At 69.6% G+C, this 110,621-nt stretch carries 109 protein-coding genes, 1 tRNA gene and 1 pseudogene (2 of these 111 running past the window's edge); 62 read left to right on the top strand and 49 right to left on the bottom strand.

Features of this window, described 5'->3' with window-relative positions; translation table 11 throughout:
* Window positions 1-139 carry the 5' end (the start) of a CBS domain-containing protein gene (locus tag KUG39_RS10140; protein ID WP_216914872.1) on the bottom strand. 329 nt of this gene lie to the left of the window's left edge, so 139 of the gene's 468 nt are visible here — the first part of the coding sequence; the start codon lies at window positions 137-139; its stop codon lies beyond the left edge, outside the window.
* 30 nt (window positions 140-169) lie between these two features.
* On the opposite strand from KUG39_RS10140, the gene KUG39_RS10135 reads away from it, so the two are divergent.
* Window positions 170-721, top strand: coding sequence for a CDP-alcohol phosphatidyltransferase family protein (locus KUG39_RS10135; RefSeq protein ID WP_094586233.1), 552 nt, complete (start codon window positions 170-172; stop codon window positions 719-721).
* A gap of 47 nt (window positions 722-768) precedes the next feature.
* On the opposite strand, the gene KUG39_RS10130 is transcribed toward KUG39_RS10135, so the two are convergent.
* The 4 genes from KUG39_RS10130 to KUG39_RS10115 all read right to left on the bottom strand — a co-directional run bounded on the left by KUG39_RS10130 (window position 769) and on the right by KUG39_RS10115 (window position 5,561).
* Complete coding sequence (locus KUG39_RS10130) at window positions 769-3,369, bottom strand: autotransporter family protein (RefSeq protein ID WP_216914870.1); 2,601 nt, start codon at window positions 3,367-3,369, stop codon at window positions 769-771.
* Between the two features lie 239 nt (window positions 3,370-3,608).
* On the bottom strand, window positions 3,609-4,526 hold the full coding sequence (locus tag KUG39_RS10125) for an NAD-dependent epimerase/dehydratase family protein (protein WP_216914868.1): 918 nt from the start codon (window positions 4,524-4,526) through the stop codon (window positions 3,609-3,611).
* A gap of 44 nt (window positions 4,527-4,570) precedes the next feature.
* Window positions 4,571-5,332 (bottom strand): COG3650 family protein, encoded by a 762-nt coding sequence (locus tag KUG39_RS10120; RefSeq protein WP_216914866.1) that lies wholly within the window; start codon window positions 5,330-5,332, stop codon window positions 4,571-4,573.
* A complete protein-coding gene (locus KUG39_RS10115; protein WP_216914864.1) occupies window positions 5,322-5,561 on the bottom strand; it encodes a hypothetical protein in 240 nt (79 codons plus the stop codon). Before KUG39_RS10115 ends, KUG39_RS10120 begins: the two co-directional genes overlap by 11 nt.
* 68 nt (window positions 5,562-5,629) lie before the next feature.
* On the opposite strand from KUG39_RS10115, the gene hisA reads away from it, so the two are divergent.
* The 6 genes from hisA to KUG39_RS10085 all read left to right on the top strand — a co-directional run bounded on the left by hisA (window position 5,630) and on the right by KUG39_RS10085 (window position 11,401).
* Entirely contained in the window at window positions 5,630-6,391 is a 762-nt protein-coding gene (gene hisA, locus KUG39_RS10110) for a 1-(5-phosphoribosyl)-5-[(5-phosphoribosylamino)methylideneamino]imidazole-4-carboxamide isomerase (protein ID WP_190609613.1), read from the top strand.
* Between the two features lie 212 nt (window positions 6,392-6,603).
* Complete coding sequence (locus KUG39_RS10105) at window positions 6,604-6,969, top strand: Fur family transcriptional regulator (protein WP_199296954.1); 366 nt, start codon at window positions 6,604-6,606, stop codon at window positions 6,967-6,969.
* Between the two features lie 63 nt (window positions 6,970-7,032).
* The gene (locus KUG39_RS10100; protein WP_216914862.1) at window positions 7,033-8,688 is read left to right on the top strand and encodes a DUF3685 domain-containing protein; all 1,656 of its coding nucleotides are present in this window, start codon (window positions 7,033-7,035) and stop codon (window positions 8,686-8,688) included.
* 22 nt (window positions 8,689-8,710) lie between these two features.
* The gene (locus KUG39_RS10095) at window positions 8,711-9,304 is read left to right on the top strand and encodes a thylakoid membrane photosystem I accumulation factor (protein ID WP_190609611.1); all 594 of its coding nucleotides are present in this window, start codon (window positions 8,711-8,713) and stop codon (window positions 9,302-9,304) included.
* Window positions 9,301-10,683: a class II fumarate hydratase gene (gene fumC, locus KUG39_RS10090; RefSeq protein WP_216914936.1), complete on the top strand. Its 1,383-nt coding sequence runs from the start codon at window positions 9,301-9,303 to the stop codon at window positions 10,681-10,683. Before KUG39_RS10095 ends, fumC begins: the two co-directional genes overlap by 4 nt.
* A gap of 343 nt (window positions 10,684-11,026) precedes the next feature.
* On the top strand, window positions 11,027-11,401 hold the full coding sequence (locus KUG39_RS10085) for a type IV pilin protein (RefSeq protein WP_190609609.1): 375 nt from the start codon (window positions 11,027-11,029) through the stop codon (window positions 11,399-11,401).
* A 49-nt stretch (window positions 11,402-11,450) separates the two neighbouring features.
* Here the strand turns inward: KUG39_RS10085 and KUG39_RS10080 are convergent, their stop codons facing one another.
* Window positions 11,451-12,830, bottom strand: coding sequence for a PhoH family protein (locus tag KUG39_RS10080; RefSeq protein ID WP_216914860.1), 1,380 nt, complete (start codon window positions 12,828-12,830; stop codon window positions 11,451-11,453).
* 85 nt (window positions 12,831-12,915) lie between these two features.
* On the opposite strand from KUG39_RS10080, the gene KUG39_RS10075 reads away from it, so the two are divergent.
* The 6 genes from KUG39_RS10075 (at window position 12,916) to proB (ending at window position 18,009) form a co-directional block, all read left to right on the top strand.
* On the top strand, window positions 12,916-14,094 hold the full coding sequence (locus tag KUG39_RS10075; protein ID WP_216914858.1) for a F420-0:Gamma-glutamyl ligase: 1,179 nt from the start codon (window positions 12,916-12,918) through the stop codon (window positions 14,092-14,094).
* Window positions 14,095-14,185: 91 nt separating this feature from the next.
* Window positions 14,186-15,262: a hypothetical protein gene (locus KUG39_RS10070; protein WP_353617146.1), complete on the top strand. Its 1,077-nt coding sequence runs from the start codon at window positions 14,186-14,188 to the stop codon at window positions 15,260-15,262.
* Window positions 15,263-15,793, top strand: coding sequence for a Holliday junction resolvase RuvX (ruvX, locus tag KUG39_RS10065; RefSeq protein WP_190609606.1), 531 nt, complete (start codon window positions 15,263-15,265; stop codon window positions 15,791-15,793). It abuts the gene before it with no gap.
* Window positions 15,794-15,812: 19 nt separating this feature from the next.
* The gene (locus KUG39_RS10060) at window positions 15,813-16,361 is read left to right on the top strand and encodes a DUF3727 domain-containing protein (protein WP_094586220.1); all 549 of its coding nucleotides are present in this window, start codon (window positions 15,813-15,815) and stop codon (window positions 16,359-16,361) included.
* A complete protein-coding gene (locus KUG39_RS10055; RefSeq protein WP_094586219.1) occupies window positions 16,361-16,870 on the top strand; it encodes a YqeG family HAD IIIA-type phosphatase in 510 nt (169 codons plus the stop codon). Before KUG39_RS10060 ends, KUG39_RS10055 begins: the two co-directional genes overlap by 1 nt.
* Window positions 16,870-18,009 carry a glutamate 5-kinase gene (proB, locus tag KUG39_RS10050; RefSeq protein WP_094586218.1) on the top strand — a complete coding sequence of 380 codons (1,140 nt, stop codon included), beginning with the start codon at window positions 16,870-16,872 and terminating at the stop codon, window positions 18,007-18,009. The genes KUG39_RS10055 and proB overlap by 1 nt, the downstream gene beginning before the upstream one ends.
* Here proB and bla read toward each other — a convergent pair.
* The 4 genes from bla to KUG39_RS10030 are packed head-to-tail and all read right to left on the bottom strand — an operon-like array spanning window position 17,990 to window position 21,694.
* On the bottom strand, window positions 17,990-18,919 hold the full coding sequence (gene bla / locus KUG39_RS10045) for a class A beta-lactamase (protein WP_216914856.1): 930 nt from the start codon (window positions 18,917-18,919) through the stop codon (window positions 17,990-17,992). The genes proB and bla overlap by 20 nt on opposite strands.
* Before the next feature lie 8 nt (window positions 18,920-18,927).
* The gene (locus KUG39_RS10040; RefSeq protein WP_216914854.1) at window positions 18,928-20,154 is read right to left on the bottom strand and encodes a hypothetical protein; all 1,227 of its coding nucleotides are present in this window, start codon (window positions 20,152-20,154) and stop codon (window positions 18,928-18,930) included.
* Window positions 20,151-20,927, bottom strand: a complete 777-nt coding sequence (locus KUG39_RS10035) for a phosphatase PAP2 family protein (RefSeq protein WP_216914852.1) — start codon at window positions 20,925-20,927, stop codon at window positions 20,151-20,153. The genes KUG39_RS10040 and KUG39_RS10035 overlap by 4 nt, the downstream gene beginning before the upstream one ends.
* A 50-nt stretch (window positions 20,928-20,977) precedes the next feature.
* Window positions 20,978-21,694 (bottom strand): SDR family oxidoreductase, encoded by a 717-nt coding sequence (locus KUG39_RS10030; RefSeq protein WP_190609602.1) that lies wholly within the window; start codon window positions 21,692-21,694, stop codon window positions 20,978-20,980.
* A 104-nt stretch (window positions 21,695-21,798) separates the two neighbouring features.
* Between KUG39_RS10030 and KUG39_RS10025 the strand changes: the two genes are divergently transcribed.
* From KUG39_RS10025 to KUG39_RS10015, 3 genes are all read left to right on the top strand, one after another.
* Entirely contained in the window at window positions 21,799-24,792 is a 2,994-nt protein-coding gene (locus KUG39_RS10025; protein ID WP_216914850.1) for a CHAT domain-containing tetratricopeptide repeat protein, read from the top strand.
* 58 nt (window positions 24,793-24,850) lie between these two features.
* Window positions 24,851-25,672 (top strand): hypothetical protein, encoded by an 822-nt coding sequence (locus KUG39_RS10020; protein WP_216914848.1) that lies wholly within the window; start codon window positions 24,851-24,853, stop codon window positions 25,670-25,672.
* A 106-nt stretch (window positions 25,673-25,778) separates the two neighbouring features.
* On the top strand, window positions 25,779-26,534 hold the full coding sequence (locus tag KUG39_RS10015) for a hypothetical protein (RefSeq protein WP_216918292.1): 756 nt from the start codon (window positions 25,779-25,781) through the stop codon (window positions 26,532-26,534).
* A gap of 3 nt (window positions 26,535-26,537) precedes the next feature.
* Here the strand turns inward: KUG39_RS10015 and KUG39_RS10010 are convergent, their stop codons facing one another.
* Entirely contained in the window at window positions 26,538-26,933 is a 396-nt protein-coding gene (locus KUG39_RS10010) for a hypothetical protein (RefSeq protein ID WP_216914844.1), read from the bottom strand.
* A gap of 141 nt (window positions 26,934-27,074) precedes the next feature.
* On the opposite strand from KUG39_RS10010, the gene KUG39_RS10005 reads away from it, so the two are divergent.
* A complete protein-coding gene (locus KUG39_RS10005) occupies window positions 27,075-28,499 on the top strand; it encodes a mechanosensitive ion channel domain-containing protein (RefSeq protein WP_216914842.1) in 1,425 nt (474 codons plus the stop codon).
* Between the two features lie 16 nt (window positions 28,500-28,515).
* Here the strand turns inward: KUG39_RS10005 and KUG39_RS10000 are convergent, their stop codons facing one another.
* The 3 genes from KUG39_RS10000 to KUG39_RS09990 all read right to left on the bottom strand — a co-directional run bounded on the left by KUG39_RS10000 (window position 28,516) and on the right by KUG39_RS09990 (window position 31,383).
* Window positions 28,516-30,033: a DUF1254 domain-containing protein gene (locus KUG39_RS10000; protein WP_216914840.1), complete on the bottom strand. Its 1,518-nt coding sequence runs from the start codon at window positions 30,031-30,033 to the stop codon at window positions 28,516-28,518.
* Window positions 30,034-30,157: 124 nt separating this feature from the next.
* Window positions 30,158-30,493: a hypothetical protein gene (locus KUG39_RS09995; protein WP_216914838.1), complete on the bottom strand. Its 336-nt coding sequence runs from the start codon at window positions 30,491-30,493 to the stop codon at window positions 30,158-30,160.
* Between the two features lie 35 nt (window positions 30,494-30,528).
* Window positions 30,529-31,383 (bottom strand): SDR family oxidoreductase, encoded by an 855-nt coding sequence (locus KUG39_RS09990; protein ID WP_216914836.1) that lies wholly within the window; start codon window positions 31,381-31,383, stop codon window positions 30,529-30,531.
* An 87-nt stretch (window positions 31,384-31,470) separates the two neighbouring features.
* On the opposite strand from KUG39_RS09990, the gene KUG39_RS09985 reads away from it, so the two are divergent.
* Complete coding sequence (locus tag KUG39_RS09985; RefSeq protein ID WP_216914835.1) at window positions 31,471-31,893, top strand: winged helix-turn-helix transcriptional regulator; 423 nt, start codon at window positions 31,471-31,473, stop codon at window positions 31,891-31,893.
* Here KUG39_RS09985 and KUG39_RS09980 read toward each other — a convergent pair.
* From KUG39_RS09980 to KUG39_RS09950, 7 genes are all read right to left on the bottom strand, one after another.
* Window positions 31,853-33,064, bottom strand: coding sequence for a cytochrome P450 (locus KUG39_RS09980; RefSeq protein WP_216914833.1), 1,212 nt, complete (start codon window positions 33,062-33,064; stop codon window positions 31,853-31,855). The genes KUG39_RS09985 and KUG39_RS09980 overlap by 41 nt on opposite strands.
* Before the next feature lie 52 nt (window positions 33,065-33,116).
* Window positions 33,117-33,548: an ester cyclase gene (locus tag KUG39_RS09975; RefSeq protein ID WP_190609591.1), complete on the bottom strand. Its 432-nt coding sequence runs from the start codon at window positions 33,546-33,548 to the stop codon at window positions 33,117-33,119.
* 61 nt (window positions 33,549-33,609) lie between these two features.
* Window positions 33,610-34,047, bottom strand: coding sequence for a GNAT family N-acetyltransferase (locus tag KUG39_RS09970; protein WP_216914831.1), 438 nt, complete (start codon window positions 34,045-34,047; stop codon window positions 33,610-33,612).
* A gap of 114 nt (window positions 34,048-34,161) precedes the next feature.
* Window positions 34,162-34,683 (bottom strand): DUF1993 family protein, encoded by a 522-nt coding sequence (locus KUG39_RS09965; protein ID WP_190609588.1) that lies wholly within the window; start codon window positions 34,681-34,683, stop codon window positions 34,162-34,164.
* Window positions 34,684-34,779: 96 nt separating this feature from the next.
* Window positions 34,780-35,163: a GNAT family N-acetyltransferase gene (locus KUG39_RS09960; protein ID WP_198960134.1), complete on the bottom strand. Its 384-nt coding sequence runs from the start codon at window positions 35,161-35,163 to the stop codon at window positions 34,780-34,782.
* 649 nt (window positions 35,164-35,812) lie between these two features.
* Window positions 35,813-36,271, bottom strand: a complete 459-nt coding sequence (locus KUG39_RS09955; RefSeq protein ID WP_216914829.1) for an SRPBCC family protein — start codon at window positions 36,269-36,271, stop codon at window positions 35,813-35,815.
* A gap of 196 nt (window positions 36,272-36,467) precedes the next feature.
* The gene (locus KUG39_RS09950; protein WP_216914827.1) at window positions 36,468-38,819 is read right to left on the bottom strand and encodes a S8 family peptidase; all 2,352 of its coding nucleotides are present in this window, start codon (window positions 38,817-38,819) and stop codon (window positions 36,468-36,470) included.
* 104 nt (window positions 38,820-38,923) lie between these two features.
* On the opposite strand from KUG39_RS09950, the gene KUG39_RS09945 reads away from it, so the two are divergent.
* The 10 genes from KUG39_RS09945 to fba all read left to right on the top strand — a co-directional run bounded on the left by KUG39_RS09945 (window position 38,924) and on the right by fba (window position 47,748).
* Complete coding sequence (locus KUG39_RS09945) at window positions 38,924-39,646, top strand: polysaccharide deacetylase family protein (protein WP_216914825.1); 723 nt, start codon at window positions 38,924-38,926, stop codon at window positions 39,644-39,646.
* Between the two features lie 57 nt (window positions 39,647-39,703).
* Window positions 39,704-40,732 (top strand): UDP-3-O-(3-hydroxymyristoyl)glucosamine N-acyltransferase, encoded by a 1,029-nt coding sequence (lpxD, locus tag KUG39_RS09940; RefSeq protein ID WP_216914823.1) that lies wholly within the window; start codon window positions 39,704-39,706, stop codon window positions 40,730-40,732.
* A gap of 29 nt (window positions 40,733-40,761) precedes the next feature.
* Window positions 40,762-41,844, top strand: a complete 1,083-nt coding sequence (gene leuB, locus KUG39_RS09935) for a 3-isopropylmalate dehydrogenase (RefSeq protein WP_216914821.1) — start codon at window positions 40,762-40,764, stop codon at window positions 41,842-41,844.
* An 81-nt stretch (window positions 41,845-41,925) separates the two neighbouring features.
* Window positions 41,926-42,828 carry a phosphoribulokinase gene (locus tag KUG39_RS09930; RefSeq protein WP_094586194.1) on the top strand — a complete coding sequence of 301 codons (903 nt, stop codon included), beginning with the start codon at window positions 41,926-41,928 and terminating at the stop codon, window positions 42,826-42,828.
* 52 nt (window positions 42,829-42,880) lie between these two features.
* A complete protein-coding gene (locus tag KUG39_RS17315) occupies window positions 42,881-43,267 on the top strand; it encodes a hypothetical protein (protein WP_233133996.1) in 387 nt (128 codons plus the stop codon).
* A complete protein-coding gene (locus KUG39_RS09920; RefSeq protein WP_216914819.1) occupies window positions 43,264-44,115 on the top strand; it encodes a prepilin peptidase in 852 nt (283 codons plus the stop codon). Before KUG39_RS17315 ends, KUG39_RS09920 begins: the two co-directional genes overlap by 4 nt.
* 39 nt (window positions 44,116-44,154) lie before the next feature.
* Entirely contained in the window at window positions 44,155-45,045 is an 891-nt protein-coding gene (gene accD, locus KUG39_RS09915; protein WP_094586192.1) for an acetyl-CoA carboxylase, carboxyltransferase subunit beta, read from the top strand.
* Window positions 45,042-45,500 (top strand): hypothetical protein, encoded by a 459-nt coding sequence (locus KUG39_RS09910; protein ID WP_286193090.1) that lies wholly within the window; start codon window positions 45,042-45,044, stop codon window positions 45,498-45,500. The genes accD and KUG39_RS09910 overlap by 4 nt, the downstream gene beginning before the upstream one ends.
* Window positions 45,487-46,581 (top strand): Gfo/Idh/MocA family protein, encoded by a 1,095-nt coding sequence (locus KUG39_RS09905; RefSeq protein WP_216914817.1) that lies wholly within the window; start codon window positions 45,487-45,489, stop codon window positions 46,579-46,581. Before KUG39_RS09910 ends, KUG39_RS09905 begins: the two co-directional genes overlap by 14 nt.
* A 93-nt stretch (window positions 46,582-46,674) precedes the next feature.
* Window positions 46,675-47,748, top strand: coding sequence for a class II fructose-bisphosphate aldolase (gene fba / locus KUG39_RS09900; protein WP_094586189.1), 1,074 nt, complete (start codon window positions 46,675-46,677; stop codon window positions 47,746-47,748).
* 76 nt (window positions 47,749-47,824) lie between these two features.
* Here the strand turns inward: fba and KUG39_RS09895 are convergent, their stop codons facing one another.
* Window positions 47,825-50,710 (bottom strand): UPF0182 family protein, encoded by a 2,886-nt coding sequence (locus tag KUG39_RS09895; protein ID WP_216914815.1) that lies wholly within the window; start codon window positions 50,708-50,710, stop codon window positions 47,825-47,827.
* 130 nt (window positions 50,711-50,840) lie between these two features.
* Here KUG39_RS09895 and thrC point away from each other — a divergent pair, with 130 nt between their 5' ends.
* The 3 genes from thrC (at window position 50,841) to KUG39_RS09880 (ending at window position 53,580) form a co-directional block, all read left to right on the top strand.
* Window positions 50,841-52,121 (top strand): threonine synthase, encoded by a 1,281-nt coding sequence (gene thrC, locus KUG39_RS09890; protein ID WP_094586187.1) that lies wholly within the window; start codon window positions 50,841-50,843, stop codon window positions 52,119-52,121.
* 55 nt (window positions 52,122-52,176) lie between these two features.
* Window positions 52,177-52,452, top strand: a complete 276-nt coding sequence (locus KUG39_RS09885) for a MoaD/ThiS family protein (RefSeq protein ID WP_094586186.1) — start codon at window positions 52,177-52,179, stop codon at window positions 52,450-52,452.
* Between the two features lie 132 nt (window positions 52,453-52,584).
* Window positions 52,585-53,580: a cupin domain-containing protein gene (locus KUG39_RS09880; RefSeq protein ID WP_216914813.1), complete on the top strand. Its 996-nt coding sequence runs from the start codon at window positions 52,585-52,587 to the stop codon at window positions 53,578-53,580.
* Here the strand turns inward: KUG39_RS09880 and ftsH are convergent.
* Entirely contained in the window at window positions 53,518-55,344 is a 1,827-nt protein-coding gene (gene ftsH, locus KUG39_RS09875; RefSeq protein ID WP_353617373.1) for an ATP-dependent zinc metalloprotease FtsH, read from the bottom strand. The two genes, KUG39_RS09880 and ftsH, sit on opposite strands and share 63 nt — an antisense overlap.
* Window positions 55,345-55,597: 253 nt before the next feature.
* Here ftsH and rpmF point away from each other — a divergent pair, with 253 nt between their 5' ends.
* A complete protein-coding gene (rpmF, locus tag KUG39_RS09870) occupies window positions 55,598-55,780 on the top strand; it encodes a 50S ribosomal protein L32 (RefSeq protein WP_190609576.1) in 183 nt (60 codons plus the stop codon).
* On the opposite strand, the gene KUG39_RS09865 is transcribed toward rpmF, so the two are convergent.
* Genes KUG39_RS09865 through KUG39_RS09855 form a run of 3 tightly spaced genes read right to left on the bottom strand, consistent with a single transcriptional unit; the run spans window position 55,738 to window position 57,813 of the window.
* Entirely contained in the window at window positions 55,738-56,682 is a 945-nt protein-coding gene (locus KUG39_RS09865; RefSeq protein WP_216918290.1) for a hypothetical protein, read from the bottom strand. The genes rpmF and KUG39_RS09865 overlap by 43 nt on opposite strands.
* Before the next feature lie 25 nt (window positions 56,683-56,707).
* Window positions 56,708-57,055 carry a DUF565 domain-containing protein gene (locus KUG39_RS09860; protein WP_094586181.1) on the bottom strand — a complete coding sequence of 116 codons (348 nt, stop codon included), beginning with the start codon at window positions 57,053-57,055 and terminating at the stop codon, window positions 56,708-56,710.
* Window positions 57,052-57,813 (bottom strand): HAD-IA family hydrolase, encoded by a 762-nt coding sequence (locus tag KUG39_RS09855; RefSeq protein WP_094586180.1) that lies wholly within the window; start codon window positions 57,811-57,813, stop codon window positions 57,052-57,054. Before KUG39_RS09855 ends, KUG39_RS09860 begins: the two co-directional genes overlap by 4 nt.
* A gap of 88 nt (window positions 57,814-57,901) precedes the next feature.
* Here KUG39_RS09855 and recJ point away from each other — a divergent pair, with 88 nt between their 5' ends.
* Together recJ and KUG39_RS09845 are read left to right on the top strand one after the other, a co-directional pair.
* Window positions 57,902-59,818, top strand: a complete 1,917-nt coding sequence (gene recJ, locus KUG39_RS09850) for a single-stranded-DNA-specific exonuclease RecJ (protein ID WP_216914807.1) — start codon at window positions 57,902-57,904, stop codon at window positions 59,816-59,818.
* Window positions 59,815-61,026: pseudogene (locus tag KUG39_RS09845) on the top strand (chloride channel protein); the annotation flags it as partial. The gene recJ and the pseudogene KUG39_RS09845, both read left to right, overlap by 4 nt.
* Window positions 61,027-61,098: 72 nt before the next feature.
* On the opposite strand, the gene psb30 reads toward KUG39_RS09845, so the two are convergent.
* Window positions 61,099-61,206 carry a photosystem II reaction center protein Ycf12/Psb30 gene (psb30, locus tag KUG39_RS09840; RefSeq protein ID WP_071881620.1) on the bottom strand — a complete coding sequence of 36 codons (108 nt, stop codon included), beginning with the start codon at window positions 61,204-61,206 and terminating at the stop codon, window positions 61,099-61,101.
* A 162-nt stretch (window positions 61,207-61,368) separates the two neighbouring features.
* On the opposite strand from psb30, the gene KUG39_RS09835 reads away from it, so the two are divergent.
* The 12 genes from KUG39_RS09835 to KUG39_RS09780 all read left to right on the top strand — a co-directional run bounded on the left by KUG39_RS09835 (window position 61,369) and on the right by KUG39_RS09780 (window position 72,084).
* Window positions 61,369-61,752, top strand: coding sequence for a YkgJ family cysteine cluster protein (locus KUG39_RS09835; RefSeq protein ID WP_094586178.1), 384 nt, complete (start codon window positions 61,369-61,371; stop codon window positions 61,750-61,752).
* Window positions 61,749-62,087 carry a TMEM165/GDT1 family protein gene (locus tag KUG39_RS09830; protein WP_094586177.1) on the top strand — a complete coding sequence of 113 codons (339 nt, stop codon included), beginning with the start codon at window positions 61,749-61,751 and terminating at the stop codon, window positions 62,085-62,087. Before KUG39_RS09835 ends, KUG39_RS09830 begins: the two co-directional genes overlap by 4 nt.
* A gap of 19 nt (window positions 62,088-62,106) precedes the next feature.
* Entirely contained in the window at window positions 62,107-62,448 is a 342-nt protein-coding gene (locus KUG39_RS09825) for a TMEM165/GDT1 family protein (protein WP_094586176.1), read from the top strand.
* Window positions 62,449-62,591: 143 nt separating this feature from the next.
* Complete coding sequence (locus KUG39_RS09820) at window positions 62,592-64,898, top strand: RNB domain-containing ribonuclease (RefSeq protein ID WP_216914805.1); 2,307 nt, start codon at window positions 62,592-62,594, stop codon at window positions 64,896-64,898.
* Between the two features lie 7 nt (window positions 64,899-64,905).
* Window positions 64,906-65,556, top strand: coding sequence for a flavin prenyltransferase UbiX (locus tag KUG39_RS09815; RefSeq protein ID WP_094586238.1), 651 nt, complete (start codon window positions 64,906-64,908; stop codon window positions 65,554-65,556).
* An 11-nt stretch (window positions 65,557-65,567) separates the two neighbouring features.
* Complete coding sequence (locus tag KUG39_RS09810) at window positions 65,568-66,110, top strand: hypothetical protein (protein ID WP_216914803.1); 543 nt, start codon at window positions 65,568-65,570, stop codon at window positions 66,108-66,110.
* Window positions 66,111-66,187: 77 nt separating this feature from the next.
* Entirely contained in the window at window positions 66,188-66,631 is a 444-nt protein-coding gene (locus KUG39_RS09805) for a DUF2996 domain-containing protein (RefSeq protein WP_216914801.1), read from the top strand.
* A gap of 103 nt (window positions 66,632-66,734) precedes the next feature.
* Window positions 66,735-67,826, top strand: a complete 1,092-nt coding sequence (gene acsF, locus KUG39_RS09800) for a magnesium-protoporphyrin IX monomethyl ester (oxidative) cyclase (RefSeq protein ID WP_094584707.1) — start codon at window positions 66,735-66,737, stop codon at window positions 67,824-67,826.
* A gap of 87 nt (window positions 67,827-67,913) precedes the next feature.
* A complete protein-coding gene (locus KUG39_RS09795; RefSeq protein ID WP_216914932.1) occupies window positions 67,914-69,326 on the top strand; it encodes a TldD/PmbA family protein in 1,413 nt (470 codons plus the stop codon).
* A 2-nt stretch (window positions 69,327-69,328) separates the two neighbouring features.
* The gene (locus KUG39_RS09790; RefSeq protein WP_216914799.1) at window positions 69,329-70,723 is read left to right on the top strand and encodes a TldD/PmbA family protein; all 1,395 of its coding nucleotides are present in this window, start codon (window positions 69,329-69,331) and stop codon (window positions 70,721-70,723) included.
* Complete coding sequence (gene fmt, locus KUG39_RS09785; RefSeq protein ID WP_216914797.1) at window positions 70,720-71,778, top strand: methionyl-tRNA formyltransferase; 1,059 nt, start codon at window positions 70,720-70,722, stop codon at window positions 71,776-71,778. The genes KUG39_RS09790 and fmt overlap by 4 nt, the downstream gene beginning before the upstream one ends.
* A 108-nt stretch (window positions 71,779-71,886) precedes the next feature.
* Complete coding sequence (locus KUG39_RS09780) at window positions 71,887-72,084, top strand: hypothetical protein (RefSeq protein ID WP_094584704.1); 198 nt, start codon at window positions 71,887-71,889, stop codon at window positions 72,082-72,084.
* A 32-nt stretch (window positions 72,085-72,116) separates the two neighbouring features.
* Here the strand turns inward: KUG39_RS09780 and KUG39_RS09775 are convergent, their stop codons facing one another.
* From KUG39_RS09775 to KUG39_RS09760, 4 genes are all read right to left on the bottom strand, one after another.
* Window positions 72,117-72,314 carry a hypothetical protein gene (locus KUG39_RS09775; RefSeq protein WP_015108343.1) on the bottom strand — a complete coding sequence of 66 codons (198 nt, stop codon included), beginning with the start codon at window positions 72,312-72,314 and terminating at the stop codon, window positions 72,117-72,119.
* Window positions 72,315-72,399: 85 nt separating this feature from the next.
* Window positions 72,400-73,662, bottom strand: a complete 1,263-nt coding sequence (locus KUG39_RS09770) for a DEAD/DEAH box helicase (protein WP_094584738.1) — start codon at window positions 73,660-73,662, stop codon at window positions 72,400-72,402.
* A gap of 229 nt (window positions 73,663-73,891) precedes the next feature.
* On the bottom strand, window positions 73,892-74,239 hold the full coding sequence (locus KUG39_RS09765; RefSeq protein ID WP_094584703.1) for a DUF6464 family protein: 348 nt from the start codon (window positions 74,237-74,239) through the stop codon (window positions 73,892-73,894).
* Between the two features lie 13 nt (window positions 74,240-74,252).
* The gene (locus KUG39_RS09760; protein WP_216914795.1) at window positions 74,253-75,056 is read right to left on the bottom strand and encodes a TerC family protein; all 804 of its coding nucleotides are present in this window, start codon (window positions 75,054-75,056) and stop codon (window positions 74,253-74,255) included.
* 71 nt (window positions 75,057-75,127) lie between these two features.
* On the opposite strand from KUG39_RS09760, the gene KUG39_RS09755 reads away from it, so the two are divergent.
* Window positions 75,128-75,979, top strand: coding sequence for a hypothetical protein (locus tag KUG39_RS09755; protein ID WP_216914793.1), 852 nt, complete (start codon window positions 75,128-75,130; stop codon window positions 75,977-75,979).
* Between the two features lie 6 nt (window positions 75,980-75,985).
* On the opposite strand, the gene KUG39_RS09750 is transcribed toward KUG39_RS09755, so the two are convergent.
* Window positions 75,986-76,852 carry a hypothetical protein gene (locus tag KUG39_RS09750; protein WP_190609560.1) on the bottom strand — a complete coding sequence of 289 codons (867 nt, stop codon included), beginning with the start codon at window positions 76,850-76,852 and terminating at the stop codon, window positions 75,986-75,988.
* A gap of 360 nt (window positions 76,853-77,212) precedes the next feature.
* Here KUG39_RS09750 and KUG39_RS09745 point away from each other — a divergent pair, with 360 nt between their 5' ends.
* Window positions 77,213-78,325, top strand: coding sequence for a hypothetical protein (locus tag KUG39_RS09745; protein ID WP_216914791.1), 1,113 nt, complete (start codon window positions 77,213-77,215; stop codon window positions 78,323-78,325).
* 30 nt (window positions 78,326-78,355) lie between these two features.
* Complete coding sequence (gap, locus tag KUG39_RS09740) at window positions 78,356-79,351, top strand: type I glyceraldehyde-3-phosphate dehydrogenase (protein WP_216914789.1); 996 nt, start codon at window positions 78,356-78,358, stop codon at window positions 79,349-79,351.
* Between the two features lie 25 nt (window positions 79,352-79,376).
* Here gap and KUG39_RS09735 read toward each other — a convergent pair whose 3' ends face one another.
* On the bottom strand, window positions 79,377-80,258 hold the full coding sequence (locus tag KUG39_RS09735) for a hypothetical protein (protein ID WP_216914787.1): 882 nt from the start codon (window positions 80,256-80,258) through the stop codon (window positions 79,377-79,379).
* Between the two features lie 102 nt (window positions 80,259-80,360).
* On the opposite strand from KUG39_RS09735, the gene mfd reads away from it, so the two are divergent.
* Genes mfd through KUG39_RS09720 form a run of 3 tightly spaced genes read left to right on the top strand, consistent with a single transcriptional unit; the run spans window position 80,361 to window position 85,489 of the window.
* Window positions 80,361-83,948, top strand: coding sequence for a transcription-repair coupling factor (gene mfd / locus KUG39_RS09730; protein ID WP_216914785.1), 3,588 nt, complete (start codon window positions 80,361-80,363; stop codon window positions 83,946-83,948).
* Window positions 83,949-84,000: 52 nt separating this feature from the next.
* Window positions 84,001-85,263: a hypothetical protein gene (locus KUG39_RS09725; protein WP_286193088.1), complete on the top strand. Its 1,263-nt coding sequence runs from the start codon at window positions 84,001-84,003 to the stop codon at window positions 85,261-85,263.
* A 58-nt stretch (window positions 85,264-85,321) separates the two neighbouring features.
* Window positions 85,322-85,489, top strand: a complete 168-nt coding sequence (locus tag KUG39_RS09720) for a hypothetical protein (protein ID WP_190609555.1) — start codon at window positions 85,322-85,324, stop codon at window positions 85,487-85,489.
* Window positions 85,490-85,513: 24 nt separating this feature from the next.
* On the opposite strand, the gene KUG39_RS09715 is transcribed toward KUG39_RS09720, so the two are convergent.
* The 4 genes from KUG39_RS09715 to KUG39_RS09700 form a co-directional block, all read right to left on the bottom strand.
* Window positions 85,514-85,768 carry a DUF6737 family protein gene (locus tag KUG39_RS09715; protein ID WP_216914783.1) on the bottom strand — a complete coding sequence of 85 codons (255 nt, stop codon included), beginning with the start codon at window positions 85,766-85,768 and terminating at the stop codon, window positions 85,514-85,516.
* Entirely contained in the window at window positions 85,755-87,086 is a 1,332-nt protein-coding gene (locus tag KUG39_RS09710) for a S41 family peptidase (protein ID WP_216914781.1), read from the bottom strand. The genes KUG39_RS09715 and KUG39_RS09710 overlap by 14 nt, the downstream gene beginning before the upstream one ends.
* A 69-nt stretch (window positions 87,087-87,155) precedes the next feature.
* Window positions 87,156-88,409, bottom strand: a complete 1,254-nt coding sequence (gene ispG, locus KUG39_RS09705) for a (E)-4-hydroxy-3-methylbut-2-enyl-diphosphate synthase (protein ID WP_094584737.1) — start codon at window positions 88,407-88,409, stop codon at window positions 87,156-87,158.
* A 30-nt stretch (window positions 88,410-88,439) separates the two neighbouring features.
* Window positions 88,440-89,117, bottom strand: a complete 678-nt coding sequence (locus KUG39_RS09700; RefSeq protein WP_286193087.1) for a uracil-DNA glycosylase — start codon at window positions 89,115-89,117, stop codon at window positions 88,440-88,442.
* Window positions 89,118-89,200: 83 nt separating this feature from the next.
* On the opposite strand from KUG39_RS09700, the gene KUG39_RS09695 reads away from it, so the two are divergent.
* The 3 genes from KUG39_RS09695 to KUG39_RS09685 all read left to right on the top strand — a co-directional run bounded on the left by KUG39_RS09695 (window position 89,201) and on the right by KUG39_RS09685 (window position 92,231).
* Window positions 89,201-90,379 carry a pyridoxal phosphate-dependent aminotransferase gene (locus KUG39_RS09695; protein ID WP_094584689.1) on the top strand — a complete coding sequence of 393 codons (1,179 nt, stop codon included), beginning with the start codon at window positions 89,201-89,203 and terminating at the stop codon, window positions 90,377-90,379.
* Between the two features lie 11 nt (window positions 90,380-90,390).
* A complete protein-coding gene (locus KUG39_RS09690) occupies window positions 90,391-91,062 on the top strand; it encodes a GDSL-type esterase/lipase family protein (protein WP_216914777.1) in 672 nt (223 codons plus the stop codon).
* 170 nt (window positions 91,063-91,232) lie between these two features.
* Complete coding sequence (locus KUG39_RS09685) at window positions 91,233-92,231, top strand: sigma-70 family RNA polymerase sigma factor (RefSeq protein WP_216914774.1); 999 nt, start codon at window positions 91,233-91,235, stop codon at window positions 92,229-92,231.
* Here the strand turns inward: KUG39_RS09685 and KUG39_RS09680 are convergent.
* Entirely contained in the window at window positions 92,155-92,916 is a 762-nt protein-coding gene (locus KUG39_RS09680) for a TIGR00297 family protein (RefSeq protein WP_216914772.1), read from the bottom strand. The two genes, KUG39_RS09685 and KUG39_RS09680, sit on opposite strands and share 77 nt — an antisense overlap.
* Before the next feature lie 91 nt (window positions 92,917-93,007).
* Here KUG39_RS09680 and KUG39_RS09675 point away from each other — a divergent pair, with 91 nt between their 5' ends.
* Window positions 93,008-93,385 (top strand): hypothetical protein, encoded by a 378-nt coding sequence (locus KUG39_RS09675; RefSeq protein WP_094584685.1) that lies wholly within the window; start codon window positions 93,008-93,010, stop codon window positions 93,383-93,385.
* On the opposite strand, the gene KUG39_RS09670 is transcribed toward KUG39_RS09675, so the two are convergent.
* On the bottom strand, window positions 93,351-94,166 hold the full coding sequence (locus tag KUG39_RS09670) for an RsmE family RNA methyltransferase (RefSeq protein ID WP_216914770.1): 816 nt from the start codon (window positions 94,164-94,166) through the stop codon (window positions 93,351-93,353). The genes KUG39_RS09675 and KUG39_RS09670 overlap by 35 nt on opposite strands.
* Window positions 94,166-94,612, bottom strand: coding sequence for a DUF3531 family protein (locus tag KUG39_RS09665; protein ID WP_190609543.1), 447 nt, complete (start codon window positions 94,610-94,612; stop codon window positions 94,166-94,168). Before KUG39_RS09665 ends, KUG39_RS09670 begins: the two co-directional genes overlap by 1 nt.
* Before the next feature lie 85 nt (window positions 94,613-94,697).
* Here KUG39_RS09665 and KUG39_RS09660 point away from each other — a divergent pair, with 85 nt between their 5' ends.
* Together KUG39_RS09660 and hslO are read left to right on the top strand one after the other, a co-directional pair.
* Window positions 94,698-95,351: an ABC transporter ATP-binding protein gene (locus tag KUG39_RS09660; protein WP_094584682.1), complete on the top strand. Its 654-nt coding sequence runs from the start codon at window positions 94,698-94,700 to the stop codon at window positions 95,349-95,351.
* A 70-nt stretch (window positions 95,352-95,421) separates the two neighbouring features.
* Window positions 95,422-96,339 (top strand): Hsp33 family molecular chaperone HslO, encoded by a 918-nt coding sequence (hslO, locus tag KUG39_RS09655; protein ID WP_094584736.1) that lies wholly within the window; start codon window positions 95,422-95,424, stop codon window positions 96,337-96,339.
* Between the two features lie 16 nt (window positions 96,340-96,355).
* On the opposite strand, the gene KUG39_RS09650 is transcribed toward hslO, so the two are convergent.
* The 4 genes from KUG39_RS09650 to KUG39_RS09635 all read right to left on the bottom strand — a co-directional run bounded on the left by KUG39_RS09650 (window position 96,356) and on the right by KUG39_RS09635 (window position 99,762).
* Window positions 96,356-97,042 (bottom strand): CPP1-like family protein, encoded by a 687-nt coding sequence (locus tag KUG39_RS09650; protein WP_094584681.1) that lies wholly within the window; start codon window positions 97,040-97,042, stop codon window positions 96,356-96,358.
* A 24-nt stretch (window positions 97,043-97,066) separates the two neighbouring features.
* Window positions 97,067-97,306, bottom strand: coding sequence for a hypothetical protein (locus KUG39_RS09645; RefSeq protein ID WP_094584680.1), 240 nt, complete (start codon window positions 97,304-97,306; stop codon window positions 97,067-97,069).
* Window positions 97,307-97,417: 111 nt separating this feature from the next.
* Window positions 97,418-99,070, bottom strand: a complete 1,653-nt coding sequence (locus tag KUG39_RS09640) for a peptide chain release factor 3 (protein WP_190609541.1) — start codon at window positions 99,068-99,070, stop codon at window positions 97,418-97,420.
* Complete coding sequence (locus KUG39_RS09635; RefSeq protein ID WP_190609539.1) at window positions 99,067-99,762, bottom strand: class I SAM-dependent methyltransferase; 696 nt, start codon at window positions 99,760-99,762, stop codon at window positions 99,067-99,069. The genes KUG39_RS09640 and KUG39_RS09635 overlap by 4 nt, the downstream gene beginning before the upstream one ends.
* Before the next feature lie 110 nt (window positions 99,763-99,872).
* Here KUG39_RS09635 and nrdJ point away from each other — a divergent pair, with 110 nt between their 5' ends.
* Complete coding sequence (gene nrdJ, locus KUG39_RS09630) at window positions 99,873-102,260, top strand: ribonucleoside-triphosphate reductase, adenosylcobalamin-dependent (protein WP_216914768.1); 2,388 nt, start codon at window positions 99,873-99,875, stop codon at window positions 102,258-102,260.
* Window positions 102,261-102,329: 69 nt separating this feature from the next.
* On the opposite strand, the gene siaD is transcribed toward nrdJ, so the two are convergent.
* From siaD to KUG39_RS09610, 4 genes are all read right to left on the bottom strand, one after another.
* The gene (gene siaD, locus KUG39_RS09625; RefSeq protein WP_286145687.1) at window positions 102,330-103,184 is read right to left on the bottom strand and encodes a biofilm regulation diguanylate cyclase SiaD; all 855 of its coding nucleotides are present in this window, start codon (window positions 103,182-103,184) and stop codon (window positions 102,330-102,332) included.
* Between the two features lies 1 nt (window position 103,185).
* Window positions 103,186-103,581 (bottom strand): biofilm regulation phosphoprotein SiaC, encoded by a 396-nt coding sequence (gene siaC, locus KUG39_RS09620; RefSeq protein WP_198960068.1) that lies wholly within the window; start codon window positions 103,579-103,581, stop codon window positions 103,186-103,188.
* Window positions 103,582-103,585: 4 nt separating this feature from the next.
* Window positions 103,586-104,134 carry a biofilm regulation protein kinase SiaB gene (gene siaB / locus KUG39_RS09615; protein WP_094584675.1) on the bottom strand — a complete coding sequence of 183 codons (549 nt, stop codon included), beginning with the start codon at window positions 104,132-104,134 and terminating at the stop codon, window positions 103,586-103,588.
* 91 nt (window positions 104,135-104,225) lie between these two features.
* A complete protein-coding gene (locus KUG39_RS09610; protein ID WP_286193086.1) occupies window positions 104,226-105,575 on the bottom strand; it encodes a SpoIIE family protein phosphatase in 1,350 nt (449 codons plus the stop codon).
* Window positions 105,576-105,693: 118 nt separating this feature from the next.
* Between KUG39_RS09610 and cax the strand changes: the two genes are divergently transcribed.
* The 3 genes from cax to KUG39_RS09595 all read left to right on the top strand — a co-directional run bounded on the left by cax (window position 105,694) and on the right by KUG39_RS09595 (window position 108,130).
* A complete protein-coding gene (cax, locus tag KUG39_RS09605; protein ID WP_216914766.1) occupies window positions 105,694-106,806 on the top strand; it encodes a calcium/proton exchanger in 1,113 nt (370 codons plus the stop codon).
* Window positions 106,803-107,984: a pentapeptide repeat-containing protein gene (locus tag KUG39_RS09600; protein ID WP_216914764.1), complete on the top strand. Its 1,182-nt coding sequence runs from the start codon at window positions 106,803-106,805 to the stop codon at window positions 107,982-107,984. Before cax ends, KUG39_RS09600 begins: the two co-directional genes overlap by 4 nt.
* 61 nt (window positions 107,985-108,045) lie before the next feature.
* Window positions 108,046-108,130: transfer RNA gene (locus KUG39_RS09595), tRNA-Ser, on the top strand.
* Between the two features lie 35 nt (window positions 108,131-108,165).
* Here KUG39_RS09595 and KUG39_RS09590 read toward each other — a convergent pair.
* Window positions 108,166-110,621 carry the 3' portion of a ligase-associated DNA damage response DEXH box helicase gene (locus tag KUG39_RS09590; protein ID WP_216914762.1) on the bottom strand. 55 nt of this gene lie beyond the right edge of the window, so the window shows 2,456 of its 2,511 coding nt (coding positions 56-2,511); the start codon falls outside the window, past its right edge; its stop codon occupies window positions 108,166-108,168.

The following is a 110,621-nucleotide window of genomic DNA, read 5'->3' as shown; positions in this document are numbered from 1 at the left end:
CTCCGAGCTCATCGAGCACCGGCAGGCCGCTGACGTGGTGGTCGCTCATCAGCTGCACGGCCTCCTGCAGGGGGGTGGTGGTGGTGACACTCAGCACGGGGCTGGTCATCACCTCGGCCACGCTGCGCTCGACGACCATGCGGATCTCCTCGGTGATGGCATTCTGCTGGTGAACGGGACCCCTCCCCTGCGACGCCTCGCCGATCTGCTGACTCTTGCCCGGGCCGTGCTGGGGTTGCCCCTGCTGCTGGCCCTGGCCGGCGGACGGCCCGCCCTGGCCTGGGTGCTGCTGCTGCTGGGCGGCCTGAGCGACTGGGCCGATGGCGCCCTGGCCCGCCGTGCCGGCGGTGGGTCGGTGTGGGGGGCACGGCTCGATCCGCTCACCGACAAGATCCTGATCAGCGCCCCGCTGCTCTGGCTGGCCCATACCGGCGGCCTGCCGCTGTGGGCGGTGTGGCTGCTGCTGGCCCGGGAGCTGCTGATCTCCGGTTGGCGGGCCGGCCAGGGCAGCGGCGGTCCCGCCTCGCTGGGGGGCAAGGCCAAGACGATCCTGCAGTTCCTCTCCCTGCTGCTGCTGCTCTGGCCGCCGGCCTGGGGCCTGGGTCAGGGGGCCGGGCTGGTGGCCGCCCTGCAGGCCGCAGGCTGGTGGCTGTTCTGGCCGTCGCTGCTGCTGGCGCTCAGCTCGGCCCTGGGGTACCTGCGGGCGGGTCAGCGGGTCTGAAAGCCTGTGGGGATGGGCTTTCCACTCCGCTGATCCGGACCAACAAACTAGAACTTCACCTTGACGCCGCCTCCGTAGGTGAATTGAGAGCCTGTCGAGAAGACTTCATAGCCAACACTGACGTACAGGTTTGTATGGCTGGAAACCTGGATATCCACCGCGCCGTCGATCAAAAGTGTATTCGTGCCACGATTCTCACCCTGGGTCACGAAGCTGCCCGCGGCAGGAGCCGAGGGAAGAGAAGAACTCAAGGACCGGTTACCGGCATCATTGGCAAGGGCATCCACCTGATAGGCCAGAGCCAGTTTCGGAGTTAGGGCAGCAGTTCTCGCCTTGTTCAGTGCAATCGGACTTGAGGCAAGTTCGAAGCCGATGGTGCCGACGAGGCTATCGGCACGATTTCCTTCGATGCTGAGGTTAAGTGGCTCTCCACCACTCTCGGTAAGGCCGCTCTGTCCATAACTTGCCCAGGCAACACCCACGAAGGGCTTGAGAAGGACCTGGCTACTGGAGGAGGGCTTCGAAAGATTAACCAGGTAATCTGCATTCAATGCCACAGTGTAACCGTCTCCGGCTAGCGAGCCTTGGACGGGGGTACCATTCCCAATGAAAGCAACATTTCGGCTTCCGGTGGTGTTGTAGTTGGCGTAACCAATAAGGCCACGTACACTCCAATGGCTTGATGGTTTGTACAACCCGTAGATGGAAGCACTGTTGACATTCGATGACACCATCGCGTTGGTCAGGGACATATTGTTGAGCGCAGAGGTTCCATAGCCGTAGGCGGCTCCAATCGTCCACTGCTCAGACGGCTTGAACTCGATTCCGTAGAAGCTGGAGAAAATGCCGGAATCATATCCAGACAGTCCTCCGCTTCCCTGAACGCTGCTTATCGCATTGGCTGCCTGGACAAAGACGCAGAGCGGTTGATGGCGGCGGTTTGCCGTCTTGCCCTTCTCTGGGTTGACGACCCAGCCCGTTGTCGAGCATTGGCCAGCCTGATTCATGAGAAGTTCTCTCTGCCGCTTCAATGTTTCGATGCCCACGCTCTGGAAGGCTGCGTAGGGCTCGGGCGAGAGAGAATCGATCGCTGCCGTGAGCTGCCCAAAGGAGGGCAGAGACAGCAGTTGGGATGTCGCAAGGAGGAAGTCTGGCGAGATCCCGGAAGCGACGGCCTGACCTGACGTGAAACCGGTGAGGCCGATGGGGATACCGAGACTGTTGGCATTGTTGGTCGTGGCAAGAGCCAGTCTCTGGAAGACGCGGTCAACGGCTCCAGCGGTGGCCAACTGGTTGACACCATTCCGGCCGAGGAACTGCATGGCAGAACCTGTGGGACCAATACCGTTCCTTGGTCTCCACTGGACATCGATGGTCCTGGGATTTCCATCCGCCCCCTGAACCAGGGTCGTGCCTGCACTGAGCAGTGCGCTGTTGACGCCACTCTGATTCAACGTCAGAGCGTTCAGATTGGTGAAATCGATGCTGTTGGATGCATCCACCAGCACATAGGAAAAAATAGGCCATGGCACACCCCCGCTAGAGGCGACCAGCTGGACATTGCCCGTGAGGTTCGTCACATTGTTCATGACGTTGATGCGGTCGTTGAGTGGGCCCTGAATCTCCGCTTCAAAGGTACCGCCATTGAGATTCAGGTTGGCGACCGTGATGGCTCCGATTGAATTTCCAGGTGCAATCTTTCCTCCGCTTTCGATCGTTGTTGTCGGCAAGAAACCTGTTCCGCCAACCGTGCCTCCGGATTGCACAGTCAAGCCAGAGGACGATGCCAGTGACCCGTTGACAAAGACGGTCGAGTTGCTGCCAACAACTGTAGCTCCGGTGAATGTGCTGATTCCGGTGAGGTTGGTGCTTCCGGCAAGCCCGGAATTGATGAATGCCAGGGCTCCGGGACCTGAGAAAACCCCACTGAATGTGGAGTTATTTCCGTTAAGATCAATGCTGCCGCCTGCGCTGCCGACCACGTAGCTGGTGGCAAAGGTGCCAGGCCCATCAACGATCAGCGTGCCTCCGGAGAATGTTGTGCTGTAGGGACTGCTGGCGATGGCAGGGCTGCCTGGCACGATCCCTTCCGGTAGAAGCGTCAAGAACCAGGAGTTGATGGAGAGGGGATCGCCCCCTGCCAAGTCCGTGAAGATCAACGTCCATAGGCCCGATCCATTCAGGCCCAGAAATGCAGAAAAGGACTCCGATGGCCTGAATGATCCGGTCTCCAGAGTCGATCCAGAAACCGTGGATGCGGCGCTGTCTGCAAAGGTCCATGTCGTTGTACCGCCCGGTGTCTGGCCACCCAAAGCTCCTCCCGGAACCAGAGTTCTGACAATTCCTGCTGGGCTCAGGAGTTGAAGTTGAATTTCGTCGTTAAAGGAAAAACCGATACCCTGGCAGACCCCAGATGCACTGATCGGGTCATCACACTTTGTCAGGTTGATGGTCGTGGAAATGCCACCGACATTGCCACCGAAACCGAAGAAATCGAGAGACGTGCTTGCCGATCCGCCATCAACTTGCAGGACGGGTGAGAAGACTGCGGATCGCGTTATCGACTGAGCGGATGCCGGTTGATGGATCAGGCCCGTGGCGGCAACGAGACCAATCAGATACAAGCCAACCGGGTTCCTCTCCGTCATCATTTCGGCATCGAAAGAAGCCTGGGAATCTACCGGTCAGGTCTCCACGCCTGGATGCAGGCTGGCCTCTGTCTGCATATGAACATCAGGCTGCTGTCCGGTCACATCCTTGGCGACGGCATGGCGGCTTCCGGCGCCATGGAGCCAGAAAGGTGTTGAACCGCGTCGATGGAGAGTTCCTCGTTGCGGTGTCACGGGCCCTGGACTTTGAAGTCGCTTGCCTGTCCATGGGCGGCCCTTCACCCCAGCAGGGCCTCGTCGCCGCTGAAGTCGGGCGTGGTGGGCATCCGCAGGGCGTAGTCGTTGGTGTAGCTGTCGGCCAGGGTGGCCTCCAGGTCGAAGGCCGGCTCCCAAGCCAGCTCCCGCCGCACCCGGTGGGTGTCGGTGAGGAAGTGGGCCAGGCGCAGGGGAAAGGCTTTGCGGGCCTTCTTGTCGAGGCCGGCGGGATCGAAGCTGCGGATCTCCACCGTCTGTGGATCGGTGCCACAGGCGCGGGCGGCGGCGGCCACCAGGCCCCGGAAGCTGATGCCCTGGGAGCCGGTGCAGTTGTAGATGCGGTTGGCGGCGGCCTCCACCTCGATGCAGCGGGCCATGGCGGCGGCCAGGTCGGCCACGTGGCCCAGCTGGGTGATGGTGCTGCCGTCACCGGGCAGGGGCACCGGCCGGCCGTGCACGATCCGATCGAAGAACCAGCTCTCCACCGGGTTGTAGTTGCCCGGACCGACGATGTAGGTGGGCCGGAAGCTGGTGAAGGGGATGCCCTCCTGGCGCAGCCAGGCTTCGGTGTCGAGCTTGCCGGCGTGGCGGCTCTGGGGATCGGTGGGCGACTCCTCGTCGAGGGGCCAGAGCTCGCTGTCGGCGTAGACCCCGGCCGAGCTCACGTACACCAGACGGCGGGAGGGGGGACCGGTGCGCTCGATCACCTGGCGGGTGTCCTCCAGGGTGCGGCCGGAGCTGTCGACGATCACATCGAAGGGGCGGTCCTGGAGGGCCGCCAGGCCTTCGGCGCTGCTGCGGTCGCCCTGCAGATGCTCCACCCCCGCCGGCACCGGCTGGCGGCCACGGGTGAAGAGGCTGAGCTCATGGCCCGCGCCCAGCAGCCGGTTGACCAGGGGGCGCCCCACGAAACGGGTGCCGCCCATCACCAGGATCCTCATCGCCATGCCGCGTCAGTGAGCGCCATTCAAGCGGCCGGTCCGGATCAGGGGCCGCAGGGGAGGGGCTGGCCCAGGCGCTCGAACGGCAGCGGCAGCAGTTCCAGCAGCACCGTTCCGGGCGGCCCGGCGCTGCCGTCGGCCACCGGCAGCGGCACCGGCCGGTAGGTGCGGCCGTCGAAGCGCAGCTCCTTGAGCCCGTCGGGGGCGCCGTGCAGGCTGGCGGGCATGGTGAGATCCAGCCAGCCGCGGTGGCGGTTGCTGATCACCGTCAGGGGCGACTGGAACAGGCCGTTCTCCGCCACCAGCTCCAGGCTGCCGTCGTTGTCCCGGAAGATGAGCAGGCTGCAGCCGCCGCTGGAGCAGGAATAGGAGCCCACCACCACCGCCACGGTCTCCAGACGGCCGTCGCCGTCCAGATCGACCCGGTTGTGCAGGTAGCGCAGGGGCCCCACGTCGGCGCAGACCGGCCGGGTGGCCGTGGCACGGGCCTGCTCCCACTCGGTCTGGTCGGGATCGCCGGCCGCCGCGGGGGGGGACGCCACCGGGCCGGCGAACAGGCGGGTCCGCAGGGCCGCCTCCAGCCGGGGATCGGGGCGGTTGATCGGCGGAATCACCGAACCCGGCGGCGCCAGCGGGGGCGGTCTGTCGCGGGGATCGGGGCCATCAGGCCCCAGCAGGGAGCGCGGCGGTGGGGCCGGCGGCGCCAGCGGAGGGGGCGCCAAGGGCTGGGCCGGGGCCGGGCCAGCGCCGGCGAAGAGCAGAAGCAGGCCGAACAGCCGCAGGGGACCCGTCCTCTCAGCCCGCATCGGCCCCGTCGAGGCTTTCGAGATGCTGTTCGATGCGATCGGCCAGCGCCAGGCAGCGGTCCATCTCCTCCCAGAGCAGTTCCCGGCGCCGCGCATCCACCGCGTAGGAGCGGTGATGGAGATCGCGGCCCTGGTAGCGGAGCGCATCCCTGAGGCGGCGCCAGTCGTCCGGGTCGAGGTGAAGAGGGGCGAGATCGGCAGTGGCGAGGTCGGGAGGGGAGGGGGCCATCAGGTCCGCATCATCCGGGCAGCGTCATGGCACAGGATGGAGCCGACAGCGGCATTGTCCCCCTTTCCATGCAAGTCATCCCCGCCATCGATCTGCTCGACGGGCATTGCGTGCGACTGCATCAGGGCGACTACGGCCGCGTCACCCGCTTCAGCGACGATCCGGTGGCCCAGGCCCGCGAGTGGCAGCGCCAGGGGGCCACGCGCCTGCACCTGGTCGATCTTGACGGGGCCAGGAGCGGCGAACCCCGCAACGACGGCGCCGTGCAGGCCATCGCCGCGGCCCTGGAGATCCCGGTGCAGCTGGGGGGAGGGGTGCGGACGGCGGAGCGGGCCGAACAGCTGCTGGGCTGGGGTGTGGATCGGGTGATTCTGGGCACGGTCGCCGTGGAGAACCCGGCCCTCGTGCACGACCTGGCGGCCCGCCATCCGGGCCGCATCGTGGTGGGGATCGATGCCAACGAGGGCAAGGTGGCCACCCGTGGCTGGATCGAGCAGAGCACGGTGGAGGCCACGGCCCTGGCCGCCAGCCTGGATGGCACCGGCGTGGCGGCGATCATCAGCACCGACATCGCCACCGATGGCACCCTGGAGGGCCCCAACCTGGCGGCCCTGCGGGCCATGGCCCAGGCCACCTCCCTGCCGGTGATCGCCTCGGGCGGTGTGGGCAGCCTCACCGACCTGCTCAGCCTGCTGAGTCTGGAGCCCCTCGGTGTGGACGGGGTGATCGTGGGGCGGGCGCTGTACGACGGACGGGTGGAGCTGGCCGAGGCGCTGCAGGCCCTCGGTGATGGTCGGTTGCAGGATCCGTTGCAGTTGCCGATCGCCTGAAGCCGGCCGGCCCCCGAAGCGAGGTCCATACCGGTGATGAGGCAATTGCCTTATAACAGAGCCAATGTGTTCTGCGGCAACGTTTGCCTTCTCCGACGACCACCGCATCCTCCGCGGCCTCCGGCCGCCGTGGCGAGGCCGGTGATCGCCATGCGGTGGCCACAGCCCCGTCCCATGTGGAGGACGTCTACCAGCGCTGCCGGGAGCTGGGCATGCGGCTGAGCCGTCAGCGGCGCATGGTGCTGGATCTTCTCTGGGACGAAAAGAGCCATCTCTCCGCCCGCGACATCTTCGAGAAGCTCAACAACCAGGGCCGCCACATCGGCCACACGTCCGTTTACCAGAATCTCGAGGCGCTGCAATCGGCCGGCGTGATCGAATGCATCGAGCGGGCCAGTGGTCGGCTGTATGGCTATCGCGCCGATCCCCACAGCCATCTGACCTGCACCCAGTCCGGCGCCATTCACGACCTCGACGTTCTCCTCCCCGACCATCTCCTCCAGCAGATCGAGGACCAGACGGGCTTTGCGATCGAGTCGTACACCCTGCATCTCTCCGGCCGCCCCCGCCCCTCCTGAAGCCCCGGCACTGGAGAAAGCCCAGCGCCTTGGTTAAGGTCGGGCCAACCTTTCTCTCGCAACGTGGGACGACGTCCGGCACAGCCCCTTCCCCAGCTGCTGCTGTTCGCCGATCCCCTGGAGCGGGCGGGCCTCACCAGCTGGCTGGAGGCTGCTGACACCAGCGCCGATCCCGATGGCTGGGGTGGCTGCCGGGTGGTGGTCGACAGTGGGGAGCTCCAGGGGGCACCCCAGCTCGTCCTCTGGTGCCTCGGCAGCCTTCCCGAACCCCAGGCCCTCGATGCCGAGAGCCGCCGGCTGCTGGAGCGCTGGTATCCGGCGCCGCTGCTGCTGCTTCTGCCCTCCAAGCACCCCTACGGCAGCGATGCCCTGCTGCAGCTGCCGGCCCAGGGCCTGATCGAGCAGGCCGATGCCGAAACCCTGCGGCAGGCGGTCACCACGCTGCTGGCGGGCGGCCGGGTGCTGGCCATCGCAGCGACGCGACGGGGCGACGACCCCGGCCCCTCCGTGCCGATGGGCCTGGGTCAGTGGCTGCTGCTGAGCGGCCTGCAGCAGATCGATGCCGAACTGCGCCTCTGCCTGCGTCTGCTGGATCCGCCGCCGGTCGACCTGCTGCCGCTGCTGCTGCTGCAGGGCCGCGTGCGGGAGCTGCGGCTGGCCCGGCGGCTGCTCCTCTGGCTCTGGGGGCCCGTCAGCCTGGCCCTGAGCCAGCCCCTCGATGGCCCCGATGGGGCGCCAACCGCCCCCACCCCTGGTGTGGCAATCACCCTGCGGCAACGCACCGCCGAAGGCCTCTGGGAGGCCCTGCGGGGCCGGCTCACGGAGGCGGCCGCCGCTGGCCCCAGCAACAACAGCGGCCAGCTGCTGGCCCTCGACGGCCTCCATGCCTCCCGCCGCAGCGACCTGCTGCTGGGGCTGCTGGAGCAGTTCCACCGGCTGCGCCAGCGCCTGCTGCAGGACGACCCCCGCGGCGAGCAGCTGGAACGGCTCTGGAGGGAACTCCAGCCCGAGCTGCGTCAGCAGGCCCTGCGCCACATGGCGGGGTCCTACGTGCAGCTGCCCATGGAGGGCCGGCTGTGCCCGGTGGCCGAGACGCTGCTGCACCGCAGCAGCCTCGACGCCGACGACCTCGAGCTGCCCGATCCCGCCGCCATGCTCAGCCCGCTGCTGCAGGCCCGTCCCCTGCTGGTGGACGGCCGGCTGGTGGCGCCGGATGAGCCCCAGGCGGTCCTGTATCTGGAGCTGCTGCTCAGCAACTGGCTGGTGCGCAGTGCCGAGCTGATCAGCGCCGAAGTGCTGGCGGCCTGCGCCGAGTGGCCCGAACTGCGCCGCTACCTGCTGCGCCCCGAGCTGCTCGCCACCCGCAACCTGGAACGGCTGCGCAACCAGCTCAACGCCCAGCAGCGCTGGACCAGCTGGTTCGAGCGGCCGATCCATCTCTACGAGAGCCGGCGTCCCCTGTTCCGATTGGGCGACGGCGCGATCGACTGCGTGGACCTCACCGAGCCCCGCGATGCCGAGCTGCGCCAGCTGGGCTGGGTGCAGCAGGCGGTCACCCTGGCCCTGGAGGCCCGCGATGCCCTGGGCCCCCAGCTGCGCAGCCTGCTGAAGCGCCTCGGCGATCTGCTGGTGGTGCTGCTGACCCAGGTGCTCGGCCGGGCCATCGGCCTGGTGGGACGCGGCATCGTCCAGGGGATGGGCCGCAGCCTCAACCGCTGAGGCGGCCGGGTACCACGGCACAATGAGCCCACCCGCCCGTGTCCCCTTGCCCCGTTCGCTGTCCCGGCCCCTCGCCGGCCTCTGGGCCCTGCTGCTGACCGTGGTGCTGGGGCTGTTCTGGGCCCCGGGTCAGGCGGCGGCCAGCCTCGAGAACGATCGCTACGACGGCAACATCTTCGCCCTCTACGCCGGCAACGGCTCCCTGGTGCCGCCCCGCAGCAGCCTGGCCCAGTCCCTCGACGAGCACAGGGTGGCGGTGCTCGTCTACTACCTCGACGACAGCAGCGTCAGCAAGCAGTTCTCGCCGGTGGTGTCGGAGCTGCAGCGGGTCTGGGGCAACGCCGTCGACCTGATCCCCCTGGTCACCGATCCACTCCAGAACCGGCCCGATGGCGGCGTGGCCGATCCCGCCCACTACTGGGACGGCCTGATCCCCCAGGTGGTGGTGATCGACGGCTCCGGCCGCGTCGTCTTCGATCGCCATGGCCAGGTGAGCGTCGATGCCATCAATACGGCCGTGAGCGAAGCCACCGGCATCCCGATGGCGCCTGGTTCGGGTAACAGCGCCACCTTGAGCTTCAACGAACTCAACAGCGAAGTGGTGGCGTCCCGCTGATGCCGGCCACCCGCACCGAAACCGACAGCCTCGGCCCGGTTGAGGTGCCGGCCGAGCACTACTGGGGCGCCCAGACCCAGCGCTCCCTCCGCAACTTCCCCTTCGGCGCGCGGATGCCGCTCGCCGTGGTGCAGGCCTTCGGCCAGCTCAAGGCCGCCTGCGCCGAGGTGAACGCCGCCCGGGGCGTCCTTCCCGACCACCTGGCGGTCCTGATCGTGGCCGCCGCCGAGGAGGTGAGCCGGGGCCAGCTCGACGCTGAGTTCCCGCTGCGGGTCTGGCAGACCGGCTCAGGCACCCAGACCAACATGAACGTCAACGAGGTGATCGCCAACCGGGCCATCGCCGCCAACGGCGGCGTGCTGGGCAGCAAGGTGCCGGTGCACCCGAACGACCACGTCAACCTCAGCCAGTCGAGCAACGACACCTTCCCCGCCGCCATGCACATGGCGGTGGCGATCGAACTGCATCAGCGGCTGATCCCCAGCCTGGAGGCGCTGATCGGCGCCCTGCGCCACAAGGCCGAGACCTACACGGGCCTGATCAAGATCGGTCGCACCCACCTGCAGGATGCGGTGCCCCTGAGCCTGGGCCAGGAGTTCGGTGGTTACGCCTCCCAGCTGGAGCTGGGCCTGGCGGGCCTGCGGGCCACCCTGCCCCAGGTGCTGCAGCTGGCCATCGGCGGTACGGCGGTGGGCACCGGGCTCAATGCCCCGGCGGGATTCGGTGAGGCGGTGGCCACCCGGCTGGCCGAGCGCATCGGCCTGCCCTTCACCAGCGCCCCCGACAAGTTCCAGGCCCTTGCGGGCCAGGAGGGCCTGGCGGCGGCCCACGGGGCGCTGACCGTGCTGGCGGGGAGCCTGATGAAGATCGCCAACGACATCCGCTGGCTGGCGAGCGGGCCCCGCTGCGGCCTCGGCGAACTGGTGCTGCCGGAGAACGAACCGGGCTCCAGCATCATGCCCGGCAAGGTGAATCCCACCCAGTGCGAGAGCCTCACCATGGTGGCCGTGCAGGTGATGGGCAACAACACCGCCGTCCAGATGGCGGCCAGCCAAGGGAACTTCGAGCTGAATGTGTTCAAGCCCCTGATCGCCCACAACCTGCTGGAGAGCATCGACCTGCTGGCGGGGAGCTGCGCCACGTTCCGGGAGTTCTGCATCGAGGGCCTGCGCGCCGATGTGGCCCACATCGAAGCCCAGCGGGATCGCAGCCTGATGCTGGTGACGGCCCTGACGCCGGCGATCGGCTACGACCGGGCCTGCGCCATCGCCCGCCATGCCCACGAGCACCGGCTCAGCCTGCGGGAAGCTGCCCTGGTGCTGGGGGAGATCAGCGGGGAGGAGTTCGACCGCCTCGTCAGGCCCGAGCAGATGGTCTGAGGCTGATGCTCTGGGATCGTCCCGGTTGATTTTCCGAGGATCGTCCGTAAGATCTGCCAAATACCCATGGTGTGGTCCTTGAGTTGTGTCCCTGAGGAAGTTCTTCGGCTTCAGGATCCACTCAAGGATGGCCTTCTTCCGGGAGGCCCGCCTCTGAGTTCCCCGGTCTTCCTCCCGGGCGACGAAGAAGGGGAACCCTACGACTGAGATGTCCCAGAGCCCCCGTTCCGATCCCCCTCCCCCGTCTGCCCGCGACGTTCTCTTCCGCGCCAGGTGGGTCATGCTCCGCAGGATCAGCGCCCGACGCAGCCGCCCTGAATCCGTACAGCTGGGGAACTCCGGGATGGCTGGGTTCACCATGATCGAGCTGATGATCGTGGTGGCCATCGTGGGCCTCCTCAGCGCCGTCGCCCTTCCCCAGTACCGCCGCACCGTGGCCATGGCCGAGGCCTCCAGCAGCATCCTGGAAGCGGTGGCCTTCGCCGAACAGTGCGCCGTGGCCCACAAATCCGGGCTGCATACGGTGGTGGCCCAGCCAGGGGGCGGGCCCACCCGGAACTGCAACGGAACAGCGATCCGGCTTCTCAACAGTCGGCGCTGGACAGGGGATGCCGCAGGAACGTTGTGCTTCGGGGTCCCTGCCGCAGCCGGCGATCGTCGGGCCATCCTGCGGATCAGCATGGATGGATCCACCATCACCTGCAGCTTCTCAAGCTAAAGGGCTCCAGCTCCGAAGGCTCCCGTTGACGTCGGTGGCCATGTGCCGACTAGAGCAGGTTGGCGGCCAGCTCGGCCAGCTCGGAGCGCTCCCCCCGCATCAGGGTGATGTGGCCGGAGAGCAGCTGGCCCTTGAAGCGCTCCACCAGCCAGGTGAGTCCGTTGCTCTCCGCATCCACGTAGGGATTGTCGATCTGGTAGGGATCACCGGTGAGCACGATCTTGGTGCCTTCCCCCACCCGGGTCACGATCGTCTTCACCTCATGGGGGGTGAGGTTCTGGGCCTCGTCCACCACCATGAACTGGCGGGGAATCGAGCGGCCGCGGATGTAGCTGATCGCCTCCACTTCCAGCAGGCCCATGCCCTTGAGGTCGCTCCAGTTGCTGCGGGGCGGGCGGTGTCCCCCCCGGACGGGCTGGCCTTCGTCGCCACCGAGCAGGAAGTCGAGGTTGTCGACGATCGGTTGCATCCAGGGGGCCATCTTCTCCTCGAGATCCCCGGGCAGGAAGCCCATCTCCTTGCCCAGGGAGATCACCGGGCGGGTCACCAGCAGGCGCTCATAGAGGTGCTCGTCGGCCACCTGATGCAGACCCGCCGCCAGGGCGAGCAGGGTCTTGCCGGTGCCGGCCTTGCCCACCAGGGTGACCAGGGCCACCGCCGGATCGAGCAGCAGATCGAGGGCGAAGGACTGCTCCCGGTTACGGGGCTGGATGCGGCCCATCTTGGCCTTGGCTGACTTCTGCAGCGGCTGCAGGGTGCCGGTGCGGCCGTTGTAGCGGGTGAGCAGGGTGTGGGCCGGCTGGGCCAGGTCCACCAGGGTCACCCCCTCGTTCGCCTGCAGCGGCGAGACGGCAACCGGCTGCTCCGGGATGGCATCCGCCGGCAGGCCGTCGCCGGTCTTCACCTGGTCCATCTGATCGGCGTCGACCCAGCGCTCGCAGAACCCCGGGTAGAGGTCCGCCATGTCCACCTTGTCGGTGGTGTAGTCTTGGGCGATCAGGCCCACCGCATCGGCCTTGATGCGCAGGTTGGTGTCCTTGGTGACGAGCACCACCGGCGGCTGGCTGCCCACCACCTCCTGCAGGCGCTGCTCCAGGGCCACGGCCAGGATGTTGTTGTCACCGTTGCCCGCTTTCAGTTCGGGGGGCAGCTGGCGCAGGGTCTCGCTGCGGCAGAACACCACCTTCAAGGTGCCGCCGCTGACGTCGTCGATCGGCACGCCTTCGGCCAGGTTGCCCTTCTCACGCAGCTGGTCGAGCAGCCGTGACACCTGGCGGGCGTTGCGGCCCTTCTCGGAGGGGTCCCGCTTGAAACGGTCGATCTCCTCGACCACCTCGATCGGGATCACCACCTGGTTGTCCTCGAACCGGTTCAGGGCCTGGGGGTCATGCAGCAACACGTTGGTGTCGAGCACGAAGGTCTTGCGCATGCCTGTGACCTGCCGGTTCCATGGGGCCGAAGCTAGGTCCGCGGGCGCATCTACGCTCCGGCCGGACATTCCCTGACGTATCGGCTTGCCGTTCCCCGTTTCCTGCCTGCTGGTTCTGCTGCTGCTCCTCGGCCTGGGGCTGGTGGTGCTTGAACTGCGCCATCGCCTCCGGCCCGCCTCCCCCCTGCAGCTGCTGCCGGGATCCTTCCAGGTGCGACGCCGGGCCCAGGGCCTGGAGATCACCGGCGAGATCCGGATCCGCAACCCCCACCCCCGCATGGAGGTGATGGTGCCCGAGATCACGGTGGTGCCCACCCTGCTGGGCCGCAGTGACGTCAGCCAGGTGCGCCATGAGCTGCATATCACGCCGCTGCACCCCGACGAGGAGGCCCGTCCTGATGGCTACTGGGCCGCCTACATCGTCAAGGGCCGCAAGACCACCGCCGCCCACATCCGCCTCAACCTCACCGCGCCCGGCGGCCTGGATCTGGAGAGCGTGCTCGACACCCTCTGGATGGACATCCACTGGGTGAACTACGGGCCCTTCGGCCGGCTGCAGCGGCGCCAGGGGATCCTGCTGCCGCTCCAGAAGCCGGAGCCGGGCGACCCGTCCGCCCCGGGCTGGCGCGAAGGGGAGCGCTGCCGGGTGCTGCCGGTTCGCACCCACCTGCTCGGGGTGCTCGACGATCCGCTGGAGGTGCTGCAGCGCTACACCTCAGGGCTGCTCCAGCCGGGTGATGTGCTCACCATCGGCGAGACGCCCCTGGCGGTGATCCAGGGCCGCTATCACCACCCCTCGACGGTGGAGCCCTCCTTCCTGGCCCGCCTGCTGTGCCGGGTGTTCCACCCCACCAGCTCCCTGGCCACGGCCTGCGGCCTGCAGACCCTGATCGACGTGTCCGGCCCGGCCCGGGTGCTCGGTGCCTGGGTGGTGGGCACCGCCCTGAAGCTGGTGGGCAGCAAGGGCTGGTTCTATCGGCTGGCGGGCGAGCAGGCGCGCCTGATCGACGACATCACCGGCACCACGCCCCCCTACGACCAGACGATCGTGCTCGGCCCGGACCAGCCGGCGGCCTGGTGCGAGCGGATGGCGGCGGCCCTCGGGGTGGCGGTGGCGGTGGTGGACGTCAACGACCTAGGGCGGGTGAAGGTGCTGGCCGCCAGCGGCGGCACCGATGAAGCCCTGCTGATGCGGGCCCTGCGCCCCAATCCCGCCGGCAACGCCAACGAGCGCACACCTCTGGTGCTGGTGCGTCCCACGTAGAATTCTGAAACGACGTCGCCAGCACCCGCCGCGTCGGTTCCGATTCGCCCACGCCCCTTCTCCACCGTCGTCTGCCGTGCCAGTGCCTGCCGTGCCAGTGCCTGCCCAGGGCAGAACCTCCCCCACCTGGACGGTGGAACCGCTGCAGGGTTGGCACCTGCCACTTCTCGATGACCCCGCCTTCCTGCCGCTGCAGCCGCTGCTGCAACGTTCCCTGCTGCTCGCCCTGCCGGAGCAGCTGCTGACGGCGGTGACCAGTCGCCGCCCGGTGGCGGCCCAGGTGCTGGTGGCCCTGCAGCGCCAGGGGCTCACCCGCCAGCAGGCCCTGGGCCTGATCGTCTGCCGTCGCCTCAACCGCAGCGGCACCTGCTGGCAGGTGCAGCACCTGCGCCTGGCCCTGGCCGCCACGGAGGGGGCGCCCCTGGCTGGGGATCTGCTGCGCCAGGCCATCGGCCGGGTCAAGGGCGCCGCCAGCTGGATCGCCACCGCCTCCAGCCTCGACACCCCCCGGCTGGCCACCCTGCGGGAGCAGGGCTTCCAGCCCCAGCGCACCGATCGCCTCTGGCGCTGGCAGCTCCCGGCCGATCGGCCTGCCCCCGCCGCTCCGGCCGATCTGCAGCTCCGCCCGCTCAACAGCCGCACCGCCCCGCTGCTGTGGCATCTGGAGCAGGCCACCTGCCCGGCCCACCTGCGCCAGCTGCAGGACCGCCGCATCGAGGACCTGCTCGACCAGAGCCGCAGCCATGGCTGGATGCTGGTTGATGCGATCCGCAACGAGGCCGTGGCCGGCGTGCGCTGGCTCGATGAGCATCCCGGCGGCGGCCAGGCGGTGGAGCTGAGCGTCCACCCCGGCTGGGGCCATCTGCTTGGCAACGCGGCCGAGTCGTTGCTGCACCGCATCGGTCAGGGGGGCGGCAGCCTCTGGCTGCGTTGCGAAGTGAGCGACGGTGAGCGCCAGCGCTGGCTCCAGGCCCTCGGGGCCGAGGCCCATGGCGAGGAGGTGCTGATGGCCCGCAGCGTCTGGCGTCGTCAGGAGGGCCAGCCGGCCAAGCGGGCGGCGCGACGCATCGAGGCGGTGCTGGAGCAGCTGCAGCCGCGGCGGCGTCCCATGCCCACCCCCACCGGCCCCCTCGGCAGCCTGCCCACCGCCCCCCTGCTCCTGCGCTGAATGGCGCCGCCCAGCCCGCGTTCGGTGCTGGCCCTCGATGTGGGTCGCCGACGCATCGGGCTGGCGGGCTGTGATCCCCTGGGCGTCACGGTGACGCCCCTGCCGGCCCTGGCCCGGGGGGAGTTCCAGGCCGACCTGGGCCGGCTGCTGGAGCTGGTGCGCCGGCGGCGGGTGGCGGCCCTGGTGGTGGGCCTTCCCCTCGATGCCGGCCAGAGGCCCACCCCCCAGGGGGTCCACTGCCGCCGCTACGGCCTGCGGCTGGCCAGGGCCCTGGCGGCCCTCGGCCAGCCCCTGCCCCTGGCCTGGGTGGATGAGCACGCCAGCAGCTGGGCGGCCGGCGAGCGCTTCGGCCTGCACGGCGACCGCAGCGGCAGGCTCGACAGCGCCGCGGCGGTGCTGCTGCTGGAGCAGTGGCTGCGGGAGGGGCCCGAACCGCTCGATCCCGCTGCGTTCACGGCCGCGTTCACGGCCGATCCGGTCGCCCCGGCGGCCATCGCCGTGGGCAGTCGGGCCGACGCTGATTCATTCTGAGAGGACCCGCTTCCACTTGATGGCCTCCGACCCCCCTGCGATGACGGGCTCCGGCGATGTGCCCACCGTGCAGGTGCGGGACGGCAGCGGCCGCCAGCTGCTCTGCTTCCTGGAGCAGCTGATCCCCCTGGACGGCCACGACTACGCCCTGCTGACCCCGGTGGACACCCCGGTGTGCCTGTTCCGGCTGCGGGAGGACGACGACCCCGAGCTGGTGGAGACCCTCGATGCCACCGAGCCGATCCTGTCGGTGGCGGATGTCGTGCTCCAGGAGCACGACCTCACCCTGGTGCGTTCCGCCGTCACCCTCACCGTCAGCGGTGAGCTGGAGGAGCCCGATCCCGACGATCTCGAGGACGAGGAGGGCGATGATGACAGCGAGACCTACGAGCTGCTCGTGAGCTTCATGGCCGGCGATGAGGAGTACGGCCTCTACATCCCCCTGGATCCCTTCTTCGTGGTGGCCCGCATGGACGGCGCCGACGCGGTGATGGTGGAGGGCGAGGAGTTCGAGCGGGTCCAGCCCCGCATCGAGGCCGAGCTCGACGAACGGGAGAGCGACGACTGATGCTGCGCGATCTGCTCACGCCCGACTGGCTGCCGGGAACGTCCCTGGCGCACCTGCCCCTGCAGGAGCTGGTTGATCGTGGCATTCGCGCCCTCGTCCTTGACGTCGACCGCACCCTGCTGCCCCGCCGCCAGGCCACCATGCCCCTGCAGGCTGAAGTGTGGCTGCGCCACGCCCGCGAGCGCATGCCCCTGCACCTGCTCAGCAACAACCCCTCCCGCCGCCGCATCGGGGCGGTGGCCGACACCATGGGCCTCCCCTACACCACCTCGGCGGGGAAGCCGCGGCGGGCGGCCCTGCGCAAGGTGCTGCAGGACCTCGCCCTGCCCCCGGCCGCGGTGGCCCTGGTGGGCGACCGGCTGTTCACCGATGTGCTGGTGGGCAACCGCATGGGCCTGTTCACGGTGCTGGTGAAGCCGATCGATCCCGACGGTGAACCCTGCCGCCAGGACCGGCTGCAGAACCTGGAGCTGCGCATGGCCCGCTGGGTGGGCTCGGTTCCCGGCTGATGGGGACCTCCGGCACACCCGCCGCCGGCGGCCTGCGGCGCGTGATCAAGGTGGGCACCAGCCTGCTGCGGGGCACCCCCGAGCGACCCACGGCGGCGGTGATCGCCGATCTGGCCGCCAGCTTCGGCCGCCAGCAGCGCCGGGGCGACCGCCTGGCCCTGGTCACCAGTGGCGCCGTGGGACTGGGTTGCGAGGCGCTCCGCTTCAGCCGGCGCCCCACCGAGGTGGTGGCCCTGCAGGCGGCCGCCGCCGTCGGCCAGGGCCGGCTGATGGGGCTGTACCAGGAGGCCTTCGCCGTGCGGGGGATGGCGGTGGCCCAGGTGCTGCTCACCCGCAGCGATCTGGCCTCCCGGCGCCGCTACCAGAACGCCTGCCGCACCCTGGAGCAGCTGCTGGAGTGGGGGGTGCTGCCGGTGGTGAACGAGAACGACACCCTGGCCACCGACGAATTGCGCTTCGGTGACAACGACACCCTCTCGGCCCTGGTGGCGGTGGCGATCGGTGCCGATGAACTGGTGCTGCTCACCGATGTCGACCGCCTCTATTCCGGCAACCCCCGCACCGATGCCGATGCCAGCCCGATCGAGGAGGTGCGCGACCTGGCCGAGCTGGAGCGCCTCAGCCACGTGGCCGAGGGGGGTGGGCAGTGGGGCACCGGCGGCATGACCACCAAGCTGGCGGCGGCCCGCATCGCCACCTCCAGCGGCATCCGGGTGCGCCTGGCCGATGGCCGCGATCCGGCGGTGCTCGATGCCCTGTTCGCCGGCGAGAAGGTGGGCACCGTGTTCCAGCCCAGCGCCACCCCCCTGGCTGACCGCAAGAGCTGGCTGGCCCATGCCCTGCTGGTGAAGGGCAGCGTGCGGGTGGATGCGGGCGCCGAGCGGGCCCTGCTGCAGCAGGGGGCCTCCCTGCTGGCGGTGGGCATCCGCGAAGTGGAGGGCCACTTCTCCCGGCGTGACGCGGTGCGGGTGCTGGCCAGCGATGGCCGCGAACTGGGCCGGGGCCTGAGCACCCTGAGCAGCGAGGAGCTGCGCCGGATCATGGGCCTCAGCAGCGAGGAGGTGCGCCGCCGGCTGGGGCCGGTGGGGGATGCGGTGGTGCACCGCGACCAGCTGGTGCTCACCTGCCTGCCGGCCTGAACGCTTCGGCCACGATCGTGGCGGCTGCGGCCAGCACCCCATCCTGCGTCTGGGCGGCCGGATCGGCCTGGGTGTGGAAGATGGCCAGCACGATCGGCCCCCGCTCCGGCGGCCAGAGCACGGCCACGTCGTTGGCGGTGCCGTAGGCGCCGCAGGTGCCGGTCTTGTCGCCCACCCGCCAGCCCGGCGGCACCCCGGCCCGCACGCGCCGATCGCCGGTGGTGTTGCCGATCAGCCAGTCCTGCAGTCGACGGCGCTGGGGCGGGCGCAGGGCGCTGCCGAGCACCAGGGCCTGGAGGCTGGTGCCCATGCCGCTGGGGGTGTCGGTGTCACGGGGATCGCCGGGGATGGCGGAGTTGAGGGCGGTTTCCCAGCGATCGAGCCGGAAGGTGCGGTTGCCGGTGGAGCGGGCGAAGGCGGTCAGGCCGGCGGGGCCGCCCAGGCGCGCCATCAGCTGATTGGCGGCGGTGTTGTCGCTGTATTGGACGGTGGCGGCGGCCATCTCCGCCACCGTCAGGCCGCCTTCGAGATGCTGCTCGGCGATCGGCGAGTAGGTCACCAGATCCTCTCGACCGAAGCGGATCCGCTGCTCCAGAAAGCCCGGCTGCCGCTGGCTCCTGTGGAGCACGGCTCCCGCCAGGATCGCCTTGAAGGTGCTGCAGAGGGGAAAGCGTTCGTCGGCCCGATGGCCGATCCGGGCACCGCTGGCGGTGTCGATGGCGAACACCCCCAGTCGTCCACCGGAGCGGGCCTCCAATGCGGCCAGCGCGACCTCCGCTGCGGCTTCCGGCTTGACGGGCCCCGGGGCAGCTGGCGCGGCAGTGGCGGGCGCGACGGCGATGTCTGGCAGCAGCGCCACCAGGGCTGCCGCCAGGCCTGCAGCCAGGGACTGGGTGCTGCGGGGGGCCATCGGGTCCATCATCCCTGGGTCCGATCCAGCATGGCCTCCAGTTTCTCCAGCAGCTCGGCCGCCTCCCGCTCACCGGAGAGGCCGTCCACCACGATCGGCGGGCGGCGTTCGCTCCAGAGGATCACCCGGGGGTCGGGGCCGCCCAGCAGCAGGGCCCCGGTGATCAGCCGCAGCGGCAGCTGGCGGCTGGGTTGGCCCGGGCGGCGGAGGCGGAGCTGGTCGCCCGTCAGGGAGAGCTCCTGGGGGCGCCACTGGCGGTAGCTGCCGACGCCGGCGGCACCGAGGGCGGCGACCACCAGCAGGGCCTGGATCACGGTCCACTCCGGCAGGGCCAGCGACAGCAGGCCCGGCAGGGAGAGATCCAGCACCAGGGTGGTGGGTTCGCTCAGGCCCAGGCGCGGCCCGAACATCCAGACCAGAAAGCCGCCGTACTTCACCATCACGGTGTTGAGCACGGCGACGAACAACAGGTAGCTGCCCTCCTCGGCGAAGGAGCGCCACCACTGGGCCGCGCCCACGCCGCGGCGGCTGCGGACCAGGCGTATGGCGGAAGCCCCCGTTTCCACCATCCAGACATCGTCCGGCTGCGGCCCTTCCGGCCGGGACCCGGCGAGCTGGCGGGCCTCGAGGGCGCCGGCCAGGCGCAGGGGCACCGCCAGATCGGCGGCCAGGGCGTGGGCCTGCTGCCAGGCGCCGGAGAAGCTGGCGGCCCGGGCCAGCAGGTACTCCCCGGCTGGATCGGCCACGGCAAGAACCAGATCCCAGCCAAGGGGCCGCTCCCCCAGCGGCGGCAGCTGGACGCTGGCCTGGCGGATCAGCACGGCCGTGATGGCGGCCCGCTCCACCTCCAGCCGTTCGCTGCCCGCGGGCGTGTCCACGAACAGGCGGAGGCGGTCGCCCCAGCTCTGCAGCTGCACCCGCCGCAGCACCGGCGCGCCGTAGCCCAGCCGGGCCATCAGCCACTCCATCGGCAGCAGGAACAGCAGCAGGCCGAGCACGTAGCCGGCGGCCCCCTGGAGGCTGACCAGCAGGCAGAGGCCGGAGAACAGCAGGAAGGCCAGCAGGCTGACGAGCGGGTTGGCGGGGACCTCGTCCTCGATCAGTTCCCGCCAGATCATGCGCTCCAGGGCCAGGGCCAGCCCCTGCACGGAGCGGCGCAGCAGCACCAGTGGGGTGAGCAGCAGCCCCAGTCCGTTGCGCCGGGCGCCGCGAACCGTGGCGCTGAACGCGATCAATCCGCCAGCAGGGGCAGGCCGGCCGGTGGGACCGCCAGCAGCAGGCGGCGCTCACCGTCCACCTGCTGCTTGAAGCGGCGCCACTGGGGCGAGGCGATCACCTGCTGGCTGATCGCCTCGGCGAGGCGCTGGCCGGCCAGCACATCACTGGGGTAGTGCATGGCGCAGTAGGCACGCACGTAGCCCCCCTGGAGGCCCACCGGCAGCAGCCGCTCCCGGCGCTCCGGCAGCAGGTCGGCCAGCAGCAGGCTCGCGGTGGCAAACCAGGTGGCATGGCCGCTGGGGAACGACCAGGAGCTCTCCAGGGGCAGACAGGGCTTCAGATCGGGGTGGCTCAGGAAGGGGCGTGGCCGGGCCACCGCATCCTTGAGCTGATCCTTGAGCCCATCGGCCCGCTCGAGGAAGGCCGGCAGGCCCGCGTGGAGAAGGGGGGAGGTGCGGGCCAGGTCGGCGCCCACGGCGGCATCGAAGACGCTGAGATTGCGGTTCAGGAAGCGCCAGCTGTGCACGATCCCCGCCGGCGTGCGGCTGCGCTGGTTCCAGCGCAGGATGGCCAGATCGTCGAGCTCCAGCCGGCTGCCGGGGGCCGGTGGCTGGCCGAGCACGGTGCGGTAGGCGGCCGGTTGGAGCACCAGGCCCGCCGCCGGATCCGCCGGCTGGGCCAGCGCCGGCCCGCCCGGCGCCGGTCCTGCCAGCGCCCGGGAACCCGGCAGCAGGGCGGTCTGCAGCAGCAGCAGGCCGGACAGCCACGGTCCCGGGCGCAGGGTGGGCATGGCTCCGATGCCGGCGGCGGGGTGGCAGCACCGTAGGGGTGCTCCGCAACTCAGAACCGTTCGTCGCCGATGGCGGGCAGGACCAGCTCGCGCACGAAGGACGCCGGCGAGAGCTGCAGCAGGGCCGAGACGATCCGGACCACGTCGTGGAGCGGAATCTGCCGGCCCTCACCGCGGCCGGCGGCCGCCTCGGGCGTCACCTCCAGGCCGTCGTCGGTGTTCAGGTAGCCCAGCTGCAGGCAGGTCACCGCCAGCTGCTGGTCCCGGAAGCTCTCCCGCAGGGCATCGGCGATGCCGCTGAGCGCGAACTTGGAGGCGCCGAAGGTCACCTCCGGCTGCCCGCTCTGGCGCAGGCCGGAGGTGGAGCCCGTGAGGATCAGCTGGGGCCTGGTGGAGTCGAGCAGGCGCGGAATCAGCCGCCGCAGCAGCATCAGGGTGCCGGTGATGTTGATGGCCACCATGGTGGCGATGCTGTCGTCGGGATCCTCCAGGAAGCTGTAGGCCTCGCTGAAGGCGTTCGCTTCCCAGACGCCGAGGTTGTAGATCAGCACATCCAGCTGGGCAGGGGCCTGCTGCTCGATCCACCGGGCCGCCGCCAGCGGCTCCGCCAGATCCGCCTCGATCCAGCCGAGATCGACGCCCGCCGGCAGCCTCAGGCCATCGGGCCGTCGCCGCGAGACGCCGATCACCGTGTCGCCGGCGCTGCCCAGACCTTCGACAAAGGCACGGCCAAGCCCGCGGCTGGCCCCGACCACCATCAGTTTCATGGATCCTTTCCGGCAGGGTTTGTCGATGTGCGGGCCATGCTGGATCCAGTACCGGAAGCTGGGTAACCCCCCGTCTGCCCATGACGCGGCCCCCTCGCTCCCCGTTGGCTCTGCTCCGGTGGGGAATCGCCCTAGGCGTGCTGTTGCTGGCCGATGGACCGCCTGCGGAGGCCGTCCATCCCCAGGGCCAGCCACCGGAGCCACGGCAGCAGCAGTGGCTGGCCCAGCCGCTGGGCGAGCGCTATCCCCAGACCCCTGCGCAGGTGTGGGAGTGGATCGACGAGGCCAACGCCCTGGAGGCCAAGGGGGCGAACGGGAAAGCGGCGGCGCTGTGGGAGAAGGTGCTGGCCTGGCGCCAGAAGGCGCTGGGGCCCGACCATCCCGATACGGCCACCAGCCTGAGCAACCTCGGGCTGCTCTATGTCAGGGAGCGCGCCTTCGCCAGGGCCGAGCCCCTGCTGGCCCGGGCCCTGGCGATCCGAATCCGGATCCTGGGGCCAGATGACCCCCTCACTGCCCTCAGCCTCAACAACCTCGCCTGGCTGTCGTTCAACCAAGGCCGCTACGCCAACGCCGAAACCCTCTACCGGCGCGCCCTGGCGATCGCCGAGAAGGCGCTGGGGCCAGAGCACCCAGGACTCGCCCTGGGCCTGACGAACCTCGGGCTTCTGTACAACGCGCAGGGCGCCTACGCCAAGGCCGATGCCGTGTATCGGCGCGCCCTCGCCATCAGGGAGAAGGCGCTCGGACCCGATCACCCCGACACCGCCACCAGCCTCAACAACCTGGCGGCGCTCTACATCAACCAGGGCCGCTATGCCGAGGCGGAGCCCCTGCTGCGCCGCACCCTGGCCATCAAGCAGAAGGCACTGGGTGACAATCACCCCGACACCGCCACCGGCCTCAACAACCTGGCGGCGCTCCAGGAGAACCAGGGTGCCTTCGCCAGGGCCGAACCCCTCTATCAACAGGCCCTGGCGATCAACGAAAAGGCGCTGGGCCCGGAGCATCCCGCAACGGCCACCAGCCTGAACAACCTGGGCCTGCTCTACCGGAACCAGGGGGCCTATGCGCGGGCGGAGCCCCTGCTGCGCCGTGCCCTGGCGATCCGGGAGAAGGCGCTCGGCGCCGGCCACGCCGATACCGCCGCCAGCCTCAACAACCTGGCCATGCTGTACAGCGATCAGGGCGCCTACGCCCGCGCCGAACCGCTGCTGCGCCATGCCCTGGCCATCCAGGAGAAGACGCTGGGCCCCGCCCACCCCGTCACCGCCACGGGCCTCAACAACCTGGCGGTGCTCCTCGACCAACAGGGTGCCGCCGAAAGGGCCGAGCCGCTGCACCGACGCGCCCTGGCGATCCGGGAGCAGGCCCTGGGGCCCGACCATCCCGACACCGCCGGCAGCCTCAACAACCTGGCGGATCTGCACCGCCTTCAGGGCGCCCACGCCAAGGCGGAACCCCTCTTACTGCGGGCTCTGGCGATCTACGAGACCGCGCTGGGGCCCGATCACCCCACCACCGCCCTCAGCGTCAACAATCTGGCCAAGGGATACCTGAGTCAGGGGGCCGAGGCCCGGGCCGAACCCCTGCTGCGCCGCGGCATCGGCAGCCAGTCCCTGTTCCTGCAGCGGGAGGCCCCCTTGCTGCCCCAGGCCCGGAGACAGGAGCAGATCAAGGCCCTCGGCAACGTCTGGGAGATCCCCTATTCCCTTGGGGTGAGCTCGCCGGCGGGTGCCTCCCTGGCCCTGTTCACCCGCCTGAACCGCCACGGCCTGCTGCAGGACATCGAACGGCGCCAGGCCGAGTTGGGCCGTGGCTCCCCTGCCCAGCAGATCCTGGTGAGCCAGCTCACGGACCTGACGGCCCGGCTGGCCGATGTGAACCTCAGTGAGCCGCAGCGCCGGACGCTGCAGCGGCAGCGGGAGCGGCTGGAGCAGGAGCTCTACCGCCAGCTGCCGGCCCTGACCCCACGCCTGGTGGACGCCGCCCAGGTGGTGGCCGCCCTGCCGGCGGATGGGGTGCTGATCGAATTCCAGCGCTTCCGCCCCTACGACGCCCGTCAGCCGGAGACCAGGAGCTGGGGGGAGGCGCGCTATCTGGCGATGCTGCTGTTCCCCGACGGGACAACCCGCGCGGTGGACCTGGGCCCTGCGGCGGCCATCGATCCCCTGATCCAGCAGGCCTTGGCCGAAAGCCTGGCCCGCAACCGCCCCGCCGGACCGTTCTGGGCCCAGGTGAGCCAGCAGGTGCTGGGGCCCCTGCTGCCGCAGGTTCAGGGGCGGCGGCGGTGGTTCGTCTCCCCCGATGGCGAGCTGAGCCGCATCCCGTTCACGGTGCTGCCGGCGGCCACCCTGGGCCAGCAGGTGGAGCTGCGGATCCTCACCAGCGGCCGCGACCTGCTCCGCCTGGGCAGCCCCGGGCCCGGAGGCCAGCGCGCCCTGGTGCTCGCTGCCCCCGATTTCGGTGGCCCAGGCCAGTGGCAACCCCTCCCTGCCACGGCCGCCGAGGGGCGCTGGATCGCCGAACGTCTCGGCGCTGCCCTGTATCAGGGATCCGCCGCCACCACCACCGTGCTGCAGGAGGCCCGCGGCCCCAGGGTGCTGCACATCGCCAGCCACGGGTTCTTCACCACGGGCAGCGACGATCCGCTGCTGAACAGCGGCATCGTGCTGGCGGGCGCCAACCGCAGCCTCCCGGCCGCCCCCGCCGCGATGGCCAGCGACGACGGCTACCTCACCGCCAAGGAGGCGGCCCAGTTGCAGCTCGATGGCACCGAGCTGGTGGTGCTCTCCGCCTGTGACACCGCCTCCGGAACCCTGCAGACCGGCGAAGGGGTCTACGGCCTGCAGCGGGCCCTCACCGTGGCTGGCGCCCGCTCCACCCTGCTGTCGCTGTGGAAGGTGGACGATGACGCCACGGCGGCGTTCATGCAGCGCTACGTCGCCCTGCTCAAGCGGGGAATGGGTCGGATGGAGGCGCTGACGGCGGTGCAGCAGGAGTTCCGCAGCAATCCGCCGGAGCCGGACTGGGCCGACCACAAGTTCTGGGCCGCCTGGCAGCTCACGGGTGATGGGGGGCCGATCCCCGGTTTATGAGCCAGGCGCTGCACACCAGGCAGACTGAAAGCCGGCCGTGTGTCGGTGTTGCCAACCCATGCGAAATCACCGGGGGTCTGCGGCACTGGGCGCTCTGCTGGTCACCGCCTCGCTGCTCGCGCCGGTGGCCCCTGGGGCCGCTGCCCCTGAACTGGACGCCATGGTGGTCTCCATCGCCGGCCAGCTCCGCCAGAGCTGGAACGCGGATCCAGGCACCGCTTCACTGCCCTGGCCGGCCATCGAGGTGCTTCCCGCCGGCCAGACGCCCCAGTCGGCCTGTCCCGGGGCCGGCACCGCGGCCAGCGCGGCCGGGAGTGTCCAGAGCCCGGCCCTCTACTGCGCCGACGGCGGCAAGCTGCTGCTGGATCGCAACCGGCTGGCGAAGGAGGCCAGCCGCCATGGGGAGTGGGGCGTGGCCTACTGGGTCGGGATCGGCCTGGGCACGGCGATCCTGGGCCAGCGGCCAACGGCCCGTCGTTCAGCCGCCGTCGCCAACCTTCAGGCCAACTGCCTGGCGGGGGTGTTGATCGGTGGCACCAGCCTGCAACCCAGGCCCCAGGACTCCCCCAAACCCGATCAACTCGTTGGCCCGGCCAACGGGGCCTACGGCACCGCTGCGGCCGAGCAGATGGGAACCCGCAGCCAGCGCTCCTATGCCCTGCTCACCGGCCTTGGCATGACGGAGCTGGCTGGTTGCTCCGATGGGGCGATGGCCCAGCTCGCCACAGACCAGGTGCCCGATCCTGCGCTGCTGGGCGCCCTGGCCAAGGGGACAGACCGGGCCGCCTTCAACACGATGGCGGTGATGAACCGGCGCTGCAGGAGGCTGCCCAACTCCCCCTGCCCGAGGCGTGTGCCCCCCTTCACCGGCCAGAAGTGAGGCACCCCCGGAACCCGTGAGCAGCGAACCCCCGATCAAGCCCCAAGGAGACCGTGAGGCGCTCCCCCCCAAGGGCATGCCGGGCTCCCGAACCAGGGCGCGATCGTTGCACCTGCCGGCCTGGATGCGCTCGCCGTCGCTGCACGAATGGGTCAGGACGCTGGGGATCATCATCGCCGCCTCCTGGGGGATCTATACCTTCGTGTGGAAGGAGATCTATGTGCCCTCCCAGGCGCCCGCCAGCATCAGCCTGGAGATCAGCCTGACCCCGGTGGCCGGTGATCGCGCGAGCGGCCCATCGCCAGCATCGCTGCAACGGGAACTGAAGGTCAGCGCCACCAACGCCAGCACGCGCAGGCTCTACCTGCTCAGCAGCTTCTGGGAGCTGTTCCCGATCCGCCGCCAGGTGCTGGATCGATCCACGTTCCCCACTCGCGCCAGCGGCCCCTTCGATGCCATCCACGTGGAGCGGGGGGCGGTGCTCCAGCCCTATCCCACCGAAGCGGCCGGCAAGTTGTTCGTCGACGATCACATCAATCCCGGCGAAACGATTCACCGTTCGCTGATCGTCTCCCTGCCCCCGGGAGCCTATGCGGCCCAGGTGGATGTGCTGGTTCCCGTCCTGACGCGGGAGCCGCCCAAGGGCAACGCCCTGCTGGGGGGGAGGGTGTTGGAGTGGGGGTATGACAAGAGCGACGTGGTCATTCCGTTGCTATGCGAGGAAGGCAACCCCTCTGACTGCCTGCGCCTGGATGATCCGGACAAGCAGGACCGCCTGATGGATCGAAAGCTGAAGGCCTTTGATTCGAACTACTTTCTCAATGAGCAGAGTGTGCAGGTTGGCCTCTCTGGAGGTTCGTAGCACTCAGGGCAGACGACGGGCGCCTCCCATCGGCCCACGCTTGCCATCCGGCCCCAGCAGCCAGAAGCGAATCGCATCGCCGTCCACCTCGAACTCCTCCACGACCTTCAGCCCAGCGATGCCTGGATCCGAGGGGAACAGCACGCGCCAGGTCCGGCGGGAGCCCTCGCAGGTTCCCTCCCAGGCGCCGGCGGCGGTGCCTCCCCGTTCCGACACGATCCACACCACGTGATGGCGACCATCGGCCAGCTTGGTGACCGCGGCCCGCCCCGGCTTGCTGGGTGCCACGTAGTCCCAGGTGCCGAGCGCCGCCTCACAGGGGGATGCTGCTGGTGAAGCCCAGGTCGGTGTTGCACCCAGGGCCAGGGCCAGCGCCATCGGGAGCAGTCGGCATCGCATGGGCTGCTCCAGAGATGGCTGGGGGCCAGGCGGACTGTAGGGACGGTTTCCTGCGGAGTCGGTCGTCAGCGCGGCCGCCCGCCACGCACGGCATCACGCCGCCGCCTCGGGCTAGAAGGGAGCAACGGCGGAGCCCAAGGGGTGGATCTCGAGCGCTTTCAGAGGTTGTTCACGGCCCCGCTGCTGCCCCTGGGCCGCCAGAGCTTCTCCCTGCTCTGGATCGTGGAGGTGCTGCTGCTGCTGCTGGCCGTGAGCCTGGCGGCGCGGGGCTTGAAGCGTCTGCTGGCCGGACGGGTGCTGCTCTGGTTCTCCCTGCCGGAGGGGCGGCGCGAGGCGGTGGCCACCCTCCTTTCCATGGGGCTGGCCGCCCTGGGCTATGTGGTGGTGGCCCAGGGGATGGGGCTCGACATCGGTGCCCTCGCCGTGATCTTCGGGGCCCTCGGGGTGGGCATCGGCTTCGGGCTGCAGGAGCTCACCCGCAACCTCACCAGTGGCCTCACCCTGCTGATGGAGGGGAAGCTGAAGGTGGGTGATCAAATCGAGTTCGGCGACACCAGCGGCTTCATCCGGGAGATCTCGATCCGCTCCACCGTGATCCGCACCTTCCAGGGCGCCGAGATCGTGGTGCCCAATTCGGCCATCACCAATGCGCCGGTGAAGAACCTCAGCTACCTGAGCTCCGATGGCCGGGTGGATGTGGAAGTGACGGTCGCCCACGGCAGCGACCCCCTGGCCGTGACCGAGGTGCTGCTGGATGCCGCCCTCGCCGAGCCCTCGGTGCTGGCCGATCCGCCGCCGAAGGTGCTGCTGCATGGCCTCCAGGGCCAGGGGATGGCGTTCGAGCTCTGGGCCTGGACCTCGGCGATCCACGCCAGCCTCAGCCTGCGCAGTTCGCTCAACTACGCGATCGAGCAGGGGCTGCGGGAGCGCCGCATCGAGCTGGCCGGCTCCCGCCAGCAGATCCAGCTGCTGTCCTCCCGGCGCAAGGTGGAAGAGGAGCAAGCGGGCCCGGACTGGAGCCCCCTGCGGGCCTCCCTGCCCGACCATGCCTGCTACAGCGGCATGGATGATCGACGCCTGCGGGAACTGGTGGGCAGTGGCGCCCGCCGATCCCTGCCCGCCGGCACGGTGCTGGTGCGCCAGGGTGATGAGGGCCGCTCCTTCCACCTGGTGCTGAGTGGCGCGGTGGATGCGATTCATGAAACGGACCGGGTGAGCCGCAAGCTGTTCACCTTCACCGCCGGGGAATTCTTCGGTGAACTGCCGCTGCTGCTCCAGGTGCCCTACCCCACCACCATGGTGACCGCTGAGGACACGACGCTGTTCGTCGTTCCCAGCGGCAGCTTCCGCGCTCTGCTGGCGTCGCGTCCCGAATTCGCCGACACCGTCGCCCGGGAGGTGGCGCGCCGCAGCGACGTGCTGCGCAGCTACGAGGACTGCCTGCGCCAGCGCGGCCTGCTCGAGGACGCCGACATGGGCCACCCCCTGCAGTGGTTCCGCGAGCGGCTGAAACGGGTGCTGGCCGGACGCCCCGCCATGGCCTCGGTGGAGACGGAGGCCGGCTGAGCGCCGAACCGCCGGATCACGGCTGCGACTGGATGGGATCGGGGCGCCAGGTTTTGTTGAACCAGGGCTCCAGCGGACCATAGAGGCGCAAAATCGTGAACCAGCCCTTGCCGGGAATCGTCTGGACCCAGTTGTTTTCGAATCCAACCGGGGCCTTCGGGCCAAACCAGACATCAACAGAACCGTCGGCATTGGCTTTGAGGCCCTTGTCCTGGCTGCTGACACTCGGTGCCTTCTGGTCGGTCTGCAGCATCGATCGCGTCTGGGTGTCATAGACGATCACGGACCAGAAATCGGCGACGGGGACGTTGGCAGGCAGGCGTAGCCGATAGGTTTTGCTGCCATCAAGGCGTTCACCCTTGGCGTCCAATGCGGCCCACGGGTACTGGGAGCCTTTGCCGACATTCTTGACTTCCATGGCCGGTGTGACACCGGTGGCGAAGTAGTAGTAGAAAATGGCACCATCCAGGTTGGCCACACCCGGGGACACTTCGAACCTGTAGCCGCCGAAGAACGGCAGCCGCCAGGGGCTGTCCGGGTAGAAGAAGGCGTCCGGCTCGCGAATCCTGAGGGCCAGGGTCCGTGCCGTCACCGCACCGATGTTGGCGGCGTCACTGAGGATCTTCTTCCAGCGTTCGTCGGGGTTGAAGGGTTTCCCTTTGACGACGCCCACCGAGGCGAAGAGACCCAGTGTGGTCGGGTCGGCGCCGGGGGGTGGTTCCTCCTGAATCACCTGGTTGAGAAGTGCCCAGAAGGAATAATCGCCAGGGGCCACGAAGTTGGCCGGCACCCCGGAGGCGTTGGCGAACCTGATCGCCGGTGGGTTGGCCGCAGCGGAGAGCTGGTAGATCTTCAGGTTGGCCTTGACCGAATCCACCCCGGGTTTGGGGGAACCATCCACCAGAAAGGAGCGGAAGAACAACCAGTTGCCGTAGGTCTTTGGCCGGACGACTTGATACCCCTGCGGGATGGCGCCCTGGTAGCCGGGGGGAAGGAACAGGTACTTGCCGCCCGCGCCCTTGTCGGCCCCGGTGATGCCGACATCGACCACCCAGCGATACCAGAAATCATTGACGGCACCGAGCACCTTGGGGGGGACTTCGACCACCAGGGGTCCCTTCTTGGTGTCGAGCCAGATGAAGCTGTACACGGTGTTGTCGTTGGCCGTGAGCTCCACCGTGCGGGGATCCACCAGGTTCTCCCAGATCACATTGGTGCTGTTCTCGGGGCCGAACTTGCGCAGCGATTCCCGCATGCCGGCCTGATTGACGATCGGGATCGCCAGCAGGTAGGCCTGCAAGGCCCGGGAGCGATCCAGGTTGTCGTAGATCTTCTCGATGGTGTCGGGTTTCGGGAACCCATCGATCAGGTCCAACGGGCCGATGGACGTCTCGAGGCGATCCGGTGTGGCCACCCCAGGCGCAATCGGTGTTGTCGTCCGGAAGGTCTGGGCTGAGGCGGAGGCGGCCCATGAGGCCACCAGGGCCGCCATGGCCAGGGCCAGGGCCGTGCGTCGTTGGTGGGACGACCTCATCGCGACGGCTCCTGGCGTTGGGGAGGGCAAGGGAGGAAGGCTATGTCAGTGGCTTCTAGGCATGGATGGGGCGCAACAGGCCGTAGGAGGAGGGTTGGGATTGGCGTTGGATGCCATCCGACCGTCAGAGTTCAACGAGCAATTGAACGGACTCCAGCTGCTCCGGGGAATCCGGCCTGGCGGCGAACAGCTCCTGCCAGGCCGGGTTCTTGTTTTCCCAGGCCGTTCTGGCGCCGTAGGCCGCCATGTCGTCGTATTCGATGTGGAGAATCAGCGACGTCGTGTCCGGACCCGGCACCGCATTGCGCAACAGACGGACCGCTCTGGGCATCACCGGACTCTCGAATTCCGGGCCGCCCGCCTGCTGCAGTTTGGCCATGACATCCCCGAAGCGGCCGGGACGGATCTTGTAGGTGAAGACGGCAATCACGGACATCGTCATGACGGGGGTGAGCACCACGGAACGCTAGGGCCCACCTTTCGCCCTGGAGCGCCTTAAAGCGCCGCCATGATCGCTGATTCCAAAGTCGTGGTTGGACGGCCAATCAGTGAGCTGAGCTGCCTGCCGTCATCGAACAGGGCGCCCTGGGAGGCGCCCGTATCGGAATCGGCCAGCAGACCTGCCAGAGGCTCCGGCAGGCCGGCGGCGAGCAGGGCGTTGCGGTAGTCACCTTCGGGCAGGTTGACGTAGTTGATGGTTTTGCCGACCTGGCGTGAGATCGCAGCGGCGAAGTCGCTCAGCGTGTAGGCGCTGTCGCCGGCGAGTTCATAGATCTGGCCGGCAGGATCGTCGCTGGTGAGGATGGTGGCGGCGGCTTCGGCGTAATCGGCACGGGACGCGGAGGCGATGCGCCCCTCACCGGCGCAGCCAACCACCGCCCCCAGCGAGAGGGCGGAGGCAACACCTGCCGTGTAGTTCTCGGTGTACCAGCCGTTGCGCAGCAGCACGAACGGCATCCCGGATTCAAGAATGGCCGCTTCGGTTTCCCTGTGCTCCTGAGCCAGGGCGAGGACCGAGGTATCGGCGTGCAGGACACTGGTGTAAGCAAGCAGTTGGATGCCTGAACGCTTGGCGGCGTCGATGACGGCCTGATGCTGGCGTGTGCGCTGGCCGATCTCGCTGGAGGAGATCAGCAGGAGCCTGTCCGCGCCTTCAAAGGCGGCCTCCAGGCTGGCGGGCTGGTTGTAATCCGCCTGGCGAACCTGCACGCCCAGGGCGGCGATGTCGCTGGCTTTGTCGATGTTGCGGACGGCGGCGACGATGCTGTCAGCGGGGACCCTCCTGAGCAGGACATCGATGACCAGGCGGCCCAGTTGGCCGGTGGCTCCGGTGATGACGAATTGGGTCATTGCCGTTCGATGGCGTGGCTTGATGGAACGGAGGCAACCTACGCCTTACAATTTCGTTTCGTAAGTACTTACAAAAAGGTAAGCCTCATGAATGCGGGCTCCAGGCTTGGCGAGACCCTGCGGCGCGGGGAGGTTCTGGCGCCGGAGTGTCCGTCGCGGGAGATCCTCAAGCACGTGACCAGCCGTTGGGGGGTGCTGGCGCTGGTGGCCCTGATGGAGCGGACACACCGCTTCAGCGAGCTGCGCCGCAGGATCGGGGGCGTCAGCGAGAAGATGCTGGCCCAGACCCTGCAGCAGCTGGAACAGGACGGCTTCATCCGGCGCGTGTCCTATCCGGTGGTGCCACCGCACGTGGAGTATTCGCTCACTCCCCTGGGAGTGGGCATCGGCCGTCAGGTCGAAGCGATGACCGACTGGATCGAGATCAACCTGCCGGAGATCCTCAAGGCCCAGCAAAGGCAGCCGTCATCTAGGCCGAACGCTGATCAAACGCCACCGGCAGCGACTTGAGCCCGCGCAGCTCCAGGTTGTCCTGATACTCCAGCGGCTCGCCGGTGAGGTGCAGTTCTGGGCAGCGCCGCAGCAGTGCGGTGAAGGCGATCGTGGCCTCCATCCGGGCCAGGGCCGCCCCCAGGCAGTAGTGGGGCCCATGGCCGAAGGCAAGGTGGACGTCGAACCGGCGTCGCACGTCGAGCCGGTCGGGATCCGGGAAGCGGGCCGGGTCGCGATTGGCGGCCGCGAACATCAGGTACACCAGCTGCCCCTTGCGGATCGAGCGGCCGCCGATCGTCAGATCCTCGCCAGCCTCCCGGTACATGAACTGCACCGTGCCGTCGTAACGGAGGAACTCCTCCACCGCATTCGGAATCAGCGACGGGTCGTCGCGCAGCAGCTGGAGTTGCTCTGGGTGGCGCAGCAGGGCCAGCAGGCCGTTGCCGATCAGGTGGGTGGTGGTCTCGTGGCCGGCCGCCAGGAACAGATTGGCGTTGGCGATCAGCTCCGTCTCGCTGAGCCGATCGCCCTCGATTTCGGCGTGCACCAGCAGGCTCAACAGATCGTCGCCAGGCGTGGCCCGGCGCTTTTCGAACTCCGCGCCAAAGAATGCGGTCAGCTCGTGGGTGCTCTGCAACGCCCGCTGGTACTGCTCGGGGGTCACCGCGGAGGGATCGGTGCCGAAGATGGCGGAGAAGTCGTCAGACCAGCGCTTCAGCTGGTCCAGGTCGCCCGTTTCCAGGCCGAGCAGGCGGGCGATGACCCGAGCCGGCAACGGGAAGGCGAAGTCGGCGATCACATCGAAGGGTCCCTGCTCCGGCAGTCGGTCCAGCAGCTCATCGACCAGCGCCTCGACGGCCGGCCGCAGGTGGTCCACGGCCCGTGGCGTGAACACCTTGGCCACCAGGCCGCGAAGCCGATGGTGCCGTTCCGGGTCCGTGATGTTCATCTGGGCGCCGATGACCTCGAAGAGGCGCTGCAGCTCGGGGCACCCGGCCCGCTCACCCATTCCGCCGGCGCGATCGGAGCGCAGCCGTGGGTCCTGGGTCGCTGCCACCACATCGTCGTAGCGGGTCAGCACCCAGGCCCCGAACGGTTCATGCCAGTGGACCGGGTCGGTCCGCCGCAACGCGGCGTAGGTCGGGTAAGGATCGACCAGCATCGCCGGGCTGAACAGGGCTGCGGTCATGGTTGAGTACACACACGGATGACGGTATCGAGATCTCCCCGATGTTGCCTGGTCAGCCTGGAATCACGCCGAGCTGCTGAAGCATCCCGTAGGTATCCACGATGATCCAGTCTTCCTCAATCTTGCCGTCGGCAAGTCGGTAGATCGCCTGACCGGACACGCAGACGCGCCTGTTGGTTGGTGGAATTCCGTTGAATACTCCTTGCTGGGTTCCTTCGGCAGACCAGCGCAGCGAGACTCGGTCTGCTTCTGCGAACAGATCGTGGACCTGCATGTGAAGGTCGGGAAAAGCTGCGACGAGCGCTCCGATATAGGCCTTGGCGGCCTCGGGTCCATTCGCCAGATGGGGAGCCGATGGATCGTGCATGGTGAAGTTGGCCGAGCAAAGCTCATCGATCACTGCAAAATTGCGCCCATTCCATCCTTCTGCGATCAGTCGTCGGACGATGTTCTTGTTTCCCTCTGACATGTGGCTGTACTCCATGAGGTAAGTGGACAGGCGGTTCTCCGCTTGGCGGATGAACTGTCAACCGCTCAGACGCTTGTCAGTTCGATCTGCATGATGGGTACCACCGGACAATGTCCACAGTATCCAGATTCTTCGTGAAAATCATGCGGTCTTCACCTTCCCCGTGATAGCCCTCAGCAACGGGCACGCCGTGGACCTTGAAATCGGATTCAAGGGGCGAGAATCCCAAGCGACCACGGAAGGCAATGGAGTTGCGATTGGCCGGAGCGGTCACGCCATGCACTGTGCGACAGCCAAGCGAGGCGGCCGTGGTAATGAGATGCTCATAGCGGAGTCTTTTCAACCCTTCTCCACGTCGTGCCGGATGGACACCGAGACAATGGACATAGGCCTGGTCGGGATAGGTCTGCGAAATGAACCCGATGAGTAACGCGACAATCTGACCATCAACGACGGCGGTGAAGCTGGTGGACCGGAAGTTAACGAAGAAGAGTTTGAGCAGCATGTCGGCCATCGGCCGACCACCCCACCATGCATCAACGACCGAAATGATCGGTTGATTCTCGCCGGGCTCTACATGGCGGATGACAACCCCTTTCGTTGCTTCACCCTGAGCTCCAATGGCAGTTTAGCTTGCACGCTCCTGCACCTTTGGGAGCAAATGAAGCATGTAATCTCGCTTTCCGACTGGGAGGCCTAGATTGCGCAGTATTGCATAGGTCGTTACCAAATGAAAGTAGAAGTTGGGTAGCAGGAAGTCTTCCAGGTAGTCCCGCCCAGTAAGGTCTGCGTAAAGGTCGGCGCCGAAGTCCAGATGCTTTCGGGCCGGGAGGTCACTCTCGGCAGAAAGATGGCTGGCCAATAGTGTTCGCGTGTCTGCAATATGTTGTTCGGCCAAGGCCAGTGTCCCGACACGCGGATTGAGGTCATCGCTTTCCTTCCCGGTTACCCATAGGACAAAGTTTCTCGGCTGATTGCAGGTAAACACAATCTGCGTTCCCAGGGGAAGCATGTCGGGGGCTAGACGGTGACTGAGATAGTCTGCCTCCACTTCGTTCCGACGCTCAGCGCCCAGTTTGAGCAGATGCGCTAACGTGGCAAGTCGGGAATCAAAGGTGTGGGCGGCTTTGGACGTCTCGGCAACGGGCATCTTGAGCTCCTAGGGACGAATCGACGCGGATTCAAGTTCAATCTAACGCCAAGACCAGAGGCGGTAGCAAGTGTGGACGCCTACACAGGCGATCGATCATCGCAAGTCAAGGCGCATCACATGGCGGCGGCTACCGGCACGTCGAACCTCTTTGAACCCAAGTTCTTCGAACATGGGCACGAAGCCCATAAAGCGATAGCTGGGCGACTCCGGATCGACCGGATAGGCCTCCAAAATGTCCGCACCCCGAAGACGGGAGTGTTGGATTGCTGCGCGAATGAGTTCCTTGCCGTAGCCCACGCCACGAAGCTCTCGTTTCAGGAACATGCATACCAGAGACCATACGTTTGCTCCATCGTCGTCGAGACCTCCCAGTGGGCGGTAGGAGTCACGGGGGGCAACGGAACACCAAGCAACGGGTTCGGTTCCTCGATATCCGAGAAGACCAACTGGATGCCCGCCCACAATGCGGTCCTTCATGGCCTCCTTCTTGGCGGCACCATTCCCGCGACTTTCACTGGGCATGGCACGCCATACCATGCACCAACAGTTTTTCGGTCCACCCCTGCTCGCAAAGAGTGTCTCGAAGTCATCCCATCGCTCCGGTGTGACTTCTTCAAAGCTGCATTCCATGGCTGGTCAGCTTGAGCGAGGGGTCAGGAGTCACTTCGCGCCATTCGGTCCCCGCCTGAAGAACAATCGAGCGAGTAGAAAGGTTCCGATGAAACAGTTCGCCACCAGCACAAGGTAGAAGAGGAGGAGGACAAGGAACCAGACAGGGTGGTCTGAGAAGTGGATCGTGCTACTGGCGGGACCAAAGTTTCTACTCGGGCTGCTGATCTGCCCCGTCGTAACGAAGCGGTAGAGGCCAAAGACAAGTCCTGCACAAGCTGCTGTGAACACGGGGACAAGAACAATCCTGCCGATCCACATCGCCCATTTCTTGTACGTAGGCATTGGGGCAGGCCTTGAGTGTTCTATCGGATTCATGGCACCTGATGATTCTACGATGTCTCGATGGTGCTGGTGCAAGCAGAGGCCAGGGGAGCTCGCGTTTCGTGGTGTTTACCTTTTTGCGGTTCTTGGCGGTGGCCCAACATCGACAGCCCTTGTGTGGCCTAACAAACAGTCAGGTCACATGGGAAGACTCACAGAGCGTTTTGAGTTTTTCAAGCGCCTTCGGCCATGCTTGGCATATGTACTCCTCCCACTCTGCGGTGACATCTTGGTCGACAACCATGCTTGTACCTTCTTTCGTGGATAAGAACGTGTAGTTCTCAAATGCAGGTGCCCAGGCTCGAATTGCTTCGCTTGTGGTGTCTTCAACCCCGTTTGCAATGAAGCCGAGGTGTCGGATTGAGATGAACTTATTGGGCCGACTCTCAGCGATCTCGGAAACCATTCCGTCGCCATTCGGTGCCAAGAATAAAATCCTTGCTCCTGATTCCCACGTGCCCTGAAAGTGCGAGCCTTCAGCGAATGCTGATGCCCGCTGCTTGTAGCTTTCAGGATTGGTTACGTGTCGCCAAACCACGCTTGCCGGTGACTTGATCGTCACGTTGAACTGGATATGCTTCGTTGATGGCATCTGACTCTCCGAGTAGCGTTTGTGTGTGTGGCCTGGCCTGTTTTTAGCTGGTTTCCATGAACGCATCCTTGCGCCCTACCCATTCCGTGAACCACAAGCCAACAACCCGTAGCGATGGCTGAATGCCCCAGGGGGCAAACCTGCTCAATCTTTTTGCAGCAGGATCGAAGCCGTGGTTCACGAATCCAAGAACCCCTCAAGTCTCCATCAACATCTTCGAGAGATTCGGCAGACCCGCCCCCTGGTGGTAGCGGTCCCGTTGCAGGTCGGTGCAGTGCTCCAGCAGGATCCGCTTCACCCGGTCGGGATAGCCGATGAATTCGGTGCGTACCGACAGGAACGCGGCCAGCAGGCCGGAGATGTGGGGCGCCGCCATGCTGGTGCCGGAAAGGGCCACGTACAGCTCATCGAGGCCCTTGCCCTTGTCGCGGCTGGGGGTGCGTTTGGGGTCGTTGCTGCTGCGGCAGGACAGGATCTTTTCTCCCGGGCCCACCACATCGGGCTTGAGGCGGCCATCGGCGGTGGGGCCCCGCGAGGAGAAGTAGGAGGTGCCGTAGCGGTGCGGCAGGGTCGGGTGCACCGAGCCCACGGCGATCGCCTCGTCCAGGTTGGCCGGATCGCCGATCGACAGATCAAACGAGCGGGTGGCGCTGAAACCGTCCACCACGATGTCGCCGCTGCCCTCGTTGCCCGCCGCCAGCACCACCAGCACCCCCTGGCGCACCAGGCGCAGCAGGGAGGCGCACAGCGGTGAATCGCCGCAGCCGAAGCTGGCCGGATCGAACGGCCCCCCCAGGCTCAGGTTCACCCCCTGGATCGCCAGGCGCCGTCCCTCCTGGTTCTGCTTCCAGATGTGGTCGATCGCCTTGATGATCCAGGCGTCATAGCCGCCGCCGTTATCGGCCAGCACCTTGTAGCTGACGATCCGGGCCCGGGGGGCCATCGCCAGCAGGTCGGGGCCGCCCTCGCCGCCCACCGACAGCAGCCCGCCGGCGATGATCCCCGCCACATGGGTGCCGTGGCCGTTGGCATCGTTGCCGCTGCCTTTCTGCACCGGCCCCCGCGCGGTGCAGTCCCATTCGGCGGCGATCGTGCCGTCCGGGGCGAAGGTCGCGTTGTGGAAGTGGGGGTGCTGCCGGTCGATGCCGGTGTCGAGCACGGCCCAGGTGATGCCCTGGCCGCAGGCGTTGTAGCCCAGTTGGGCGGTGCGGGCCTGCACCGTGTGGATCGAATCGTGCATCAACGCCCTCTTGCGGCTGTTGCTGAACATCCGGTACACCGCCGGTGAGGTGGCGCCGTACTGGCGGCTCATGGCCCCCGCCAGCGTCTCCACCTCGGCCCTGGTCAGGTTCACCGCCACGTAGCGATCCAGCTGGTCCTCCAGGAACACCGTCTCGGCGGTGATCGGACCCTGCAGCACATGCGCCTGGATCCACTCCAGCACCGACTCTCGCGCCTTCTGCAGCGAATCGCCCCCCTCCGGCCCTGCCGCGGAGCGATCCGCCAGTTCGATCAGCACCGGCACCCGGGCGGTGGCCTCAACATCCAGCGCATCGGCCAGGCTGCGGGCCACCGTCATCGGACTCACGGGCTGGAAGCGGGAGCGGTCCAGCGCCGTCATCACCGTCTCCTGGGTTGACTGGCGCGACAGGTAGCGGCTGGCGGAATGGGCCTTGCTGGGCGGCCACACCACCCCCATCACCCGTTCATCAACGATCTTCGGCTTGCCGGCGGCGCTGTATTCGTCGGCCAGGCTCTGGTCGAGGCAGACGATGTCGCCGTCCTGGGCGATGTTCACCCAGCGCTTCACACCGGCCGGAATCGGTAGTTTCTTGCCGTGCCATTTCTGCAGCACGTCGGTCACCTGGGGCAGCCCCAGCGGTGAGCCGATCGTCACGTACAGATCCACCTCCAGGGCGGCGCCCAGCTCCATCAACGCCTGGTAGGTGACCATGCTGCCCTGGCTGTGGCCGACCACCACGAAGGGCCCGCCGCCGGTGCTGATCCGGTCCTTCACCGTCTGCACCATCCGTTCCCGCTTCGTCTTGTTGAACAGGAAATCGTTCACATCTGCCATGAACGCCTTGGTGAACATCGCCGTCACCGGACTCCACAGCCCCTTCGCTTCCACCGAGAGCGTCGCGGGTCCTCCCATCGGCGCCCCCCGCTGGGCCGCCGTCTGGGCGGCCGCGTCCAGCTGCGCCGTCAGCGCGTCCACGAACGCCTGCGACGCTTCCGGCGCATCGCTGTCCTGGATCGAGGCGGCCAGCAGCCCCTCCGCCTCCGGCTGCAGCGTCGCCCGGTCGTCACCGATCGCCCGGGTGGAGAAGCCCGCCGTCTCCGGGTAGCGCTCCCGGTCGACCCAGTAGGCCATGCGGGTGCGCTCCCCCTGGTCGGCGCCGAACAGGGCCCGGTCCCACTCCGAGCGCAGCACCCCTTCAGGGGGCATGTTGGAGATCCCGTGGCAGTAGATCACCGTGCGGGCCTGTCCGCGCGTGGTCGGGGCGCTGGCGCTGCCGGCGGCGGCGGCTTTCTTCGGGGCGGTCATGGGGGCGCACAAGAAGGGGACCATCCCCCCCGCCCTAGCCAGTCCCGCCGCCGCCGGACCATGGCCCGCCGCCGGTGTCATCGTTCTTGAGGCCGCCCCCGCCCATGACCCTGCTCCTGTCCGTTCTGGCCCTGGTCCTGCTGCTGGATGTGGTGGTGCTGGTGGTGCTGCTGCCCTCGCTGCTGATCCGCCTGCTGCTGGTGCCCCTCTGTCCGGAGGTGGTCTGGTGCGGTCCGGGCCGGCAGAAGACGCTGGCCCTCACCATCGACGATGGCCCCAGCCCAGGATCGGAGGCCCTGCTGGCCCTGCTGCGGGAGCTTGAGGTGCCGGCCACCTTCTTCCTGATCGGCTCCCACCTGGAGCGCGACCCCCGTTTCCCCCGCCGGGCCCTGCAGCAGGGCCATGATCTCGGCAACCACCTCTGGTGCGACGAGTCCTCCGCCGCCGTTTCGCCGGCGGTGTTCCAGCAGCTGCTGAGCGACACCGAACGGGTGATCGCCCGGGCCGCTGCCCCCGCCAAACTGCGCTGGCGCTGGTTTCGCCCCGGGCGGGGCTGGTTTCACAGGGCCATGCTCGACGCCCTCGCGGCCCGGCGCTACCGCCTGGTGCTGGGTTCGATCTTTCCCTGGGACACTCTGCGGCCGCCCCTGTGGTTCGTTCGGCTGTTCGTGCGCCTCAACGCCCACCCCGGCGGGATCCTGGTGCTGCACGACACCCCGGACCTGAGCGGCCGCACCCTGGAGAGCCTGCGCTGCCTCATCCCCGACCTGCGCCGCCGCGGCTACCGCTTCGTGCCCCTCGACGAGCTACTCGATCCGGCCGCCTGATCCGGCGCCCGGCGGTGGGTGTGGGGCCTACGATCCGGGCCGTCCGCCCCCTGGGGAATGCGCTTCAGCAGCCTGCTCACCCGGATCGGCGCCGTGCAGGACGGCAGCCCGCGGCACCTGGGGGCGGATCCGGAGATCACGGGCGCCGAAGCGCTGGATCGCGCCGGCCCCGGCCAGCTGGCCTTCCTCGAGCCCGGCAACGCCCTGGCGGCCGCCCTCTCCGCCAGCGGTGCCGCCGCCCTGCTGCTGCCCCTCGACGAAGAAATCCAGCAGCTGGCCAGCGAGCGCGGCCTGGCATGGGTGGCCCTCAAGGATCCCCGCCTCGGCTTCGCCCAGGCCCTCGCCGCCCTGCATCCCCCCACCCCGAAGCCCCCGGGGATCCACCCCAGCGCCGTGGTTGACCCGGCCGCGACCGTGGCCGCCGATGTCCACGTGGGTGCCCACGGGGTGATCGGCGCCGGCAGCGTCGTGGCCGCCGGCTGCGTGCTCCATCCCGGCGTCGTCCTCTATGAGGACGTGCAGCTCGGCGAGGGCTGCGAGATCCACGCCAACGCCGTGCTCCATCCCGGCAGCCGTCTCGGGGCGGGGTGCGTGGTCCAGTCCCAGGCGGTGATCGGCGCCGAGGGCTTCGGCTTCGTTCCCACCGCGTCGGGGTGGGTGAAGATGCCCCAGACCGGCCGGGTGGTGCTCGAAGACGGCGTCGAGGTGGGCTGCGGCTCCACCATCGATCGACCCTCCGTCGGCGAGACCCGCATCGGTGCCGGCACCAAGATCGACAACCTCGTCCACGTCGGCCATGGGGTGGTGACGGGCAAGGGCTGTGCCCTGGCGGCCCAGGTGGGCATCGCCGGCGGCGCCGTGCTCGGCAACGGTGTGATCCTCGCCGGCCAGGTGGGTGTGGCCAACCGGGCCGTGATCGGCGACCGGGCCATCGCCTCCTCCAAGTCGGGCATCCACGGCGAGATCGCCGCCGGCGAGGTGGTCAGCGGCTACCCCGCCATCCCCAACCGGCTCTGGCTGCGCTGCTCCGCCGTCTTCAACAAGCTGCCCGAGATGGCCCGCACCCTGCGGCAGCTGCAGAAGTAGCCTCGCCTGCTGCCCGGCCCCCCTTCGCGATGACCAGCTACAGGATCACCCTGCTCGCGGGGGACGGCATCGGTCCGGAGATCACCGCGGTGGCCCGCACCTTGCTGGAGACGGTGAGCGCCCGCCACGGCTTCAGCCTGGACTTCGATCCGCAGCCCGTCGGCGGTGCCGCCATTGACGCCACCGGCGTGCCCCTGCCGGAGAGCACCCTGGCCGCCTGCCGGGCCTCCGATGCGGTGCTGCTCGCCGCCATCGGCGCCCCCCGCTTCGATGCCCTGCCCCGGGAGCAGCGCCCCGAGAGCGGCCTGCTGGCCCTGCGCTCCGGCCTGGGGCTGTTCGCCAACCTGCGGCCCGTCAAGATCATCCCGGCCCTGGCCGGCGCCAGCAGCCTGCGCCCCGAGGTGATCGAGGGGGTGGACCTTCTGGTGGTGCGCGAACTCATCGGCGGCATCTACTTCGGCACCCCCAAGGGGCGCATCGAGGTGGATGGCGGCGTGCGCGCCTTCAACACCATGGTCTACAGCGACCACGAGGTCGACCGGATCGCCCGGGTGGGCTTCCGCCTGGCGGCGGCCCGCCGCGGCCGGCTCTGCTCGGTCGACAAGGCCAACGTGCTCGATGTCAGCCAGCTGTGGCGCGACCGGGTCGAGGCGATCCACGCCGAGTTCCCGGAGGTCGAGCTGAGCCACATGTACGTCGACAACGCCGCCATGCAGCTGGTGCGCGAGCCGCGCCAGTTCGACGTGCTCCTCACCAGCAACCTCTTCGGCGACATCCTCTCGGATGAGGCCGCCATGCTCACCGGCTCGATCGGCATGCTCCCCTCGGCCTCCCTCGGCTCCGAAGGCCCGGGCCTGTTCGAGCCGGTGCACGGCTCCGCCCCCGACATCGCCGGCCAGGACAAGGCCAATCCCATTGCCATGGTGCTGTCAGCCGCCATGCTGCTGCGGGTGGGCCTGCAGCAGGAAGCCGCCGCCGCCGATCTCGAGACCGCCGTCGACCGGGTGCTGGCCGCCGGCTACCGCACCGGCGACCTGCTGATGACGGACGGCTGCACCCGCGTGGGCTGCCAGGCCATGGGCGAGCAGTTGCTGGCGGCCCTGCCCGGCTGATCGCCCCCTTCCGATGACGGCCGCGGGGGGGGCCGGACCGGCGACCTGCCAAACTCACAGCCTCTCAACCCCCCTGCGTCGATGTCGAAGCGTCACCCGGTCGTGGCTGTCACCGGTTCCTCAGGAGCGGGAACCAGCACCGTCAAACGGGCCTTCGAGCACATCTTCTCCCGCGAGGGCATCATCCCGGCGGTGGTGGAAGGCGACAGCTTCCACCGCTTCGAGCGGGGCCCGATGAAGCAGGCGATGGCCGAGGCCCAGGCCCGCGGCGAGAACTTCTCCCACTTCGGCCCCGAGGCCAACATCTTCGACAAGCTCGAGGAGCTGTTCCGCACCTACGGCGAGACCGGCGGCGGCGAGCGCCGCTACTACCTCCACTCGGTGGAGGAGGCGGCTGAGCACAACGCCCGCCTCGGCACCAGCCTGGAGCCCGGCCAGTTCACCCCCTGGGAGCCCATACCCTCCGACACCCAGCTGCTTTTCTATGAAGGCCTGCACGGCGGCGTCGAGGGAGATGGCTACGACGTGGCCTCGCTGGTGGATCTGCTGATCGGCGTGGTGCCGATCGCCAACCTGGAGTGGATCCAGAAGATCTCCCGCGACAACGCCGAGCGGGGCTATTCGGCCGAAGCGATCGTGGACACGATCCTGCGCCGCATGCCCGACTACATCAACCACATCTGCCCCCAGTTCAGCCGCACCGACATCAACTTCCAGCGGGTGCCCACGGTGGACACCTCCAACCCGTTCATCTGCCGCAACATCCCGACCCCGGATGAGAGCTTCGTCATCATCCACTTCCGCAAGGGGGCCCGTGAGAAATGGGGCATCGACTTCTCCTACCTGCTGCGCATGATCAACGGCTCCTTCATGTCCAGCCCCACCAGCATCGTGGTGAACGGCGGCAAGATGGGCTTCGCCATGGAGATCATCCTCACCCCGATCATCCACAAGATGATTGAGGAGAAGAAGCAACTGAGCTGAAGATCGATCTCTCGATCTTCCTTTCGGCCCTAAGCTCCCCCGAAAGGAATCGGTGAATCCCATCACCGCCCAGCCCCCCACCATCCACCCGTCCGGGAGCCCTTCATCCAGAGGCCCCGGATCCGGAAGCCCCTCCTTCCAGATCCGGGGCGGCGAGTCCTCGGCCTCACCGTCGGCTGGCGCCCTGCGCCTCGATCGCATCAACAGCGCCGAACTGCTGCGCTGCTCGCGCCGGGTCTACTTCCGTTTCCTCGAGGCCTGCCCCACCGCCCCCGAACCGCTGGGGGTGGTGCTGCTCGGTGCCGGCCCCCAGGGGCGGGTGGTGTTCGAGCTGCCCATCCTCCTGCCGGACGAGCAGTTCGTGCCGATGGAGCTGCTGCGCCCCCGCTCGGCCCGGGGCCGCAGCGCCCGCGGGGGATCCAGCCGACCGCTGCCATGAGTTCCGACGCCCTGCTCGCCCCCACCGCCGCCCTGCCGTTGCTGGCCCCCCTGGTGGCCCTGGTGGGTGCCTGCATCGGCAGCTTCCTCAACGTGGTGGTCTGGCGGCTGCCGCGGGAGGAGTCGCTGGTGTTCCCCGGCAGCCACTGCCCCCGCTGTGGCGCCTCCCTGGCCTGGTTCGAGAACGTGCCGCTGCTCAGCTGGCTGCTGCTGCGCGGCCGCTGCCGCCACTGCCAGGCGCCCATCGCCGTCCGCTACCCGCTGGTGGAGCTGCTCACCGCCGGCCTCTGGGTGGCGATGCTCTTCGCCCGTCCCGCGGCGATGGGCCCTGACCCGAGCCCCTGGCTGCTGCTGGCGGCCGGCTGGCTGCTGGCCAGCTGGCTGCTGCCCCTGGCCCTGATCGATCTCGACAGCCTCTGGCTGCCGGAGCCGCTCTGCCGCTGGGGCGTGCTGCTCGGCCTGGCGGCCACCGCCGGCATCGGCTTCCCGCAGGGGGCCGAAGTGGGCCGGGCGCTGCTGTTCTCCCACCTGCTGGCGGTGGCCGCCGGTCTGCTGGGCTTCGAGGCCCTCAGCGCCCTGGCCGAGAAGGCGATGGGCCGGCCGGCCCTGGGCCTGGGAGACGCCAAGCTGGCGGCCCTGATGGGCGCCTGGCTCGGACCCCTGGGCCTGGGTCTGGCCGTGAGCCTGTCGGTGCTCGGCGGTGCCCTGATCGGGGGCATCGCCCGCCTCAGCGGCCGTCTCGGCCGCCAGCAGCCCTTCCCCTTCGGCCCCTTCCTCGCCGCCGCCGCCCTGGCGGTCTGGATCGGCGGCCACGGCCCCTGGCTGCGCCTGTGGGGCCTGGGTCTTTAATGGCCGCAAGTCTCCGTTCCCCGTCGCCGCCGTCGCCCCATGTCCCTGTTCGACTGGTTCGCCGATCGCCGCAAGAACGCCCCTGCCGTTCGGGCCAGCAAGGGCCCTGAGGCCGACGAGGGGGATGGCCTCTGGAGCAAGTGCGCCGAATGCGGCCTGGTGGTCTACCGCAAGGACCTGATCGCCAACGCCAGTGTCTGCAAGGGCTGCGGCCACCACCACCGCATCGACAGCGCCGAGCGCATCCGCCTGATTGCCGATGAGGGCAGCTTCGAGCCCATCGATGCCGATCTGGCCCCCACCGACCCCCTCGCCTTCAAGGACCGCCGCAGTTACGCCGACCGGCTGCGGGACAGCCAGCGGGCCACGGGCCTGCGGGATGCGGTGGTCACCGGCCTCTGCCGCCTGGAGGGCATGCCCCTGGCCCTGGGGGTGATGGATTTCCGCTTCATGGGCGGCTCCATGGGCTCGGTGGTGGGCGAGAAGCTCACCCGCCTGGTGGAGCTGGCCACCGCCCGCCGCTATCCGCTGCTGATCGTCTGCGCCTCCGGCGGCGCCCGCATGCAGGAGGGGATGCTGAGTCTGGTGCAGATGGCCAAGGTGTCCGGTGCCCTGCAACGCCACCGCAGCGCCGAACTGCTCTACCTGCCCCTGCTCACCCATCCCACCACCGGTGGGGTCACCGCCAGCTTCGCCATGCTCGGCGACCTGATCCTGGCCGAGCCCAAGGCGATGATCGCCTTCGCCGGCCGCCGGGTGATCGAGCAGACCCTGGGCGAGAAGCTGCCCGAGGGCTTCCAGACCGCCGAGTACCTCCAGGACCACGGCTTCGTCGACACGATCGTGCCCCGGCCTGAGCTGCGCGGCACCCTGGCCACCCTGCTGCGGCTGCACGGCAGCCTGCGGCCGGCCGTGTCCTTGGTGCCATGAGCGGTGCCATGAGCGGTGTCATGAGAGGTGGCCGCGCCCCGTTCGCCGCCGCTCTGCTGGTGGTGCTGCTGGTGCTGGGCTGCTGGCTGGCGGCTCCCGCCGCCGCCATGGCCGGCCCGGTCGACTGGCAGGAGGTGGAGGCCGGCCCTGAGGGCCGCCAGTGGTGGGACTCCGGCAGCCTCCGCTTCGATCGCGAGGGCCGTCTCTCGGTGCTGAGCCGCTTCCAGCCCGCCGCCGCCGCCGATGCGGCCGATGACGCCCGTCCCCCCGTGGGCCAGCTGTACGTGATGCAGCTCGACTGCGACGAGGAGCTCTATCGCGACACCGCCGTCAACGGCCTGCCCAGCTGGGGAGCCACCTGGCAGGCCGCCGCCGGCGACAACCTCACGATCCGGGTGCTGCATGCCGCCTGCGACGCCGCCCGCCGGAACCAGGAGAGCGATGCGACGGCCTGAGGCGCCCCTGCGGGTCGCCGTCGCCGGTCTCGGCTTCGGCGAGAAGGTGATCCTGCCGGCCCTGCGGGACGCCCCGGCCACCGAGCCGGTGGCGCTCTGGCACCCCCGGCCGGAGCGGGCCGCCGCCGCGGGCCAGGCGGCGGAGCTGCCCGCCTTCGACGACTTCGCCGCCCTCCTGGCCGATCCCGCCGTCGAGGCGGTGGTGATCGCCACGCCGCCGGAGCCCCGTTTCTCCCTGGCCCGCGCCGCCCTGGAGGCGGGCAAGCACCTGTTCCTGGAGAAGCCGGTGGCCCTCAACGCCGGCCAGGTGGAGGAGCTGCAGCGCCTCGCCATGGCGCGGGGCCTGGTGGTGGCGGTCGACTTTGAATACCGGGCCGTGCCCCATGTGCAGCAACTGGCCGCCCTGCTCGAGGCGGGGGTGCTGGGGGATCCCTGGATGGTCAAGTTCGACTGGCTGATGTCCAGCCGCGCCGATCCGAGCCGCCCCTGGAGCTGGTACTCCCAGGCGGCCGCCGGGGGCGGTGTGCTCGGCGCCCTCGGCACCCACGCCTTCGACACCCTCCACTGGCTGATCGGCCCCAGCCGCGGTCTCACCGCCCGGCTCAGCACCGCCATCGCCGAGCGCCCCATCCCGGGCTCCGGCGCCATGGGGGTGGTGGATGCCGAGGACAGCGCCCTGATCCAGCTCGACCTCGAGGACCGGCGCGGCCGCCCCGTGCCCGCCCAGCTCGCCCTCTCCTCGGTGGCACGGGCGGGACGGGGCTACTGGATCGAGCTCTACGGCAGCGAGGCCACCCTGGTGCTGGGCTCCAGCAACCAGGCCGACTACGTCCACGGCATGCAGCTGTGGATGGCCCGCCCCGGTGAGGCCCTGCGGCCCGTGGCGGCCGATCCGGCGCTGGCCTACGGCCGCACCTGGGAGGACGGCCGGATCGCGCCGGTGCGGCGGCTGCTGGGCTGGTGGTCCCAGGCGGTGCGGGAGCGGCGACCGATGCTGCCGGGCCTGTCGGAGGCGGTGGCCAGCCAGCGGTGCTGCGACTGGGCCCGCCAGGGAGCAGGAACCCTGGAGGGCATCCCCTAGACTCCCCGGCAGACCCGGCGGGACGACCCCGCCAGCCGTCCTTCGACCACGGTTCTCCGCAACCGTACCCACCCAAAAACCGCGAGATTTCCCATGGCGCTCGTACCGCTTCGCCTGCTGCTGGATCACGCCGCAGAAAACGGCTACGGCATTCCTGCCTTCAACGTCAACAACCTGGAGCAGGTGCAGTCGATCATGGAGGCTGCCTACGAGACCGACAGCCCGGTGATCCTGCAGGCCTCCCGCGGCGCCCGTCAGTACGCCGGCGAAAGCTTCCTGCGCCACCTGATCCTGGCCGCGGTCGAGACCTATCCCGACATCCCGGTGGTGATGCACCAGGACCACGGCAACAGCCCCGCCACCTGCTACGGCGCCGCCGCCAACGGCTTCACCTCCGTGATGATGGACGGCTCCCTCGAGGCCGACGCCAAGACCCCCGCCAGCTACGACTACAACGTGGCCGTCACCAAGGAAGTGGTGGATGTGGCCCACGCCATCGGCGTGAGCGTGGAAGGCGAACTGGGTTGCCTGGGTTCCCTGGAGACCGGCAAGGGTGAGGCCGAGGACGGCCATGGTTTCGAGGGCTCCCTCGACCACTCCCAGCTGCTCACCGACCCCGCCGAGGCCGCTGACTTCGTCGCCAAGACCAAGGTCGACGCCCTGGCCATCGCCATCGGCACCAGCCACGGCGCCTACAAGTTCACCCGCAAGCCCACGGGCGAAGTGCTGGCCATCTCCCGGATCGCCGAGATCCACAAGGCCATCCCCAACACCCACCTGGTGATGCACGGCTCCAGCTCCGTTCCCCAGGAATGGCTGGACATGATCAACAAGTACGGCGGCGCCATCCCCGAGACCTACGGCGTCCCCGTCGAGGAGATCCAGGAAGGCATCCGCAACGGCGTGCGCAAGATCAACATCGACACCGACAACCGCCTCGCCTTCACCGCCGCCGTCCGGGAAGCCGCCGCCAAGGATCCCGCCAACTTCGACCCCCGCCACTTCAACAAGCCCGCCCGGGCCTACATGAAGAAGGTCTGCCTGGATCGTTACCAGCAGTTCTGGTGTGCCGGCAACGCCAGCAAGATCAAGCAGCGCGACATCAACTACTACGCCACCCTCTACGCCAAGGGTGCCCTCGATCCCAAGACCGCTGTCGCCGCCTGATCGGCGTCTCACCAGCGATCCAGCATCGATCCATCGGGGGCCTGCGGGCCCCCTTTTTCATGGCTGTTCAGGGCCTTCAGGGCAGCGGCAGGGGCAGCGGCGTGCCGTCGGGGAGCGGCGGTTTGGCGGTCGCCGCCTCCTCCTTGGCGGTGGGGGCCGCGTCCACCAGCCGCTCCAGGGCGCGGCGCAGGCTGCGCTCCATCACGAAGCGGCGACCGTCGGTGACCACCACCCGCACCAGGGTGGGCAGGTCGTTGCTCTTCGACTGCAGGTAGATCGGCTCCACGTACAGCAGGCCCTCGCCCACCGGCAGCACCAGCAGGTTGCCGCGGAACAGCCGCGAGCCGAGCCGGTTCCAGAGGCCGAACTGGAAGCTGATCGTCGGGTCCTGGTCGATCAGGGCCGTGATCTGCTGGGGGCCGAGCAGCAGCCGCTGCTGGGGGAAGCGCACCAGCATCAGTTCCCCGTAGTGGGGTGGATCGTTGCGGGCCGCCAGCCAGCCCACCAGGTTGGAGCGCTTCAGCGGCGTGAAGGGCAGCAGCAGCACGAACTCCGAGCGCTGCTCGCCGGGCAGCTGCAGGGTGAGGTGGTACGGCGACACCGGCACGGTGCTTTCGCCGTAGATCTCGTTGGGCACCGCCCAGACGTCGTCGCCGTTGTAGAAGGTGCGCACGTCGGTGACGTGGTAGCGGAGCAGCCGCTCCGCCTGGATGTCGAACTGGCTCTTGGGCACCCGGATGTGGGCGAGCAGGGCCCGGGGCATGGCCGAGAGCGGCCGGAACAGTTCCGGGAAGGCACGCACCCAGGTGCGCAGCACCGGATCCCTGGCGTCATTCACGTAGAACCAGAGCCGGCCGTCGTGGGCATCCACCACCGCCTTCACCGGGTTGCGGAAGTAGCGCAGGCCCTGGGGATTGGGATCGCTGTAGGGGTAGGAGCGGCTGGTGGTGAAGCCGTCCAGCAGCCAGTACTGGTACTGCTCCGGTCGGTAGCCCTCACTGCCGGCCACCCGGGCGGTGACCAGGTAAGGCTGGCTTTCGAAGCGCAGGAACGGCGCCAGGGCCGTCAGGCGCTGGTTCACCTGGCGCCGCAGCAGCAGCAGGGAGCGGTCGGTGAAGGAGCCGGTGAACAGCAGCCGCGGTTCCCGCAGGTAGATCGCCGCCCCCAGCCGGTTGAGGGGAGGGGCGAGGGAGATCCCCCGGGTGCCGGTGTAGTGGGTGTAGACGTTCAGTTCCCCCTCGGGATAGGAGAACTCCTTCACCTTGGTGGGGGCGATGGCGTAGGGGGACGGCCCGGAGGCGAAGTAGAGGCTCGGGCTGCCCACCGGCAGCGCCGCCCGGGCTTCCTTGTCGGTGATGCCCAGTTCGGGGATCCCCTGCACCCGGCCGCTGCTGCCCAGGTCCTTGACGAAGAACAGGGGCAGGCCGTCGGAGCCGAAGGCATTCACCGGCGAGACGGTGAAGCCGTGGCCGTTGGTGAACACCAGATGGCGGTTCAGCCAGGTGCGCGAGCCGGGTGGCAGGGCGCTGCTGTCCAGCTCCCGGGCCGAGATCAGCACCTGCTGGGAGCCGTCGCGGGCCGACTTGCCCTGCAGCGGATAGCGATCCACCGCCGCCGACGGGAAGGTGTAGTACAGCCGCAGCTGCTGCAGCTCGCGGTTGGCGGCCAGCAGGGGCTGGCTGTCCCAGAGGCGGATGTTGTCGAGGGTGCCGGGGGCCCTGGCCAGATCCGCCTTCGTCAGGCCCTGGTTGGGTTCCAGCCGGATGGTTCGCACATTCTCGAGGCCGAAGGCGCGGCGGGTGGCCCGGATGCTGCGCTCCAGATAGGGGGCCTCCACCGCCAGCTCCCGCGGCTGCACCCAGAAGCGCTGGGCCAGGGGCGTGATCACCCATTCACTGATCGGCACCAGCACGGCCGAGCCCGCCAGGGGCAGCAGGGCGCCACGGCGCACCCAGCCCCGGGGCAGGGGCACCAGCAGGGCGCAGGCCGTGAGCAGCAGCAGCAGCGCGAACAGCAGCCGCAGGGGCAGGCGCACGTGCAGATCCACGTAGCCCGCCCCCGAGGCCACGCCGCTGCCCTGCACCATCAGATCGAAGGGAGCCAGGGCATTGCTGAGGGCCATGACGACGGCCAGGGCCGCCACCTGGGGCTGCAGCACCCGCTGCTGGGCCTTGCTGAGCCCGTCGAAACGCAGATCGCTCAGGCTGCGGCCCTTGCCGATGGTCAGCAGCAGGCAGGCCGCCAGCCCCACCAGCCCCTGGGCCAGCAGCACGCTCAGCAGCAGCCGCAGGGCCGGCAGGCGCAGCACCGTGAACGACAGGTCCAGACCGGTGAGGGGATCCCCTTCGCCGAAGGGGGTGGCCAGCAGGGCCGGCAGCCACAGGCTCCAGCCCCGGGCCACCGCCGTGGCCGAGCCCGCCAGGGCGGCCGCCAGGGTGATCCGCAGGGTGGTGAGGGGCCAGAGCAGCAGCGGCAGCAGCAGGCCCCCCGCCAGGCCCGCCACCAGCAGGGGCGGCAGATCACGCAGCACCGAGAAGCCGGTGATCACGTCGCCGTTGAAGGGGTTGGCGATCAGTCCCCGGGCCTGCACCAGCAGGTAGCTGAGGCCGCCGGCCAGCAGCAGCACCAGGCCGATCAGCACCGCCACCAGGGCGCCGTTGCCCAGCCGCAGCAGGGGCGCCCCCGGCCGGGGCGCCTCGGGCCCCTGCTCCCTGAGCCGCCAGCAGCGCTGCAGCTGGGCCAGCTGCAGGGCCGAACCGAGGCCGAAGACCGCCGCGAAGGCGGCGATCTGCAGCATCCAGCGGCGCAGCAGGATCTGCTGGAAGTCGAACTGGCTGAACCAGAGCCATTCGATGGCCAGCCGGGCCCCCGCCCAGAGGGCCAGCAGCAGAGCGAAGGCGATGGCCAGGCCGATGGCGAGGTGGGGCCTCCGGCGGGACGGCAGAGGGGTGGGAACGGGCACAAACGGAGCGTAGGCAGAACCCTGCGGGCGACAAGTGCCGGCCTCGATGACATACCCGATGCCGAAGGTCGGCTTTGCCGCCAGGGACCGGACACCACTGTTAGCGTGTCCCCCAGTGACCGGGATTCCCTTGACCGCCACCCTTTCCCGCTCCACCTTCACGGGCCTGCGCTGCAAGGAATGCGGTCATCCCTACGAGGCCGGCGCCCGCCACGTCTGTGAGGACGTCTGCTTCGGCCCCCTTGAGGTGGTCTACGACTACGACGCCATCCGCAGCCGCGTCAGCCGCGCCACCATTGAGGCCGGCCCCACCTCGATCTGGCGCTACCGGGAATTCCTGCCCGTCGAGGGTGACCCCATCGACGTGGGCACCGGCTTCACCCCCCTGCTCAAGGCGGACCGCCTCGCCCGCCGTCTCGGCCTCTCCTCCCTCTACATCAAGAACGACGGCGTCAACATGCCGACGCTGTCCTTCAAGGACCGCGTTGTCTCGGTGGCCCTCACCCGGGCCCGGGAACTGGGCTTCACCACCGTCAGCTGTGCCTCCACCGGCAACCTGGCCAACTCCACCGCCGCCATCGCCGCCCACGCCGGCCTGGAGTGCTGCGTGTTCATCCCCAGTGATCTGGAGCTGGGCAAGGTGCTGGGCACCCTCGTCTACAACCCCACCCTGATGGCGGTGAAGGGCAACTACGACCAGGTCAACCGGCTCTGCTCCGAGGTGGCCAACACCTACGGCTGGGGCTTCGTCAACATCAACCTGCGCCCCTATTACTCGGAAGGCTCCAAGACCCTCGGCTACGAGGTGATCGAGCAGCTCGGCTGGCAGCTTCCCGACCACATCGTGGCTCCCCTGGCCTCCGGCTCCCTGTTCACCAAGATCCGCAAGGGCTTCGACGAATTCATCAAGGTGGGGCTCGTCGACGAGAAGCCGGTGCGCTTCAGCGGTGCCCAGGCGGAGGGCTGCTCCCCCATCGCCCAGGCCTTCGCCGCCGGCCGTGACTTCATCACCCCGGTGAAGCCGAACACGATCGCCAAGTCGATCGCCATCGGCAACCCGGCCGATGGCCCCTACGCCATCGACATCGCCAACCGCACCGGCGGCACGATCGCGGCGGTCACCGATGAGGAGATCATCGACGGCATCAAGCTGCTGGCCGAGATGGAGGGGGTGTTCACCGAAACCGCCGGGGGCACCACCATCGCCGTGCTCAAGAAGCTGGTGGAGCAGGGCAAGATCGACCCCTCGGAAACCACCGTCGCCTACATCACCGGCAACGGCCTCAAGACCACCGAAGCGATCGCCTCCTCCATCGGCGCCCCTTACACGATCGAGCCCCAGCTGGCCAGCTTCCACGAAGCCTGGGAGCGCTCCCAGGCTTCCCACGGCGGTGCCGCCCCCCGGGCCTGATCACCGCCCGATCGCGCCGCCCCGTTTCTCTCTCCCTGCCCCACCGACCCATTCCATGGCCATCCAGGTTCTGATCCCCACCCCCCTGCAGAAGTTCACCAACGACGAGGCCAGCGTCAGCCTGGAGGCCACCAGCATCGACGGCCTGCTGCAGGCCCTCGAAGGCCGCTACCCCGGCATCCAGGCGCGCCTCTGCGACGAGAGCGGCAAGCTGCGCCGCTTCCTCAACCTCTACGTGAACAGCGAGGACATCCGCTTTCTCGACAACCAGGCCACCGTCCTCAGCGACGGTGACGAGGTGAGCATCGTGCCGGCCGTCGCCGGCGGCTGAACGCACCCCCTGCCGGGAGAGCGCCCCCCTGCCGGGAGAGCGCCCCCCTGCCGGGAGAGCGCCCCCCTGCCGGGGGAGCGCCGACGATGGGAAGAAATCCATAAGATCTGTCAACGATTGCAACCTGATCCCATGGGGCAGATCCAAGCGTCCAGGCCCCCCAGCCCCGCCGTCATCGCCGGGGGCCACGACTGGCACTCTGAAACCCTGCTGTTCGACTACCGCCAGGCCGCCAACCCGATCCGTTCCGGTCTCACCGAGCCGATTCCTGAGGGCCGCTGGGGCCCCGATCTGCACGCCACGGGTCCGACGGCGGTGCTTCCCCTCGATCTCAGCGCCCGTCTGGGCTGCCCTTCCCCCGCCACAAGCCCGGCCCTGAGCGCCAACTTCGTGCGGATCCTCCCTGGCGAATCGATCGGGGTGGCCGCCAACGCCACCAGCTCGCTGTTCTATGTGTACCGGGGCTCTGGCCGCTGCCATTGCCCCTCCGGTGCCGGGGATGAACCCCTCGATCTGGGCTGGGGCCGCGGGGATCTTTTCGTGCTGCCGGCCGGGCTGGAACCTCGGATGGAGGCTTCTGAAGAGAGCGTTCTCTACTGGATCCACGACGGGCCCCTGCTCACCTTCCTCGGGGTGCGGGCCGAATCACCCCGTTTCGCCCCCAGCCACTACCCGGCCGCCTGGCTCGATGAGGAGCTGGCGGCGCTGGCGGCGGATCCCAGCAGCGCCCGCAGCAACCGCCTCAGCCTCCTGATGGCCAACCGTGCCCTGCCGGCGAGCCGCACCGTGACCCACACCCTCTGGGCCATGTACGGACTGGTGCCGGCCGGCGCGGTCCAGCCCCCCCATCGGCACCAGTCCGTCGCCCTCGACCTGGTGATCGACTGCCAGCCGGGCTGCGCCACCCTCTCCGGTCCCGACCTCAACCCCGACGGCACGATCCGCAACCCTCTGCGGATGGAATGGGAGCCGGGCGCCGCCTTCGTGACCCCGCCGGGCCACTGGCACTCCCATGTCAATGAGAGCGGCCATCCGGCCCGGCTGCTGCCGATTCAGGACGCCGGGTTACACACCTACCTGCGCAGCCTGGACATCCGCTTTGCCTCCGGCCTGGGAGGCGAGGGCTGAACCGCCCTTGGCCTCATGGGCCTCCACCAGGGCGCGGAAGCTGTCCCCGTCGATGGTTTCCAGCTCGATCAGCTGGTTGACCAGCTCATCGATCAGCTCGCGCCGGGGGGTGAGCACCGCGACGGCCTTCTCCAGGGCCTCGAAGGCCAGCTGGCGCACCTGTTCGTCGATGCGGTTGCCGGTGCGCACCGACGTGTGGGGGCTGGAGCGGATCCAGTCGCGGCCGAGGAACACCTCTTCCCCCTCCTCCTCCAGGGCCAGGGGGCCGAGACTGGAGAAGCCGTAGCGCAGCACCATGTCGCGGCAGATGCGGCGCACCAGCTGCAGATCGCTGCTGGCCCCCTGGGTCACCTCGCTGGGGCCGAACACCACCATTTCGGCGGCGCGGCCGCCGAGGGCCACCACCAGCCGGGCCCGCAGGTAGGCCTTGCTGATCAGTCCGGAATCGATGATGTCCTCATCGGGCATGGTGCGGGCGAAGCCACCTACCCCGCCGGCCCTGGGCAGCAGCGTCACCTTGTCGAGCCTGTCGGCGTGGGGCAGCAGCGTGGTCAGCAGGGCGTGGCCGATCTCGTGGTAGGCGATCAGCCGCTTCTTGGCGCTGTCCTGCAGTGGGGCGGCGGTCAGTCCCATGGTGATGCGCTCGAGGGCATCGCCGATGGACTGGTCATCCACCTGGCTCTTCTGGCGACGGGCCGTGAGGATGGCCGCTTCGTTGAGCAGGTTGGCCAGATCGGCGCCGGAGAAACCGGGGGTGCGGCGGGCCCAGTCGGCCAGGGACACCTCCTCGGCCAGGGGCCTGGTGCGGGCATGGACTGAAAGGATCTCCTCCCGGCCGGACCGGTCCGGCAGGTCGACGCTGATGCGGCGATCGAAGCGGCCTGGCCGCAGCAGGGCCGTGTCGAGCACGTCGAGACGGTTGGTGGCGGCCAGCAGGATCACGCCCGAGTTGTCCTCGAAGCCATCCATCTCGGTGAGCAGCTGGTTGAGGGTCTGCTCCCGTTCGTCGTTGCCTCCGCCGATTCCGGCCCCCCGCTGGCGCCCCACCGCATCGATCTCGTCAATGAAGATGATGCACGGCGCCTTGGCCTTGGCCTGGCGGAACAGATCCCGCACCCGGCTGGCGCCCACGCCCACGAACATCTCGACGAACTCGGTGGCAGCCATCGAGAAGAAGGGCACGCCGGCTTCACCGGCGATCGCCCTGGCCAGCAGCGTCTTGCCGGTGCCGGGGGGGCCCACCAGCAGCACCCCCTTGGGAATCCGGGCGCCGATGGAGGTGAACCGTTCGGGGGTTTTGAGGAAGGTCACCACCTCCTGGAGCTCCTCCTTGGCCTCGGCGATGCCGGCCACGTCTTCGAAGCGCACCGTGATGGCCCCTTCCTCCTGCAGGCGGGGCTGGCTGCGGCCGAAGCCCATCGCCTTGTTGGCCACCTGGGCGGAGCGGCGCACCAGCAGCACCAGGCCGGCGATCAGCAGGGCCACCAGCAGGCCGTTGGTGACCAGACCGGCCATGGCGTCGTCGCGCCGCTCGTCCCGCACGGTCAGCGGCACCCGGGCCTGCTCGGCGGTGCGCAGCAGCTGCTGGTTGTCACTGAAGACCGCCACCTGGCGGCTGCGGCCGTCCTGGAAGGTGGCGGTCACCACGCGCTGGGCAGGAGCGAGCTCCAGGCTCTTGATCTTTCCGGCTTCGATGTCCCGCAGCAGCTGGCTGTAGGAGGGCGCCCCGGCCCCCTGGCCCCCCAGGCTGAAGCCGGGACGCACCGGCGGGGCCGGCTTGGCTGGCGCAGGACTGGCCGGGGCTGCCGGGGTGGAGGACGCTCCGGCCTCGGTGCCTTGCGCCACCACGGTCCCGGGGGCGGCCAGGGCGGCGGAGATCTTGGCCGGCTCCGGAGGAGAACTGCTGCTCACAGGCCTGGCGTCCTTTTCAGGAGTTGCTTATCGGAAGTCGACTGTAGCGATTTGACGAAAGGCGAGTCGGCGAAGCAGGATCATCGTTTGGCAGTGAGTTGGCGGGATGGCCGTTCCCAAGAAGAAAACCTCCAAGGGCAAGCGCAACCAGCGCCACGCCCACTGGAAGGCGAAGGCCGGTGTGGCAGCCCAGAAGGCGATGTCGCTCGGCAAGGCTGTTCTGAGCGGCCGCGCCCAGGGCTTTGTCTATCCGATTGCCGAAGAGGCCGAAGCGGGCGAAGAGAGCTGAATCCCGAGGGGGTGGCCACGCCTGCGTCCGTCCAGGATCACCCCACCCTGCAACGGAATCCCTGAGCCGGTGGGCCCCAGCAGTGGGTCCTGGTACAGCGCTGGCGGCAGGGAGTGGAGCGTGGCCCGCACCATGGCGTCGAGCTGTCGGCCGTTGAGCCATCCGCCACCGGCCCGCCGCTGCCGAGCCTCCGCCTGGAATCGCCAGCGGCGGGGCAGGCTCCAACGCTCCGGACGCAGCAGCCACAGGCCGTCACAGGCCTTCCAGAGCTGGTCGTAGGCCGCCAGGTGGTCGTCCCAGCGGGGCAGCCAGCGGCGTTCAGATTCGTTCAGCTCCTCCAGCCCCGCTCCGCAGCCCATCCTCTCGCCCAGGGCCTGGGCGCCGAGGGCCCGGCAGCCCATCAGCCAGCCCTCGATCACCAGCGCCTCGGCGGGCTCCTCCCGCCAGCCGTTCCGGTCGCCGTCCCCGCCGGCCAGGGTCTTGTCGAACCGGGGCAGCCGCAGCATCCCCCCGGCCCGCCAGGCGGCCAGCGCCTCCAGCAGCAGGGGCAGGTCGTGGCTGCCGGGCGGCACCCGGCCCACCTCGAAGGGATTGCCCGCCAGCCGCGCGCGGCGTTCGGCGGCAGGCAGGTAGAGGTCGTCGATCGAGGCCACCGTCAGCCGCAGGCCCCCGAGGGTGGCGAGGCGCTCCAGGGCACGGCCCAGGCTCGTCTTGCCGGCGCCCACCGGCCCGTTCAGGGCGAGCACGGGCCGCCTTGTCACCACTCCGTCGCGCAGGATGCTCTCCAGCCGCCGCAGCATCGGCAGGGCCAGGAGCCGCAGCAGGCTGGGGTGCACCGGGCCCAGATCCCCTGCCCCGGCCAGCCGCCCGTCCCAGGCATCCGGAGCTGGCTCCGAGGGCATGGAGAGCTCTGGTGGCACCACCCGCTCAGGTCCCCACCTTGAAGGCCTCGAGCACGATGGCGTAGGTGGCGCCGATGCGCAGGTTGTCGATGATCACCCAGGCCAGGGAAGGTTCGGCACGCACCAAGCGTGTCCGCAGCCGCACCAGCGTCTCGAAGGTCAGCAGCAGACCGAGCACCACCGCCGGGCGGCCCCCCGGGGTGGTGAAGAGCAGCAGGCTGGTGAGGTTCTGACCGGCGAAGAAGCCCAGCAGCAGCGCCAGGGCGGCCAGGCTGCCGGCCCGCCAGCTGCGCCGCGCCACGCCGACCGCGCGGTTCCCCAGCCGGCTCACCAGCCCCTGGAAACGGGTGCGCTGCACGGGGAGGCGGGTCATGGCGTGTCCAGCAGGCGCTCCAGCCACGACAGCGTCACCTGGCCCTCGGGGCAAGGTGGCCCCCGGCGCACCACGACCGTGGCCCCGGGCTCCTCCAGGCTCTCGACCACGGCCCTGGCGGCGCTGAAGCGAGCCTCCGGCTCCTCCCGCGTCGCCGCGCTCAGGCAGACCAGACAGGGCAGCCCGGCGCCGGTGGCCGCCGCCAGCCCGGCCGGGGAGTCCTCGAGCACCATCACGCCACCCAACGCTCCGGCTAGCCGTGCCAGCGCCAGCCGGTAGGCCTCCGGATCGGGCTTCTTGCGGGCAACGTCGTCACCGCAGACCCAGAAGTCGAAGGCCCGGGCCAGGGCCGGCGGGGCCCCCTCCAGCAGGGCCTGCACCGCGCTGCGGCCGCTGGTGGTGACGATCCCCTGCCGCAGGCCTGCCGCCGCCGCATCCGCCACCAGCCGGGCCACCCCGGGCCTCAGGGCGAGGCGGCCCTGCTGCACCAGCTCGGCATAAATCGCCTGCTTGCGGCGCTGCAGTTGCTCCACCCTCCCCCGCTCCGGCGTGCGGCCCTCCACCTGCTCCAGGAAGGCGGTGATCCGTTCGTGGCCGCCGCCCACCGCCAGCAGCCGCCCATAGGTGGGCCGGTCCCAGCGCCAGGGCAGCCCGGAGGCCTCGAAACTGCGGTTGAAGGCCACCCGGTGGCCCTCGAACTCCGTCTCGGCCAGGGTGCCGTCCACGTCCCAGAGCAGGGCCGACAGGGCCGGGGCCATCGGACGCCGCGCTTGTGTAGGGAGTCAGGCTAAGGGGTGCGCCCTGCGGCCCCGGCTTCCACAATGCGGGGGCCCCGCCTGCCCCTCGTTGCTCTCTGCCGTCGACGAGCGACGCTGGCTTTTGCCCTCCCCCCTCGGCGGCGACGGCCCCGCCGAGGCGGCCGGGGCTCCGGAAACCGACCTCCCCTGTGAGCTGCTGGCCCTGCTGCGGCGTCGCGGCCTGGTGACGGCCGAGTCGGTGCGCCAGCTGCTGGATCCGGAGGCGGCCCCCGATCCGGAGGCCCACTTCCCGGCTCTGGCGCTGGCGGTCGAGCGGCTGGTGCGCTGCTGCCAGGGGGCGGAGGCGGTGGCGATCTGCGGCGACTACGACGCCGACGGCATGACCAGCACCGCCCTGCTGGTGGGGGTCCTGCAGCGGCTCGGCGCCCGCCCGCGGGCCGCCATCCCCAGCCGCATGGACGACGGCTACGGCCTCAACGCCGCCATGGTCGAGCGGCTGGCGGCCGACGGGGTGCGGCTGCTGATCACGGTCGACAACGGCGTGGCCGCCATCGAAGCCCTGGAGCGCGCCGCGGCCCTGGAGGTGGAGGTGATCCTCACCGACCACCACACCCTGCCCCCCCAGCTGCCGCCGCACCTGGCCCTGCTGCACCCGGCCGTCACCCCGGAGGGCTCCCCCTACCGGGGCCTGGCGGGGGTGGGACTGGCCCACGTCCTGGCCACCGCCCTCTGCCGGCGCCTGCGCCACCGCCACGGGCTGGAGATCGCCCTCAACCTGTTCTGCATCGGCACCATCGCCGACATGGCCCCCCTGGAAGGGGTCAACCGCCGCTGGCTGCTCGATGGCCTGCCCCTGCTGGGCCGCAGCCCCCTGCCCGGCCTGCAGGCCCTGCAGCAGCTGGCGGGCCTGGAGAAGCACCGGGTCGATGCCGAGGCGGTGGGCTTCCAGCTGGCCCCTCGCATCAATGCCGTCGGTCGGCTGGGGGACCCCCAGCTGGTGGTGGACCTGCTGACGACGGAGGATCCTGAGGAGGCCCTGGAGCTGGCCCGCTCCTGCGAAGCCCTCAACCGCCAGCGGCGGGAACTCTGCAGTGCCATCGAGGCGGAGGCCCTGGCCCTGCTGGAGGCCGATGGTCCCCGCCGGCCCGCCTTCCTGCTGCTGGCCCAGGGCCACTGGCACCACGGCGTCATCGGCATCGTCGCCTCCCGGCTGGTGGAGCGCTTCGGCCGTCCCGTCGCCCTGCTGGCCGGCGAAGGGGGAGGCCGGCTGCGGGCGTCGGTGCGGGCCCCGAAGGGCTTCGCCGTCGATGGGGCCCTGACGGCCTGCGCCGAACTGCTGGAGCGCCACGGCGGCCACCCCGCCGCCGGTGGCTTCACGGTGCGGGCCGAGAACGTCACGGCGCTGCAGGAACGGCTCGACGCCCTGGCCAGCGGCTGGCTGGAGTCGGCGGGCGATGGCCGCACGGTGGAGCCTGAGGCCCTGCTGCGGCTGGAGCGCATCGACCGGGAGTTCTGGCGCCAGCTCCAGCGGCTCGCCCCCTTCGGCATCGGCCATCCCACCCCCCTGTTCTGGAGCAGCCGCTGCCAGGTGGTGGAGCAGAAGCTGCTGCGCGGCGGCCACCTGCAGCTGCAGCTGGCCCAGGGGGAGACGCGGCTGCGGGCGATCGGCTGGCGCTGGCAGGGTCCCGACCAGTGGGCGGGGCCGGTGGATGTGGCCTACCGCCTGCGCCGCGATGACTGGCAGGGGGTGGAGCGGTTCCAGCTCGAGCTGGAGGCGATCCGCTCCAGCGGCGGTGACACCGTGGTGCTGCAGCGCCGCGACCGCACCTACTGGTGCCGCCGCCAGGGGGACAGCCTGGTGATCCGCAACGCCGCCGGCGAGGAGCTGCGCTCCGCCATCCCATCCGACGGCACAGGCCCCGCCGCCCTGGGGGATCCGCCCCACCCCTACGTTCAGGGGCTGATGCGGGAGGCGGCCATGGCCCTGGGGATGGTCGAAGGATGAGCCGCTCCCCGCTGGTACCGGTGCGTTCCCTGGTGCTGCTGGCGCTGCTGGGGGCCGTGGTGGGGCTCGCATGCTGGCCGCTCAACCGCATCGACCTGCTCCAGGATCGCCTGCTCTCCACCCTGCCGGCGTTCAGCGGCGGCGGCTGGAGCGCCAGTGGCTGGCTGCTGGCCCTGGCCCCGATCCCCCTGGTGCCGCTGCTGCTCTGGTTCCAGCGGGGACCCTGGCGCCGCGGGGCCGGCTCGGGCATTCCCCAGGTGATGCTCTGCCTGGAGGATCCCCACCGGGGTGCCCAGCTGCTCTCCGCCGCCCCGACCGGGGAACGGCTGGGCCTCTGGACCATCGCCAGCCTGGCCCTGCTGCCCCTGGGCCGCGAGGGCCCGGTGGTGGAGGTGGGTGCGGCCGTGGGTCAGGCCCTGCTGCGCCGCTGGCCCGGCCTGCTGCACCGGGCCAGCCGGGGCCACCTGCTGGCCGGAGCGGCGGGGGCCGGGCTGGCCGGCGGCTTCAACACCCCCCTGATGGGGATGGTTTTCGTGGTCGAGGAGCTCACCGGCAGCTTCCAGCAGCGGCTGGTGTGGCCGGCGCTGGTGCTGACCAGCGCGGCGGCCCTGGTCAGCGGCCTCGGCGGCCAGCCGATGTTCGCCCTCGGGATCAACGCCAGCCCGGTGGCGGAGACCGAGCAGCTGCTCTGGGCGATTCCGATCGGCCTCGGCGGCGGGGCCCTCGGCGGCCTGTTCGCCTGGCTGCTGGTGCGTGCCACGGGCCTGATCACCCCGATCGCCCGGCGGCAGCCCCTGCGCCTCGGCCTGGCAGCCGGGCTGGCCCTGGCCCTGCTGACCTTGGTCACCGGTGGCGCCAGCGGCGGCGATGGCGAGACCCTGATGCGTCTGATGCTGGATCAGGACGCGGACACCACCATCGACGCCGGCTGGGTCGTTCTCCTGGTCTCGCGGTTGATCGGACCGGTGCTGGCGCTCTCCACGGGGATTCCCGGAGGGCTGATCGATCCGGCCTTCGCCGTGGGGGGGGTGTTCGGCTCAGGGGTGGTGCGGGCCCTGGCGGGGGATCCCCACCTCGGCCTGGCCTTGGGCATGGCGGCGGGTCTGGCGGGAGCCACCCAGCTGCCGGTGATGACGATCGCCTTCGCCATCCGCATGGCGGGCGACCAGCAGCTCATGCCCGGCCTGGTGGCCGCCGCTGTGATCGCGGCCTACACGGGCCAGGCGATCCAGCGCCGACCCGTGTACCACGCCCTGGCCGACCTGCTGGTGCCGGAGCGATCAGAGGGCGCCGCGGCGGTAGTAGAGGATGAAGATCACGGCCGGACCGGCCAGGGTGATCAGGGCCAGGGCGCCGAAGTTGGAGATGAGATGGAAATCGATACCCATGGTGCGGCTGCCGGCGAGGGGGACAATCGGCCAGGAGTGTAGGTCGCCCGGCGGCCGCTTCAGGGCCCCGCCCCTGTGGCCGTGATCGGTTGTCATGGCTGGCGCCGGGCCTGGGCTGGGAAGACGCCGTCGGGCTGGGAAGACGGCGTCGGGTGTGAGTGAATGGAACGACCCCGTGGCGTCCCCGTGCCCCGACCCGAGCACTGGCAGTGCATCAGCGGCTGCGGTTCCTGCTGCCGCCTAGACCCGGCCCTGCGGGGCGACGCGATCGAGGCCCTCGATCCCGACCAGCAGGAGCTGTACTTCTCGATGGTGGGGGAGGACGGCTGGTGCCGCCATTTCGACACCGGCTCACGCCGCTGCCGCATTTATGCGGAGCGGCCCGATTTCTGCCGGGTGGATCAGCTCGTCGCGCTGTTCGGTCAGCCCGGTGACGATCCCGATGCCCTGGCCATCGCCTCCTGCCGGCAGCAGATCCGCGCTGAGCTGGGCGGCCGCCACCCGGTGATGCGCCGTTTCCTGCGGACGATCCGCCAGCCCACATGAGCAGCACCCCCGAAACTCCAGCCCCCTCCAGCTGGATCACGGTGTTCCTGAGCACCGCCACCACCGTCTTCCTGGCCGAACTCGGTGACAAGACCCAGCTGGCCGCCCTGCTGCTGTCGGCCCAGTCGGGCCGACCGGTCGTCGTGTTCGTGGGCGCCTCGCTCGCCCTGATCTGCTCCAGCCTGGTGGGGGTGCTGCTGGGGCGCTGGCTGTCCACCGTCATGCCCCCCCACCAGCTGGAGCGGGCGGCGGGGATCCTGATGGTTGCCCTGGGGCTGTGGCTGGGCCGCCAGGCGGTGCTGCACCTGGCGCCGCTCCACCTCCTCAACGCCTGAGTCCGTCGCCCGCCGCACCATGCCGTTCGCCCTGCTCGCCTCCACCTTCGCCACCGTCTTCCTGGCGGAGCTCGGCGACAAGACCCAGCTGGCCATCGTCAGCATCAGCGGCACCTCCAACCGGCCCGGGGCGGTGTTTGCCGGCAGCGCCTTCGCCCTGGTGCTGGCCAGCCTGGTGGGGGCGGCGGCAGGGGGCTCTCTCTCGAGCGTGATCCCCACCGATGGACTGCAGCTGGCGGCCTCCGCCGGCTTCCTGATCATCGGCACCCGCCTGATCCTGCGCTCCGGCGCGGACGGCGGCGAGGCCCCCGCCGCGACCACCGAGGCCGCTGGCGAGGATGGCGAGACCCCCGCTCCTTAGAGTCCCCGGGTGACGTTCGCCGTGACGGCGGGCGCTGCCGGGCCATCCCCCGTCCAAGGAGGCCGACGACCCCCCTGGCGCTCCGGACCACCCTGGTCACCGCGCTGCTCCGGCAGTGCCATCCTCCGCGTATGTCCCATCCGATGAAGTTCACGGTCGCCGATCTGCTCGACCACCTCTCCACGACCGATGCGGTGGCCCTGGCCAAGCTGGAGAAGTCGCTGGGCCTGACCACCAAGACCTGCAAGCAGCAGCTGCGCATCGGTCTGGATGCCCTGCTGCGGCTGGGGCTGGTGGAGGAGGACGGCGAAGGGCTCCGCGCCCGCGAGACCCCCGAGCTGATCCCGGCCCGGCTGCGCTGCTCGAGCAAGGGCTTCTGCTTCGCCCTGCGGGAGGACGGCGGTGAGGACATCTACATCCGTGACCACCAGCTCAACCATGCCTGGAACGGCGATCGGGTCCTCGTGAAGATCACCCGCGAGGGCGGTCGCCGCCGCTCGCCGGAGGGGGGTGTGCAGTGCATCCTCGAGCGCCAGACCCCCAGCCTGCTGGCCCAGGTCGAGCGGCAGGACGGCCAGCTGGTCGCCGTCCCCCTCGACGACCGGCTGCTCACCGCCGTCGCCCTGCCCGAGGAGGACGCGGTCCATCTCGATCCCGCTGAGGAGGCGGTGGTGGAGGTGAAGATCGATCGCTTCCCCGTGGCCCAGTTCGGTCCGGCCGGCCATGTCGCCCGCAGCCTGCCGGTGCACGGCGGTGAAGCGGCAGACACCGACCTGCTGCTGGCCAAGCACCGCCTGCAGGAGCGTCCGGCCTCCCCCCGCGCCACCCTCAAGCAGCCCGTCGCCAAGGGCCGCGCCGACCTGACGGCCCTGCCCACCCTGATCCTGGAGGCCTGGGAGGGCGGCGAGGCCCCCGTGCTGCCCGCCATCTCCCTGGAGGAGCGTGAGGGCGGCTGGCGGCTGTGGGTGCACAGTCCCGCCGTGGCCGAACGCATCGGCATGGGCAACAGCCTCGACACCTGGCTGCGGGACCAGGGCGAGGCGATCTGCCTGGGACGGCGCTGGCTGCCCCTGCTGCCCTCCGCCCTCGCCAAGGCCTGCGGCTTCCGCCCGGGCGACAGCCAGGCGGCGGTCTCGGTCGCCCTGGAGCTGGACGCCGAGGGGGGCCTCGAGCACTTCCGCTTCAGCCTGAGCCAGATCACGCCCGATGCCCGGGTGGACCGGGCCGCGATGCAGGCCCTGGCCGAACGCAAGCCCAAGGCCCGCACCGTGCCCGCCGCCCTCAAGGCCCTCAAGGACCACCTGCCCCTGCTGGAGCAGCTGGTCCAGCTGAGCGGCCTGCTGCGTCAGCGGCGCCTCGCGGCCGGGTCGATCGATCTCGACCTGCCGATGCCCGCCATCGACAGCCTCGGCGACCTGCGGGTGCCGGCCCCGGACGCGGCCCTGCAGGGCTGGCTGGTGGAGCTGCCGGCCGAGGATCCGGTGGCGATTCTGCGGGAGGCGGTGCTGGTGGCCCACCGGGCCTTGGGCCGCCACCTGCTGGCCCTGGAGCTGCCCGCCCTGTTCGCCCTCAACCCGGCGGCGGAGGCCACCGACACCAATGACGTCGCCAAGGCGGCCCTGGCCCTCGACATCCCGATGGAGCTCAGTGCCGACGGCAACGCCAGCGCCGCCGAACTCGCCGCCGTCTTCGCCGCCACCGATCGCGGCCGGCCCCTGCAGCAGCAGCTGCGTGACGCCCTGCGGCCGGTGCAGCTGGCGGCCGAAGCCGGTCCCCATGCGGTGGCCGGCGAGGAGACCGCCGTGGCGCCCTGGTGCTGCCCGGCCCTCCACTACGCCGACATCTGGAACCAGCAGCTCCTGGTCAGCCTGCTGGTGGATGGCAAGGACCGCCCCAGCGTGCGCCACAAGGTCAGCACCGACCTGGCCAGCGACGCCTGCCACGGCAGCACCGACTGGCCCCTGCTGACCCCCGGCCAGCTGGCTCCCTACCAGCAGGGCCTGGAGCACGGACTGGCCCAGCGCCTCAACGGCCGCTGCCGCTTTCTGCAGGAGCTGCAGGCCGATGTGCTGGCCCTCGCCCAGGCCCGCCACACCGAGCCACTGGTCGGCCAGACCCTGCCCGGGGTGATCAGCGGCGTGCAGAGCTACGGCTTCTTTGTTGAGGTTCCCCCCTCCCAGGTGGAGGGACTGGTGCACGTCAGCTCCCTCAAGGACGACTGGTACGAGTACCGCTCGCGCCAGAACCGCCTGGTGGGGCGCAAGTTCCGTCGTACCTACATGGTCGGCGACGGCGTCGATGTCGAGATCCAGAAGGTGGACGCCCTGCGCCACCAGATCGACCTGGCGGTGCTCCAGCCCGAGGATTTCGAACGGGTGGAGGAGGGTGCCGCCGATGGCACCCCGGATGACGATGCCGATGACGCCCCCGGCGCCGCGGACGAGGGCTGAGCCGCTGATGGCGCCCTCCTCCCTTCCCGTCGTCCTGGCGGTGTCCGGCGCCTCCGCCCAGCCCCTGGCCGAGCGGGCGCTGCAGCTGCTGCTCGAGGAGGACCTGCCGGTCGAGATGGTCACCAGCCGGGGGGCGATCGGGGTCTGGCAGGCGGAGATGGGCCTGCGGGTGCCATCGGAGCCCGATGCCCAGGAACGCTTCTGGCGTGAACGCACCGGCTGCAGCTCCGGCCGGCTGCACTGCCACCGCTGGAACGACCAGGCCGCCGCCATCGCCAGCGGCAGTTACCTCACCCGCGGCATGGTCATCCTGCCGGCCAGCATGGGCACCGTCGGCCGGATCGCCTCCGGCGTGGCCCTGGATCTGATCGAACGGGCGGCGGATGTGCACCTCAAGGAGGGACGGCCCCTGGTGATCGCACCGCGGGAGCTGCCCTGGAACCTGGTGCACCTGCGCAACCTCACCCGTCTGGCCGAGGCCGGGGCCCGCATCGCCCCCCCGGTTCCGGCCTGGTACCACCAGCCCACCACGATCGGTGAGATGGTGGACTTCCTGGTGATCCGCGTCTTCGACACCCTCGGCCTCCAGCTCGGCTCCCTGCAGCGCTGGCAGGGGCCCGTGGGCCGGTCCGCCCCGGACGAAGTCTCCACCCCCTGACGCTCCGGACCGTGCTGCAACGCCTGCTGCTGCTGCCCCTGCTCTCGCCGCTGCTGGTGACCCTGCTGGTGGCAGCCCTCAACCCCAGCCCCCCCCTGGCCCTGCGGCTGCTCACCTGGCAGACCCCGTCGCTGCCGATCGGCCTGTGGATGGCGGCGGCCGCCGGCGGCGGGGCGGCCCTCAGTGCCGGCGCCACCGCCCTCGCCCTGCGCCAGGGTGGGCGGGCGCCGCTGCGGCGCACGGTCCGTCGCCCGGATCGGCTGGAGGACGACACCTGGAGTGCCCCCTGGGGTGGCCGGTCCGAGGGTCGTGCCGCTGCAGCGGCTCCAGCCACCCCCGCTCCATGGGCCGCTCCATCGCCCGCTGCCGCCGGCCCCAGCCGCGCCCCCGGCGAGCCGGCGCCGACGGTCTCGGTGCCCTACCGGGTGCTGCACCGCCCAGAGGCCGCCGATCCGCGCCCGTTCCGCCCCGAGCCGGCGGTGGCCTCCCGCCCGCCGGCCCCGGCCCCGGCCAGCGCCGATGACTGGGGCCACGACGACGGCGAGGAATGGTGACGCCGGTCGCCGCGACCACCTGCGGCTCCGGGACGCTGCCTAAAGTTCCCGCACCTCCGCGCCCAGGGACCGCACCGGTGACCGAGACCCCCAGCAACACCCCCGACCCTGTCGCCATCTCGCCGGAGGCGAAGACCGCTGCCCCGAAGGCCAAGCCACCCGCCCCTGAGGACAAGCCGTTCGAGGTCTTTGTGCCGGAGCTGCTGCTGCCGGCCCTGGTCAAGGAAATCGAGGCCTACGGCGGCCCGGCCCCTGAGCTGGTGTTCGAGCAGGGCACCATGCCCGTGGTCGGGGCCGACTGCTGGATGGTCCGGGGGCGGCTGCCGGGCGAGCGCCGCTTCTGGCTCTGCTTCACCCGGCCCGACATCAGCTCCGCCAAGACCATCGCCCTCAGCGAGGGGGCCGGCAGCCCCAGCCTGCTGGAGTCGTTCCTGATCGACGAAAAGAAGATGACCCTGTCGCTGCTGGTGTCGCGGGTGGTGCAGCGGCTCAACGGCCAGAAGTGGCTGGGCCCCAACTGAGGCACCTCCCCGTCGGCCGGCTTCACATCCGCGGCTTCACATCCGGACCGATGGCGGGGATCGATGCCTACGATGGCTGCCGAGCTCTCTGAACGCCCGCGCGATGGTGCCTCCCGCCACCCAAGCCCCCACCGCCCCCCGGGTGGGCACCCCGGATGCCCCGGCCATCAAGGACCCGGTGAAGGACACGATCCTCACCCCGCGCTTCTACACCACGGATTTCGACGCCATGGCGGCGATGGATCTGCGGCCCAACGAAGTGGAGCTGGAGGCCATCTGCGAGGAGTTCCGCAAGGACTACAACCGCCACCATTTCGTCCGCGACGACCAGTTCGAAGGCGCCGCCGACAAGCTGGACCCCGAGACCCGTCGGGTGTTCGTCGAGTTTCTCGAGCAGAGTTGCACCTCGGAGTTCTCGGGCTTCCTGCTCTACAAGGAGCTGAGCCGCCGCATCAAGGAGCGCAACCCGCTGCTGGCGGAATGTTTTGCCCACATGGCCCGCGATGAGGCCCGCCATGCCGGCTTCCTCAACAAGGCCATGGCCGATTTCGGCCTCCAGCTCGACCTGGGCTTCCTGACGGCCACCAAGGCCTACACCCACTTCCAGCCCAAGTTCATCTTCTACGCCACCTACCTCTCCGAGAAGATCGGCTACTGGCGCTACATCGCCATCTACCGCCACCTGGAGCAGCACCCGGAAAGCAAGATCTTCCCGATCTTCAACTTCTTCGAGAACTGGTGCCAGGACGAGAACCGCCACGGCGACTTCTTTGACGCCCTGATGAAGGCCCAACCGGATACGGTGCGCGGCTTCACCGCCCGCCTCTGGTGCCGCTTCTTCCTGCTGGCCGTGTTCGCCACCATGTATGTGCGCGACGTCGCCCGCAAGGAGTTCTATGAGGCCCTCGGGCTTGATGCCCGCACCTACGACAAGTACGTGATCGCCAAGACCAACGAAACCTCCGCCCGGGTGTTCCCCGTGGTGCTCAACGTCGAGCACCCCGAGTTCTACGAGCGGCTGGAGAAGCTGGTGCAGAACAACGCCGCCCTCGATCGGGCCGACCGTTCCGGCGCCCCGGCGCCGGTGCGTGCCCTGCGCAAACTGCCCCACTGGTTCGGCAACGGTGTCCAGATGGCGCGCCTGTTCCTGATGGCGCCGATCCGCAGCGAGCGCTTCCAGCCCGCCGTGCGCTGAGCCGACCCGCCAGAATCGACCCAGTTCTCCCTTCGCCGCTTGGTCGTCTCCCCTCCCACCGGCGCACCGGCCGGCACTGCGCTCACCCTGTCCCCGGCGGCCCTCGGCGATCCGGCCTGGCGTTCCGTCCTGGAGCCGCTCCTGGCCTCTGGGCGCTCGGCCGGGGCCGACCTGGTGGAGGTGTTCCTGGAGCGCTCCGACCATCTCGGCCTGCTCGCCGAGCAGGATTCGATCACCAGCGTCAGCCCGGCCTTCGGCGCCGGGGCAGGGCTGCGGGTGTTCCTGGGGGATCGGGACGGTTTCGTCTCCACCAATGACCTGAGCGCCGCCGGCCTGCGGGCCGCCCTTGAGCAGGCCCTGGGCATGCTGGGCCTCGTGCTCCCCGCCCACACAGGCGGGGGCTTTGACGGCCTGCCCGAGCTGCGCGACTTCGCCGCCACCAAGGACGGCTGGCTGCCGTCCTGTCCGTCCCTGGCGGAGGCAACCAGCCGTCTGCTTGAGGGCACCGACCGGCTCCAGGCCCATGGCCACCACCTGCAGGTGCGTCGCGGCAGCTATGCCCGCGACTGGCAGGAGGTCCTGGTGGCCGCCAGCGATGGCACCTTCGCCCGGGACGTGCGGCTGCACCAGTCGGTGGGCCTCAATGTGCTGGCGGCCGACGGCGACCACCGGGCCAGCCTGGGCCGCCGCTACGGCACCTCCGACAGCCCTGACGACCTGCGTCGCTGGGATGTGGAGGCGGCCGCCGTGGACGTCTGCAGCAGCGCCGGCACCATGCTTTACGCCGATTACGTCGAGGCCGGCCAGTTTCCCGTTGTGCTGGCCAACCGCTTCGGCGGTGTGATCTTCCATGAGGCCTGCGGCCACCTGCTGGAGACCACCCAGGTGGAGCGGGCCACCACCCCCTTCGCCGACATGGTCGGCCAGGCCATCGCCCACCCCTCCCTCACGGCCATCGACGAAGGCCTCACCGCCGGCGCTTTCGGGTCCCTGGCCATGGACGACGAGGGCATGGAACCCCAGCGCACGGTGCTGATCGAGAACGGCGTCCTGCAGCGTTTCCTCAGCGACCGGGCCGGGGAGCGCCGCACCGGCCATCCCCGCACCGGCAGCGGCCGGCGCCAGAGCCACGCCTTCGCCGCCGCCAGCCGCATGCGCAACACCTACATCGCCGCCGGCCCCCACAGCCCGGAGGATCTGATCGCCTCCGTCGACAAGGGGCTCTACTGCAAGTCGATGGGGGGCGGCAGCGTCGGCCCCACCGGCCAGTTCAACTTCGCCGTCGAGGAGGGCTACCTGATCGAGAACGGAACCCTCACCAAGCCGGTGAAGGGGGCCACCCTGATCGGCGACGCCAAGGAGGTGATGCCCCGGATCTCCATGTGCGCCAACGACCTGGAGCTGGCCGCCGGCTTCTGCGGCTCGGTCAGCGGCAGCATCTTCGTCACCGTGGGCCAGCCCCACATCAAGGTCGACACCATCACCGTGGGGGGACGCTGATCATGGGAACCACCGAATCAGCGGCCGCCAGCCTCGATGCCGAGGTGCTGCGCCAGCGGCTCGACCAGCTGGCCCAGCGTGAGGGGGTCCGTCGCTGGGATCTGGGCGCCTCCTGCAGCACCGACACCTCCGTGCAGGTCGACCGGGGCGAAGCCAAGCAGATGAAGGGCGCCCAGCGCAGCGCCATCACCCTGAGGGTCTGGAACGACGACGGTCTGGTGGGCATCACCAGCACCTCCGACCTCTCCGACGCCGGCCTGGCCCGGGCCCTGGCCGGGGCCCGTGACGCCAGCGCCTACGGCAACGTCGATGAGGTCCCCGACTTCTCCCCTCTGGCCACCGCGCCGCTGCCGGTCCTGGAGCAGCCGCTCCGCCCGGCCGTCAGCATCCTCAGCCTGCTGGACACCCTCAAGGAGGCCGAGCGCGACCTGCTCGGACGCCATCCCGCCATCGGCACGGTTCCCTACAACGGCCTGGCCCAGCGCAGCAGCGACCGGCTTTACATCAACAGTGACGGCGCCTGCCGCCAGCAGCGCCTCACCACCGCCTCCCTCTATCTCTATGCCCGGGCCGAGGAGGCGGGCCGCAAGCCCCGCAGCAGCGGCGCCGTGCGTCTGGCCTACGGCGCTTCCGACCTCGATGTGGCCGGCTGCGTTCAGGAGGCGGCGGAGCGCACCATCGCCCACCTCGATTACGCCCCCATCGCCACCGGCCGCTACACCTGCGTCTTCACTCCCGAGGCCTTCCTCGACCTGATCGGCGCCTTCAGCAGCCTGTTCAACGCCCGTGCCGTGCTCGATGGCGTCAGCCTCAGCCGGCGCGAGTCCCTGGGCGAGCAGCTGGCCGTTCCCTTCTTCTCCCTGCACGACAACGGCCTGAATTCGGCCAACGTGGGTGCGGCCGCCTTCGACGGCGAAGGCACCCCCACCGGTCGCCTGTCCCTGGTGGAGGGCGGGGTGCTGCGCCACTTCCTCCATTCGGAGGCCACGGCCCGGGCCTTCGGCGTCGCCCCCACCGGCCATGCCGGCCTGGGGGCCAAGGTGTCGGTGGGCCCCGACTGGTTCGAGATCGGCCCCACCCCCGGCAGCGACGGGGGCGCCCGGGGCCTCGACCGCTTCGCCTCCGGTGCCGGCGATGGGGATGGGCTGGTGGTGATCGATTCCCTCTCGGCCCTCCATGCCGGCGTCAAGGCCAGCCAGGGCTCCTTCTCCCTCCCCTTCGACGGCTGGCTGGTGGAGGGCGGCACCGCGCGCTCCATCGAGGCCGCCACCGTGGCCGGTGACATCCGCACCCTGCTCAAGGCCATCGTCGGTTTCGAGGGTCAGGCCAAGGTGACCCCCGACGGTCTCTGCCCCCACGTGTGGGTGGAGGGTCTCTCGATCACCGGCGACGCTTGAGGATCCTGTTCTGGGGCACCCCGGCCTACGCCGTGGTCAGTCTCGAGGTCCTGCGGCAGGCCGGCCACAGCATCGTTGCTGTGGTGAGCCAGCCGGACCGGCGCCGGGGCCGGGGCAAGGCTTTGGTGGCCTCCCCTGTGAAGCAGCGGGCCCTGGAGCTGGCTCTGCCGGTGTTCACCCCCGAGCGGATCCGCCGCGACCAGGCCTGCCAGCAGGAGCTGGCGGCCCTGGGGGCGGACCTGTCGGTGGTGGTGGCCTTCGGCCAGATCCTGCCGCCGTCGGTGCTCTCCCAGCCTCCCCTGGGCTGCTGGAACGGCCACGGCTCCCTGCTGCCCCGCTGGCGGGGGGCGGCGCCGATCCAGTGGGCCCTGCTGGAGGGGGATGGCGAAACCGGCGTGGGCATCATGGCCATGGAGGAGGGACTCGACACCGGCCCGGTGCTGCTGGAGCGGCGCCTGTCCATTCCCCTGCTCCAGAACGCCGGCCAGCTGTCGGAACGGCTGGCGCGCCTCACCGGGGAGCTGCTGGTGGAGGCCCTGCCGCTGATCGAGGCGGCGGGTGCGGGGCCTGAGCCGGAGCGGCTTGCCCGCCTCGGGGTGCGTCCCCAGGCCGGAGAAGGGGTCAGTCACGCCCGCCAGCTCACCAAGGAGGACACCCTGGTGGACTGGAGCGGCTCCGCCCTGGCCATCCATCGCCGGGTGATGGGGCTGTATCCCTATGCCTCCTGCCCCTGGGGGGCCGAGCGGCTGAAGCTGCTGGCCACCGAACCCCTCGTTGTTCGTCTGAGGGACCAGCTCACCCCCGCGGCCGCCGCCCTGGCCGACCGCTGGGGCGGCCCCAGCCGGGACGGGACATCAGTGGATGGCTCGTCAGTGGCTGGCCCCGGCACCGTGCTCGCGGTGGTGGAGGGGGAGGGGCTGGTGGTGGCCACCGGTGGCTGCCCGGTGCTGCTGCGCCAGGCCCAGCTGCCGGGACGGCGTCCGAGCGAGGGACAGGCCCTGATCCAGCAGCTGGGGCTGGTGGTCGGTGACCGGATCGGTGTAAATACCCCCTGATCCGCTCTTTCGGCAAGGGGTCTTGACGTTTTGTTCCCTTAGCAGCGTCTCAGTGTTGGACTGCCGACGCAGGCAGTAGACCGAAGTCAGTGAATGGGTGGGGATGTCATGGCCAGTGAGCTTTCCTTCGTCAACAGCACCGGATCCGGCTGCCGGATCTTCCGGGACACCTTGGGCTGCTACGTGGCCAGCCATGAGCGGATCCCGGGCCAGCGGGTGATGAGCCCCACCCTGGCCGGTGCCTATGCGGCCTGCCAGGGGTGGGAGCAGAGGGGCCGGGGGGAGGAGACGTCCGGCGCAGGATGAGCCTGCCGCGGAGGGCGGCCCCAGCCTCCGGTTCAGCTGCCGGAGGCGAGCTCCTCCGGCTGGCGCCGGTGCAGTTCGTGGAGACCTTCCAGCTGGTTGTGGACCGCCACCAGCTGATCACGGATGTGGCGGCTGTTGTCGATGCGCTCCAGCGCGAGAAGCATGCCCTCGATCTGGGCCTTGCAGTCGATCAGCACGCGGCACTGGGTGGATCCGGGTTCGTAGGGCATGTCGGAAGGAGGCAGATCCTCACTTCACCCTAGGGAGGCGGTGGAGGCTGTCACAACCACTGCCATTCCCCCGCTGGGCCCTGGCTCAGCGGGAACCGGTGCGGCGCCGGCCGCGCTCGTGACCCTGTCCCTGCCCGTGGCGGGGGCCCTGGCTGCGGCGTCCCCGGCCACCACTGAGATCCAGGGGCGGCGCGGACAGCACGGTGGGCTCGAAGCCCGCCACCTCCTGGCGGGGCAGGGGGGAGCCGACCAGGCGTTCGATGGCCCGCAGCAGCTCATGCTCTTCGGCCGCCACCAGGGAAATGGCATGGCCGTTCTGGCCCGCCCGGCCGGTGCGGCCGATGCGGTGCACATAGTCCTCGGCCACGTTGGGCAGGTCGAGGTTGACCACATGGGGCAGCTGGTGGATGTCGATGCCGCGGGCGGCGATGTCGGTGGCCACCAGCACCCGCACCTCGCCGCTCTTGAACTCCGCCAGGGCCCGGGTGCGGGCCCCCTGGCTCTTGTTGCCGTGGATCGCCGCCGCCCCGAGGCCCTCCTTCTCGAGACGCTCCGCCAGCCGGTTGGCGCCGTGCTTGGTGCGGGAGAACACCAGCACCTGACGCCAGTCGTTGCTGCGGATCAGATGGCTGAGCAGATCCCCCTTGCGATCCATGTCGCAGGGATGGATCACCTGCTCCACCAGGGGCGCGGCCTGGTTCTCGGGGGTGGCCTGGAGCTGCACAGGGTTGTGCAGCAGGCCGGTGGCCAGCCGCCGGATCTCGGTGGAGAAGGTGGCCGAGAAGAGCAGGTTCTGGCGCTTCGCCGGCAGCAGGGAGAGGATCCGGCGGATGTCGCGGATGAAGCCCATGTCGAGCATCCGGTCGGCCTCATCCAGCACCAGGATCTCGACCCGGTCGAGCCGCAGGGCGTTCTGCTGGTGCAGGTCCATCAGCCGGCCGGGGGTGGCCACCAGCACGTCGGCTCCGCGGCGCAGCCGCTGCATCTGGGGGTTGGCGCTCACGCCGCCGAAGACGACGTCGGAGCGCAGATCCAGGTAGCGGCCGTAGGCGGTGACGCTGTCCGCCACCTGGGCCGCCAGCTCGCGGGTGGGCGTCAGCACCAGGGCCCGCACCACACCCGAGCGGGCGTGGGGACCGTGGCGCAGCCGTTCCAGCATCGGCAGGGTGAAGCCCGCCGTCTTGCCGGTACCCGTCTGGGCGGCCGCCATCACGTCGTGGCCCGCGAGCACGGCGGGGATGCACTGCAGCTGGATCGGCGAGGGGCTGCTGTAGCCCTTGGCGGCCACGGCCTTGAGGATCGGCTCCGAGAGGCCCAGCACGGCAAAATCCGTCGCCAGTCCGGCCACCGGTGGGTTCAGCCCGGTGGCGGTGTGGCTGGGGGTGAGGGGATCGGCGGCCAGGGAAGCAGCGACCGGGGCGGCCCCAGGGGCAGCGACCGGCGCGGGGGTGGGGGAGGAGCCGTTGCCGCTGCGTCGGCTCCGGCTGGCTTGGGCCTGGGGCCTGGAATTAGGGGCGGTGATCGGGCGCGAACACGGAGTGGGCATCAGCCTAGGACCGGCCGGCGGCGCCATCGCCTCAGCGGGGCGTGCGGTGGCTGCAGCGCTCGCAGGGGCCCTCCGGCAGCACGGCGCAGCGCAGCAGGGGGCTGCGGGCGTTGAAGCGGCAGTGGGGGTCACCGATCACCCAGCGCCCGTCCCACCAGAGGGCATCCGCGGGCTGTCGCTGGGGCTTAACCTGAAGCGCCACCGTCGCCAGCTCGTAGCGGCCCTGCCGCAGCCGATAGCGGTGGCGGCGCTGCAGCACCAGGAAGCTGCCCTCGCCGACGGTCAGCCAGCGGCCGGGGTGGGGGACGTCGCCGAGGTCGTCGATCTCGATCGTGGTGATCAGCCGGTCCGAGTCGATCTGGCGCAGCTCGATCCGCATCGTTCCGCGGGCCTCAGGCGTCGCCGCTGCCCTGCTCGGGCAGGGTCGACGGTTCGGTACGCAGGGAGAAGCCCCAGGCGAACAGGCCCGCCACCACCAGCAACAGGGCCCATTCCGGCACCTCCACGGCCGGCAGCACCAGGCGCAGCAGCAGCTTCAGCCCCACCAGTCCCACGGCCAGGTAGCCCGCGGTTTCCAGGTGGGGAAAGATCTCCAGCCAGCGCAGGAACAGCTCGGCCGTGAGCCGCAGGGCGAGGATGCCGATCACCCCGCCGGCCATCACCAGCGGCAACCGGTCGGTCACCGCCACCGCCGCGGAGACGCTGTCGAGGGAGAAGGCCAGATCGGTGAGGGCCAGGGTGGCCACGATCGAGCCCAGGGTGGCGCCGTGGTGGTGATGGCCCGGGTTGTGATGGGAGCCGTGGGTGAGGTCGGCTGCCGTCGGGCCCTGGCCCGCACCGTCGTCGTCGTCCGCGCCATCGTCCTTGCCCAGCAGATGCCGGCCGCAGAGCCAGAGCAGGTAGGCGGAGGCCAGCAGCTGCAGGGGCCAGAAGGCGAGCACCTGGCTGGCCAGGGCGATCAGGGCCAGCCGGAAGACCAGGGCCAGCACCAGGCCGAGGTTCAGGGCCATGCGTTGCCGCGCCGGATCGTGCAGCCGCCGGGAGATGGCGGCCAGGGCGATGGCGTTGTCGGCGGAGAGCACCGCCTCCAGCCCCACCAGCAGGACCAGCAGCAACAGCACCTCACCCCACTGGTCCGCTTCCTGCAGCAGGGGCTGCAGCAGGGGCGTGAGGCTCTCCACCGATTCCACTTCCATTCCTGCGGTTCGCTCGGCCGTGGAGGCTGCAAAGAAGCACTCTAGAAAGGGCGTCGGTCCCTCCCGCCCCCATGCACGTTCAGGTCCGACTGCTCCACTGCGACGGCGGCCGCCGCGTCGTGCTGGTCTCGGCCCGGGATGGGGAGCGCTTCCTGGGCAGCGCCCTGGGAGAAGCGGGGGATGCGGAGGAGGCCGAAGACCGCGCCAGGGCCAGGCTCCTGGCCCGTCTCCAGAATCCCGGGCCGGCCGCCGCAGCGCCGGAGCGGTCGCCTTCGCTGCCGGAGCGGGTCTCCGCCTCCCCGACCCCTGCCCCGGTGAAGGAACGTCCGGCTCCCCTTCCGACGCGAACGGTGGCCGTCTCTGAGCCCGGGCTGCCCGCGCCGCCCGAAGCGCCGCCCCCAGCTGCGCCGCCATCGCCCGCCGCGGCTTCTGCGCCGCCGGAGCCTGCACCCCTTCCGGCCACACCCGCGCCCCCAGCGCCCCCGAGTCCCGTCGAGGACCCCCAGGACTGGAGCGCCGAACTCACCCACCTGGATCTGCAGCTGCGCCGCCTCGGCTGGGACCGGGAGCGGGAGGCGGCCTATCTGCAGCGCTGCTTCGGTCACCCCAGCCGCGATCGCATCACCGTCTACGCCGATCTGATCGTCTATCTGCAGGCGATCGAGACCCTCGAGCCCGGCTGCGATCCCGCCACGGCGGCGGTGCCGCTGCGTCGGGCCGACCTGCTCGAGCAGTGCAACCTGCTCCTGCAGCAGCTGGGCTGGGACGGGAGCATGGGCCGCAGCTTCCTCGAGAAGCACCTGGGTGTCAGCAGCCGCCAGCAGCTGAAGGACGCCGACCTGCTGCGCTTCAACATGCTGCTGGAGGAGGAAACCCTGCTGGCCGCCGACGGCGGGCCTGCAGCTCCGGGTCTGGAGGGCTGATCCCGGTCAGGGGAGCGGGCCGCTGCCCTGGGGCTCCCTCGCCACACTCAATTCGTGGAAATAGGCCATATCGGCGGGAAGTGCTCGCGGCGCGGTGGATCGGGCCTCCAGGCGCCGCCGCAGGCCCCTGGCCCGCAGGTGATTCCAGCGGGCCAGGAGCTCCCGGAGCAGGGACGCCTCGCGGCCCCGCCGCTGGCTGCCGGCCGCGAAGGCCAGGGCGTACACCAGGGCCAGGAGCAGCACCCGGAGGGTCCGCTGGACGATCGCCCAGAGCTCGGGCCTCCAGGGGGAATGGATGACGTCCCGCGAGCTTCTCAGGGACTCCCGCAGCCGTTCGTTCAGGGTCCGCTTCAGGTCAGGCAGGGACTGGGGACTGTCGCCCAGCCGCAGCCCGGGGCCCTGCAGGACCGCGATCCTCTGCTGCAGATCCTCCACCGACGTGGCGGCTCCGATGGCGCGCTGGAACTCCCCGGCGCGTTCGGTTGCCACCGCCATGGCGCTGCTCTGGCTGCGGGCCACCAGGCCGTAGCCCTGGACGGCGGAAACGGCCTGAAGGGGAATCAGCAGCAGGAATCCGATCACCGCTCCGGTCGCCCAGCGGGCCAGCGCCCGGCGACGGGCCTGGAGACGGAGGTGGTCGGGCTCAAGATAGGCAAGCAGATGGACCAGCCCCAGCCCCACCAGGGCCAGGGGGGCGCCATCCAACAGGGCACTGATCAGGTTCGCGAGCCAGGCCGGTTGCCCGACCGCCATGGGGGGAATCGCGTTCAGCAGCGTCACGACGTAGGTGACGAAAAGGGCCAGGGAGATCAGGGACAGGACATCGGTGACGGTCTGGCGGTGCGGGTGCTGATCCGGATCGTTCAGTGACATCGGGAGGGGTAGGACCCTGTGCAGGCCAATGGCCGACATTGTGGCGGTGGTCGAGGCCTCTGTGGTGAAATCCTGCTGTGGATCTCGGGTCAGTCTCTGGCCCTGGGTATCGCAGATCTCCGAGAGATGCTGCTGAGCGAATGCCGACATCTTCTTGGGGGCGGTGTTAGATTCCCGTCGAACATCCATTGGCTTGATGTCTGCAGAGTACCGCCTGAAAAAGAAGGAAACATGCCTTCTTCTCGCCTGAATGATTCTCACCTGCATGAAATCAGCAGGCCCAGGTCAGCCAGGTTGATGACGTCAGTGCGCCAGCGAACCTCTCCCGCCAGCGAGCCGCCTCTGCTTCGGACCCGGGCCATGGGGTGCCGCCAGGCGCTGATCTGGGGCCTCGGGGTCGCTCTGGCGCTGGCCCTCGGCCACGAACGGCCCGCCCGGGCCAATGGGGCCCAGGCGGAGGGCTTCAACCTGGGGTGTGCCGCCGGCTTCGGTCTGGTGAACATCACCGCCAGCAACGTCGCCTCCAGCCTCGGCACCAGCACCGGTTCCCCCAACCAGCTCAACGGCGGCCCCACGGTCTCGCTGCCGGCAAGTTGCAGCGTCACCCCGTCAGCCCCCGCCCAGCCCGGCAACGGCCATGCCCTGGTGGGCGGTAATGCCCGGATCAATGCCGGATCGATCGCCGCCACCCGGATCTTCCGATCCCAGTCCGCCACCGTCACCAACGGCCCCGGCACCACGGTGGTCAGCAATGCCTGGACCGTCCAGGCCGAGGCGGATGCCCTGGCCGTGGCCAGCTACATCGGCGGCATCAACGCCTCGAACTGCACGGTGGCGCTGAGCTCCTGCCGCTACAACGATGCGGTCAACCTGTCCGGCAGCCTCACCCTCACCGGATCGCTGCCCACCACCGGGGGGATCAACTACTACAACGTCCAGACCGTCGGCAGAAACGTCGATCTCAATTTCGTCGGCTCGGGCCGTGAGTACTTCGTCTTCAACATGCCCGCCAGCCTCACCACCAACCAGGACTGGACGCTGCAGGGGAATGTGGATCCCTCGAAGATCATCTTCAACTTCGCCCGTCCCGGCTCCAACCTCGCCCTGACGGGCTCCGATGTCTTCGGCACCTTCCTGCTCACCGGCGGTGGCACGGCGACCCTGAATCGCTCCGGCAATGGAAATCCTTCGAGCATCACCGGCTCCCTGATCGTCATCAACAACCAATCCGCCCTCAGGTTCGGATCGACGACCGGCGCCAATCGTGTCAACGCCGTGATCAATGGCAGGCCCTTCAACCCCACTGCCCTGCGCAGCGTTCCCGTGCCGGGCCCCCTGCCGTTGCTCGGCGGCGCCGTGGCGTTCGGCTGGAGCCGGCGGCTGCGGCGTCGGTTGCGGCAGGCGAACCCGTTTCATCTGGCGACAATGGCCGGGACGGCTGCGCCGATGGCCGCTGGCTGCGTGCGACGCTGAATCCCCTGTATTGCCTTGGGAGATCCACGGGTGACCATCAGGATCGGCATCAACGGGTTCGGACGCATCGGCCGCCTCGTCTTCCGCATCGCCTGCGGGCGCGATGACATCGAGGTGGTGGGCATCAACGACCTGATTGATGTCGATTACATCGCCTACATGCTCCGCTACGACTCCACCCATGGGCGCTTCGTCGGCGAGGTGGCCATCGACGATGGTGCCCTGGTGGTGAACGGACGCCGCATCCGCATCAGTTCGGAGCGCGATCCCGCCGCCCTGCGCTGGGGCGATGTCGGTGCCGATGTGGTGCTGGAGTCCACCGGCCTGTTCCTGAATGACGAGCGGGCCCGTGCCCACATCACGGCGGGGGCGTCCAAGGTGGTGATGTCGGCCCCCTCCAAGGACGACACGCCGATGTTCGTGATGGGGGTGAACCACACCACCTATGCGGGCCAGGACATCGTCTCCAACGCCTCCTGCACCACCAACTGTCTGGCGCCGATGGCCAAGGTGCTGCATGACAGCTTCGGCATCCGCGATGGCCTGATGACCACCGTCCACGCCACCACCGCCACCCAGAAGACGGTCGACGGGCCGTCGGTCAAGGACTGGCGCGGCGGCCGTGGGGCCGGCCAGAACATCATCCCCTCCTCCACCGGCGCGGCCAAGGCGGTGGGCAAGGTGATCCCGGCCCTCAGCGGCAAGCTCACCGGCATGGCCTTCCGGGTGCCCACCCCCAACGTGTCGGTGGTGGACCTGACGGTGAACCTGGAGCGGGGAGCCAGCTATGACGCCATCAAGGCCGCCATGCGGGAGGCCGCCGCCGGTCCGATGGCCGGGATCCTCGGCTACACGGAGGACGCCGTCGTCTCGACCGATTTCCTCGGCGAAACCTGCACCTCGATCTTCGATGCCTCCGCCGGCATCGCCCTCACCGACACGTTCGTGAAGGTGGTGGCCTGGTACGACAACGAGTGGGGTTACTCCAGCAAGTGCCTCGATCTGATCGCCCACATCTCCGGCTGATCGCTCCGGCCCCGCCGCCAGCTCCCTAGCCCGTGGCGCGAATGCGGCAATGGGTGCGGATCAGGCTGGCGCCCAGCTCCAGCTGGCGCTGGTTGGCGTAGGCCTCGCGCTCCAGGGCCTTCTCCCAGTCGGAGGCCCCGGCATAGAGGGGATCGTCGAGGTGGAGCTTCAGTTCCGGCGGCACCTCCTGGCTCAGCCCCAGGGTCCTGGGGACGGAGCGCAGGCCGCCCGCCGCACAGCTCTGGGCCACGTGGATCGCCTCGTGGTTGAGCACCTGGGCGAAATCCACGGTGCCCTTGTCCACCACTGCGGGCTTGATCCTCAGGGTGCGACTGGCGTGGTCCCATTCCCCGGCGGCCCCCGTCTTTTTCGGTGCCGCCAGATGCACCTGCACACCGGCCTCCTCCAGGACGCCGAGCAGTTCGGCGATGGCCTGGTGCTTCTCGCCGTGGTCCGGTGGGGAGTCGATCAGGGCCTGCAGCTCATCCACCGAGAGTTCGGGTTCACCGGCCCGGCGGCGGTAGAGGAAGCGGACGCCCCCGCCGGCCAGGGGTTCGGCGGTGGGAATCCATTGGCGGTCGGCCTCCTTGAGGTTCTCGAGCAGGCCCCCCTCGACCAGCGCCATCGGCCGCAGCTGGGGATCGGGGGCGGGATCGAAGCGCTCCAGCAGCCGGGTGGTGACTTCGGGGGCCTGCTGGGGCAGGCTGCCCACCTGCTCCAGCAGGCCCGAGAAGGCGGCCCCCCCCAGCACCAGTGCGGTCACCCCGACGGCTAGGCCCCAGGCACGGCCATGGCGGGGTTTGGGCTCGAGCAGGTCCCCACAGCGCCCGCAGCGGGGAAGGCCCGTGAAGGCTTGCTGCAGCCGCAGGGGACGACCGCGGCAGGTGGGACAACGGAAGCGGGCCATCGCTCGTCAGACCGGCCTCCAGCATGACGGCAAAGGGGCCGGGATGTCGCGGCGGCGTGCGGTGGTTGCGAGGATCGCCACCGGTTCGATCCCCCCGTTGCGATGCCCCTCCACGCCCTCGTGCGCCAGCTGCAGGCCGCGCCGCTCACCGCCGAGGTGAGGGCACGCTGCGGGCGGCCCGAGCGCCTGCGGCTGAGCGGGGCGGGCCGGGCGGCCCGGGCCCTGGTGGCCAGCGCCCTGGCGGGCTGCAGCGAGGCCCCCCTGCTGGTGATCGTGCCGACCCTGGAGGAGGCGGGCCGCTGGGCCTCCCTGCTGGAGCTGATGGGCTGGCCCCTGTGCCAGCTCTATCCCACCAGCGAGGGTTCCCCCTACGAGCCCTTCGACCCCACCAGCGAGATCACCTGGGGCCAGCTGCAGGTGCTGGCCGAGCTGGTGGGCGACGGGGACGGGGCTTCGGGTGCCGGCGCCGGCCGCTTCGCCGTGGTGGCCACCGAGCGGGCCCTGCAGCCCCACCTGCCGCCGCCGCCGCAGCTGGCGGCCCGCTGCCTCACCCTGCGCCGGGGCGACCGGCTGGATCTGGAGCAGCTGGCCCACACCCTGGCCGGACTGGGCTACGAGAAGGTGCCCACGATCGAGCAGGAGGGCACCTGGAGCCGCCGCGGCGACATCGTCGATGTGTTTCCGGTCAGCGCCGAGCTGCCGGTGCGGCTGGAGCTCTTCGGTGAAGACCTCGAAAAGCTGCGGGAGTTCGACCCCGCCACCCAGCGTTCCCTCGATGTGATCGAGCGGGTGCGCTTCACTCCCACCAGCTACGCGCCACTGGTCGCCGAGGCCCTGCGGGAGCGGATGCCGGACGGGCTGGAGCGGCTGCTGGAGCCCGCCGCCCTCGACCAGCTGCTGGAGGGCGGCACGCCGGAGGGAATGCGGCGGCTGATGGGCCTGGCCTGGGAAGCGCCGGCAACGCTGCTCGACTACCTGCCCGCCGGCACGCTGGTGGCGGTTGATGAGCGTCGCCAGTGCCTGGCCCACGGCCAGCAGTGGTACGACCATGCCGCCGAGCACCACGGAGAGGTGGTGAAAGTTGCCGACGGCGAGCCGCCCCTGCCCCTGCCGGGCCTGCTGCACCGGCCGATCGCGGCGGCCCTGGCGGAGGCGGAGGCCTTCACCGGGTTCGACCTGGCGGAGCTGCACGAGAGCGACCGCCACCCGAACGTGCTCGATCTGGCCAGCCGGCCGGTGCCGGCCCATCCCAACCAGTTCGGGCGCCTGGCGGAGCAGATCAAGGGACACCTGCGCGAGAAGGCCCGGCCCTGGATCGTTTCGGCCCAGCCGTCACGGGCTGTGGCCCTGCTGGAGGAGCACGACTGCGTCACCCGCTTCGTGCCCAACGCCCGCGACTTCCCGGCCATCGAGCGGCTGGTGGAGCAGGCCACCCCGGTGGCGCTCAAGCTGCGCGGCACGGCCGAACTGGAGGGATTCCAGCTGCCGGCCTGGAAGCTGGTGCTGTTCACCGACCGGGAGATCTTCGGCCAGCACAGCCTGGCGGCCGGGGGCTACGTGCGCCGGCGCCGCAAGGCGGCCAGCCGCACGGTGGATCCCAACAAGATGCTGCCCGGCGACTTCGTGGTACACCGCAACCACGGCATCGGCCGCTTCCTGAAGCTGGAGAAGCTGGCCATCGGCGGCGAGGCCCGCGACTACCTGGTGTTGCAGTACGCCGACGGGCTGCTGCGGGTGGCCGCCGACCAGCTGGGCAGCCTCGGCCGCTACCGGGCCAGCAGCGACAGCCCGCCGGAACTCAACCGCATGGGCGGCACGGCCTGGACCAAGGCCAAGGAGCGGGCCCGCAAGGCGGTGGCCAAGGTGGCGATGGATCTGGTGAAGCTCTACGCCGAGCGCCACCAGGCGCCGGGCTTCGCCTTCCCCGCCGACGGCCCCTGGCAGGGCGAGCTGGAGGATTCCTTCCCCTACGACCCCACCCCCGACCAGCTCAAGGCGATTGTGGAGGTGAAGCGCGACATGGAACGGGACCAGCCGATGGACCGGCTGGTGTGCGGCGATGTGGGCTTCGGCAAGACGGAGGTGGCGATCCGGGCCATCTTCAAGGCGGTCACCGCCGGCAAGCAGTGCGCCCTGCTGGCCCCCACCACCGTGCTGGCCCAGCAGCACTGGCGCACCCTGAGCGAGCGCTTCGCCCCCTACCCGCTCAAGGTGGCCCTGCTCAACCGTTTCCGCACCGCCGGCGAGCGCAAGACGATCCTGGACGACCTGGCCAAGGGCAACACTGACGTGGTCGTGGGCACCCACCAGCTGCTGGGCAAGGGCACGGCTTTCCGCCAGCTTGGCCTGCTGGTGGTGGACGAGGAGCAGCGCTTCGGTGTGAACCAGAAGGAGAAGATCAAGGCGCTGCGCAAGGACGTCGACGTGCTGACCCTTTCGGCCACGCCGATCCCGCGCACCCTGTACATGAGCCTCTCGGGGGTGCGGGAGATGAGCCTGATCACCACGCCGCCGCCGCTGCGCCGGCCGATCAAGACCCACCTGGCCAGCCTCGATGAGGAGGCGGTGCGCAGCGCCATCCGCCAGGAGCTCGACCGCGGCGGCCAGGTGTTCTACGTGGTGCCGCGGGTGGAGGGCATCGAGGAGGTGGCGGGCCAGCTGCGGGCGATGCTGCCGGGGCTGCGGCTGCAGGTGGCCCACGGCCAGATGCCGGAGGGGGAGCTGGAGAGCGCCATGGTCGCCTTCAACGCCGGCGAGGCCGACGTGATGCTCTGCACCACGATCATCGAGAGCGGCCTGGATATCCCCCGGGTGAACACGATCCTGGTGGAGGACGCCCACAAGTTCGGCCTGGCCCAGCTGTACCAGCTGCGGGGCCGGGTGGGCCGCAGCGGCATCCAGGCCCACGCCTGGCTGTTCTATCCGGGCGATGCCTCCCTCAGTGACGCGGCCCGGCAGCGGCTGCGGGCGATCCAGGAATTCGCCCAGCTGGGCTCCGGCTACCAGCTGGCCATGCGCGACATGGAGATCCGTGGGGTGGGCAACCTGCTGGGGGTGGAGCAGAGCGGCCAGATGGAGGCGATCGGTTTCGACCTCTACATGGAGATGCTGCAGGACTGCCTGGCCGAGATCCAGGGCCAGGACATTCCGGCGGTGGACGAGACCCAGATCGACCTGCCGGTGACGGCCTTCATCCCGGCCGACTGGATCACTGAAGCCGACGAGAAGATGGCGGCCTATCGCGCTGCCGCCGAGTGCGGCGGCAAGGCCGCCCTGGTGGAGCTGGCCGCCGGCTGGGCCGACCGCTACGGCCCGATTCCGGCGCCGGTGCAGAGCCTGCTGCAGCTGATGGAACTGAAGCTGCTGGCCCGCCGCTGCGGCTTCTCGCGCATCAAGCCGGAGAAGCCCAACATCGCCCTGGAAACACCGATGGAGGAACCCGCCTTCCGCCGCCTGCGCCAGGCCCTGCCCCAGCACCTGCACGGCCGCCTGGTTTACCAGGGCGGCGCCGGCAGCACCGCCAAGGTGCTGGCCCGGGGCCTGGGGGCCCTGTCCCCCGCCCAGCAGGTGGAGCAGCTGATGGCGTGGCTGACCGCCATGGCCGGCCAGATCCCCGAGGCCGACGGGCGCACGCCGGAGCAGCGGGCCGAGGAGCAGGCGGCGACGAACGCGGCGGTACTGGTGGTTTGAGGCGTGGCTGTGGGCGGTGACGCTTGGGCCTTGGGGTGCCTGTTGCTAACAGATGGTCTGCTTCCCCCCGCCGATGATCGACCTCGCCAGCTACCGGCCCAGGGGCGACAAGCGCAACACCGCTTTCTTCGAGGACTATCTGCCCCGCGTCTACGTCCGGCGGGCCGCGTCGGGGCTGGAGCAGGTGGTGGGGCCGATGGCGGCCGTCGTGATCCAGGTGGACCACGGCAACGGCCTGCCCTACCTCGCGGAACTCACCCTCACCACCCCCTATCGCTACCAGGAGTGCTGGATCAACGCCACCCACCGCATTTACCTGCTCAAGGGGGGTGAGGCCTTGCCGCGGCTGATCGTGCTGGAGCCGCTGTTTGACGACTTCGAGGATGAGGTCACGCGCTGGAACGCGATGTATCCCCTCTCGATCGACAAGCCCAACGCTCGCTACATCGGCGAGATCTTCCAGGTGTCCTCCTGCCACGATCTGCGCGCCATCCTCGAACCCCAGAACATCCGCTTCGCCTATCCGGGGGAGACCGTCAACCCCTTCTATGCCTCGAAGCATCTCTGCTTCACCTTCCTCTCCGACTACACCTACAACCGGGTCGGCTATGTGGACCGGCCCCTCGATGGCCTGGCGGCCCTGGATCTGGGCGATCGGGTGCTGCTCGATGACGAGGCCCTCGAGCCCCTCACCGAAGCCGCCCGCCGCCACCGGGAACACGGGCTGGAGGGCAAGATCCTGGGCATCGACCACCTGGCCACGCGGGTGCTGGCCGGCGAGCGGGAGGATGCCATCCTCGAGTATCTGACGATGGTTCCCTACTACTACTGGGGCTCCTACGACATCGCCGAGATGAATTCCTCCACCAACGTCACCCGCCATCCGACGCTGGCGGACGACAAACTCTCCCCCGCCCGCGTCTTCACCGCCAACAACACCCCCTCCTATCTCAACTCCCTGGCCAACCTGCCCATGCCCACCGAGGACTTCGTCCGCAATTTCGGCCGGCGCATGCATCACATCGCCTATGAGGTTGTCGATGGCGACAGCAACGGGGAAAAGAACGTGGACGTGGTGGTGCGCACCCTGCGCGAGCTGGGCATCCCCTTCCTCGCCGACATGGTGGGGGAATGCGGCGACCAGCCCAACCTGCGCCAGATCTTCTCGCGCAGCTCGGCCTATTCCCTGCTGATCACCGAGTACGTGGAGCGCTGCCTCGGCTACGACGGCTTCTTCACCCGCGAGAACGTGGCGGCCCTCACCGAGGCCGCCGGCCACGCCGAGCGCTACGAGCACGGCCATGTCTTCGACTGAGGCGCCCAGCCGATGAGAATGTCCGTTAAGCTGGCGTCATCTTTCGTTACGCGCCGACATGGGTGAGCTGATCGAGGTCGCGGGCGCCACCCAGAATCCCCTGATGCTGCCGGCCTTCCTGGGGGTGCTCGGCCTCGGCTTCTTCGCCCTGCTCCAGTCGTCCGCCGGCAACAACGACGACGACGACTCCTCCCCCGGCGGTGGCCTGATGCAGCCCGTGGCCTGAGTCCCGGGCTTCACTCGCAGCTTTTCAGCCTCCGCTGCTGCCGGCCTTCTCCTGCTTCCAGGCAGCCGGCATCAGCACCAGGAACAGCAGCCACCAGGCGGCGATCACCACCGACACCCCGGCGGTGAGCCACCACAAGTGCAGCACGACCCAGCTGCCCGCCACGATGGCCAGACCGGTGAGCAGGATGCTCCACGGCTGACACCACCACGGCTTGAGGTTCCAGACCGAGCCGGGCGGGCTGCCCGGGTCGTGCTCCAGCGGCTCAGGGTTTGGCAAGGGCCGCCGGCAGGTTGGCGCTGCCGGGCTCGAAGGCCTTCTGCAGAGCGGCCCCAGCCTGCAGCTGCTTGCGCAGGGTGGACTCGGCCACCCGATACTGGCTGTCGCGGTTGGTGCCGATGTCCTCCAGCCTGAGGCGCTGGACCTCCTGCTCGGTCATCTTCACCGGCACGTCCGGGTTGATGCCGTGCTTATGGATGTCCCGGTTGCGGGGCGTCAGGTACTTGGCGATGGTCACCGTCATGCCCGAGCCATCCGAGAGCCCGCGGACGGACTGCACCAGACCCTTGCCGAAGGTCTTCTGACCCACCAGCACGGCGCGGTTGTTGTCCTGCAGGGCTCCGGAGAGGATCTCGCTGGCGCTCGCCGAACCCTCGTTCACCAGCACCACCATCGGCTTGGTAGTGAGGGCTTGGCCGGTGGCCCGCTTGACGTCCTGGATGCCGTCGCGGGTCTTGGTGGAGACGATGATCCCTTCGTTGATCCACTGGCGGGCGATCTCGACGCTCGCCACCAGCAGCCCGCCGGGGTTGCTGCGCAGGTCGAGCACGTAGCCCTGAACCCCCTGGGACTCCAGGTCGCGCACCGCCGCCCGCATGTCCTTGGTGGCGGTGGCACTGAACTGCTTGAGGCGGATGTAGCCGATCCTGCTGCCATCGGGTGCCGTGTTCACCTGATGGGTGACCGCATGGATCTCGATCAGCTCCCGGGTCAGGGGGGTGTCGATGTTCTGGCCCTTGCGGCGCAGCACCAGGTTCACGGTGGTGCCCGCCTTGCCGCGGATCAGCTTCACCGCGTCCTCGGTGCTCATCCCCTTGGTGCTCTTGCCGTCGATCGAGACGATCACGTCCTTGGGCTGCACCCCGGCCCTGGAGGCCGGCGAACCCTCGATCGGCGAGATGACGACCAGCTCCTTGGTCTCCTTGTCGACGCTCAGCTGGATGCCCACCCCGGAGAGCTCCCCGGAGGTGTCGATCTGCATCTCCTTGAACTCCCGCGGGTCCAGGAAACGGGTGTAGGGGTCGTCGAGGGTGCTGAGCATGCCCCGGATGCCCTCGTAGGCATCCTTGGGGGTGCTGTAGCTCTTGGAGAGCACGCTGCGGCGCAGCTTGCGCCACTGCTCAGGCGTGTACTTGCCCGTGGTGTCCAGGTAGTCGCGGAAGACGATCTGCCACGCCTGGTCCATCACCTCCTTGGGGCTGTCGCTGATCGACACGGTTCCGGTGGGGGTCAGCACCATCTCCCGGGCCATCACCGCCGTGGCGGCGCAGGCTCCGAGACCAACCAGCACCACGACGGTGGCGCGAGCTCTGCCCATGGTGGGGATCCTCAAGGAGTCTGAAACGTGGTTCCAACGTAGCGCCGATGCCTGGGGTGGGCTCCCCGTTCAGGGGTCGACCCAGCGACCGTCCTCCTTGATCAGGGCGATCAGCGCCTCCACCCCTTCGGCCTCGGGAACCCGGCGGATCTCCTCCCGCCCCCGGTACAGGGAAATCGTGCCGGGGGTCTTGCCGACGTAGCCGTAGTCAGCGTCGGCCATCTCACCCGGGCCGTTGACGATGCAGCCCATCACGGCGATGTCCAGCCCGGTGAGGTGGGCGGTGGCGTTGCGCACCGTGTGCAGCACCTCCTCCAGGTTGAACAGGGTGCGGCCGCAGCTGGGGCAGGCCACGTACTCGACCATCGTCTTGCGCAGCCCCATGGCCTGCAGGATCGAATAGCAGACAGGGATCTCCTTCTCCGGCGCCTCGGTGAGCGACACCCGGATCGTGTCGCCGAGGCCCTCGGCCAGCAGGGTGGCGATGCCGGCGGTGCTCTTGATGCGGCCGTAGTCGCCGTCGCCCGCCTCGGTGACCCCCAGGTGCAGGGGGTAGTGGAAGCCCTCGGCGTCCATGCGGAAGGCCATCATCCGGTAGGCCGCCAGCATCACCGGGGCCCGTGAGGCCTTCATCGACACGACGATGTTGTGGAAGTCGAGGCGGTCGCAGATGTGGATGAACTCCATGGCGCTCTCCACCATCCCCAGGGGGGTGTCGCCGTAGGTGAACAGCATCCGCTCCGCCAGGGAGCCGTGGTTGACGCCGATCCGCAGCCCCTTGTCCTGTTCCTTGAGCAGGCTCACCAGGGGTTCGAGGGTGGCCTGGATGCGCTCGCCGATCGCCGCCACCTCCTCCGGGGTGAACTCGGTGCGGTTGGGGTCGGGTTTGTCGAACACGTAGAGGCCCGGATTGATCCGCACCTTGTCGACGTGCTGGGCCACCTCCAGGGCGATCTTCATGCCGTTGTGGTGCACGTCCGCCACCAGCGGCACCGGTTGATAGCTGTCTTCCAGCCGCTGGCGGATCTCCTTCACCGCCTTGGCATGGGCGAGGCTCGGCACCGTCAGCCGCACGATCTCGCAGCCCGCCTCGTGCAGGCGGCGGATGCCGGCGGTGGCCCCCTCGATGTCGAGGGTGTCCTCGTTGATCATCGACTGCACCACCACGGGGTGCTCGCTGCCCACCCACACGTCGCCGACCCGGACGCTGCGCGTGCGCCGACGGCGGATCACCGTGTCGAAGCGGGGGTCACTGGCCCAGTCGGCCGGCAGGGGGGAGGTCCCCGGAGCGGTGGTGGTGGATGTGGCCAGGGTGCCGGTCATCTCGCGTGGGCCGGTGGTGGCCAAAGCCTGTCACAAAGAGGGTGTCGACGGTTGGTCCTGGTCCAGGCGCCGCCGCACCTCCTGCAGGTCCTGCCAGGTGAGCCACTTGGGCGAGCCCTGCTCCCGCGAGGGATTGCGCAGCAGGTAGGAGGGATGGAACACGGGCATCACCGAGCGGCCCTGCCAGGGATGCCAGCGGCCCCGCAGCCGGGAGATCCCCCCCTTGATCCCCAGCACCCCCTCCAGGGCGGTGGCGCCGGCCAGCAGCACCACGGAGGGATTGACGGCGGCGATCTGGGCGGCCAGCCAGGGGGCGCAGGCGGCGATCTCCTGGGGCGTGGGCCGGCGGTTGTCCGGCGGGCGGCACTTCACCACGTTGCAGACGTAGGCATCGCGCTCGCTGTCCAGCCCCACGCTGGCGAGCATCTGGTCGAGCAGCTGGCCGGCCCGGCCCACGAACGGCCGGCCGCTGGCGTCCTCCTGGGCGCCGGGCCCCTCGCCGATCACCATCAGCCGGGCCGCCGGATCGCCGCGGCTCACCACCACCCGCTGGCGGCCCTCCGCCAGGCCGCAGCGGCGGCACTCGCGGCAGTCCCGCTCCAGGGCCGCAAGGTCGGGCGTCCCCGCAGTGGCAGGCTCCGCGGTGGCAGGGGCCTCACCCAGATGGGACGGTTGCAGGGGAGATGGTTGCAGGGGATTGCCGGCCATCGCCCCATTCTTCGGCATGGCGCAGGGCGTAGGGCAAGATGGCGGGATTGCCGAATCGCGCCCTCCAGACGGCGCGCGCTGCCATGCCGGCCCCGTTGCCGCTCTCCGCCCGGGCGCAGGCGTTGCAGCCATCGCTCACCCTCGCCATCACCGCCAAGGCGCGCGAGCTGCGCGCCGAGGGCAAGGACATCTGCAGCCTCAGCGCCGGGGAGCCCGACTTCGACACCCCCGCCTTCATCCGCCAGGCGGCCGCCGAGGCCCTCGAGGCCGGCCACACCCGCTACGGGCCCGTGGCGGGCGAGCCTGATCTGCGCCAGGCGATCGCCACCAAGCTGAGCCAGGAGAACGGCGTTCCCACCCGGCCCGACCAGGTGCTGGTGACCAATGGGGGCAAGCAGGCCCTCTACAACCTCTTCCAGGTTCTGCTCGACCCCGGTGACGAGGTGCTGCTGCCGGCCCCGTACTGGTTGAGCTACCCGGAGATGGCCCACCTGGCCGGGGCCAGCGTCTGCTGCCTCCCCACCGATGCCAGCGGCGGGTTCCGTTTCAGCCCCGAGCAGCTCGAGGCGGCGATCACCCCGGCCAGCCGGCTGCTGGTCCTCAACAGCCCCTCCAATCCCACCGGCATGGTGCTCAGCCGCTCCGAGCTGGAGGGGATCGCCGCCGTGCTGCGCCGCCACCCGGCCGTGGCGGTGGTCTGCGACGAGATCTATGAGCTGCTGCTCTCCCCCGGCCACGTGCACCACAGCCTGGCGGCGGTGGCGCCCGACATCGCCGAGCGGATCTTCATCGTCAATGGCTTTGCCAAGGGCTGGGCGATGACCGGCTGGCGCATCGGCTGGCTGGCGGGCGCCCGCCATGTGGTGGCCGCCGCCAGCGCCCTGCAGAGCCAGAGCACCAGCAATGTCTGCAGCTTTGCCCAGTTCGGTGCCCTGGCGGCTGTCAGCGGCTCGCGCGACTGCGTCCAGGAGATGGCGGCCGAATTCAGCCGTCGGCGCTCCCGCCTCAGCGACGGGCTGATGGCGATCAGCGGCCTCGAGTTGCTGCCCCCCGAGGGGGCCTTCTACGCCTTCCCCGACGTCAGCGCCTGGGGGCTGGATTCGATGACCCTCTGCGGCCGGCTGCTCGACGAGGTGGGGCTGGCGGTGGTGCCCGGGGCCGCCTTCGGTGATGACCGCTGCATCCGTCTGTCCTGCGCGGCGTCTCCGGCCACCATCGACGATGGCCTGGAGCGGCTGCGCCGCTTCGGAGCCAGCCTCTGATCGCCCCGCCGGTGCAGGTGCCCAAGAAGCTGGTGGTGCTCGGTGACAGCGGTGTCTACGGCTGGGGCGATCCGGAGCAGGGCGGCTGGTGCGAGCGGCTGCGGCGTCACTGGATGGAGCTGCCCCAGGGGCCGGTGCTCTATGGCCTGGGGGTGCGAGGGGATGGGCTGGAGCGGCTGGCGGCCCGTGCCGAGGCGGAGGTGAGCCACCGGGGTGAACTGCGCCGCCAGCGTCCCCAGGGGATCCTGCTGTCGATCGGCCTCAACGACACGGCCCGGGTGGGCCGGCCCGACGGCCGCCACCAGCTGGCCCCCGACGCCTTCCTGTTCGGCCTGAAGCAGCTGCTCCCCCGGCTGGCGTCGATCGCCCCGCTGTTCGTGCTGGGCCTCACCCCGGTGGATGAGGTCGTGATGCCCTTCGCCGAGATGCTCTGGTACGACCTGGCCACGGTGCGCCGCTACGAGGGCCTGCTGGAGGAGGCGTGCATGGAGGCCGACGTGCCCTTCCTGCCGCTGCTCGATGGCCTGCTGGCCGACCCCCACTGGCTGCAGTGGCTGGGCAGCGACGGCCTGCACCTCAACAGCGACGGCCACGGCCAGCTCTACCGGCGCCTGCGTTCCTGGAAGGCCCTGCTGGACTGGGCCGGGCTGGATCCCCACAGCAGCGTGACGGCTGGCTTCTGACCCGGCGGCCCGGCCGTCAGTTTTCCCGGGGCGAATCCAGCGGCCATTCTCCCCCGGTCCGCCGCCCCTGGCATCACCCGATCGGATGAGAGCCGCTCCCCCCGTGGGATGAACCGCCGCCCGTGGCCGATGGCGACTCTGAAGGGACGGCCCGCGCTGGACCCACCGCCATGGATCGCCCCCCGCCCCCCTCGCCCCCGCCACCGGCAGCGGTGGTGCAGAGCACCCGCCGGGTGCCGGCCCCGGATCTGTGTCCAGGGTGCCGTGAGATCCCGGAGGCCATCGTCGATCGCCGCAGCCGCAACCGCCGCCGGCTCAAGGCGTTCGCCGAGGCCACCGATCCGGTCGTCCGGCTGCGCTGGCGCAACCTGCTGGTGGAGGACAACCTGCCGCTCGTCTACAGCATCGCCGGGCGCCAGGCCGCCGACGCGGGGATGGCCTTCGATGACCTCGCCCAGGTCGGCAGCCTCGGCCTGATCCGGGCGGTGGAGGCCTTCGATCCCGACCGCAACGTCAGTCTCAGCAGCTTTGCGGTGCCCTACATCCAGGGGGCGATGCGCCGCGAACGGCGGGATCGCCAGCCCCTGGTGCGTCCGCCCCGGCCCCTGTGGGATCTGCATCAGCAGGTGCTGGGCCTGCAGGAGGCCCGCCGCCGCCAGGGGCTCGATCCCCTGCCGCCCGCCGCCCTCGCCGACCGGCTGGCCTGTGATCCGGCCCGGCTCGAGGAGGCCCTGGGGATCCGCCGGGCCGCCCGGGTGCGCAGCCTGGATGCCCCCCTCGGCCCGGGTGGTGGCGAGTCCGAAGCGGCCAGCTGCCTGCTGGATCTGCTGGCCGCCCCCGCCTCCCCCTGCGGCGATGAGGCGGCGGCGGGCGAGAGCGAAGCCCGCGGCGCAGAGCGTCAGTGGCTGCGCCAGCAGCTGGCCGATCTCGATCCCCGGGAGCGGGAGCTGCTGGTGGGCCGCCTCGATGGCGGCTGCACCTGGGTGGAGCTGGGCCGGCAGCTGGGCATGCCGGCCCGCCAGGCCCAGCGCCGCCACGACGCCGCCCTCGATCGCCTCAGGCGCGCCGCCCTCGCCTGGCGCCAGCAGGCCCTCAGCCCACCGGCGGCGACAGCCACGGCACCAGCGCCATCGCCAGCAGGGCCGCCAGCAGGGTCTGGAGCCCGTTGACCACCTCATTGCTCAGCCAGCGCCAGTGACGCTGCAGGCTGGCGCCCACCACGCTCTCGGCCAGGGTGGCCACCAGCCCGACACCGCCCACCAGGGCCGCCAGCGGCCAGCCGCGGATCACCCCCAGGGCCCCCATGGCCAGGGTCATCAGGACGCTGCCCAGCAGGCTGGCGGCGGTGCCCTCCAGGCTGATGGCCCCCTCGGTGCCGGGGGGTACCGGCCGCAGGCTGGTGATCAGCACGGTGTGCCGGCCCCAGCGCTTGCCGATCTCGCTGCCGAAGGTGTCGGCGAGCTTGGCGGCGAAGCTGGCGGCGAATCCGGCCAGGAGCAGGGGCTGCATGGCCGCCGGTGCCCGGCAGGTCAGCAGGGCCAGCACCGTCCCCACCAGGGCGGAGCCCCAGACGTTCTCCGGCCCCCGGCGCCCCTCCCGCCCCTCGGCCAGCCCCAGCTCCCGCTTGCGCCGGAACCCCAGCTTCGTCACCGCGCTGCCCAGGGCGAGATACACCACCACCGCGAGCCAGCCGCGCCAGCCCAGGCTTCCCCACAGCAGGGTGCCGAGCACCCCGGCATGCACCCAGCCCGCCGGGGTGAGCAGGGGCAGGCGCTGGGCCAGCCCGATCAGCAGCCCGTTGATCGCCAGGGCCGCCAGCCAGTGGAGGGGGTCCTGGGGCGGCAGCGGCAGCATGGCGGAAGCCCGGTTGTGTTGCACAGATCTAAGCCAGGCGCTGCGGGGCGCCGGCTTCGGCGGATAATCCCTGCATCCGGCGGTGCTCCGAATGGTCTTCAAACGACCCAAGTTCTTCCTCGATCTGGGTGGCGGCGAAGGCAATCAGCCCCCGGCCGTGGTGGCCCCCCCCAAGGCCGAAGCCAAGCCAGCGGCCAAAGCCGCCCCCCAGCCTGCCGAGGCCAAGCCTGCGGCGTCTGCAGCCCCGGCGGCTGCTGAGGGCACCCCTCAGCCCGTTTCGGGTCTGACCACCGCAGAGGCGATCGCGGCCGAACTGGCCGCCGCCGAGGCGCTGCGGCCGGCACCCTCGTTGGCCACCTTCGCCCCCGACTGCGTCACCGCCGGGGGCGCCACCCCGATGAAGCGCCGCACCCCCGGGGCGAACCTGGGCGTGTTCAAGGAGATGGCGGCCGGCATGATGCGCTCCTGAGCGCTCGCCAGTCGGCCAGCAGGGCCAGGCCGGCCACCGCGGCAGTCGCCGTGCGCAGGATGGTTGGCCCCAGGCTCACCGGCTGCCAGCCGGAGGCTTCGGCCCGTTCCTCCTCCTGGGGGCTCCAGCCCCCTTCCGGGCCGATCGCCAGCCGGAGGCCGGCCGCCAGGTCCTTGTCGCTCGCCCCCTCGCCCGCCCCGTCCAGCAGTTCCCGCAGCCTTTGGCTGCAGAGGGGCAGCCCCTCCCGCCGGGTGGTGGCCAGCAGGCTGATCCCGGGCGAGGGCCGGCTCAGCCACTCCCGGGCCGGCTGGGGAGATGCCAGCACCGGATGCCACAGCCGTTCGCACTGCTCGGTGGCCTCTCGCACGATCCCCTGCCAGCGCTCGAGGGGACAGCGCTCACCAGGGGCGCCACGCTCGGCCAGCAGGGGCTGAAGCCGGTCGGCCCCCAGTTCGGTGGCCATGCGCCAGACCAGATCCGCCTCCCGCCGCGGCACGGCCATGGCGAGCTCCAGGGGTGGCCAAGGCGGCTCCTCCCGCAGCAGCGGCTCAGCAGGTGCCTGCTCCAGCCGCAGGCCCCGCTCCGGGTCGAGCACCGCCGTCCAGAGTCCGCCGACACCGTCGACCAGCGCCAGCCGGTCGCCGGGGCGGTAGCGCAGCACCCGTTCCAGGTAGTGGCGTTCCGGAGGCTCCAGGGCCAGCCTGGCCAGCTCCGGGCCCCCGGCCGCCAGGGCGGCGATCCGCTCCGGGGTGATCAGCAGCCGGCGCAGCTCCCGCCCCATCAGTCTCCGGTGAACGGGCTCTCGGGCTCCTCGTCAATCGGCCAGTCCTCGTTGAGGCCGCCGATCACCAGTTCGGTGATCTCGAGAACGTCGTTGTCCAGCTGGCGCAGGGCGTTGATCAGCACATCGAGGGCCAGGGCATCGCTGGTGCCCAGGTCGACCCAGCAGCGGGCCCAGTCGTCCTGGTACTCCATCGGCCCCATGTTGTGCATCAGGGCGGGCAGACAGCGTTCGGCGGATTCGGTGTCGTAGGGGAGCCAGCCCAGGTCCACACCCCCCTCGTGGGTCTGCAGGTTCTCGGCATTGAAGCCGCCCAGCTTGCCGAGGAAGAACCAGCTGTCGAAGGCCGTTTCGACGTAGCCCCGCTCGGACCCGCCGGGCTGGTCGGCGAAGCGCAGCCAGATCCAGCAGTTGAACGGATCCACCTCGCGAAATCGGACATCCATGGAGAAGGGGAGACGGCGCGCGTGTCCCCCCATCCAACACGTTCCCGGGCGCCGGCGCCGCAGCGCCGGACGGCATGCTGGTGGGATGCTCGACGTCATCGGTCTGCGCTATCACCCGGCCACGGCGGCCGCGCCGGTGCTGCGTGACGTGTCGCTTCAGCTGGCGGTGGGAGCCCCGGCCCTGGTGGCCGGCCGCAGCGGCAGCGGCAAGACCACCCTGCTGGAGGTGCTCTGCGGTCTGGCCGAAGCCGATGCCGGCCGCATCCTCTGGCAGGGGGAGGCCCTCAACAGCCGCCAGCGCCGCTGGCTATGCGGCCTGGTGTTCCAGTTCCCGGAACGCCATTTCCTCGGCCTGACGGTGGGCCAGGAGCTGAAGCTGGGCCAGCGGCGGCTCACCGCCGAGAAGGCTGAGGCGGTGCTGGAGCAGGTGGGTCTCGGCCACCTCTCCCTGCAGCAGGCTCCCGAGCGGCTCAGCGGCGGCCAGCAGCGGCGGCTGGCGCTGGCGGTGCAGCTGGTGCGGGATGCCCGGGTGCTGCTGCTCGATGAACCCACCGCCGGCCTCGACTGGACCGTGCGTGAGGAGGTGCTGCAGCTGCTGGCCGACCTGGCCCGGGAGCGGGCCCTGCTGGTGGTGACCCACGAACCCGAGCTGTTCCGGGGTGTGATCGACCACGGCTGGCGGCTGGAGGCCGGTGCCCTGGGGCCCCTGGAGGCGCCCCGATCCGCCTCCTTACGATGACCAGCTGATGGTGGGGGACGGCTGGATGGGGGATCGGTTCATGGGAGGCCAGTTAATGGGGGCTCAGTTCATGGGGGACAGCCTGCTGAGGGCCACCGGCGCCGGCGGCGGCATCCGCATGGTCGCGGTCACCACCACCGCGGCCAGCCGCGTGGCCCGGGAACGCCACGGGCTCTCCTTTCTCACCACCGCCCTGCTGGGCCGTGCCATGACGGCGGCCCTGCTGCTGGCCAGCTCGATGAAGGTGGCCCATGGGCGTGTGAACCTGCGCATCCAGTCCGACGGACCCCTGCGGGGCCTGATGGTGGATGCGGGCCGGGACGGCAGCGTGCGGGGTTACGTGGGCCGCCCCGACCTGGAGCTCGATCTGCTCCCCGACGCGGACGGCGGCCACCGCTTCGACTTCCGCCGCGCCACCGGCACCGGCTACCTGCACGTGGTGCGGGACCGGGGCCAGGGCGAACCCTTCAGCAGCACCGTGGAGCTGGTGAGCGGCGGGATCGGTGAGGACGTGGCCTCCTACCTGTTGCATTCCGAGCAGACCCCCTCGGCCCTGTTCGTGGGGGAGACGATCGACAGTTCCGGGGTGCGCTGCGCCGGTGGGGTGCTGGTGCAGGTGCTGCCGAAGGCGGCGCGGGAGCCGGCCCTGGTGGCCCTGCTGGAGGAGCGTTGCCGGGAGATCACCGGTTTCAGCGAGCGGCTCGCCGCCAATGCCCACCAGCTTCATGCCCTGTTCGAGGACATCTTTCCGGATCTCGATCCCCAGCCCCTGGAGGCGGCTCCGATCGAGCAGCCGGTGCGCTTCCATTGCCCCTGCAGCCGCCACCGCAGCGTCAGCGCCCTGCGGCTTCTGGGCCGCGATGAACTGAGCGCCATGCTCAGCGAGGACGGCCAGGCGGAACTGACCTGCCATTTCTGCAGTGAGGTCTACCGGGTGGGGGCAGAGGAACTGCAGGAGCTGATCGACGAGCTGGCCGCTGTGGCCTGACCTGAAGCCCCGGGGCTCAGGCGATCAGGAGGGCTCCGAGCAGCAGCAGCAGGATGGCGGGAATGCTCTGCAGCTGGAGGGTGGAGACCGGCAGGGCCGAGCTCAGGGAGGGCCCCAGCCCACCGGCCAGCAGGCCTCCGAGGACCAGACCCACGCAGAGGAGGGCGAAGGACCAGCCCACCGCCGCCAGAAAGCGTCCGTTGCGCCGCTGCAGGTTGAGCAGGGTGACGCCCGTGGCCAGAGCCGTGAGCAGCTCAGGGGCGGCGCCGGGCATCAGCACCAGCAGCACCAGCAGCACTCCGTCGGCCGCCAGGGGAAGCCAGAGATCGCGGCCGCTGGCCAGCTGCAGACGGGGCAGGGAGAAGCTCGGGCGCGGCAGTCGCGAGGGGGGAAGCTGGGGCAGGCTCGGCAGGGCCGAAAGGGCGGGCCGGCTCGGGGGTGGTGAGGCCTGCTCCCGCTGGGAGGCGGAACGGGCGGCGCTGCTGACCCGCCCCTGCTGACGCTCCTTGAGCCGATCCATCAGCACGGCGTCGTAGGCGGCCTCGATGCGGGAGCGCACCATCGGATCTTCGCCGGCCTCCTGGAGCCGAGCCAGCTTGGCCTCCTGGACCGTGTCGAAGGAGGCATCCGGGGCGACACCCAGCCGCTCGTACGGATCGGAGGCGTCAGGGCCCGGATGGGGCAGGTCGGATCCTTGGTTCATACCAACGAGCGTATCGAGCCAAGGCTAAAAAAGCGGTTCACTGCGGTGATATCCGGCTTCCTGTTGCAGACGGCGACGGCAGGCCTCGGCCTCCTCGATGGCCAGCGACCGGCGCCGCTTGAGCAGGGGCATCTGGGGGGGCAGGTGGCTGCCTTCACGCATCTCCACGGCCCCCTGGGAGGGCTGGAAGCTGACGTAATCACTGCCCCCGTCGCTGCGGGGACGCACAAGCCAGAGCGGGAATGGCGTCACGGATCGAGGCATCGCAGTGACCGTCCGTTGCGGCGTGACGATTTGTTGCTTCATTCTGCCCCCTCCGCCGGGGTTGCGCGAGGGAGGGGTTTCCCCCGCACCGACCCCAACGGCGCCCCGGGTTCAGAGGGCGATCGGCTCCACCCCGCTCACCACCGGCGCCACCCCGTGCAGCTCCAGCTCGGGATGGTCCTCCTGCAGCTGGTGCAGATTCCAGTCGTTGCGGAACAGCAGAACCGGCCGGTCCCAGGCGTCGCGGACCGTCTTGCAGTTGAACAGGCGGCCGACCCGTTCCAGGGCCGGCCAGCCGCCGCTCACCCAGCGGGCGACGCTGAATTCCAGAGGTTCGAGCCGGCTGGTGACGCCGTACTCGTTCTCCAGCCGGTACTGCACCACCTCCAGCTGCAGCTGGCCCACCGCCGCCAGGATCGGGTCCCGCTTGCTGGGGTCGGTGTCATAGAGCACCTGGACGGCCCCCTCCTCCCGCAGCTCGTTCACCCCCTTGCGGAAACTCTTGAAGGCCGAGGGGTTGGGATTGCGCAGCCAGGCGAAGATCTCCGGGCTGAAGCAGGGAATGCCCTCGTACTCCACCCGCGAACCGGTGTAGAGGGTGTCGCCGATGGCGAACATGCCGGGGTTGTTGAGGCCGATCACATCACCGGGGTAGGCGTCCTCCACCACCTCCCGGTCCTGGCCGAACAGCTTCTGGGGGCGGGACAGGCGGATGGTGCGGCCGCTGCGGGCGTGGCGCACGTTCATGTCCTTCTCGAAGCGGCCGCTGCACACCCGCACAAAGGCGACGCGGTCGCGATGGCGGGGGTCCATGTTGGCCTGGAGCTTGAACACGAAGCCGCTGAACTCCGGTCGCAGCGGATCCACCGGTCCCTGGTCGCTCTCCCGGGCCACCGGCGGCTGGGCCAGCTCCAGGAAGGCATCCAGGAAGGGGCGCACCCCGAAATTGGTCATCGCCGAGCCGAAGAACACCGGGCTCAGCTCACCGGCGTGCACCCGCTCCAGATCCAGCGCCGCCCCGGCCCCCTCCACCAGCTCCAGTTCCTCCTGGGCCAGCTCCAGCAGCTCCGCCTCCACGAGCCCGGCCCGATCGGGATCGCCGGGGGCCAGGCGCCGCTCCAGGCTCTGGCGGCCTCGCTCGGCCCGCTCGAACAGCAGCAGATCCTGGGAGCGCCGGTCGATGACGCCGCGGAAGCGGTCGCCGCTGCCGATCGGCCAGTTCACCGGCCAGCAGGCCAGCCCCAGCTCCTGTTCGATCTCGTCGATCAGCTCCAGGGGTTCGCGCCCCGGCCGGTCCATCTTGTTGATGAAGGTGAAGATGGGGATCCGCCGCATCCGGCAGACCTCGAACAGCTTGCGGGTCTGGGGCTCCAGACCCTTGGCCGCGTCCACCAGCATCACGGCGTTGTCGGCGGCGGCCAGGGTCCGGTACGTGTCCTCCGAGAAGTCCTGGTGACCGGGGGTGTCGAGCAGGTTGATCGTGCTGCCGGCGTAGTCGAACTGGAGCACGGTGGAGGTGATCGAGATGCCGCGCTGCTTCTCCAGCTCCATCCAGTCGGAGGTCACCTTGCGCTGCTCCCCCTTGGCCTTCACCGCCCCGGCCTGCTGGATGGCCCCGCCGTAGAGCAGCAGCTTCTCGGTGAGGGTCGTCTTGCCCGCATCGGGGTGGGAAATGATCGCGAAATTGCGGCGCCGGCTCACCGCCGCCGCCAGTGCCGCGGCGTCGGTGTCCGGAACGGGGACGGAGGGGGGTCGGCTGGTCATGGGGCCAGCCTGCCAGGCAGGCCGTGGCCCTGGATCTCCAGATACCGGTCGTCCACCTCCCGCACCTGAAGCCCCCCCAGCCCGGCGGCCTCCAGCTGCTCGATCACCTCGGCGGCGGTGAAGGCCGCCCGCAGGGAATGGGCATAGTCCCGCCGCAGCACCTCCGGCGCGGCGCCGGCGTGGCGGGCCACCAGGGCCTCGAGGTCGGCGGCGTTCGCCGGCCGGCGCAGATCCCTCACGTAGAGGCTGGTGTCCGGACCCGAGAGCTGCTTCACGGCTCCCCAGAACACGCCCGGATCATGGAGATGGTGCAGCAGGCTGTTGCTGACCACGGCGCTGCAGGGGCCCGCCAGCTGGGGGCTGGGCAGCACCAGCCGCTGGAAGCGCACCTGGCGGTGGGCGGCCGGCTGCGCCAGCCGCCGCCGCTCGGCGATGGCCAGCATGGCGGCCGATCCGTCGATGCCCAGCACCCGGGCCTCTGGCCAGCGCCGCGCCACAAGGAAGGTGATGTTGCCCGGTCCGCAGCCCAGATCCACGACGTTCAGCCCCTCCCCGTCGCCGCTCCCCCGCAGGGCGGGGAGGGCCGCGATCCGCTCCAGCACCGCAAGGTCACCGCTGGAGAAATCCGCCGCCGCATAGGCCTCGGCCTGCAGCGGCTCGTCCATCAGCTCCGGTTCGCAGATCCGCTCCATCGCTCCAGCATCGCGTTCGGGCGCCAAAGGCACCGTGGCTGGTGGGGTCGGGGCGTTGCAGACCCTACAGGTGGCGTTATGGTGCGCAACACGATCCGGCCGTACCCACCGTGACCATCTCCGCCGCCCGTCCAGCCACCCCCGACACGGCGGCGACCTCTGCCGGGGCAGCGTCTGCCGGGGCGACCTCTGCCGGCAGCGACGCGATCCCAGCGCCGGCGGCGGATTTCCCGGTCACCGCTCCGGCGGCCTATCCGGTCTTCTATCGCACCTACAGCCGCAAGACCGCGAGCGGTGGTCGGGAGAGCTGGCACGAGGTGGCTGAGCGCAACCTGGAGGGCCTGCGGGTCCTGGGCTCCCTCGACGCCTCCGAGGTGGAGCTGATCCGGCGCATGCAGCGCCACCAGATGGCCCTCCCCTCCGGCCGCTGGCTGTGGATCGGCGGCACCGAATGGATCGAGCAATCCGAGAACTTCTCCGGGGCCTACAACTGCACCTCCACCAACCTGGTGGACTGGGAAGCCTTCGCCCTGATGATGGATCTGGCGATGATGGGCTGCGGCACCGGCGCCATCATCGAGCCCCATCTGATCAGCCGGCTGCCGAAGATCCGCAACACCCTCGTCATCGATGGCGTCACCGACATCGGCCTGACGCCGATCGGCTCCCGCCAGCAGCAGACCAGTCACGTGATCGATGGCCATCACGTCAGCGTCCGCGTCGGCGACACCCGGGCCGGCTGGGTGGAGAGCTACCGGCTGCTGCTCAACCTCTGCAGCGACGAGCGCTTTGACGGTCCTGTCCATGTCTCGGTCGACCTCTCGGACGTGCGGCCGGTGGGGGAAACCCTCAAGGGCTTCGGCGGCATGGCCAATCCGGTCAAGCTGAAGGATCTCTACGGCCGCGTCGCCCAGATCCTCAACAAGGCCAGGGGCCGCCAGCTCACCTCGGTGGAGTGCTGCCTGCTGATCGATGAGGCGGCGGTCACGATCGTGGCCGGCAACATCCGCCGCAGTGCCGGCATGCGCCAGTTCTGCGCCGATGACGATTCCGCCCTCGGTGCCAAAGAGAACCTCTGGCAGCAGGACGACCAGGGCAACTGGCGCATCGACCCCGAGCGGGACGCCCTGCGCATGGCCAACCACACGCGCGTGTTTCACGTGCGTCCCAGCCGCGAGGTGGTGCTGGAAGCGGTCACCAAGCAGTTCCAGTCGGGCGAGGGGGCCATCCAGTTCGCCCCCGAGGCCATCGCCCGCTCCAACGCCGACCTGCTGACCACCCCGGAGCTGCGCACCGAGTTCATCGGCATCTACTGCGACCAGGGACGGGAGGAAGCCGGCCGCTGGCTGCAGCTGCACCATCCCGAGATCGGCGCCGACGAGCTCGAACACCGACTCTGTCGCTACGGCCTCAACCCCTGCGGTGAAATTCTCGGTGCCGATTTCCACTGCAACCTGGCGGAAATCCATCTCAACCGGATCGACCCCGCCGACCACCAGGCCCAGGAGGATGCCTTCAAGGCCGGCGGTCTGGCGGTGGCCTGCCTGCTGAACCACCGCTTCGAGGTCGAGCGCTATCGCCGCAGCCGGGCCTGGGACCCGATCGTGGGGGTCAGCTTCACGGGCCTGTTCGACTTCTTTGTCCACGCCTTCGGCACCCCCTGGCTGCAGTGGTGGGAAGCCGGCCGTCCCGACAGCGAGGAGGGCCGGGCGTTCCGCCAGCAGGAGGCGGCCTACCTGTCCCGCTGGAAGGACTGGGTGCACGAGGCGGTGTGGGACTACTGCGACCGCCATGGCATGCGCCGTCCCAATCGCTGCACCACCGTCCAGCCGGCCGGCACCAAGAGCCTGCTCACCGGCGCCAGCCCCGGCTGGCATCCCCCCAAGGCCCAGCGCTTCATCCGCCGCATCACCTTCCGCAAGAACGATCCGGTGGCCCTGGCCTGCATGGAGTACGGCTACGCGATCGTTCCCTCCCAGTCCGACAAGGACGAGCAGGGGCGGCTGCTGAATGATCCCTTCGATCCGCGCTGCACCGAATGGCTGGTGGAGATCCCCACCGAGGTGAGCTGGGCCAACCTGCCCGGGGCCGACCGGGTGGAAATCAACAACTTCTCCGCCCTGGCCCAGTTCGATTTCTACATGCAGGTGCAGCGCTACTACACCACCCACAACACCTCGGCGACGGTGGAATTCCGTGAGCATGAGATCGAGCCCCTGGCCGCCGCGATCCACCACGCCATCGAGAACGGGGAGGGCTACATCTCGGCCGCACTCCTGGCCCGCTTCGATGCCAACGCCACCTTCCCGCGGCTGCCCTTCGAGCCGATCGATCAGGCCACCTACACCCGGATGGTGGGCGAGGTCGAACAGCGGCGTGTGTGCGGCGATTTCTTCCTGGCCCTGCAGAAGTACGACGGCGGCGAGCTGATCGAAGCCGGCCCGGCCGGCTGCGATTCCGACAAGTGTCTGCTGCCGCTGGCCAAGCCTGAGGCCTGAGGCCTGAGCCCTCGCCGGCGGCCCTGCGGCCGCCGGCTCATTCGCTGAGCTGGCTTGGGTGGGTGGCCCCTACTCCGTCGCCGCCAGGGTGCTGATTTCCCGATGGCCGAGGGGGTCGCCGGGATCAATCACGACGAGGCGATCGCGACCACTGTTCTTGGCCATCAGCAGGGCCTTGTCGGCGCGGCGGAAGGTGGCGTCATAGTTCTCGTCGGCCTTGTGCTCGGTCAGGCCCATGCTGGCGGTGAGCTTCAGCTCCATGTCGTCGATGGACACGCGCATGCTGCGGATGTTGGCCAGCATCCGCTTGGCCACCCCTTCGGCCGTGGCCAGATCGGCATCGATCAGCAGGGCCAGGAACTCTTCCCCACCCCAGCGGGCGATGATGTCGTAGTGGCGGAGGCTGCCGGAAAGCGCCTTGACGAAATCCACCAGCATCAGATCGCCGGTGGCATGCCCATAGTCGTCGTTGATCAGTTTGAAGTGGTCAACATCGAGGATGATCATCGAATAGGTGGAGCCATGCCTGCTGGCCCGCTGATCCTCCTCCAGGCAGCGCTCCGCCATGAAGCGACGATTGGAGATCCCTGTCAGGGGATCGTGGGTGGAAGCCTCGAACAGGGTGAGATTCACCTCCTTCAGTGAGGCCTGATAGAGGTCAGAAATGCGCACCACCCGCTTGATCTGGCGCAGCTGCTTCTCATAGCGATTCGTGAGGCTGCGGTTGCTCTCCAGAACGTGGGATTGGTAGAGATCGGAGATATCGGCAACCCGCTCCAGGCGGTCCACCTGCTCTTCGATGCGGTGCCACAATCTGGCCAGCAGGTTCCGGACCGGATCATTGTCGTAACGCTGATCTGCCAGGACGGCCATGACTTCCTGTTCCAGCTGATCGTCAGATTTGGGGCCGGAAGTCTCTGGCATGTCAGGCGTTGATGGAAAGGATCAGAAAAGGAAAGGTGTAGTCTTCCTTGAATTCGGAGCCCAGCTCGGCGGAGCGAGGGTTTCGGTCATCGAACATCCACTGCACCAGCACTTCCTTGCCCTCATCAAACGCCGTCTGCAGCAGATCAAAGATGTCGATCATGAAGCGGATGCTGCTGGTGTTCAGATAGTTGAGATGCAGCTCGAGAGTCAGTGAGTGGTTGGCGGTGGTGAGATAGGACTCAATCCACTGGATCAGCTGGTCGTAGAGCTCAAAGGAATTCTCAGGATAGGACTCACCGCTCATCACCACGACACCCGCCTTCCAGTCCGCACGGATCGAAGGGCTGGACTGGGAGCCCGGTACGGACAGGTTCAGTTCTTCGCTGCTGGTCATGGGATCAGATGATGGCCCGAAGGCTGAAGAAAGCGCGACCGGGCTCAAGGGGGTCAAGGGAGGCCTCCATGGGTTGGCTTGAGCGCCTGGCAATCTCAATGAGACCCAGGCCGGCGCCCTGGCCCGGGGTCTGGGAGTGGGGCTGGCGCAACTGCTGTTTGTAGAGCGCCTTCAGCTGGGGCTTGTCACAGGCGGCGAGTTCGTGGATCCGCTTCAGCAGGGCCTTTCCATCCTCCATCTCAACGAGGTTACCTGCACAGACGGCGTAATGGCCAGCCTCGGCGGCCGCGATCACGACCGTGGCGGAGGACTCGGCATCGCTGAAGCCATGGCTGGTGGCGTAATTCCTGATATTCTGACTCATTTCGATATACACACTGAACACATCCATCACTTCCAGTTCAGGCGCGTGATTGGATTCGATGTGTTCCTTGAGTGCGGATCCAATCTCGCCGATCAGCGTGGTGGAGATGGGGCCATTGAAGCAGATGAGAATCCGATAGTCACTGAAGAACTCCCTCAGAGACATCAGACTGGTGGTGGTGATCGTCATCGCTTCAACTCCGAGAGGCGCTCTTGCGCGGCGATGGCGAGCCAGGCAAAGGGTTCGCTGAGCATGGTCGCATAGGACATCAGTCGGTCCTCTAGGAGAAACGGAAGGAAAGGATCGTGATGTCATCCCGCTGGGGATGACTGCCGCGGAACTGTTCGAGGGCATCGGCCAGGGCCTGACGCTGCTGCTCCAGCGGCTGGCGGGCCAGCCCGATCAGCCATTCCTTGAATTGCTGGGTGCCGAGGGAAAAGCCGTTGTCACCGCCTGACTGGTCCAGCAGGCCGTCGGTGGTGAGGTAGTAGGTGCAGTCCGGCTGCAACGGAATGTCGTGGTCCGTGTAGGAGCCGACCCGTTGGTCGCAGATGGCCCGATGGTCTCCCCTGAGCATGTGCATGGTTTGCCCATCACTCCAATAGAGACTGATCTTTGCACCAGAGAATCTAAGTGTCCTGGCTTCGAAGTCAAGGCGAACCAGCCCGATGTCCATGCTGGTGGCGATGGACTTGCTCATCCTGGCGCCATGCAGCAGGGTGCGCATCGCGGTGTCGGTGCAGCTCAGGATGGCCGCCGGTGAGGTGATGCCCACCTCCATGATCGAACGATCGATGCCTGCCCTGGCCAGCATCGTCATCATTGCCCCGGAAACGCCGTGGCCGGCGCAGTCGGCCACACCGGCCAGGCAGTGCCCGCCTTCCGAGTGGAAGATGTAGTAGTCGCCACCAACCGTGTCGCGCGGCAGCCAGAGGATGAAATAGTCGTTGCCGAAGGTTTCCTGCAGCTGGCGGTCCGGCAGGATCGAGCGCTGCAGCAGGCCCGCATAGTTGATGGAGGACTCGATCTGGCGGTTCGCCTCCAGCAGTTGCCGGTTGCTGGCCTCACCGGCGATCAGGGCCTGCCGCATCTTGGTGAGTACCACGTTGAAGGCCTGCGCCAGCCGGGAGATCTCGTCGTTGCTCCGGATCGTCAGCAGACTGCTCATGTCGTCGCTCTCGATCGCACTGGCTTCCCTGACCAGTCGGGCGATGGGCAGGATGATGCGTCTGGCGATGATCTGATACGAGATGATCGCCAGGATGACCAGCAGCAGGGTCAGAATCAGGGAGACGTAGATCTCTGCTGACCGGCCACCAGGAACCTTCAGCACCTGGATGGCGGCAATCACCAGGTACAGGAGAACAACCCATTGACAATCGCGATCAGCGTGAAGACCTGCTGAATCGATGCCACCGGTTGTCGTGCCGGAGGCTGTCCTCCTCGTGATTTCCGGGGCCCGAAGCGCAGCCCGAAGCGCTGCCTCGGCCTGCCGCCATCGGGCCGCTGGACAGGGACGTTCATGGGCTGAGGGTTCTTCGGACCCAAGCTGGCCTGCAGGGTGTCGGGCAATCCGGAGCATGCTGCTGCGGCCATTCTGAGCCGAACATCCCTGTCGCGCCGCCTTCATCACGACCCCGCCCCGCGTGGGACCCGGCCCACCCCGCTGCCATGGCGATTTCACCACGTCCGGCCATGGCCCCGGGCATCAACAGTCGGTCACAATGGGTCACCGTCTTTCTCCTTTCATGCCCCCTCGCCTGCGCATCGCCACCGGCCTGCTGGCGATGCTGCCGGTGGCTGCGATGGCGGACCGGCTCCACTGGGGGGATGGGATCGTCTTCGTCACCTCGATCCTCTCGATCATTCCGCTGGCGATCCTGCTCAGCACCGCCACCGAGGAGCTCTCCCTCACCCTCGGGCCTTCGCTCGGGGCCCTGCTCAATGCCCTGTTCGGCAATGCCACCGAACTGATCATCGCCCTGGCGGCCCTGCGGGCGGGCCTGGTGGACATCGTCAAGGCGAGCATCACGGGCACGGTCATGGCCAATCTGCTGCTGGCCCTCGGCCTGTCGATGCTGGTCGGTGGGATCGGCCGCAGCGAGCAGCGCTTCCAGCCGGTGGTGGCCAGGGTGAACGGCTCGGCCATGACCCTGGCCGTCCTGGCGATCCTGATCCCGAGCCTGCGGGGCATGGTGGGTGACGGCGCCGGTGGCCTCGATGCGGGCGCCGCTGAATCCTTCTCCCTTTTCGTGGCCTGGGTGCTGCTGGCGGTCTACGCCCTCACCCTGCTGTTCTCCCTGAAAACCCACCGCACCCTCTACGCCGTGGCCGAGGCTGACCTGGGCGTGGAGGGAGAGGAGGCCCACGGCGAGGGCGGCGGCACCAAGCCGCCCCTGCTCCCCTGGGTCGCCGTGCTGCTGGCGGCGACCGTCGGCCTGGCCTACGCCTCCGAGCTGTTCGTCGGGGTGGTGGAGACCGTCACCGAGTCCCTTGGCCTCTCGGCCCTGTTCACCGGCGTGGTGCTGCTTCCCCTGCTGGGCGGCGCGGCGGAATATCTCACCGCGGTGTCCATGGCCCGCAAGGACAAGATGGATCTGGCGGTGTCGGTGGCCCTGGGCTCCACCCTGCTGGTGGGGCTGCTGGTGGTGCCGGTGCTGCTGCTGGTCGCTCCCCTGCTCGGTCACCCCCTCGACCTCAGCTTCAACGTCTATGAGGTGGTGGCCGTGGCGACCGCGGTGCTGGTGAGCAACCTGGTCAGCCTCGACGGACGCTCGGACTGGCTGGAGGGGGTGCTGCTGCTGGCGGCCTACGCCATCCTGGCGGCCGGGTTCTTCTTCCAGGGCAGCCCCGTCCCATGAGCACGAAGCCGGACGACCGTCCGCTCACCGCCGCCACCGCCCCGCCCCCTGCCCTGCGCTCGGGTGGTGCCTGGACCCGTCTGCGCCATGGAGCCGGCCTGCAGCTGCTGCTCACGCTCCTGGTGCTCCAGGCGGCCCTCATCCTGGGTCTGGCCTGGCTGGCGCTGCCGGCGGCCCTGCTGGTCGTCGCCCTGGCCCTGCGCCAGTTGCTGCCACCCCTCTGGCAGCTCCTGGCCCGCCAGCTGGAGGAACCCCCCACCGTCCGCCTGCTGGCGCTGGTGTCCCTGGTGCTCGCCCTGCTGTCGATCCCCCTGGCCCTGGGCTGGTTCGACCCGCTGCTGGCGATCTACGTCAACGGCGACTGGGAGGCGATCGGCGCCTTCGGGGAAGGGGTGATCGGGGCCATCGGCCAGATCCTCGTGGCCCTGGTGGCCCTGATGATCGCCTGGCGCCAGGTGATGGTGGATCAGCGGCTCACCACCCAGCAGAACCGCATCACCCAGGCCCAGACCATCGACAGCTTCATCCACGGCATCTCCGAGCTGATCAGCGACGAGGAGGGGCTGCTGGAGGACTGGCCGCTGGAGCGGATGCTGGCGGAGGGTCGCCTGGCCGCCGTGCTGAGCAGCATCGACGGCGACGGCAAGGCCCGCATCCTGCGGTTTCTCTCCCACGCCCGGCTGCTGACGCCCCTGCGCCGCGACCAGCGGCTGGGGCGCGCCATCCTTGACGGTGAGGGCAGCTACGAGGAGGACCGGCCGCGGGGCGTCCCGGTGATCCGCCTGCAGAGCATGCTGCGGGGGGCCGACCTCGCCGGCACCGACCTGCGGGCCATCGATTTCAACGGGGCCGACCTCTCGGGCGCCGACCTCTCCGGCGCTGATCTGGCCGAGGCGAACCTCTCGGGCGTGAATCTGGCGGGCGCCAACCTGCAGGGGGCCTGTCTGCAGGGCACCCGCTTCTTCTACGGCGACCCCCTGGAGGCCACCCCGCCCCAGGCCCAGCAGCCACCGGATCACGTCGGCGGTGCCGGCACCGGTGCCCTGGTGGAGAACGTCAACCTCTCGGGGGTGCGCCAGCTGGATCCGTCCAGCCGGACCTACCTGGCGGCCTGGAGCGGTGTGCGCTCCCGGCAGACCATCCCGGGTGGCTGCAAGGGGCTGCCCAGTCGGCTCTAGGCGCCGCCCCTCCATGGGAGCATGGCGGGGCTTCCGACATGGTCGGCAGGCCGTCCAGCCTGGAGGGGTGGTCGAGTGGTTGATGGCTCCGGTCTTGAAAACCGGCGAATCGCAAGATTCCGTGGGTTCGAATCCCACCCCCTCCGTCTTTCCCTCCCAGCCCTGGCCCGCATCCGGCGGCTCAGAGCCCCTCGGCCCGACAGGCCTGCTGGCGCAGCCGCTCCAGGCGCTCCAGCAGCGATTCGTTGCTCATCCGGTTGTTGAGCCGCTCCGCCAGCAGCGGGAAGGCCATGGGACCGGGGCGGGGCGGGTGCCGCTCCAGCCACTCGCTCCCCTGCAGCCGCTGCAGGGTGCCGATCAACCGACCGAGATCGAGCTGCTCCTCCAGCACCTCGCCGCGGGCCTGGGCCAGCAGCAGATTGCCGGGCTCATGGCGCTGGAAGACATCGAAGAGCAGGGCGGCGCTGATCTGCAGCTGGCCGCCGGAGCGGGCCTGGCCGGGGTAGCCGTTGAGCACCAGGCCGCTCACCTGGGCGATGGAGCGGAAGCGGCGGCGGCACAGCTCCGAGAGGTTCACGGCCCGCTCCAGGTCCTCCAGCAGGCCGGTGGGATCCAGGAGGCTCTCGGCGTGCTCCCCGAGCAGCTCCTCGAAGGGGTAGCCGCGGGGGGCGAGCAGCTCGAAGCCGTAGTCATTCACCGACACCGTGAAGGTGCCGCTCCGGTGCCGGGCCAGCCGCCACGACCACAGGAATCCCAGGCCCTCGTGCACGAAACGGCCCTCGAAGGGATAGGCGTAGAGATGGCTGCCCTCCCGGGTGTGGCACAGCTCCACCAGGAACTGGTGCGTCCGGGGCAGGGCGGAGAGCTGCACCTGACGCTCCAGCAGCGGCTGCAGGGCCCGCAGCTCGGCGGTGTCGAGGCTGAAACCAGCCTCGCCCTCCAAGGCGCGGGCGCAGCGGTCGACCTCCCGGCGCAGATGGGTGCTGAGCAGGTCGGAGAGGGCCATCTGGCCGCCGCCCCAGGCGGGCACCGTGGCGCTGCGGCGCGTGGTGGCCTTGACCATCGCCGTCATCTCCCGCAGCCGCACGAACTCCAGCTGGCGCCCGGCGAAGAAGAAGACGTCCCCCGGCTTGAGCCGGCCGATGAAGGCTTCCTCCACATGGCCCAGCACGGCGCCGCGCACGAAGCGCACGGTCACGGCGCGGTCGGCGCTGATGGTTCCGATGTTGAGGCGGTGCAGGCGGGCGACGGCCGCTTCCCGCACCACGTAGCGCCAGGTGCCGGCCTGGTCCGCCCCGGCCGGGTCCCGCTCCAGTTTCCGGTAGCGCGGGTAGGCCCCCAGGCAGTCGCCCCCCTCCTCCAGGAAGCGCAGACACCAGTCCCAGCGGCTGCGCTCCAGCTGGCGGTAGCTCCAGGTGCGCCGCACAGCCGCGAGGGTGGCCTCGGGCTCGAAGCCCGGTCCGCAGGCCAGGCTCACCAGGTGCTGGAGCAGCACATCGAGCGGCTCCTGGGGCGGGCGGCGGTGCTCCACCAGCCCCTCCCCCAGCCCCCTGCGCATCGCCGACACCTCGAGCAGCTCCAGGGCGTTGGTGGGCATGAACAGCACCTGGGCCGTGCCCCCGGGCTGGTGGGCCGAGCGGCCTGCCCGCTGCAGCAGCCGGGCCAGGTTCTTGGCGCTGCCGATCTGCACCACACGCTCCACCGGCTGGAAGTCGACCCCCAGATCCAGGGAGCTGGTGCACACCACCCAGCGGATCTCGGCGGCCTTCACCCCCGCCTCGATCGCCTCGCGCTCGGCCCGGTCGATGGCGCTGTGGTGCAGGGCCATCGACCCGTCCATCTCCGGGCAGGCGAAGCGCAGGCACTGGTGCCAGCGTTCGGCCTGGTTGCGGGTGTTGGTGAACAGCAGGGTGGAGATGGCCGGCTCCAGCGCGGCCACCAGCTCCTCGTACATGCGCAGCCCCAGGTGGCCCGCCCAGGGGAAGCCGTCGATCGTGTCGGGCAGCAGGCTGCGGATCTGGGTGTCCCGCCGGATCCGGGCGGTGATGATCCGCGGCTCGACGCCGACCCCCACCGCAGCCTGGGCCGCCTCCTCCAGGTTGCCGATGGTGGCGCTGATCGCCCAGGTGCGCAGGGCGGGCCGCCGGCCCCGCAGCCAGCTGAGGCAGAGCTCGGTCTGGGAGCCGCGCTTGCTGCCCATCAGCTCGTGCCACTCGTCGATCACCACCGCCTCCAGATCGGCGAACAGGGCTTCGGCCCGGGGGCCGGCCAGCAGCAGGGAGAGGGATTCGGGCGTGGTGATCAGGATCTGGGGCGGGGCCTTGAGCTGCTTGCCCCGCTCATGGCTGCTGGTGTCGCCGTTGCGCAGTCCCACCCGCAGCGGCCAGCCCATGGCCTCGATCGGTTCCCGGATCGCCAGCAGCAGATCGCGGCTCAGGGCCCGCAGGGGCGTCAGTACCAGCAGCCGCAGACCGCCCTCCGGCCCGGATCCCCCGTTCTCCGCGAGCATGGCGGCGATCGGCCCCATCACGGCGGCGTAGGTCTTGCCGGAGCCGGTGGGCACCTGGATCAGGCCGCTGGCCCCCTCGAGGTAGGCCCGCCAGCACTGGCGCTGGAAGGGCATCGGCCGCCAGCCGC

It is taken from the genome of Synechococcus sp. CCAP 1479/10 (assembly GCF_019038515.1).
Taxonomy (GTDB): Bacteria; Cyanobacteriota; Cyanobacteriia; order PCC-6307; family Cyanobiaceae; genus Cyanobium.
Note: the sequence above shows the minus strand (reverse complement) of the source record. Positions and strands in the feature narration are given on the sequence as shown.

Coding starts and splice junctions, on each gene's coding strand:
- KUG39_RS10130 (WP_216914870.1), bottom strand. CDS start 3,369: ATGACGGAGAGGAACCCGGTTGGCTTGTATCTGATTGGTCTCGTTGCC.
- KUG39_RS10125 (WP_216914868.1), bottom strand. CDS start 4,526: ATGAGGATCCTGGTGATGGGCGGCACCCGTTTCGTGGGGCGCCCCCTG.
- KUG39_RS10120 (WP_216914866.1), bottom strand. CDS start 5,332: ATGCGGGCTGAGAGGACGGGTCCCCTGCGGCTGTTCGGCCTGCTTCTG.
- KUG39_RS10115 (WP_216914864.1), bottom strand. CDS start 5,561: ATGGCCCCCTCCCCTCCCGACCTCGCCACTGCCGATCTCGCCCCTCTT.
- hisA (WP_190609613.1), top strand. CDS start 5,630: ATGCAAGTCATCCCCGCCATCGATCTGCTCGACGGGCATTGCGTGCGA.
- KUG39_RS10105 (WP_199296954.1), top strand. CDS start 6,604: ATGCGGCTGAGCCGTCAGCGGCGCATGGTGCTGGATCTTCTCTGGGAC.
- KUG39_RS10095 (WP_190609611.1), top strand. CDS start 8,711: ATGAGCCCACCCGCCCGTGTCCCCTTGCCCCGTTCGCTGTCCCGGCCC.
- KUG39_RS10085 (WP_190609609.1), top strand. CDS start 11,027: ATGGCTGGGTTCACCATGATCGAGCTGATGATCGTGGTGGCCATCGTG.
- KUG39_RS10080 (WP_216914860.1), bottom strand. CDS start 12,830: ATGCGCAAGACCTTCGTGCTCGACACCAACGTGTTGCTGCATGACCCC.
- ruvX (WP_190609606.1), top strand. CDS start 15,263: ATGGCGCCGCCCAGCCCGCGTTCGGTGCTGGCCCTCGATGTGGGTCGC.
- KUG39_RS10060 (WP_094586220.1), top strand. CDS start 15,813: ATGGCCTCCGACCCCCCTGCGATGACGGGCTCCGGCGATGTGCCCACC.
- KUG39_RS10055 (WP_094586219.1), top strand. CDS start 16,361: ATGCTGCGCGATCTGCTCACGCCCGACTGGCTGCCGGGAACGTCCCTG.
- proB (WP_094586218.1), top strand. CDS start 16,870: ATGGGGACCTCCGGCACACCCGCCGCCGGCGGCCTGCGGCGCGTGATC.
- bla (WP_216914856.1), bottom strand. CDS start 18,919: ATGGCCCCCCGCAGCACCCAGTCCCTGGCTGCAGGCCTGGCGGCAGCC.
- KUG39_RS10035 (WP_216914852.1), bottom strand. CDS start 20,927: ATGCCCACCCTGCGCCCGGGACCGTGGCTGTCCGGCCTGCTGCTGCTG.
- KUG39_RS10030 (WP_190609602.1), bottom strand. CDS start 21,694: ATGAAACTGATGGTGGTCGGGGCCAGCCGCGGGCTTGGCCGTGCCTTT.
- KUG39_RS10020 (WP_216914848.1), top strand. CDS start 24,851: ATGCGAAATCACCGGGGGTCTGCGGCACTGGGCGCTCTGCTGGTCACC.
- KUG39_RS10010 (WP_216914844.1), bottom strand. CDS start 26,933: ATGCGATGCCGACTGCTCCCGATGGCGCTGGCCCTGGCCCTGGGTGCA.
- KUG39_RS10000 (WP_216914840.1), bottom strand. CDS start 30,033: ATGAGGTCGTCCCACCAACGACGCACGGCCCTGGCCCTGGCCATGGCG.
- KUG39_RS09990 (WP_216914836.1), bottom strand. CDS start 31,383: ATGACCCAATTCGTCATCACCGGAGCCACCGGCCAACTGGGCCGCCTG.
- KUG39_RS09985 (WP_216914835.1), top strand. CDS start 31,471: ATGAATGCGGGCTCCAGGCTTGGCGAGACCCTGCGGCGCGGGGAGGTT.
- KUG39_RS09980 (WP_216914833.1), bottom strand. CDS start 33,064: ATGACCGCAGCCCTGTTCAGCCCGGCGATGCTGGTCGATCCTTACCCG.
- KUG39_RS09975 (WP_190609591.1), bottom strand. CDS start 33,548: ATGGAGTACAGCCACATGTCAGAGGGAAACAAGAACATCGTCCGACGA.
- KUG39_RS09970 (WP_216914831.1), bottom strand. CDS start 34,047: ATGGCCGACATGCTGCTCAAACTCTTCTTCGTTAACTTCCGGTCCACC.
- KUG39_RS09965 (WP_190609588.1), bottom strand. CDS start 34,683: ATGCCCGTTGCCGAGACGTCCAAAGCCGCCCACACCTTTGATTCCCGA.
- KUG39_RS09960 (WP_198960134.1), bottom strand. CDS start 35,163: ATGAAGGACCGCATTGTGGGCGGGCATCCAGTTGGTCTTCTCGGATAT.
- KUG39_RS09955 (WP_216914829.1), bottom strand. CDS start 36,271: ATGCCATCAACGAAGCATATCCAGTTCAACGTGACGATCAAGTCACCG.
- KUG39_RS09950 (WP_216914827.1), bottom strand. CDS start 38,819: ATGACCGCCCCGAAGAAAGCCGCCGCCGCCGGCAGCGCCAGCGCCCCG.
- KUG39_RS09945 (WP_216914825.1), top strand. CDS start 38,924: ATGACCCTGCTCCTGTCCGTTCTGGCCCTGGTCCTGCTGCTGGATGTG.
- lpxD (WP_216914823.1), top strand. CDS start 39,704: ATGCGCTTCAGCAGCCTGCTCACCCGGATCGGCGCCGTGCAGGACGGC.
- leuB (WP_216914821.1), top strand. CDS start 40,762: ATGACCAGCTACAGGATCACCCTGCTCGCGGGGGACGGCATCGGTCCG.
- KUG39_RS09930 (WP_094586194.1), top strand. CDS start 41,926: ATGTCGAAGCGTCACCCGGTCGTGGCTGTCACCGGTTCCTCAGGAGCG.
- KUG39_RS09920 (WP_216914819.1), top strand. CDS start 43,264: ATGAGTTCCGACGCCCTGCTCGCCCCCACCGCCGCCCTGCCGTTGCTG.
- accD (WP_094586192.1), top strand. CDS start 44,155: ATGTCCCTGTTCGACTGGTTCGCCGATCGCCGCAAGAACGCCCCTGCC.
- KUG39_RS09910 (WP_286193090.1), top strand. CDS start 45,042: ATGAGCGGTGCCATGAGCGGTGTCATGAGAGGTGGCCGCGCCCCGTTC.
- KUG39_RS09905 (WP_216914817.1), top strand. CDS start 45,487: ATGCGACGGCCTGAGGCGCCCCTGCGGGTCGCCGTCGCCGGTCTCGGC.
- fba (WP_094586189.1), top strand. CDS start 46,675: ATGGCGCTCGTACCGCTTCGCCTGCTGCTGGATCACGCCGCAGAAAAC.
- KUG39_RS09885 (WP_094586186.1), top strand. CDS start 52,177: ATGGCCATCCAGGTTCTGATCCCCACCCCCCTGCAGAAGTTCACCAAC.
- KUG39_RS09880 (WP_216914813.1), top strand. CDS start 52,585: ATGGGGCAGATCCAAGCGTCCAGGCCCCCCAGCCCCGCCGTCATCGCC.
- rpmF (WP_190609576.1), top strand. CDS start 55,598: ATGGCCGTTCCCAAGAAGAAAACCTCCAAGGGCAAGCGCAACCAGCGC.
- KUG39_RS09865 (WP_216918290.1), bottom strand. CDS start 56,682: ATGCCCTCGGAGCCAGCTCCGGATGCCTGGGACGGGCGGCTGGCCGGG.
- KUG39_RS09860 (WP_094586181.1), bottom strand. CDS start 57,055: ATGACCCGCCTCCCCGTGCAGCGCACCCGTTTCCAGGGGCTGGTGAGC.
- KUG39_RS09855 (WP_094586180.1), bottom strand. CDS start 57,813: ATGGCCCCGGCCCTGTCGGCCCTGCTCTGGGACGTGGACGGCACCCTG.
- psb30 (WP_071881620.1), bottom strand. CDS start 61,206: ATGGGTATCGATTTCCATCTCATCTCCAACTTCGGCGCCCTGGCCCTG.
- KUG39_RS09835 (WP_094586178.1), top strand. CDS start 61,369: ATGGAACGACCCCGTGGCGTCCCCGTGCCCCGACCCGAGCACTGGCAG.
- KUG39_RS09830 (WP_094586177.1), top strand. CDS start 61,749: ATGAGCAGCACCCCCGAAACTCCAGCCCCCTCCAGCTGGATCACGGTG.
- KUG39_RS09825 (WP_094586176.1), top strand. CDS start 62,107: ATGCCGTTCGCCCTGCTCGCCTCCACCTTCGCCACCGTCTTCCTGGCG.
- KUG39_RS09820 (WP_216914805.1), top strand. CDS start 62,592: ATGAAGTTCACGGTCGCCGATCTGCTCGACCACCTCTCCACGACCGAT.
- KUG39_RS09815 (WP_094586238.1), top strand. CDS start 64,906: ATGGCGCCCTCCTCCCTTCCCGTCGTCCTGGCGGTGTCCGGCGCCTCC.
- acsF (WP_094584707.1), top strand. CDS start 66,735: ATGGTGCCTCCCGCCACCCAAGCCCCCACCGCCCCCCGGGTGGGCACC.
- KUG39_RS09790 (WP_216914799.1), top strand. CDS start 69,329: ATGGGAACCACCGAATCAGCGGCCGCCAGCCTCGATGCCGAGGTGCTG.
- KUG39_RS09780 (WP_094584704.1), top strand. CDS start 71,887: ATGGCCAGTGAGCTTTCCTTCGTCAACAGCACCGGATCCGGCTGCCGG.
- KUG39_RS09775 (WP_015108343.1), bottom strand. CDS start 72,314: ATGCCCTACGAACCCGGATCCACCCAGTGCCGCGTGCTGATCGACTGC.
- KUG39_RS09765 (WP_094584703.1), bottom strand. CDS start 74,239: ATGCGGATCGAGCTGCGCCAGATCGACTCGGACCGGCTGATCACCACG.
- KUG39_RS09760 (WP_216914795.1), bottom strand. CDS start 75,056: ATGGAAGTGGAATCGGTGGAGAGCCTCACGCCCCTGCTGCAGCCCCTG.
- KUG39_RS09755 (WP_216914793.1), top strand. CDS start 75,128: ATGCACGTTCAGGTCCGACTGCTCCACTGCGACGGCGGCCGCCGCGTC.
- KUG39_RS09750 (WP_190609560.1), bottom strand. CDS start 76,852: ATGTCACTGAACGATCCGGATCAGCACCCGCACCGCCAGACCGTCACC.
- KUG39_RS09745 (WP_216914791.1), top strand. CDS start 77,213: ATGGGGTGCCGCCAGGCGCTGATCTGGGGCCTCGGGGTCGCTCTGGCG.
- KUG39_RS09735 (WP_216914787.1), bottom strand. CDS start 80,258: ATGGCCCGCTTCCGTTGTCCCACCTGCCGCGGTCGTCCCCTGCGGCTG.
- mfd (WP_216914785.1), top strand. CDS start 80,361: ATGCCCCTCCACGCCCTCGTGCGCCAGCTGCAGGCCGCGCCGCTCACC.
- KUG39_RS09725 (WP_286193088.1), top strand. CDS start 84,001: ATGGTCTGCTTCCCCCCGCCGATGATCGACCTCGCCAGCTACCGGCCC.
- KUG39_RS09720 (WP_190609555.1), top strand. CDS start 85,322: ATGGGTGAGCTGATCGAGGTCGCGGGCGCCACCCAGAATCCCCTGATG.
- KUG39_RS09710 (WP_216914781.1), bottom strand. CDS start 87,086: ATGGGCAGAGCTCGCGCCACCGTCGTGGTGCTGGTTGGTCTCGGAGCC.
- ispG (WP_094584737.1), bottom strand. CDS start 88,409: ATGACCGGCACCCTGGCCACATCCACCACCACCGCTCCGGGGACCTCC.
- KUG39_RS09700 (WP_286193087.1), bottom strand. CDS start 89,117: ATGGCCGGCAATCCCCTGCAACCATCTCCCCTGCAACCGTCCCATCTG.
- KUG39_RS09695 (WP_094584689.1), top strand. CDS start 89,201: ATGCCGGCCCCGTTGCCGCTCTCCGCCCGGGCGCAGGCGTTGCAGCCA.
- KUG39_RS09685 (WP_216914774.1), top strand. CDS start 91,233: ATGGATCGCCCCCCGCCCCCCTCGCCCCCGCCACCGGCAGCGGTGGTG.
- KUG39_RS09680 (WP_216914772.1), bottom strand. CDS start 92,916: ATGCTGCCGCTGCCGCCCCAGGACCCCCTCCACTGGCTGGCGGCCCTG.
- KUG39_RS09675 (WP_094584685.1), top strand. CDS start 93,008: ATGGTCTTCAAACGACCCAAGTTCTTCCTCGATCTGGGTGGCGGCGAA.
- KUG39_RS09670 (WP_216914770.1), bottom strand. CDS start 94,166: ATGGGGCGGGAGCTGCGCCGGCTGCTGATCACCCCGGAGCGGATCGCC.
- KUG39_RS09665 (WP_190609543.1), bottom strand. CDS start 94,612: ATGGATGTCCGATTTCGCGAGGTGGATCCGTTCAACTGCTGGATCTGG.
- KUG39_RS09660 (WP_094584682.1), top strand. CDS start 94,698: ATGCTCGACGTCATCGGTCTGCGCTATCACCCGGCCACGGCGGCCGCG.
- hslO (WP_094584736.1), top strand. CDS start 95,422: ATGGGGGACAGCCTGCTGAGGGCCACCGGCGCCGGCGGCGGCATCCGC.
- KUG39_RS09650 (WP_094584681.1), bottom strand. CDS start 97,042: ATGAACCAAGGATCCGACCTGCCCCATCCGGGCCCTGACGCCTCCGAT.
- KUG39_RS09645 (WP_094584680.1), bottom strand. CDS start 97,306: ATGCCTCGATCCGTGACGCCATTCCCGCTCTGGCTTGTGCGTCCCCGC.
- KUG39_RS09640 (WP_190609541.1), bottom strand. CDS start 99,070: ATGACCAGCCGACCCCCCTCCGTCCCCGTTCCGGACACCGACGCCGCG.
- KUG39_RS09635 (WP_190609539.1), bottom strand. CDS start 99,762: ATGGAGCGGATCTGCGAACCGGAGCTGATGGACGAGCCGCTGCAGGCC.
- siaD (WP_286145687.1), bottom strand. CDS start 103,184: ATGCCAGAGACTTCCGGCCCCAAATCTGACGATCAGCTGGAACAGGAA.
- siaC (WP_198960068.1), bottom strand. CDS start 103,581: ATGACCAGCAGCGAAGAACTGAACCTGTCCGTACCGGGCTCCCAGTCC.
- siaB (WP_094584675.1), bottom strand. CDS start 104,134: ATGACGATCACCACCACCAGTCTGATGTCTCTGAGGGAGTTCTTCAGT.
- KUG39_RS09610 (WP_286193086.1), bottom strand. CDS start 105,575: ATGAAGGCGGCGCGACAGGGATGTTCGGCTCAGAATGGCCGCAGCAGC.
- cax (WP_216914766.1), top strand. CDS start 105,694: ATGCCCCCTCGCCTGCGCATCGCCACCGGCCTGCTGGCGATGCTGCCG.
- KUG39_RS09600 (WP_216914764.1), top strand. CDS start 106,803: ATGAGCACGAAGCCGGACGACCGTCCGCTCACCGCCGCCACCGCCCCG.